This window comes from Planococcus sp. APC 3906, assembly GCF_030407685.1.
GTDB lineage: Bacteria > Bacillota > Bacilli > Bacillales_A > Planococcaceae > Planococcus > Planococcus koreensis.
This window is the reverse complement of the sequence record NZ_JASDCW010000005.1, coordinates 57,672-173,014: the sequence shown is the minus strand read 5'-3', so window position 1 is coordinate 173,014 and position 115,343 is coordinate 57,672. Positions and strand designations below refer to the sequence as shown.

General features: G+C 49.8%; 102 protein-coding genes, 1 pseudogene and 2 riboswitches (2 of these 105 cut by a window edge). Of the genes and pseudogenes, 76 read left to right on the top strand and 27 right to left on the bottom strand.

Annotated features, from left to right (window positions below; genetic code table 11):
- Positions 1–372: the 3' portion of a ribosomal protein S18-alanine N-acetyltransferase gene (gene rimI / locus QMA09_RS05160; protein ID WP_135501499.1), read on the top strand. 84 nt of this gene lie to the left of the window's left edge; only the last 372 of its 456 coding nucleotides appear in the window; its start codon lies beyond the left edge, outside the window; its stop codon occupies positions 370–372.
- Positions 365–1,384 (top strand): tRNA (adenosine(37)-N6)-threonylcarbamoyltransferase complex transferase subunit TsaD, encoded by a 1,020-nt coding sequence (gene tsaD / locus QMA09_RS05155; RefSeq protein ID WP_290212289.1) that lies wholly within the window; start codon positions 365–367, stop codon positions 1,382–1,384. The genes rimI and tsaD overlap by 8 nt, the downstream gene beginning before the upstream one ends.
- A gap of 359 nt (positions 1,385–1,743) precedes the next feature.
- Here tsaD and QMA09_RS05150 read toward each other — a convergent pair whose 3' ends face one another.
- Complete coding sequence (locus tag QMA09_RS05150; RefSeq protein WP_135501503.1) at positions 1,744–3,684, bottom strand: ABC-F family ATP-binding cassette domain-containing protein; 1,941 nt, start codon at positions 3,682–3,684, stop codon at positions 1,744–1,746.
- Positions 3,685–3,813: 129 nt separating this feature from the next.
- On the opposite strand from QMA09_RS05150, the gene QMA09_RS05145 reads away from it, so the two are divergent.
- The 3 genes from QMA09_RS05145 to tatC all read left to right on the top strand — a co-directional run bounded on the left by QMA09_RS05145 (position 3,814) and on the right by tatC (position 5,517).
- Positions 3,814–4,446: a redox-sensing transcriptional repressor Rex gene (locus QMA09_RS05145; protein ID WP_135501505.1), complete on the top strand. Its 633-nt coding sequence runs from the start codon at positions 3,814–3,816 to the stop codon at positions 4,444–4,446.
- A gap of 90 nt (positions 4,447–4,536) precedes the next feature.
- Positions 4,537–4,734 carry a twin-arginine translocase TatA/TatE family subunit gene (locus QMA09_RS05140; protein ID WP_135501507.1) on the top strand — a complete coding sequence of 66 codons (198 nt, stop codon included), beginning with the start codon at positions 4,537–4,539 and terminating at the stop codon, positions 4,732–4,734.
- A gap of 12 nt (positions 4,735–4,746) precedes the next feature.
- Positions 4,747–5,517, top strand: a complete 771-nt coding sequence (gene tatC / locus QMA09_RS05135; RefSeq protein ID WP_290212288.1) for a twin-arginine translocase subunit TatC — start codon at positions 4,747–4,749, stop codon at positions 5,515–5,517.
- A 31-nt stretch (positions 5,518–5,548) separates the two neighbouring features.
- Here tatC and QMA09_RS05130 read toward each other — a convergent pair whose 3' ends face one another.
- Complete coding sequence (locus QMA09_RS05130) at positions 5,549–6,340, bottom strand: CPBP family intramembrane glutamic endopeptidase (protein ID WP_135501511.1); 792 nt, start codon at positions 6,338–6,340, stop codon at positions 5,549–5,551.
- Positions 6,341–6,597: 257 nt separating this feature from the next.
- On the opposite strand from QMA09_RS05130, the gene QMA09_RS05125 reads away from it, so the two are divergent.
- From QMA09_RS05125 to QMA09_RS05080, 10 genes are all read left to right on the top strand, one after another.
- The gene (locus QMA09_RS05125) at positions 6,598–7,251 is read left to right on the top strand and encodes a hypothetical protein (protein WP_290212287.1); all 654 of its coding nucleotides are present in this window, start codon (positions 6,598–6,600) and stop codon (positions 7,249–7,251) included.
- A 201-nt stretch (positions 7,252–7,452) separates the two neighbouring features.
- On the top strand, positions 7,453–7,737 hold the full coding sequence (gene groES / locus QMA09_RS05120) for a co-chaperone GroES (RefSeq protein WP_135501515.1): 285 nt from the start codon (positions 7,453–7,455) through the stop codon (positions 7,735–7,737).
- A 69-nt stretch (positions 7,738–7,806) separates the two neighbouring features.
- A complete protein-coding gene (gene groL / locus QMA09_RS05115) occupies positions 7,807–9,438 on the top strand; it encodes a chaperonin GroEL (RefSeq protein WP_135501517.1) in 1,632 nt (543 codons plus the stop codon).
- 172 nt (positions 9,439–9,610) lie between these two features.
- Positions 9,611–9,736, top strand: a riboswitch (SAM riboswitch).
- Positions 9,737–9,839: 103 nt separating this feature from the next.
- Positions 9,840–10,664 (top strand): MetQ/NlpA family ABC transporter substrate-binding protein, encoded by an 825-nt coding sequence (locus QMA09_RS05110; RefSeq protein ID WP_290212286.1) that lies wholly within the window; start codon positions 9,840–9,842, stop codon positions 10,662–10,664.
- 41 nt (positions 10,665–10,705) lie between these two features.
- Positions 10,706–11,893 carry an acyl-CoA dehydrogenase family protein gene (locus tag QMA09_RS05105; RefSeq protein WP_290212285.1) on the top strand — a complete coding sequence of 396 codons (1,188 nt, stop codon included), beginning with the start codon at positions 10,706–10,708 and terminating at the stop codon, positions 11,891–11,893.
- A gap of 382 nt (positions 11,894–12,275) precedes the next feature.
- The gene (locus tag QMA09_RS05100; protein WP_290212284.1) at positions 12,276–13,121 is read left to right on the top strand and encodes a DegV family protein; all 846 of its coding nucleotides are present in this window, start codon (positions 12,276–12,278) and stop codon (positions 13,119–13,121) included.
- Between the two features lie 189 nt (positions 13,122–13,310).
- Entirely contained in the window at positions 13,311–14,249 is a 939-nt protein-coding gene (locus QMA09_RS05095; protein ID WP_290212283.1) for a sensor domain-containing diguanylate cyclase, read from the top strand.
- Between the two features lie 68 nt (positions 14,250–14,317).
- A complete protein-coding gene (locus QMA09_RS05090) occupies positions 14,318–15,418 on the top strand; it encodes a threonine aldolase family protein (protein ID WP_290212282.1) in 1,101 nt (366 codons plus the stop codon).
- A gap of 202 nt (positions 15,419–15,620) precedes the next feature.
- Positions 15,621–16,619, top strand: a complete 999-nt coding sequence (locus QMA09_RS05085) for a tRNA dihydrouridine synthase (protein ID WP_290212281.1) — start codon at positions 15,621–15,623, stop codon at positions 16,617–16,619.
- 192 nt (positions 16,620–16,811) lie between these two features.
- Entirely contained in the window at positions 16,812–17,027 is a 216-nt protein-coding gene (locus QMA09_RS05080; protein WP_135501532.1) for a hypothetical protein, read from the top strand.
- A gap of 60 nt (positions 17,028–17,087) precedes the next feature.
- Here the strand turns inward: QMA09_RS05080 and QMA09_RS05075 are convergent.
- A pseudogene (locus tag QMA09_RS05075) lies at positions 17,088–18,071 on the bottom strand (cation diffusion facilitator family transporter).
- Positions 18,072–18,258: 187 nt separating this feature from the next.
- On the opposite strand from QMA09_RS05075, the gene QMA09_RS05070 reads away from it, so the two are divergent.
- Complete coding sequence (locus QMA09_RS05070; protein ID WP_290212280.1) at positions 18,259–18,777, top strand: YehS family protein; 519 nt, start codon at positions 18,259–18,261, stop codon at positions 18,775–18,777.
- A gap of 51 nt (positions 18,778–18,828) precedes the next feature.
- Here QMA09_RS05070 and QMA09_RS05065 read toward each other — a convergent pair whose 3' ends face one another.
- Positions 18,829–19,344, bottom strand: a complete 516-nt coding sequence (locus QMA09_RS05065; RefSeq protein ID WP_241666113.1) for an SRPBCC family protein — start codon at positions 19,342–19,344, stop codon at positions 18,829–18,831.
- A gap of 229 nt (positions 19,345–19,573) precedes the next feature.
- Between QMA09_RS05065 and QMA09_RS05060 the strand changes: the two genes are divergently transcribed.
- The 5 genes from QMA09_RS05060 (at position 19,574) to metH (ending at position 27,917) form a co-directional block, all read left to right on the top strand.
- Positions 19,574–20,176, top strand: a complete 603-nt coding sequence (locus tag QMA09_RS05060) for a hypothetical protein (protein WP_290212279.1) — start codon at positions 19,574–19,576, stop codon at positions 20,174–20,176.
- A gap of 144 nt (positions 20,177–20,320) precedes the next feature.
- Positions 20,321–21,160: a DUF6920 family protein gene (locus tag QMA09_RS05055; protein ID WP_356778994.1), complete on the top strand. Its 840-nt coding sequence runs from the start codon at positions 20,321–20,323 to the stop codon at positions 21,158–21,160.
- Positions 21,161–21,274: 114 nt separating this feature from the next.
- On the top strand, positions 21,275–22,258 hold the full coding sequence (locus QMA09_RS05050) for an aldo/keto reductase (protein ID WP_290212277.1): 984 nt from the start codon (positions 21,275–21,277) through the stop codon (positions 22,256–22,258).
- 197 nt (positions 22,259–22,455) lie between these two features.
- Positions 22,456–22,562: riboswitch (SAM riboswitch) on the top strand.
- A gap of 74 nt (positions 22,563–22,636) precedes the next feature.
- Complete coding sequence (locus tag QMA09_RS05045; RefSeq protein WP_290212276.1) at positions 22,637–24,496, top strand: bifunctional homocysteine S-methyltransferase/methylenetetrahydrofolate reductase; 1,860 nt, start codon at positions 22,637–22,639, stop codon at positions 24,494–24,496.
- Positions 24,477–27,917, top strand: a complete 3,441-nt coding sequence (gene metH, locus QMA09_RS05040) for a methionine synthase (RefSeq protein ID WP_290212275.1) — start codon at positions 24,477–24,479, stop codon at positions 27,915–27,917. Before QMA09_RS05045 ends, metH begins: the two co-directional genes overlap by 20 nt.
- Positions 27,918–28,073: 156 nt before the next feature.
- Here the strand turns inward: metH and QMA09_RS05035 are convergent, their stop codons facing one another.
- A complete protein-coding gene (locus QMA09_RS05035; RefSeq protein ID WP_290212274.1) occupies positions 28,074–29,684 on the bottom strand; it encodes a glycoside hydrolase family 43 protein in 1,611 nt (536 codons plus the stop codon).
- A gap of 231 nt (positions 29,685–29,915) precedes the next feature.
- Positions 29,916–31,121 carry an ROK family protein gene (locus tag QMA09_RS05030; RefSeq protein WP_483313543.1) on the bottom strand — a complete coding sequence of 402 codons (1,206 nt, stop codon included), beginning with the start codon at positions 31,119–31,121 and terminating at the stop codon, positions 29,916–29,918.
- Between the two features lie 254 nt (positions 31,122–31,375).
- Here QMA09_RS05030 and QMA09_RS05025 point away from each other — a divergent pair, with 254 nt between their 5' ends.
- The 3 genes from QMA09_RS05025 to QMA09_RS05015 all read left to right on the top strand — a co-directional run bounded on the left by QMA09_RS05025 (position 31,376) and on the right by QMA09_RS05015 (position 34,491).
- Positions 31,376–32,671, top strand: coding sequence for an extracellular solute-binding protein (locus tag QMA09_RS05025; RefSeq protein WP_290212272.1), 1,296 nt, complete (start codon positions 31,376–31,378; stop codon positions 32,669–32,671).
- Positions 32,672–32,775: 104 nt separating this feature from the next.
- Entirely contained in the window at positions 32,776–33,654 is an 879-nt protein-coding gene (locus QMA09_RS05020) for a carbohydrate ABC transporter permease (protein ID WP_290212271.1), read from the top strand.
- 15 nt (positions 33,655–33,669) lie between these two features.
- A complete protein-coding gene (locus QMA09_RS05015; protein WP_290212270.1) occupies positions 33,670–34,491 on the top strand; it encodes a carbohydrate ABC transporter permease in 822 nt (273 codons plus the stop codon).
- A gap of 58 nt (positions 34,492–34,549) precedes the next feature.
- On the opposite strand, the gene QMA09_RS05010 is transcribed toward QMA09_RS05015, so the two are convergent.
- Complete coding sequence (locus QMA09_RS05010) at positions 34,550–35,179, bottom strand: YesL family protein (protein WP_290212269.1); 630 nt, start codon at positions 35,177–35,179, stop codon at positions 34,550–34,552.
- A gap of 264 nt (positions 35,180–35,443) precedes the next feature.
- On the opposite strand from QMA09_RS05010, the gene xylA reads away from it, so the two are divergent.
- From xylA to QMA09_RS04980, 6 genes are all read left to right on the top strand, one after another.
- Complete coding sequence (gene xylA, locus QMA09_RS05005) at positions 35,444–36,781, top strand: xylose isomerase (protein ID WP_290212268.1); 1,338 nt, start codon at positions 35,444–35,446, stop codon at positions 36,779–36,781.
- A 35-nt stretch (positions 36,782–36,816) separates the two neighbouring features.
- Positions 36,817–38,316 (top strand): xylulokinase, encoded by a 1,500-nt coding sequence (gene xylB, locus QMA09_RS05000; protein ID WP_290212267.1) that lies wholly within the window; start codon positions 36,817–36,819, stop codon positions 38,314–38,316.
- Positions 38,317–38,471: 155 nt separating this feature from the next.
- The gene (locus QMA09_RS04995) at positions 38,472–39,479 is read left to right on the top strand and encodes a Gfo/Idh/MocA family protein (RefSeq protein WP_290212266.1); all 1,008 of its coding nucleotides are present in this window, start codon (positions 38,472–38,474) and stop codon (positions 39,477–39,479) included.
- A gap of 5 nt (positions 39,480–39,484) precedes the next feature.
- Positions 39,485–40,546, top strand: a complete 1,062-nt coding sequence (locus QMA09_RS04990) for an aldose epimerase family protein (protein ID WP_290212265.1) — start codon at positions 39,485–39,487, stop codon at positions 40,544–40,546.
- A 183-nt stretch (positions 40,547–40,729) separates the two neighbouring features.
- Positions 40,730–41,737: an LLM class flavin-dependent oxidoreductase gene (locus tag QMA09_RS04985; protein WP_290212264.1), complete on the top strand. Its 1,008-nt coding sequence runs from the start codon at positions 40,730–40,732 to the stop codon at positions 41,735–41,737.
- 73 nt (positions 41,738–41,810) lie between these two features.
- A complete protein-coding gene (locus QMA09_RS04980; RefSeq protein WP_158290570.1) occupies positions 41,811–41,948 on the top strand; it encodes a hypothetical protein in 138 nt (45 codons plus the stop codon).
- 62 nt (positions 41,949–42,010) lie between these two features.
- Here QMA09_RS04980 and QMA09_RS04975 read toward each other — a convergent pair whose 3' ends face one another.
- Positions 42,011–43,039, bottom strand: coding sequence for an NADP-dependent oxidoreductase (locus tag QMA09_RS04975; RefSeq protein WP_290212263.1), 1,029 nt, complete (start codon positions 43,037–43,039; stop codon positions 42,011–42,013).
- A 152-nt stretch (positions 43,040–43,191) separates the two neighbouring features.
- On the opposite strand from QMA09_RS04975, the gene QMA09_RS04970 reads away from it, so the two are divergent.
- From QMA09_RS04970 to QMA09_RS04905, 14 genes are all read left to right on the top strand, one after another.
- Positions 43,192–44,313: an NADH-dependent flavin oxidoreductase gene (locus tag QMA09_RS04970; RefSeq protein ID WP_290212262.1), complete on the top strand. Its 1,122-nt coding sequence runs from the start codon at positions 43,192–43,194 to the stop codon at positions 44,311–44,313.
- Between the two features lie 177 nt (positions 44,314–44,490).
- A complete protein-coding gene (locus QMA09_RS04965; protein WP_290212261.1) occupies positions 44,491–45,228 on the top strand; it encodes an SDR family oxidoreductase in 738 nt (245 codons plus the stop codon).
- Between the two features lie 143 nt (positions 45,229–45,371).
- The gene (locus QMA09_RS04960) at positions 45,372–46,220 is read left to right on the top strand and encodes a MurR/RpiR family transcriptional regulator (protein ID WP_135501555.1); all 849 of its coding nucleotides are present in this window, start codon (positions 45,372–45,374) and stop codon (positions 46,218–46,220) included.
- 136 nt (positions 46,221–46,356) lie between these two features.
- The gene (murQ, locus tag QMA09_RS04955) at positions 46,357–47,241 is read left to right on the top strand and encodes an N-acetylmuramic acid 6-phosphate etherase (RefSeq protein WP_290212260.1); all 885 of its coding nucleotides are present in this window, start codon (positions 46,357–46,359) and stop codon (positions 47,239–47,241) included.
- Between the two features lie 24 nt (positions 47,242–47,265).
- A complete protein-coding gene (locus QMA09_RS04950) occupies positions 47,266–48,645 on the top strand; it encodes a PTS transporter subunit EIIC (RefSeq protein WP_290212259.1) in 1,380 nt (459 codons plus the stop codon).
- A gap of 483 nt (positions 48,646–49,128) precedes the next feature.
- Entirely contained in the window at positions 49,129–50,196 is a 1,068-nt protein-coding gene (locus QMA09_RS04945) for a DUF871 domain-containing protein (RefSeq protein WP_290212258.1), read from the top strand.
- A gap of 207 nt (positions 50,197–50,403) precedes the next feature.
- Complete coding sequence (locus QMA09_RS04940; RefSeq protein WP_290212257.1) at positions 50,404–52,041, top strand: serine hydrolase domain-containing protein; 1,638 nt, start codon at positions 50,404–50,406, stop codon at positions 52,039–52,041.
- 18 nt (positions 52,042–52,059) lie between these two features.
- The gene (locus QMA09_RS04935; protein WP_290212256.1) at positions 52,060–54,165 is read left to right on the top strand and encodes a glycoside hydrolase family 3 protein; all 2,106 of its coding nucleotides are present in this window, start codon (positions 52,060–52,062) and stop codon (positions 54,163–54,165) included.
- A gap of 20 nt (positions 54,166–54,185) precedes the next feature.
- The gene (locus QMA09_RS04930) at positions 54,186–55,442 is read left to right on the top strand and encodes an exo-beta-N-acetylmuramidase NamZ family protein (protein ID WP_290212255.1); all 1,257 of its coding nucleotides are present in this window, start codon (positions 54,186–54,188) and stop codon (positions 55,440–55,442) included.
- An 809-nt stretch (positions 55,443–56,251) separates the two neighbouring features.
- Entirely contained in the window at positions 56,252–58,159 is a 1,908-nt protein-coding gene (nagE, locus tag QMA09_RS04925) for an N-acetylglucosamine-specific PTS transporter subunit IIBC (RefSeq protein WP_290212254.1), read from the top strand.
- Positions 58,160–58,223: 64 nt separating this feature from the next.
- Positions 58,224–59,393 (top strand): N-acetylglucosamine-6-phosphate deacetylase, encoded by a 1,170-nt coding sequence (nagA, locus tag QMA09_RS04920; protein WP_290212253.1) that lies wholly within the window; start codon positions 58,224–58,226, stop codon positions 59,391–59,393.
- Positions 59,390–60,130 (top strand): glucosamine-6-phosphate deaminase, encoded by a 741-nt coding sequence (gene nagB, locus QMA09_RS04915; protein ID WP_290212252.1) that lies wholly within the window; start codon positions 59,390–59,392, stop codon positions 60,128–60,130. The genes nagA and nagB overlap by 4 nt, the downstream gene beginning before the upstream one ends.
- A gap of 5 nt (positions 60,131–60,135) precedes the next feature.
- Positions 60,136–60,858, top strand: a complete 723-nt coding sequence (locus QMA09_RS04910) for a GntR family transcriptional regulator (RefSeq protein WP_135501870.1) — start codon at positions 60,136–60,138, stop codon at positions 60,856–60,858.
- A gap of 44 nt (positions 60,859–60,902) precedes the next feature.
- Positions 60,903–61,634 carry an SIS domain-containing protein gene (locus tag QMA09_RS04905; RefSeq protein WP_290212251.1) on the top strand — a complete coding sequence of 244 codons (732 nt, stop codon included), beginning with the start codon at positions 60,903–60,905 and terminating at the stop codon, positions 61,632–61,634.
- 87 nt (positions 61,635–61,721) lie between these two features.
- On the opposite strand, the gene QMA09_RS04900 is transcribed toward QMA09_RS04905, so the two are convergent.
- Positions 61,722–62,300 carry a YdhK family protein gene (locus QMA09_RS04900; RefSeq protein ID WP_290212250.1) on the bottom strand — a complete coding sequence of 193 codons (579 nt, stop codon included), beginning with the start codon at positions 62,298–62,300 and terminating at the stop codon, positions 61,722–61,724.
- A gap of 138 nt (positions 62,301–62,438) precedes the next feature.
- Between QMA09_RS04900 and QMA09_RS04895 the strand changes: the two genes are divergently transcribed.
- The 7 genes from QMA09_RS04895 to QMA09_RS04865 all read left to right on the top strand — a co-directional run bounded on the left by QMA09_RS04895 (position 62,439) and on the right by QMA09_RS04865 (position 69,271).
- Positions 62,439–63,395 carry a F510_1955 family glycosylhydrolase gene (locus QMA09_RS04895; RefSeq protein ID WP_290212249.1) on the top strand — a complete coding sequence of 319 codons (957 nt, stop codon included), beginning with the start codon at positions 62,439–62,441 and terminating at the stop codon, positions 63,393–63,395.
- 36 nt (positions 63,396–63,431) lie between these two features.
- Positions 63,432–64,838 (top strand): sensor histidine kinase, encoded by a 1,407-nt coding sequence (locus QMA09_RS04890; protein WP_290212248.1) that lies wholly within the window; start codon positions 63,432–63,434, stop codon positions 64,836–64,838.
- The gene (locus QMA09_RS04885; RefSeq protein WP_290212247.1) at positions 64,813–65,487 is read left to right on the top strand and encodes a response regulator transcription factor; all 675 of its coding nucleotides are present in this window, start codon (positions 64,813–64,815) and stop codon (positions 65,485–65,487) included. Before QMA09_RS04890 ends, QMA09_RS04885 begins: the two co-directional genes overlap by 26 nt.
- Before the next feature lie 116 nt (positions 65,488–65,603).
- Positions 65,604–66,575, top strand: a complete 972-nt coding sequence (locus tag QMA09_RS04880) for a YncE family protein (protein ID WP_290212246.1) — start codon at positions 65,604–65,606, stop codon at positions 66,573–66,575.
- Entirely contained in the window at positions 66,556–67,233 is a 678-nt protein-coding gene (locus QMA09_RS04875) for a response regulator transcription factor (RefSeq protein WP_290212245.1), read from the top strand. The genes QMA09_RS04880 and QMA09_RS04875 overlap by 20 nt, the downstream gene beginning before the upstream one ends.
- A complete protein-coding gene (locus QMA09_RS04870) occupies positions 67,230–68,618 on the top strand; it encodes a sensor histidine kinase (RefSeq protein ID WP_290212244.1) in 1,389 nt (462 codons plus the stop codon). The genes QMA09_RS04875 and QMA09_RS04870 overlap by 4 nt, the downstream gene beginning before the upstream one ends.
- A 104-nt stretch (positions 68,619–68,722) precedes the next feature.
- Positions 68,723–69,271 carry a FixH family protein gene (locus QMA09_RS04865; RefSeq protein ID WP_290212243.1) on the top strand — a complete coding sequence of 183 codons (549 nt, stop codon included), beginning with the start codon at positions 68,723–68,725 and terminating at the stop codon, positions 69,269–69,271.
- 73 nt (positions 69,272–69,344) lie between these two features.
- On the opposite strand, the gene QMA09_RS04860 is transcribed toward QMA09_RS04865, so the two are convergent.
- The 4 genes from QMA09_RS04860 to QMA09_RS04845 form a co-directional block, all read right to left on the bottom strand.
- Positions 69,345–69,671 (bottom strand): four-helix bundle copper-binding protein, encoded by a 327-nt coding sequence (locus QMA09_RS04860; RefSeq protein ID WP_135501839.1) that lies wholly within the window; start codon positions 69,669–69,671, stop codon positions 69,345–69,347.
- Between the two features lie 105 nt (positions 69,672–69,776).
- Positions 69,777–70,013, bottom strand: a complete 237-nt coding sequence (locus tag QMA09_RS04855) for an SHOCT domain-containing protein (protein ID WP_290212242.1) — start codon at positions 70,011–70,013, stop codon at positions 69,777–69,779.
- A 32-nt stretch (positions 70,014–70,045) separates the two neighbouring features.
- A complete protein-coding gene (locus tag QMA09_RS04850) occupies positions 70,046–70,306 on the bottom strand; it encodes an SHOCT domain-containing protein (RefSeq protein ID WP_290212241.1) in 261 nt (86 codons plus the stop codon).
- Between the two features lie 14 nt (positions 70,307–70,320).
- On the bottom strand, positions 70,321–70,605 hold the full coding sequence (locus tag QMA09_RS04845; protein WP_290212240.1) for a hypothetical protein: 285 nt from the start codon (positions 70,603–70,605) through the stop codon (positions 70,321–70,323).
- A 209-nt stretch (positions 70,606–70,814) separates the two neighbouring features.
- Here QMA09_RS04845 and QMA09_RS04840 point away from each other — a divergent pair, with 209 nt between their 5' ends.
- A complete protein-coding gene (locus QMA09_RS04840) occupies positions 70,815–71,360 on the top strand; it encodes a GNAT family N-acetyltransferase (protein ID WP_290212239.1) in 546 nt (181 codons plus the stop codon).
- A gap of 70 nt (positions 71,361–71,430) precedes the next feature.
- Here the strand turns inward: QMA09_RS04840 and QMA09_RS04835 are convergent, their stop codons facing one another.
- Positions 71,431–71,616, bottom strand: a complete 186-nt coding sequence (locus tag QMA09_RS04835) for a CsbD family protein (protein ID WP_135501831.1) — start codon at positions 71,614–71,616, stop codon at positions 71,431–71,433.
- 103 nt (positions 71,617–71,719) lie between these two features.
- On the opposite strand from QMA09_RS04835, the gene QMA09_RS04830 reads away from it, so the two are divergent.
- A complete protein-coding gene (locus QMA09_RS04830) occupies positions 71,720–72,331 on the top strand; it encodes a 3'-5' exonuclease (RefSeq protein ID WP_290212238.1) in 612 nt (203 codons plus the stop codon).
- Between the two features lie 40 nt (positions 72,332–72,371).
- Here the strand turns inward: QMA09_RS04830 and QMA09_RS04825 are convergent, their stop codons facing one another.
- Positions 72,372–73,175 carry a metallophosphoesterase gene (locus QMA09_RS04825; RefSeq protein WP_290212237.1) on the bottom strand — a complete coding sequence of 268 codons (804 nt, stop codon included), beginning with the start codon at positions 73,173–73,175 and terminating at the stop codon, positions 72,372–72,374.
- 254 nt (positions 73,176–73,429) lie between these two features.
- On the opposite strand from QMA09_RS04825, the gene QMA09_RS04820 reads away from it, so the two are divergent.
- From QMA09_RS04820 to QMA09_RS04810, 3 genes are read left to right on the top strand one after another with little or no spacing between them, the layout of a single operon-like run.
- A complete protein-coding gene (locus tag QMA09_RS04820) occupies positions 73,430–74,155 on the top strand; it encodes an ABC transporter ATP-binding protein (RefSeq protein ID WP_135501824.1) in 726 nt (241 codons plus the stop codon).
- On the top strand, positions 74,152–75,180 hold the full coding sequence (locus QMA09_RS04815; protein WP_290212236.1) for an ABC transporter permease: 1,029 nt from the start codon (positions 74,152–74,154) through the stop codon (positions 75,178–75,180). Before QMA09_RS04820 ends, QMA09_RS04815 begins: the two co-directional genes overlap by 4 nt.
- Before the next feature lie 15 nt (positions 75,181–75,195).
- Positions 75,196–75,963, top strand: a complete 768-nt coding sequence (locus QMA09_RS04810) for a class I SAM-dependent methyltransferase (protein ID WP_290212235.1) — start codon at positions 75,196–75,198, stop codon at positions 75,961–75,963.
- A 96-nt stretch (positions 75,964–76,059) separates the two neighbouring features.
- Here the strand turns inward: QMA09_RS04810 and QMA09_RS04805 are convergent, their stop codons facing one another.
- Positions 76,060–76,416: a DUF1801 domain-containing protein gene (locus tag QMA09_RS04805; protein ID WP_290212234.1), complete on the bottom strand. Its 357-nt coding sequence runs from the start codon at positions 76,414–76,416 to the stop codon at positions 76,060–76,062.
- A 12-nt stretch (positions 76,417–76,428) separates the two neighbouring features.
- Positions 76,429–76,947: a helix-turn-helix domain-containing protein gene (locus QMA09_RS04800; protein ID WP_290212233.1), complete on the bottom strand. Its 519-nt coding sequence runs from the start codon at positions 76,945–76,947 to the stop codon at positions 76,429–76,431.
- A gap of 222 nt (positions 76,948–77,169) precedes the next feature.
- Here QMA09_RS04800 and QMA09_RS04795 point away from each other — a divergent pair, with 222 nt between their 5' ends.
- From QMA09_RS04795 to QMA09_RS04780, 4 genes are all read left to right on the top strand, one after another.
- Positions 77,170–78,474, top strand: coding sequence for an MFS transporter (locus QMA09_RS04795; RefSeq protein ID WP_290212232.1), 1,305 nt, complete (start codon positions 77,170–77,172; stop codon positions 78,472–78,474).
- Positions 78,475–78,570: 96 nt separating this feature from the next.
- Positions 78,571–79,554 (top strand): ornithine cyclodeaminase family protein, encoded by a 984-nt coding sequence (locus QMA09_RS04790; RefSeq protein WP_290212231.1) that lies wholly within the window; start codon positions 78,571–78,573, stop codon positions 79,552–79,554.
- A 576-nt stretch (positions 79,555–80,130) separates the two neighbouring features.
- Positions 80,131–82,905, top strand: a complete 2,775-nt coding sequence (locus tag QMA09_RS04785; RefSeq protein WP_290212230.1) for a sensor domain-containing phosphodiesterase — start codon at positions 80,131–80,133, stop codon at positions 82,903–82,905.
- 20 nt (positions 82,906–82,925) lie between these two features.
- Entirely contained in the window at positions 82,926–84,563 is a 1,638-nt protein-coding gene (locus QMA09_RS04780) for a thiamine pyrophosphate-binding protein (protein ID WP_290212229.1), read from the top strand.
- Between the two features lie 53 nt (positions 84,564–84,616).
- Here the strand turns inward: QMA09_RS04780 and QMA09_RS04775 are convergent, their stop codons facing one another.
- Entirely contained in the window at positions 84,617–85,261 is a 645-nt protein-coding gene (locus QMA09_RS04775; RefSeq protein WP_290212228.1) for a hypothetical protein, read from the bottom strand.
- A 739-nt stretch (positions 85,262–86,000) separates the two neighbouring features.
- Between QMA09_RS04775 and QMA09_RS04770 the strand changes: the two genes are divergently transcribed.
- The 3 genes from QMA09_RS04770 to QMA09_RS04760 all read left to right on the top strand — a co-directional run bounded on the left by QMA09_RS04770 (position 86,001) and on the right by QMA09_RS04760 (position 88,512).
- Positions 86,001–86,447 carry a DUF4385 domain-containing protein gene (locus QMA09_RS04770; RefSeq protein WP_290212227.1) on the top strand — a complete coding sequence of 149 codons (447 nt, stop codon included), beginning with the start codon at positions 86,001–86,003 and terminating at the stop codon, positions 86,445–86,447.
- A gap of 243 nt (positions 86,448–86,690) precedes the next feature.
- On the top strand, positions 86,691–87,518 hold the full coding sequence (locus tag QMA09_RS04765) for an undecaprenyl-diphosphate phosphatase (protein WP_290212226.1): 828 nt from the start codon (positions 86,691–86,693) through the stop codon (positions 87,516–87,518).
- Between the two features lie 103 nt (positions 87,519–87,621).
- A complete protein-coding gene (locus QMA09_RS04760; protein ID WP_290212225.1) occupies positions 87,622–88,512 on the top strand; it encodes a TIGR01777 family oxidoreductase in 891 nt (296 codons plus the stop codon).
- 51 nt (positions 88,513–88,563) lie between these two features.
- Here the strand turns inward: QMA09_RS04760 and QMA09_RS04755 are convergent, their stop codons facing one another.
- The 3 genes from QMA09_RS04755 to QMA09_RS04745 form a co-directional block, all read right to left on the bottom strand.
- Positions 88,564–88,935, bottom strand: coding sequence for a DUF5655 domain-containing protein (locus tag QMA09_RS04755; protein WP_290212224.1), 372 nt, complete (start codon positions 88,933–88,935; stop codon positions 88,564–88,566).
- A gap of 63 nt (positions 88,936–88,998) precedes the next feature.
- Positions 88,999–89,472, bottom strand: coding sequence for a GNAT family N-acetyltransferase (locus QMA09_RS04750; protein ID WP_290212223.1), 474 nt, complete (start codon positions 89,470–89,472; stop codon positions 88,999–89,001).
- A 73-nt stretch (positions 89,473–89,545) separates the two neighbouring features.
- Positions 89,546–90,343, bottom strand: coding sequence for a DUF817 domain-containing protein (locus QMA09_RS04745; RefSeq protein WP_290212222.1), 798 nt, complete (start codon positions 90,341–90,343; stop codon positions 89,546–89,548).
- A 253-nt stretch (positions 90,344–90,596) separates the two neighbouring features.
- On the opposite strand from QMA09_RS04745, the gene QMA09_RS04740 reads away from it, so the two are divergent.
- Both QMA09_RS04740 and QMA09_RS04735 read left to right on the top strand, forming a co-directional pair.
- A complete protein-coding gene (locus QMA09_RS04740) occupies positions 90,597–92,966 on the top strand; it encodes a M14 family zinc carboxypeptidase (protein WP_290212221.1) in 2,370 nt (789 codons plus the stop codon).
- Between the two features lie 93 nt (positions 92,967–93,059).
- Entirely contained in the window at positions 93,060–94,802 is a 1,743-nt protein-coding gene (locus QMA09_RS04735; protein ID WP_290212220.1) for a DNA/RNA non-specific endonuclease, read from the top strand.
- Between the two features lie 164 nt (positions 94,803–94,966).
- On the opposite strand, the gene QMA09_RS04730 is transcribed toward QMA09_RS04735, so the two are convergent.
- The 3 genes from QMA09_RS04730 to QMA09_RS04720 form a co-directional block, all read right to left on the bottom strand.
- Positions 94,967–95,419 (bottom strand): DUF305 domain-containing protein, encoded by a 453-nt coding sequence (locus QMA09_RS04730; RefSeq protein ID WP_290212219.1) that lies wholly within the window; start codon positions 95,417–95,419, stop codon positions 94,967–94,969.
- A 664-nt stretch (positions 95,420–96,083) separates the two neighbouring features.
- On the bottom strand, positions 96,084–97,181 hold the full coding sequence (locus tag QMA09_RS04725) for an ABC transporter ATP-binding protein (protein WP_290212218.1): 1,098 nt from the start codon (positions 97,179–97,181) through the stop codon (positions 96,084–96,086).
- Between the two features lie 106 nt (positions 97,182–97,287).
- Positions 97,288–98,178 carry a PucR family transcriptional regulator gene (locus QMA09_RS04720; RefSeq protein ID WP_290212217.1) on the bottom strand — a complete coding sequence of 297 codons (891 nt, stop codon included), beginning with the start codon at positions 98,176–98,178 and terminating at the stop codon, positions 97,288–97,290.
- 188 nt (positions 98,179–98,366) lie between these two features.
- Here QMA09_RS04720 and QMA09_RS04715 point away from each other — a divergent pair, with 188 nt between their 5' ends.
- A complete protein-coding gene (locus QMA09_RS04715) occupies positions 98,367–98,933 on the top strand; it encodes an MEDS domain-containing protein (RefSeq protein ID WP_290212216.1) in 567 nt (188 codons plus the stop codon).
- A gap of 140 nt (positions 98,934–99,073) precedes the next feature.
- Positions 99,074–100,549 (top strand): protein adenylyltransferase SelO, encoded by a 1,476-nt coding sequence (locus tag QMA09_RS04710; RefSeq protein WP_290212215.1) that lies wholly within the window; start codon positions 99,074–99,076, stop codon positions 100,547–100,549.
- Positions 100,550–100,605: 56 nt separating this feature from the next.
- Here the strand turns inward: QMA09_RS04710 and QMA09_RS04705 are convergent, their stop codons facing one another.
- Positions 100,606–101,190 (bottom strand): biotin transporter BioY, encoded by a 585-nt coding sequence (locus QMA09_RS04705; protein WP_290212214.1) that lies wholly within the window; start codon positions 101,188–101,190, stop codon positions 100,606–100,608.
- A gap of 532 nt (positions 101,191–101,722) precedes the next feature.
- Here QMA09_RS04705 and QMA09_RS04700 point away from each other — a divergent pair.
- The 8 genes from QMA09_RS04700 (at position 101,723) to QMA09_RS04665 (ending at position 112,622) form a co-directional block, all read left to right on the top strand.
- Positions 101,723–103,315 (top strand): glycoside hydrolase family 13 protein, encoded by a 1,593-nt coding sequence (locus tag QMA09_RS04700; RefSeq protein WP_290212213.1) that lies wholly within the window; start codon positions 101,723–101,725, stop codon positions 103,313–103,315.
- A gap of 25 nt (positions 103,316–103,340) precedes the next feature.
- Positions 103,341–104,213, top strand: a complete 873-nt coding sequence (locus tag QMA09_RS04695; RefSeq protein ID WP_290212212.1) for an ROK family protein — start codon at positions 103,341–103,343, stop codon at positions 104,211–104,213.
- Between the two features lie 478 nt (positions 104,214–104,691).
- Positions 104,692–106,005: an ABC transporter substrate-binding protein gene (locus QMA09_RS04690; RefSeq protein WP_290212211.1), complete on the top strand. Its 1,314-nt coding sequence runs from the start codon at positions 104,692–104,694 to the stop codon at positions 106,003–106,005.
- 114 nt (positions 106,006–106,119) lie between these two features.
- Complete coding sequence (locus tag QMA09_RS04685; protein WP_290212210.1) at positions 106,120–106,980, top strand: carbohydrate ABC transporter permease; 861 nt, start codon at positions 106,120–106,122, stop codon at positions 106,978–106,980.
- Complete coding sequence (locus tag QMA09_RS04680) at positions 106,980–107,795, top strand: carbohydrate ABC transporter permease (protein WP_290212209.1); 816 nt, start codon at positions 106,980–106,982, stop codon at positions 107,793–107,795. Before QMA09_RS04685 ends, QMA09_RS04680 begins: the two co-directional genes overlap by 1 nt.
- A 13-nt stretch (positions 107,796–107,808) precedes the next feature.
- Positions 107,809–108,828 (top strand): LacI family DNA-binding transcriptional regulator, encoded by a 1,020-nt coding sequence (locus QMA09_RS04675; RefSeq protein ID WP_290212208.1) that lies wholly within the window; start codon positions 107,809–107,811, stop codon positions 108,826–108,828.
- A gap of 12 nt (positions 108,829–108,840) precedes the next feature.
- Positions 108,841–110,481 carry a glycoside hydrolase family 13 protein gene (locus QMA09_RS04670; protein WP_290212207.1) on the top strand — a complete coding sequence of 547 codons (1,641 nt, stop codon included), beginning with the start codon at positions 108,841–108,843 and terminating at the stop codon, positions 110,479–110,481.
- A 134-nt stretch (positions 110,482–110,615) separates the two neighbouring features.
- Positions 110,616–112,622: a penicillin-binding transpeptidase domain-containing protein gene (locus tag QMA09_RS04665; protein ID WP_290212206.1), complete on the top strand. Its 2,007-nt coding sequence runs from the start codon at positions 110,616–110,618 to the stop codon at positions 112,620–112,622.
- Positions 112,623–112,670: 48 nt separating this feature from the next.
- On the opposite strand, the gene QMA09_RS04660 is transcribed toward QMA09_RS04665, so the two are convergent.
- Complete coding sequence (locus tag QMA09_RS04660) at positions 112,671–112,931, bottom strand: hypothetical protein (protein ID WP_290212205.1); 261 nt, start codon at positions 112,929–112,931, stop codon at positions 112,671–112,673.
- Positions 112,932–112,961: 30 nt separating this feature from the next.
- Positions 112,962–113,399 carry a WapI family immunity protein gene (locus QMA09_RS04655; protein WP_290212204.1) on the bottom strand — a complete coding sequence of 146 codons (438 nt, stop codon included), beginning with the start codon at positions 113,397–113,399 and terminating at the stop codon, positions 112,962–112,964.
- Between the two features lie 457 nt (positions 113,400–113,856).
- On the opposite strand from QMA09_RS04655, the gene QMA09_RS04650 reads away from it, so the two are divergent.
- Positions 113,857–115,343 carry the 5' portion of an ABC transporter ATP-binding protein gene (locus QMA09_RS04650; RefSeq protein WP_290212203.1) on the top strand. 238 nt of this gene lie beyond the right edge of the window, so the window shows 1,487 of its 1,725 coding nt (coding positions 1–1,487); it begins with the start codon at positions 113,857–113,859; the stop codon falls past the right edge of the window.

Here is a 115,343-nt window from a genome sequence, read left to right as displayed (position 1 = left end):
CCATGGACAAAAGAATCGTTTCGCCATGAAATGGAAAGTAACGATCATGCCTATTACGTCATTGCTGAAACAGAGGAAGGCATTGTCGGTTATTGCGGAATGTGGCTAATCTTGGATGAATGCCACATCACGAATATCGCGATCCTGCCTCAGGAACGCGGCAAAAAATACGGCGAACGCTTGATGGAAGAAGTCATCAGAGTCGCCAAATCAAAAGGCGCCGAACTGATGACACTGGAAGCGCGTGTCAGCAACCATGCGGCACAGAATTTATATCGGAAAATGGGTTTTCAAAATGGTGGCATCCGCAAAGGGTATTATACCGATAACCAGGAAGATGCCATAGTAATGTGGGTGAATTTTAATGACTGAGGATATTTATGTACTAGGGATAGAAACAAGCTGCGACGAGACCGCGGCATCTGTCGTCAAAAACGGTAAGGAGATCATCTCCAATGTCGTAGCTTCGCAAATCGAGAGCCACAAGCGTTTCGGCGGCGTGGTCCCGGAAATCGCTTCGCGCCATCACGTCGAGCAAATCACATTGGTGATCGAAGAAGCTTTGACGCAAGCTGGCATGGAACCGAAAGAACTGAGTGCTGTGGCGGTAACGGAAGGCCCTGGATTGGTCGGCGCACTGCTGGTCGGCGTCAATGCGGCGAAAGCCTTCGCCTTTGCCCACCAATTGCCGCTTGTCGGGGTTCATCATATTGCAGGGCATATCTATGCCAATCGGCTTGAACAGGAAATGGAATTTCCTTTATTGGCATTGGTGATTTCCGGAGGCCATACGGAATTGGTGTTGATGAAAGAGCATGGTGATTTTGACGTGATCGGGGAGACGCGTGACGACGCGGCAGGGGAAGCATACGATAAAGTTGCGAGAACGCTGAATTTGCCGTATCCGGGCGGCCCGCATATCGACCGGCTGGCGCATGAAAGCGACGGCGCGATCGAATTTCCGCGCGTGTGGCTTGAAGAGGGCTCATATGATTTCAGCTTCAGCGGCTTGAAATCATCGGTGTTGAATTACCTGCACAATGCAGCTCAGCGGGGGGAAGAGATTCCGCCTGAGCATATCGCTGCAGGCTTCCAGAACAGTGTTGTGGAAGTAGTAACAGCCAAAGCTGTGCGCGCAGCAGCGCAGTATAAGGTGCGCCAGGTGATTGCAGCGGGCGGCGTGGCCGCAAATAAAGGGCTACGGACTTCTTTGACGGCAGCGTTCGATGAAAAAGGCATCCCGTTCTATATTCCGCCTCTTGCTTTATGCACAGATAACGCGGCGATGATCGCGGCGGCCGGAACGGTCATGTTTGAAAAAGGCATACGAGGAACGATGGCTATGAATGGGCGTCCAGGAATGGAACTCGCTTCCTGGACGTGAAAAAAGCTCGGCAGAAACCCGGATTTTCCGGTTTCTGCCGAGCTTTTTCGTATATAATTGAGCTTTTTTATGCACAATTGATAAGTTGACTGTCAATAGAGAACATTTGTACTTATGCACAAATTGTGAATAAGATGTTCATAACTCGATGGAAAGTACCCCTTTACCTACATATTGTAGCCTTGACACTGGAAAACTATGTGGATAACAATTAATTCAATTGTGGATAATGTGGAAAAGTCTGTTGATAGTTGATATTGCAATTCTTTCGATGTGTACAACTTTGTGGAAATAATTATTTCGCAAATAGGTATTGACCTAGATATAGAAAAAGAAAAACCGTATACAGAAGTATACGGTCAATTGTTCACTTTTTCTATCTGTTCCTGCAATTCCAGCCATGCGGACATTTTTTCTTCTTGCTGTTCTTTCAAGCTTTCCAATTGGGTCTGCAGAGGCAACACCCGTTCGTGGTCCTGGAATACTTCCGGCAGACAGAGCTGCTCTTCGATCTCGGCAATCTGCGCGTCGAGTTTTTCCATTTCCTGCTCGGTTTCCTCTGTTTGGCGCAAAAGCTGGCGTTCCAGTTTCTTCGCGCCTTTGTCGATCTGGGAAGTGACCGCCGCTGGAGCAGCTTTCACTGCTACAGTGGATTCTTCCGCTTCAAGTGCGGCCAGTTCTTCCATCTCGAGTTTTTTCTCGACGTAATAATCATAGTTCCCGAGATATTCTGTCGCACCGTCTTGGGTCAGTTCAATGACTTTCGTGCCGATGCGGTTCATGAAATACCGGTCATGGGACACGAAGAGGATCGTGCCGGGGTAATCGATCAATGCATTTTCCAGCACTTCTTTGCTGTCGAGGTCCAAATGGTTGGTCGGCTCATCGAGCAGCAGCACATTGGCTTTTTGCATCATCAGCTTGGCGAGCGCAACACGGGCTTTTTCACCGCCGGATAATGTGGAAATCGGCTTCAGGACATCGTCGCCTGAAAACAGGAAGCGCCCAAGGATGCCGCGGATTTCTTTTTCGTTGATCAGCGGGTAATCATCCCAGAGTTCGTTCAATAATAGTTTATTTCCTTTTAAGTTGGCCTGCTCCTGGTCGTAATAGCCGAACTGGATGCCGGTGCCGTAATGGATGTCGCCGGCAAGGGGCTTAAGTTCTTTCATGATCGTCTTCAGCAGCGTCGATTTGCCGACGCCGTTCGGCCCGACAAGTGCCATGCTTTCCTGGCGGTACAGTTTCAGCGAGATGTTTTTGGCGACTGGCTCGCCGCTATAGCCGATAGCGAGCGAATTGACGGTCAGCACATCGTTGCCGCTTTGTTTGTCGATGGTGAAGCCGAAACGCGCGGATTTCTCGCTGCCATCCGGTGCACCCATCCATTCTGTTTTTTCCAGGATCTTGCGGCGGCTCTGTGCCATCTTCGTTGTCGATGCGCGCACAAGGTTGCGCTGGACATAATCTTCGAGCTTGGCTTTTTCGCCTTGCTGCTTTTCAAATTGCTTCATGTCGAGTTCGTATTGCTTCGCTTTCTCGTCAAGATAGCGGCTGTAATTGCCCGTGTACTTTTTGACGCGATGCCGTGACACTTCATAAACAAGCGTAACGACCTGGTCGAGGAAGTAACGGTCATGCGAGACGATCAGCAGGGCGCCGGGGTAATTCTTCAAATAATTCTCGAGCCAGCTCAGCGTTTCGATGTCAAGATGATTTGTCGGTTCATCGAGGATCAAGAGCTGTGGCTTGGACAGCAGAAGTTTCGCCAGCATGAGCCGCGTCTTCTGGCCGCCGGACAAGGATACGACCTTTTTGCCGTAGTCGTCCGCATAGAATTTCATGCCGTGGAGGATGGCGCGGGTATCGGCTTCGAACTGGTAGCCTCCGGCATCCTTGAAATCATGCTGGAGCGTGTCGTACTCTTTCATGACCTTGTCGTACAGCTCTGCATCGTCATGGACTTCCTGTTCAGCCATCCGGGCTTCAAGGCGGCGGAGCTGGGCTTCCTGTTCGCGGAAATGCGCGAAGATCGTCATCATTTCCTCCCACACGGTCGCGTCGGATTCCAGATCATTCTGCTGTTCCAAATAGCCGATGGTCAAATCTTTCGGCATGATGATTTCGCCGCTGTCATAAGACATCTCACCGGATATGATTTTCAAAAGCGTCGATTTGCCCGCGCCGTTGCGGCCTACCAGTGCAACGCGGTCGCGGTGTTGGACTTCCAGTTTGACGCCTGAGAGGATCTCATCTGCGCCGAACGATTTATGGACTTGGTTTACTTGCAGTACTATCATGCGGGTCACCTCAATTCTACTTCAAGTGTAGCCCATAGGGCGGCTGTCCGCAATAAAGCCAGCTTTACATCTGGAGGTTCCTAATGTAAGATAGTATCGATTTGACAAGACCTCAGGAGGTAAGCTGGCATGCTGCACGAACCAACCAAAATTCCGCAGGCGACGACGAAACGCCTGCCGCTATATTACCGTTTCATCCAGAATTTCGCGAATGCCGGGCAAAAGCGGATTTCCTCCCAGGAATTGAGTGAAGCGATGAAAATCGACTCCGCTACAATCCGCCGTGATTTTTCCTACCTCGGGGCATTCGGCAAAAAAGGCTATGGCTACGATGTCCAGGGCTTGCTCGAATTTTTCCGCAAGACCCTGGATCAGGATGAAGCGACGAACGTCGCGTTGATCGGCGTCGGCCATCTCGGCAGCGCATTCCTCAAATACAATTTCCAGCGCAACCACAATACGAAAATCGTGCTGGCTTTCGATACAAACAGTCCGCTTGAAGGCGAACGGATCAGCGGCATCGACACGTACCATCCGGACCGCATTGAAGAGAAAATCGCTGAATACGGCATCGAAGTGGTCATCCTCACTGTGCCGTCAAGGTCAGCGCAGGAAGTGACCGACCGGCTTGCGAAAACCGATATCAAGGGCATACTCAACTTCACGCCAGTGCGCATTGCCGTGCCGGAACACATCCGCGTGCAGACCATCGATTTGTCCGTCGAGCTGCAGACGCTGATTTACCAAATCAAGCAGCAATGACTTAAAATCTTCACATTTGCAGGGCTTCTCGAAATAGCCAAAAGGGCTCTAATGATGTAGAATAAAGCCATAATACAGGAGGTGCCTCGTATGCCAGGTCCAATGAGTATAATCGTTATTGGTATTGTTGCTTTGCTTGTTTTCGGCCCGAAGAAGTTGCCGGAACTTGGAAAAGCGTTTGGTTCGTCTTTGCGTGAGTTCAAAAATGCTACAAAAGGACTTGTAGATGATGAAGACGATAACAAAGTAGATTTGAAAAAGAAAGAAGAGCAAAAGGAAATACGTTAGGATGTTTGTCCGATGACAGAAAAAGATATGACTTTAGTTGAACATATAGTTGAATTGCGAAAACGGCTCACCATTGTAGTCGTTTTCTTTGTATTAGCGCTCATTATCAGCTTTTTCCTTGCCCAACCGCTGATTCAGTATCTGCAGTATACAGAAGAAGCGAAAAATCTTACCTTGAACGCGTTCAAAATTACGGATCCGCTGATGATTTTTATGCAAGTCACCATGATTTTGGCGCTTATCTTCACTTCGCCCGTGATCATGTATCAATTCTGGGCATTTATCAGCCCGGGTCTTCTTGAAAAAGAACGGCGGGCAACGTTAAGCTATATCCCATTTTCCTTACTGTTGTTTTTGGGCGGGATCGCTTTTTCCTATTTGGTCCTGTTTCCGTACGTGATCGGGTTTATGCTGAATATCTCGGACAATATGGATATCCAGGAAACTATCGGGATCAATGAATACTTCCAATTCCTGTTCCAGATCACGCTGCCGTTCGGCTTGATTTTCCAGCTGCCGGTCGTGATGCTGTTCTTGACGAGGCTTGGTTTTATCACACCGATGCTGATGACGAAATACCGCAAGTATTCGTATCTCGTATTGGTCATCATCGCGGCGTTCATCACGCCGCCGGACATCGTCTCGCATATGATTGTGACGCTGCCGTTGATCGTGCTGTATGAGTTCAGTATCATTATCGCTAAAATCGGCTACCGCAAGTTTTTGAAAGCGGAGCAGCAGCAGCAAATCATCGAACAACAAGAAAGCCTTCCACCGAATTAAATCGGGGAAGGCTTTTTTCGTTATGCAGCTGTTATTGGAGTTTTTCTAGTTCTTTCAAGAACCCCTGGATCTTATCCATATTGAGCTGAATGGCCATGACATAGCCGTTCAGCAGGACGTGCGCGATAATTGGCGTGATGATGCGCTTCGTTTTCTGGTAAAGGAATGCGAGCACGAGCCCAGTGGAGAAATACGTCAGCAAGTGCGTCATTTCCATGTGGACTAGCCCGAAAGCCAATGCGCTGACGGCAGTGGCAACCCAGAAGTTCGTGGTTTGGTTCAGTGAGCCGAAAATGACCCGGCGGAAGACGAGTTCTTCAAGGACAGGGGCGAATAGGACGATTGCCAGTATCGTGAGCGGCACAACTTCAGCGACGCTGACGAGCGCCATCGTGTTCTCAGAGCCCGGATCGATGCCGATGGCCATTTCAATCATGACCGCGAGCGACTGACCAATCAGCAGGAGCAGGAAACCGAGGACTCCCCAGACGAATGCCATTGGGAGACCCGTTCTTTTGCCTTTCCAGATATCGAAAAAGCGTTTGTCCCGAAGCACGAGAATGAGTGTGGCGACAAAGCCGATGCCCATGGAACTGACGATGAGCCAACCGGTAGTGGTCATCCGTGCTGTTGCTTCGTCCAGGCCCTGGCCCTCGAAATAACCCATAGTTGGTGCGATGAAGAATGCCGGTGCAAGCTGCATCACGATAAAGATGAGCAGGACATAAAGTGGTGTCTTTTTGGTCTTGCGCTTCGCGGTGACACTCAGTTTGCTTTTGCCATTGCGGCTTGTATCTGTCTGCGCTTTTAAATTCAATTTCATTTCAGGTGGGTTCCTTTCGTTAATGCGTGTTCCTTCTATTGTAGAACTTTCAAGAGGGGACCGCAAAGATTTGATGTATGGAAAAAAGCGAGCAGCATACGAATAAGGGGAAATGTTGATTTCACATTAAGGTTGGCGGAAGCAGTTGAATCCACATCGACTTTACAAAGTTTACACAAAGTCCTGGTATTATAAATGCAGAGAGAAGCAGTTGAATTGCAGTGATTTTGGAAGTTGGGAAGAAAGGGGAAGGAAGAATGAAAAAACAATTACTGGTTGTGTCTATTATCAGCGTCATTGTGTTTATTGTCTTGCAAGTGAATCGGCTGCTAAACGTCGATTTTGTAGGAGGCTATCAGAGCCAAATCACCACATACGTATACATTTTTATTTTCGCCGTACTGATAGGGACGATTGTAGGTGCATTCAAAAAAATCTTTGCGCCATTGATTATAATGGCGGCGGGTATTGGGGTAGTGGTACTGGTGACGAACCTGTTTACAGTGGAACTGAATTATTACGCTCACCAAGAGGAACGGGAAGAGATGATTGAAAAACTGGTATCGGGCGAAATAAAAAAAGAAGAACGCGGCAATCCAGGCTTCGCTTTTTACTACACGCCGCAGGAATATTTGAAAGCCAATAAGACTGATTACATAAATGCAAGGATATATTCGGACGAAAAACACGTTGTTTTTTTCCAAAGCGCTGAGAGCCGTTTCCTCGATTTTATCGGATTGACAGAAGGCTTCGTTTATTCAGCGACGGGGGAATTGCCGAGTGGGCGGGAGATGGGTTTTTTGGAATACAGAAAGATTAACGGACAATGGTATTTTGTTTCAAGTGACGAAAAACGTTTCCGAAACTTATGCCCGCTTTTATGCTCGGAAGAAATCATTGAGGCGCCGTGATCTCTGCGCTCGAACATTTTAACGCAATAAAGCAGACGGCAGAAGAACGAAGAGAGAAATGAGTGCAGGGCTTTTTAAAAAAAAGAGAATGTTTTGACTTGCAAAAGAGAGGCGGTTTTATTAAACTGAGAAGTGGGTTAGCACTCGAGTGTTGAGAGTGCTAAGGAAAATTATTTAGATAATCTGAGGAGGGTGTTTCAATTGTTAAGACCATTAGGAGATCGCGTAATTATTAAGCTTATCGAAGCTGAAGAAAAAACTTCAAGCGGGATTGTATTGCCGGGATCGGCACAGGAAAAACCGCAGGAAGGCAAAGTGATCGCTGTTGGCAACGGACTTATCCGCGACAATGGACAGCGCACTGAATTGGACGTCAAAGAAGGCGACCGGGTCATCTTCTCGAAATATGCAGGATCTGAACTTAAATACGAAGGCAACGAATACTTGATCTTGCGCGAAAACGACATTTTAGCTGTATTAGGCTAAGCCATATATTCCCGCAATTTGCGGGCGATACATTAGAACACGTTAACTAGATAGAGGAGGAAACTAAACATGGCAAAAGAGATTTTATTCAGCGAAGATGCACGCAGCCAGATGCTGCGCGGTGTTGATAAATTGGCAGATGCAGTGAAAGTGACACTTGGGCCGAAAGGGCGCAACGTTGTACTTGAGAAGAAATTCGGTTCGCCCCTCATCACGAATGACGGCGTAACGATCGCGAAAGAAATCGAACTTGAAAACCCGTTCGAAAACATGGGCGCGAAATTGGTGGCGGAAGTCGCTTCTAAAACGAATGACATCGCAGGAGACGGTACGACAACGGCAACGGTGCTTGCGCAGGCAATGATCCGTGAAGGCCTTAAAAACGTCACTGCAGGCGCGAACCCTGTCGGCATCCGCCGTGGGATCGAATTGGCTGTTGAAAGCGCTGTGGAAGGCTTGAAAGCCGTTTCCCAGCAAATCGAAGGAAAAGAATCCATTTCACAAGTTGCGGCAATTTCTTCTGGAGATGCTGAAGTGGGCAACTTGATCGCTGAAGCGATGGAGCGCGTTGGCAACGACGGCGTTATCACGCTGGAAGAATCACGCGGCTTCACGACGGAATTGGATGTTGTGGAAGGCATGCAATTCGACCGCGGCTACCAGTCGCCATATATGGTGACAGATTCGGATAAAATGGAAGCGGTCCTTGAAAACCCGTTCATCCTTGTCACTGACAAGAAAATCGGCAACATCCAGGAAATCCTTCCAGTGCTTGAGCAAGTTGTTCAGCAAAGCAAACCGCTATTGATTGTAGCGGAAGACGTTGAAGGCGAAGCGTTGGCTACATTGGTCGTCAACAAATTGCGTGGAACGTTTAATGCTGTAGCTGTTAAAGCTCCTGGCTTCGGCGATCGCCGCAAAGCGATGCTTGAAGACATTGCTGCACTTACGGGTGCGGAAGTCATCACGGAAGACCTTGGCTTGGAATTGAAAACAACGAACATCACACAGCTTGGCCGTGCATCGAAAGTTGTCGTATCGAAAGAAAACACGACAATCGTTGAAGGCGCTGGAGACCAGCAGAAGATTGTTGCCCGCGTGGCGCAAATCCGCAACCAGCTGGAAGAAACGACTTCAGAATTCGACAAAGAGAAATTGCAGGAACGTTTGGCGAAACTTGCCGGCGGCGTAGCAGTCATCAAAGTCGGAGCGGCTACTGAAACCGAATTGAAAGAACGCAAATTGCGCATTGAAGATGCTTTGAACGCAACGCGCGCAGCAGTAGAAGAAGGAATCGTTGCAGGCGGTGGTACAGCGCTTGTCAATGTCTACAATAAAGTCGCGGAACTTCTTGAAACAAGAGAAGGCGACGAAGCAACAGGCGTCAAAATCGTTCTTCGCGCGTTGGAGGAGCCAGTACGCCAAATCGCAACGAACGCAGGCCTTGAAGGATCGATCATCGTTCACCGCTTGAAATCGGAAGAAGTCGGCATCGGCTTTAACGCAGCGAATGGCAAATGGGTCAACATGCTTGAAGAAGGAATCGTCGATCCTACTAAAGTGACGCGTTCAGCACTACAAAACGCGGCATCTGTAGCAGCGATGTTCTTGACGACTGAAGCAGTTGTCGCAGACATCCCAGAACCAGCAGGTCAAGGCGGCGGCATGCCTGATATGGGCGGCATGGGCGGCATGATGTAATTCATCAGCCCTTCCAGAAAAAATCCCTTTCACTTAGTGAGAGGGACTTTTTCTATTTTAATGGATAAAATATTAAATTGATTTCTTCTAAGTGTATTGTAATAAAATGGATCGTCTGTTATTGTATTAATCATATCAGATTACTCGGCATTTAATTTCGAGTATACATAAATTCTTATCTAGAGAAGTGGAGGGACTGGCCCTTTGAAGCTTCGGCAGCGGAACTAATTGGAAACAATCCAATTTGTAACTGTGCCAAATCCTGCAAGTGCCTTAGACAGCACTTGAAAGATGAGAAGAGCCGGACCGTGAGCCCCTCTTCTTAGTTATGGAGAGGGGCTTTTTTCTATTCAAGGGAAGGCCAGAAGCAACGAAAAATGAAAAGTAGGGAGAGATAGCAGATGAAAAAGCATTTAATTGGTGTGTTGGGGGTTGCAGCATCCCTGTTGCTAGCAGGTTGCGGAAATGATCAAGCATCTGGAGAAGATGCGAAAGAAGTGCGGGTTGGATTCGGAGTGGGCACGTACGAGCAGCAATTCAAAGAAGGCATTTTGCCCATCTTAGAGGAGAAAGGATACACCGTTGATACGACAACCTTCTCCCAGAATATGCAGTTGAATCCGGCAATGCAAGAAGGTTCAATTGATGCAAGTATTTTTCAGAGTACCGCTTATATGGAAGGAATGAATGATGAATTAAACATGAATATGACAGGTATTGCTTTCGTGCCGAGTGCCCCTCAAGGATTATATTCAGAACAACATCAATCCTTGGATGAAGTGGAAGACGGAACGACTGTAGGGGTGCCGAATGATCCGGTAAACCAGGAAAGAGCGGTGCGTATTCTTGAAGAGTTGGGATGGGTGACTGTCTCATCTGATGCAGGTGTGACTGATTTTAACCTAAAGGGTGTTGAAACAGCCGATTACGATATTGATATCAAAGTATTAGACCCTGCTCAAATTCTAGTATCGCTGCAGGACATTGACTTTGGTGTCGTCAATGGCAATTATATTGCCAATGCTCCGGACCGGAAAATTACAGATGCCCTCAAGATTGAAGATACACCTGAACAGCATCGGATCGTTGTAACGATTGATGAAGAAAATGAAGATGCAGAATGGGCGAAAGATTTGAAAGCAGCATATGAATCAGAGGAATTTAAGGAATACATCGAGTCGAATGAACAGTATGACGGGTTCATCTTGACAGAGGAATGGAATTAATAACTAAGAACGCGGGTTAGAAAAAGAAAGGTGAAGTGTATATGGATATCACAGCAGCTAATACTTTTGAAGAGCGTTTGCAGATACTAACACGTACGGTTTCCTCCTTCTCAGAGAGAGCGGCCGAAAATGATCTTGAAGGAAGGTTTCCATTTGAGAATTTTAAAGAACTGAAAGCAATCCATTATCCTTCATTGACGATTCCGTTGGAGTATGGGGGAGCGGGCATCTCGTTATATGAGATGCTGCGCTGCCAAGAAGTGATCAGCAAGGCAGATGGGTCCACAGGATTATCCATCGGCTGGCATATGGGAATCATTAAAGATCTGGGAGAAAAGAATAGATGGAAAGAGTCTACGCTAAAAACTTTATATGATGATGTCAGAGAAAATGGGACGTTGATCAATAACTGTGCGACTGAAAAACAAACAGGAAGTCCGACAAGGGGAGGAAAACCTTCCACAACGGCTAAAAAGGATGGGTTGCATTGGGTTATTAATGGCAGGAAGACGTTTACAACAATGGCTCCCGTATTGGATTATTACAACGTAACAGCGACGATTGAAGAGACAGGTGAAATTGGATTTTTTCTCATTCCACGGTCAAAAGCGGGAGTAGAAATCGAAGAAACCTGGGATAGCATGGCGATGAAAGGCACAGGGAGCCATGATTTGATATTGAATAACGTCAAGCTTGAGGAAGACTCATTAGTCGAAATTCTCGAACCCGGAAAAAAACAGGCAGCTGGATGGCTGCTTCATATTCCGGCATGCTACCTCGGCATTGCACAGGCAGCACAGGATTATGCCATCAGTTTTGCAAAAGAATACTCGCCGAATAGTCTTAACGGTCCAATTATCGAGCTGCCGAATGTGAAACAAAAGATTGGTCAAATCGAATTGGAATTAGTCAGAGCGAGACATTTTTTATATTCTGTGGCGAAGCAGTGGGATGAGTCGAATGAAGAGGAACGATCAAAGATGAATCCGGAATTGGCAGCCGTGAAGGTAGCTGTCACCAATTCAGCAATCACCGTCGTTGATTTGGCAATGAGGGTAGCCGGTGCTCACAGTCTATCGGAAAAGAGCCCATTGCAAAGATATTACCGGGATGTGAGAGCAGGACTTCACAACCCTCCTATGGATGATATGGTTATTCCGTTGCTTGCTGATTCTGCGATTAGAAACCAGGCTGTGAAAAAAACTTTGAGTGAACAAGTGATGAACTAGCAACTAGAAGCTATCCGATTCACTCCACCCTCCAGAAAACTCGTTCAATTTGATTTTAAAGTAATTCAAGACCTGATCTATTCTTATAGAAAAAATAAAATATCAAAAGAGCGCTGATCCTTTATTGGATTTGTGCTCTTTTTGAGTACGGGCATTCGTCTCGTGCCTTAGGGAACTAGGAACTACGAATGGTTCAACCAATTGATTTGGCGGCTGCAACCTTCAAGGAAATAGGCTAGATAAGTTCAAATTATGTCTGCGCTTACAAAAGTTTTTCCTTATATGACACCTGTCACTAGCCTCCCCTAAGTGCGTCAGGTAAGTTATCCGTAGCAGAGATTTGCTTCCGTTATGGAATTGCATTTAAAGGAGAATTTTTTTAATGAAGAAAATTGCTTGGATCACGGATACAGCTGCGCAATTGGACGAAGCTTTCATCCAAAAACATCATGTACATGTCCTTCCCCTTAGCGTTGTTTTTGACGAAGGGTCTTATCGGGAGTCCATCGACCTTACGCAAGAAGAGTTTTACGATAAATTGCGCTTAGCGAAAGTTTCACCTAAAACCTCACAGCCCGCAATTGGCGAAATGCTTTCTTTGTACGAAAAATTACAGTCCGAAGGATACGATTTGGCGATTGCTTTACACTTATCAAGTGGGCTTTCCGGTACGTTCGAAAGCGCGCAGTCGGCTGCGGAAATGTCCGATTTCAAAGTGTATCCGATTGATTCGAAAATCGGTTCTTTCCCGATGGTGAAAATGATTGAAACCGGCGATAACCTATTGGCAGAAGGCAAGGACGTAGAAGAAGTTGTTGCCACAATAAAGGAAATGACAGCTAAATCGCATTTATCGTTTATACCTTCGAGCTTGAACCAATTGCATAAAAGCGGACGTGTATCCGGCACGCAAGCATTTTTGAGCAATATCCTGAACATCAAACTGGTCATTACGTTTGTCGATGGAAAAACGGTCATGAAAGAAAAAGTCCGTTCCAACAAACGGGCAAAAAACACGGTCATGGATGCACTTCGTGTGGATATGGCGAGAGGCATTGTCCCTGAAGTAGCGGCGATTCATTGCAATAATGCAGCTGACGCAGAAATATGGAAAAACGAGCTTGTGCAGGAGTTTCCAGGCCTGAAAGTCCAAGTGGTGCAGCTTAGTGTGTGCGTAGGCGTCCATGCAGGTGAAGGGACGACGGGTTTAAGCTGGGTGGCTTATTGATTTTTCAGTAGAAATGGTTATGAAAGAGGCGAATCCATAATGGGTTCGCCTCTTTTTAATGGGCTTCTTGATAAGCAAAAATCTTATTGAACAGCCCGTAGCTGTATATGTTAAAATTTAAGAAATAAAGTAAAATTTTAGTTTAATTAGCAGAGAAGCAAAACATGACAATAATCGGGGTGCATGAGGGTGGCAACATTGCAAGAAGTGGAACGGTATAGGAATTTCGATGAATTGGCACAGGATGTGCTGGATCTGGCCAAAGAAATCTTGCCTGAGCAATTGATTTATTTAACCTCTTTCAACGATACGCAGCAAATTATTTTGAAGCTCTCGAACCATGATTCGGGCATTCTGGTAAGAGAAGGAATGGTCATCAACCTGGATGAGACGCTGTGCAACCGCATTGATTTTGACAAACAGCAGCCGTTGATTTATGAGAATGTGCAAAAAGAAATTGCGGCGGGGGAAATGAAGACCGCACTCGAAGGGGCCAATATCAATTCCTATTTGGGGCTTCCGATTTCCCATATCAACGGCGACCGGTTCGGGACCTTATGTGTCGTGCATGAAGAAGCAAGCCGATACGACCAGAAAAGCATCGATTTGCTACAGCGGATCGTCCGGATGTTTACCTATTATTTGGAGCTCGAGCGCTGCGCCTATCGGGATTCGTTGACGGATCTCTACAATCGGCATTACCTTTCCAGGTTTTTTGAAACGCCTTCGAAAACAGGCGGGACGATTTTCTTCCTGGATTTGGACGGTTTTAAACAGGTCAACGACGTGCACGGCCACGATACCGGGGACTTGGTGCTGAAGGAAGTCGCTGCCAGACTGCAAAACTACGCGAAAGACCATCATGATGCATTCGTGGTGAGGTTGGGCGGAGATGAATTCATCATCCATTTCGCTTGCTCCGCCGATCAAAAAGCAATCAGTCTGCAAGCGCAACAGGTGCTGGCCGGCTTAAGCTCTTGGGGCAGCGAATACCATCTCTCGACCAGCATAGGCATCGTGGTATATCCTGCAGGCAATGCGGCGGATTTGAAAACGCTCCTGAAAAATGCAGACGCTGCGTTATATCGCGCAAAAACAGCGGGGAAAAACACGTACCGGTTTCATTGAACGATGCTGCTGCGTAAATAAGTTTTTTATTGCACAGAAAAAGAAGTGGGAAAATGGGGGCGTAAAAGATGGGCGAAACAAGCCAATTGCAGAAGGTCTACAATCAATCCACTTATAAATTAGCTAATCATGGTCCACGCAATGTCCATGTTTTAAAAGAAGCCTTCCAAAATATCGATGATGATGTGGAAAGCGACATCTATGGAAAAGGCCAAATTATTGAGGATTTTCAAGAGAAGATGGCTGCCTTATTAGGGAAAGAAGTCGCTGTCTTTTTCCCCAGCGGCACAATGGCGCAGCAGATTGCTTTGCGCATATGGTGCGATGAAAAAGGACTGAAAAAAGTGGCTTACCATCCGCTGAGCCATTTGGAAATTCATGAAGAAGATGGCTTGAAAGAGTTGCATGGCATTGAAACGGTCTTGCTTGCGGACCGCGATCGGGTAATCGATCTGGATGATGTGATGAAAATGGGGGACGGGATTGCGGCCGTCTTGCTGGAATTGCCTCAACGGGAAATCGGCGGGCAATTGCCGAGTTTCGAAACGCTCGAACAGATTTCGCAGTATTGCCGCGAACACCACATCAGGCTGCATCTCGATGGAGCGCGGCTGCTTGAAGTTCTGCCGTATTACCGGAAGTCTGCCGCTGAAGTCAGTGCTTTATTTGATAGCGTTTACTTGTCTTTATACAAGGGGATTGGTGGAATTGCCGGCGCCATATTAGCTGGCAACCGGGATTTTATCCAGCAATCGAAAGTATGGAAAAGGCGGCATGGCGGCGATCTGATCAGTTTGTATCCGTATATCGTTTCAGCCGATTATTATTTTGATATGCGCGCGCATAAAATGGCGCAGTATTTCGAAGCAGCGAAGGAAGTTGCGGCATTGTTCAATTCTTGCTACGGCATCACCTCGCTTCCGCTTGTTCCAGTGTCCAATATGTTCCATGTCCATTTTTCATATCCCAAAGAGCAGGTGGAACAGGTTTTAGCTGAGCTGGGGCAAGAGGTGAGAGTGGGAATCACCGGACGTTTAACCGCGGTTGATGAACATTCTTGTTATTTTGAAATGAGCATGGGGGATCAATATTCTGAGATCCCTAAAGAACTTGTCGAAAGCTTATTTGAAAGACTGGACCAAAGCATGAAACGGCATTTTGATCAGTAGAAATGGATGCCAACCCCTCAACGAACGGTTGAGGGGTTTTTGTCTTTTCAAAACACACTGCTTTCCACAAATGCGCGACTCGTGTAAACTATATAAGGTTAAGAAAAGATGGAATGGCCTTGCCGATTTAATTTTTGTACAACATAGATCTTGGATGTGGGACTGTGCTCTCCTCCTGTAACGAAAGGATTGGAATTTAGCTATGAAAGAGAACTTTTGGCGTGACTTGCCGCGTCCGTTTTTTGTATTGGCGCCAATGGAAGATGTCACGAATGTTGTGTTTCGCCATGTTGTGGCTGAAGCAGCACGGCCGGATGTATTTTTTACAGAGTTTACGAACACAGAAAGCTATTGCCACCCGGAAGGTATTTTCAGTGTGCGCGGACGCCTGACGTTTACGCCGGATGAACAGCCGATGGTGGCTCACATATGGGGCAATAAACCCGAGCATTTCCGTGACATGAGCATCGGAATGGCGGAACAAGGCTTTAAAGGGATCGATATCAATATGGGCTGCCCCGTGCCGAACGTCGCCGCAAAAGGAAAGGGCAGCGGCTTGATCAACTATCCCGACAATGCAGCGGAAATTATCCAAGCGGCTAAAGCGGGCGGCTTGCCAGTCAGTGTCAAGACGCGCCTCGGCTATACCGACGTGGACGAGTGGAAAGGCTGGCTGACGCATATCCTGGAGCAGGACATCGCCAATTTGTCGATCCACTTGCGCACCAAAAAAGAAATGAGTGCGGTGCCGGCGCATTGGGAGCTGATTCCCGAGATCAAAGCATTGCGCGATGAGATTGCGCCGGATACCTTGTTGACGATCAACGGCGATATTCCCGACCGCAAAACGGGGCAAGAGCTTGCCGAGAAATACGGTATTGATGGCGTTATGATCGGACGGGGGATTTTCCACAATCCGTTTGCTTTTGAGACCGAACCGAAAGAACACAGCACCGAGGAATTATTCGGTCTTCTGCGCCTGCACCTGGATCTGCACGATAAGTATTCTACGGAAACCGAGCCGATTTCGTTCAAGCCGCTGCGCCGTTTCTTTAAAATCTACGTGCGCGGCGTCCGTGGAGCGGGGGAGCTGAGAAACCAATTGATGTACACCGAGACTACCGATCAAGTGCGTACGTTGCTTAATGACTTTGAAAAAGAGCAGAGCCTAGCTGAAGTGGCAGGGAACAGCGGAAGCTGATTCACCACTTGCTCGCAGAAGAAGCGCCAATTCCTTTCACAGAGTTGGCGTTTTTTGATTGAAAATAGCGTGCGATATTTTTCGAATTAAAAGCTCATCCGTGCTATAATGAGGAACTTAGGACGATTGCGGCTTTTGCTTAAAAAGAATGGACGGCCCCACGCCTACCAATAAACCACAGAGGTGTAAAAAATGAATAAACGATGGACGATCGATAAAATCAGAACGTTCGTGGAGAAAAACTCCGACAGCAAATTGCTGTCGACGGAATACCACGGATTTTCGCAAAAACTGCTTTTCAAATGTGCCTGCGGCAATAATTTTGAGAAGACCTTTACGAAATTTAATAAGAACGAGCAGCGCAAATGCGACGTCTGCCAACCGCCAAAAGCACCACGCGGCGAATAATACAAAAATGAAGCGCCCATTTCCTTACTAAGGAATGGACGCTTTTTTTGACGCAGAAAACTAGTTTTTACCATCTTCCGGCGGAACGATCCATGTCAGATGGTGGTCGTCTTCGTCAAACTCGATGATGACATTGGTTACATTCTTAATGCTTTCATAAATCCGTTTCTCGATGTAATCCCGAATGTCATCCGCTTCTTCGATGGTCATCTTCGAATCCACTTCAACTTTCAATTCAATATGCAGATGGTCTCATTCTTTGATGACATTGAGGTCTTGGATATCGTTGATTTTTGGATGCTGCAGCACTTTCGCCCCGATCCGTGCCTGCATTTTGACATCAGCTACTCCCAGCACCCCAGCTGCATTATCTAGGAAGATGCGGCTCACTACAAGGAGCAGTGCAATCCCGATGATAATGGAAGCGTAGCCGGTCGCGCTGTGGAACGGCGTATAGGTGGAAATTATAATTGCAAGCATAGCCAATAGGGCACCGCCGACTGCTACATTATCTTCCAAAAAAACAAGTTTAGTAGCGGCTTTGGCTCCTTTAATATGCTTATAGCTTTGCGGTATGATCTTAAAGCCTTTTGTTTCTTCTTTTGGAAGGTGTTCCGTGATTTCCTTCATTGCTTTATACAAAACGATTGCTTCCAAAATTGCTGCAAATCCGAGGACGCCGATATTCAGCCAAAACCAGTCTTCGGAATGCACGGCATTGGAAATGTGGTGGATACCTTCGACAATTGTTTCATAAGCCAATACCCCAACTACAAGCACGGCCCCCAGCAGCACCAAGTTGACTAATCGCCCAAAACCGCCTGGAAAACGCTCAGTAGGCTCTTTTTTGCTTAGCGCTGAACCGATAAATACAAAAATCTGATTGGCGGCATCCCCGAAACTGTGCATCATTTCAGCGAACATCGCGACGTTGCCGGTGATCAAATAGGCAATAGTCTTGATAATGGCGACAATAGTGTTAACAATTGCGGCCCATAAAGCTGATTTTGTCCCGAATTTCATCAAGCTGAAAAGTTCTCTCAAGGCCACCAGCTCCTCTCTGCTTCACTTATGTTTTTGAATGACATGCTCTTATCTATGTTCCCCATTAGAAAAAATCAAAAACGCAAAGCTGCTATAGGTACCAGCAGTTTCGCTGTCCATGTTGTGCTATTATTGAGAATGATAAAAACAAGTATGCAAAGCTATATGAGTGACAGGAGGTATAAGGATGGATAACAACGATTTACTCATACGATTGCGCTACGCGCTCGATATTAAGAACCACGATATGGTGGAGATTTTCAAGCTTGGCGGCGTCAAGGTGTCGAAAGAAGACGTCATGAAAATGCTGACGAAAACCCCTGAAGATTACGACGGCCAGCCCGGCGGCATTGTGGGCGAGGACGAATTCAAGGATTATTTGAGCGTTAGTGACGCAACATTCGAGTCGTTCTTGAATGGCTTGATCGTTTTCAAGCGAGGCAAGCAGGAGCCGAAGCCGGGCCAGCCCGACAAGCCCGCTCTGACGAATGAACCATCGAAGAACCTGTTGTTGAAGAAAGTGAAAATCGCACTGCAGCTGACGAGCGAGGATATGCTTGAAATCCTGGCACTGGCCGGCGTGACCGTCACGAAGAGTGAGATGAGCGCAATGCTGCGCAAAGAAGGGCATAAAAATTACAGCGTCTGCGGCGACCGTTATGCGCGTAATTTCTTGAAGGGCCTGGGCCTGAAATACCGCAAGTGAAGAACAAAAGCAAAAACGCAAACCCATTGCCGGGTTTGCGTTTTTTTAGGCTCAATTCAGGTTATTTTGCGTTTCTTCTATATAATGTTCGAGGCGGTCGAACGTTTCGGTCATTCCTTCGACGGCCCCCATATCCGTGACTTTGTGCAGGTCTTCTTCCGAGTCGAACACGGTGCGGCTAACAAGGCGTGTGCCGTTTTCTTCTTCCACGAATTCGTCGATAATTTTCATAGCGGGAAAACCTTCAGCATCGTTGCCTTCTTCATCAGAAAATTTGTCCGTATACGTAAGCAAATGAGGTTTTTCGACTTTCTCATAAACCGCTTTTCCCCAAGCTTCCTGACCGTCTTCCGAACGCATGCAATAATGCCAGATACCGCCGGGCCGGACATCCATCTTGTAGTTCTCCGTCGTCCAGCCGTTCGGCCCCCACCAATTCTTCACGTGCTGCGGTTCCGTGTACATCGTATACAAGAGTTCAGCGGGCGCATTGAAAAACCGTTCCATTACCAGTTCGGTGCCTTCGATTCGCGTCGAGGCGCCGTTTGATCCGTTATTCATCGACATCGTTATTCCTCCTTCTGGTTTTTGTGTGCTTTCTCCGTTTCTTCCGGGCAGCAGCGTCCAAGCCATAAGGGAATCTTTTGAATACCTCCATGATAATGAATTTCCGCTTGAATGAAAAGCATATTCGCAATAAATTATGTGAATTCATAGAAAATAACAATTTCTAAATTCTCGTAAAATGATTATGATAAAAAAGGAAGAATTTTTTACAGTGAAGGGGATAACTGGGATGAAATGGCTGCCGACAAGAAAGAATAAGGTGGATACCTTTTGGCAATGGTTTTCGGACAATGAGGAAAGTTATTTTGAGCTGGCGGAAGAGGAAAGAGAAGAGCTTTTTGATTTGCTGCACCGCAAGCTGAAAAAGGTCAATAAACATCTGGCGTTTGAATTCAGTGCAGAGCCGGAAGATGGCAAGCGCGAGTTCATCATTAGCGCGGATGGGATGGTGGAGGCATTTGACGAGGTCTTCGACTTGCATGAAACGGCACCACAACTCGAGCGGTTTACAATCATCCCATTCCGGCAAGCGTCTGACGAGGAGTTCAGCGTCAATTGGGGCGATATGGAATTGACAAGGGACGACGTCTATTACACGGCGCTGAAAGATCTGGAGCGCGAGGAAGTCAGCTTGAACCTCTATATCAAAGGGCTGACCGAAGAGAACAATGAAGAGCTGATTCCAGTGGTCTTTATTCTGCTGGATTCGGTCATCGGTGAATACAATATGGGCGTGCACGTCGGCAATATCGAGTTCCGTCCGTTTGAAGCACATCCGAAAGCGCGGCCAATCAAAAACTTGAAGGAATTGTTTCCAGACGATGGCCTGTGAAGGTTTTTGAAATAAAGTGCGTCAACGGATTTTATTTACAGGAGAAAGCATTGTCCATGCCGTATAGTATAAACAAGGCATTTACATGATTTTTTGATCGTTGCTCGGACAGCCGGTACACAGAAGAGGAAAGGGGTGAAGTTGATGCAGCTTATCGTTTTGGTGCTTGGCTTAATAGCTGTGGCGCTGTATGCCTATAAAAAGAAGGGGCCTTCGGAAGGCGGAAGGAAGAGGCAGACTAAGGACGCAGGAGTAGATTTGGCGCTTGTGACAGCAGAGCGGACCAGAGAGCTGCCGGAGCCGGTGCAGAAATGGCTGGCATGGAGCGGTTCGGTCGGCAAAACGGAAGTCCGCAGCATGTACTTGGAGCAGAGCGGGCAAATCAAGCTGAAACCGGAACAGAAGCATTGGACTCCTGCCAAAGCGGAGCAGTATTCAACTTTCGAACCCCCGGAATTTACGTGGAAAGTGGATATGAAAATGGCACCTGGCACCCACATCAGCGGGAAGGATGTCTTCCGCAACGGGCATGGACAGATGCGCATCAAATTCGACGGCATTATGCCGCTTTCGAAGACTGAAAACAATGCCAAGACGAACCAATCGTCGCTGCAGCGCTATTTGATGGAGTTGGCGTGCTGTCCGGCAGCGGCCTTGAGCTCCTATGTCGATTGGCAGAAGGTCGATGAAACGACGGCCACAGCGATGATGGAATTGAACGGTGTTTCCGGTACCGCGGATTTCCATTTCGATATGCAAGGTGAACTGAAATCTGTGACAGCGCTGCGTTATAAAGACAGCGACGAAGGGGCCGAGAAGATGCTGTGCACCGCGAATATCCTGGGTTATATGGAAGCGGACGGCATCAAGGTGCCGTCAAAGATCGAGATTGTCTGGGACCTGCCGGAAGGGCCATTTACTTGGTACAAATTCGAAGTCAGCGGCGTCCGATACAATGAGCCTGCGCCAACGGGATGGCTTTGAACAGGGAATGAGTTTATCCGTCAAACGACAAGGGAAAAGACAGGTTATGGAATGCCACAGCTAGCAGGCTGTGGTTTTTATTTGTATCAATCTGAGAGAATGGAAGTGTAAAGGATGAATTATCGGAATATTGGCAATACGGATTTAAATGTCAGCGAATTGAGTTTCGGCACGTGGGCAATCGGCGGCGACTGGGGCAGCAACGACGACAGCGAATCGCTGCGCGCACTCGATTACGCCATGGATGAAGGCGTGAACTTTTTCGACACGGCTGATGTCTACGGCGGCGGCCACAGCGAAGAGCTATTGGCCAAAGCGACAAAAGGCAAAGGGTCAGATATCATGATCGCAACGAAATTCTGCCGCGCAGGCGATATCCATGACCCTGCGACGTATTCGGAAGAAAGCGTCACGGCTTATTGTGAAGCGAGCTTGCAGCGCTTGGAACGCGAAACGATCGACCTCTACCAGATCCATTGTCCGCCGATCGAGATCTTGCGCGATGGACGGGTTTTCGAAGTGCTGGATAAACTGAAGGCGCAAGGCAAAATCCGCCATTACGGCGTCAGTGTCGAAACGGTGGAAGAAGGCTTGCTGTGCCTGGAAAATCCCAACGTCAGCAGCCTGCAAGTCATCTTCAATCTGTTCCGCCAGAAACCGCTCGAGGAATTATTCCCGAAAGCGTCGGAGCAAGGCGTCGGCATTCTGGCGCGCGTGCCATTGGCAAGCGGCTTGCTGACCGGCAAATTCAAAAAAGACGCCGAGTTCGAAGAAGCGGACCACCGCAATTTCAACCGCGACGGCCAAGCGTTCAACGTCGGTGAAACATTTGCCGGCCTGGAGTTCAACAAAGGCGTCGACCTCAGCAATGAACTGAAATGGATTGCAGAAGGGCGCGGCAATATGGCGCAAGCGTCGCTGAAGTGGATTTTGGAACACGATGCGATTTCATCTGTCATTCCGGGCTTCAAGAATGTGCGCCAAGTAGAAGACAATCTGAATGCACTTTATGCAAAAGCATATTCAGCCGAAGAGCTGGAACGCCTGTCGCAATTCTATAAAGAAGAAGTGGCTGGAGCAATCAGAGGGCCGTATTAGAATGAGGATTTACGATGGCGCCCTTCACGCGAGTGGGGGGCGTTTTCGTCTGTCTGCATTCAGCCTCCGCACAATATGCAGAAAGTATCCGCTTTCATTTAGAATTAAACAGAAAGTTCTACGTTTTTAGACGAATTCGCTTGACCGGTGCTCTTTATGCAGGTAAGATTTTAAGAATACAAAAACTGCATAGTGAATTCTTATCGAGAGAAGTTGAGGGACTGGCCCTGTGACGCTTCAGCAACCAGCCATTCGTGGTCAGGTGCTAAATCCAGCAGGCACGCAATTGCCTGGGAGATGAAAAGGAACGAGTTTAACGACCGTAAAGCCTTCTTTTTCATGGAAGGCTTTTTTTCTATATACAGGAGGGTGAGCGGCATGAAATTATTGGATGCATTGAAAACGCGCGTGTTGACAGGGGACGGTGCGATGGGGACGCTGCTGTATTCGTATGGCATCGAGTATTGCAACGAGGAGCTGAACCTGCAGCGGCCGGAAATCGTCAGCAAGATCCACCAGGATTACATCAAGGCGGGAGCCGATATCATCCAGACGAATACGTACGGCGCGAACGCCCATAAGCTGGCGCGCTACGGCCTCGAAGAGCAAGTGAAAGACATCAACCTCGCTGCGATTGATATCGCAAAGCGCGCTGCGGCGCCGGGCGGGCAATACGTCTTCGGTACAATCGGCGGCATCCGCGGCATGCGGAAAAGCGATGCCACGATGCAGGAAATCATTGCAATGGTCGACCAGCAGGCGCAGCATTTATTGTCCGGCGATCCGGACGGCTTGCTGCTGGAAACGTATTACGATTTCGAAGAGCTTGCTGCGACGGTCACGCATTTGAAAAACATGACGGATACGCCGCTGATTGCGCAAGTGTCGATGCACGAGCCGGGCATCCTGCAAAACGGCATGTCGCTGAACGATGCGCTGCATCAGCTTGAAGCACTCGGAGCGGAAATCGTCGGCGTCAATTGCCGCCTTGGCCCGCACCATACGATCCAGGCATTCGAAGAAGTATCGCTGCCGGAAAAAGCATTCCTGTCGGCGTATCCGAATGCCAGCTTGCTCGACGTGGAAGACGGCCGCATTGTCTATGAATCGGAAGCCGATTATTTTGGGCGGGCTGCCTTGTTATTGAGAGAAGAAGGTGTGCGCTTAATTGGCGGCTGTTGCGGCACGACGCCGAAGCACATTGAAGAAGTGAAAAAGCGCATGCGCAATTTGGCGCCGGTGACGGAAAAGAAAGTAGTGGCGAGAAAGCCGATTGTCATCCGGGAAGCGGAAGCGCTCGACGTCAAGCCATTGCATGAAAAAGCGAAGACGGAGCGCACAATCATTGTCGAACTCGACACGCCGCGCCATTTGGACGTCTCAAAATTCATCGAAGGCTCGAAAGCGCTGAATGCGGCGGGAGTCGATGCCGTGACGATGGCCGATAATTCGCTTGCTTCGCCACGTATTTCCAATATGGCGATGGGGTCGATTTTAAAGCAGCAGGAAAACATCCGGCCGCTCGCGCACATCACGTGCCGCGACCGTAATTTGATCGGCCTGCAATCGCATTTGATGGGGCTTGACGCCCTTGGGATGCATGATATCCTGGCAGTTACGGGAGATCCAACGAAAGTCGGGGATTTCCCGGGAGCGACAAGCGTCTATGACGTTTCGAGCCTGGAATTGATTCAACTGATCAAGAAACTCAACGAAGGCATTTCGTTTTCCGGCAAGCCGCTGCGCAAAAAAGCGAATTTCTCGGTGGCGGCGGCATTCAATCCGAATGTCCGCGTCGTCAGCCGGGCGGTCAAGCGGCTGGAACAGAAAATCGACAGCGGTGCGGATTATTTCATTTCCCAGCCGGTGTTCACGAAAGAGAAAATCATTGAAATATACGAAGAAACGAAGCATTTGAGCACGCCGATTTTCCTTGGCATCATGCCGCTCACTAGCATACGCAGTTCGGAATTCCTGCACAACGAAGTGCCAGGCATCAAGTTATCGGAAGATGCGCTTGAACGGATGCGCGCATGCGGCGAAGATAAGGACCGGGCGACCGCTGAAGGCATTGCGATAGCGAAGGAATTGATCGATACGGCGGCGGGGCTGTTCAACGGCATTTACTTGATCACGCCATTTTTCCGTTACGAAATGTCCGTGGAATTGATCGATTACATCAGGCAACTAGATTTGCAGAAAGAAGGCGAAAGCAGCCATGTCCAAAACACTTATTGAACAACAGCTTGAAAAACGGATCCTGATCATTGATGGCGCGATGGGAACGATGATCCAGAACGCCGATTTGTCGGCGGAAGATTTCGGCGGCGAGGAATTCGACGGCTGCAACGAGTACTTGAACATCGTGCGGCCGGACGTCATCGAAGGCGTCCACAAAGCCTATTTGGAAGCGGGAGCAGACATTCTTTGTACGAACACGTTCGGCGGGACGCCTGTGGTCTTAGACGAGTATGGGCTTGGAAACCAGGCAGCGGACATCAACCGCCGCGCTGTGGAAATTGCCAAGAAAGCGGCTGCTGCTTATTCCACCCCTGAATGGCCGCGCTTTGTTGCAGGTGCAATCGGGCCGACGACGAAAACCTTGTCGGTGACAGGCGGCATCACGTTCGACGCCTTGCGCGAAGATTTCCATGTACAGGCGAAAGCGCTGGTTGAAGGCGGAGCGGATTTGATCTTGCTGGAAACGAGCCAGGACATGCTGAATGTCAAAGCGGCGACGATCGGCATCAAGCAGGCGTTCGAAGAGTTGGGCAAAGAATTGCCGATTATGATTTCCGGTACCATCGAGCCGATGGGCACAACGCTTGCCGGGCAGAGCATTGAAGCATTCTATATTTCCATTGAACACGTCAAGCCGCTGTCGGTCGGATTGAATTGTGCGACCGGTCCGGAATTCATGACGGACCATTTGCGCTCGTTGTCTGAGCTGTCCGACGGTTTTGTCAGCTGTTACCCGAACGCAGGGCTGCCGGATGAAGAAGGCCATTACCACGAAACGCCGGAATCGCTGTCGAAAAAGCTGCGGGGCTTTGCTGAAAAAGGCTGGCTCAACGTCGTCGGCGGCTGTTGCGGCACGACGCCTGCGCATATCAAGGCTGTGCGTGAAGCGGTGGCTGGGCTGCCGCCGAGAAAACCTGAGCAGACCGGACACGGCCATGTGCTGGCAGGCATCGAACCACTTCAATACGACGATTCGATGCGCCCGCTGTTTATCGGAGAGCGCTCGAACGTCATCGGTTCGCGGAAATTCAAACGCCTCATTGTGGAAGGGAAATTTGAAGAAGCCTCAGAAATCGCACGCGCCCAAGTGAAAAACGGTGCGCACGTCATTGATATCTGTCTTGCCAACCCCGACCGCGATGAACTCGAGGACATGGCGAATTTCATGCACGAAGTGGTGAAGAAAGTCAAAGTGCCGCTCGTCATTGATTCCACAGACGAGGATGTCATCGAAGCTGCGCTGAAATTCTCGCAAGGCAAGGCGATCATCAACTCAATCAACCTTGAAGATGGTGAAGAACGATTTGATGCGGTCATGCCGTTGGTGAAAAAATACGGTGCGGCGGTCGTTGTCGGAACGATTGATGAACCGGGGATGGCGGTGACGCGCGAGCGGAAGCTTGAAATCGCCGAACGCTCATATGATTTATTGGTCAATAAATGGGGCCTCGCGCCGGAAGACATCATTTTCGATCCGCTGGTATTCCCAGTTGGAACCGGCGACCAGCAATACATCGGCTCTGCCGTCGAGACGATCGAAGGCATCCGTTTGATCAAAGAAAGACTGCCGCGGACATTGACGATCCTCGGCATCAGCAACGTATCGTTCGGCTTGCCGCCGGTTGGCCGGGAAGTGCTGAATGCGGTTTACCTGTACCATTGCACGCAGGCGGGGCTCGATTACGCCATCGTCAATACGGAGAAATTGGAGCGCTACGCATCGATTCCGGAAGCGGAAATCAAGATGGCCAATGAATTGCTGTTCACGACGACAGACAAGACATTGGCGGATTTCACCGATTTCTACCGCGACAAGAAAAAAGAGAAAAGCGAAGATGACATCCCGAAAAATGTGCCGGACCGCCTCGCTTATTACATTCTCGAAGGCACGAAAGAAGGGCTGATTCCGGATCTGGAGAAAGCGCTCGACATGTACGACACGCCGCTTGATGTCATCAACGGACCGTTGATGGCCGGCATGGCGGAAGTGGGGCGTTTGTTCAACGACAACCAGCTGATTGTCGCCGAAGTGCTGCAAAGCGCAGGCGTCATGAAGGCGGCGGTTTCATTCCTTGAAGGCTTTATGGAGAAAAAAGCGGCGGACGATACCGGCAAAGGGAAAGTGGTGCTTGCGACGGTCAAAGGCGACGTCCACGACATCGGCAAAAACCTGGTCGACATCATCCTCAGCAACAACGGCTTTAAAGTCATCGACATCGGCATCAAAGTGACGCCGGCGACGCTGATCGAAGTCATCAAAAAAGAAAAGCCGGACATCATCGGCTTGTCAGGCCTGCTGGTAAAATCCGCCAAGCAGATGGTGCTGACAGCGCAGGACTTCAAGGAAGCGGGCATCGATGCGCCGATCCTCGTCGGCGGTGCCGCCTTGTCGAGGCGCTTCACTGAAACGAAGATTGCTGCTGAATACGACGGCCCGGTCATTTACGCGAAAGACGCCATGCAGGGCTTGGATCTGGCCAACCGTTTGCAGAGCGGGGCAGGAAAAGCGGTGCTGCTCGAGGAACTGGGCGCGCAGAAAGAAAAGCGCCAGGCTTCGGAAGCGGCGAAAGCTGCCAAACCGGCTGTCGCAGTAGCAGAAAGACCAGTGAAGACCGTACGCGAAGACGTGCCGGTCTTTGTGCCAGGTGATTTGCGCCGCCATGTTTTGAAAGAGTATTCGGTTGCGCATTTGTATCCGTACGTCAATATGCGCACATTGATCGGCCATCATCTCGGCTTGCGCGGCTATAGCGATAAAATGCTGGTGCAAGGCGATCCGCGCGCAGTTCAGCTCCACGAACTGGCAACGGAATTTCTCGGCTCCGGCATCTTGAAGCCGTCCGGCATGTACCAGTTTTTCCCGGCGCAGTCAGACGGCGACGATGTCGTCGTCTATGACCCGGCAGATGCCAAAACCGAAATCGAACGCTTTACCTTCCCGCGCCAGGCAACTGAACCATTCCTGTGCCTTGCCGATTACTTGAAGTCCGTCGACAGCGGCGAAATGGATTATGTCGCGTTCATGCAAGTGACAGCGGGGCATGGCGTCCGCGACGAAGCGAAACGCTTGAAAGATGCCGGCAAGTTTTTGGAGAGCCATGCGCTACAAGCGACGGCGCTGGAACTGGCGGAAGGCTTTGCTGAGCGCATCCACCAGGAAATCCGCGACCAATGGGGCTTCCCGGATGGCACCGATTTCTCGATGCGCGACCGCTTTGCGGCGAAATACCAGGGGCAGCGTTTCTCGTTCGGCTACCCGGCCTGTCCGAATCTGGAGGACCAGGCAAAACTGTTTGGCCTCATCAAACCGGAAGACATCGGCGTTCACCTGACCGAAGAATTCATGATGGACCCGGAAGCGTCCGTCTCGGCGATTGTCTTCGCCCATCCGGATGCCCGGTATTTTAACGTCGAATAAAAGCTATTGGAAAGTATTTTCGATTTGTGGGGAAGTATTCAGTGTCCGACGGCAAGTATTTGCAGCGCAACAGACAGTATATTCAATGCATAAGGAAGTATATTCGAATAAATGGAAAAAGAGCCGCTCATGATTCTGAGCGGCTCTTTTTTGTATTTATTCGTTCGATTTATAAATAAAATAATCAAAATCGGCTGGCAGATTTTGACCGGAAGTATCTTGGCATTGCATGCCAACGAATGCGCCGGTGAAGAAACCGCCGCCTTGGATATAGTCATCAGATAATTTATGCGAACCCAACGTGACAGGGATTTGGCTCCAGCTTTCACCATCAAAAGAATAGGAATAATGATAAGTGTCTGCTTGGACATCCACTTTCAAATAAACGGAGCCGACTTCTTCCGGAATGGAAATTTCCTTGCCTTGGAGCGGCTGATCGAATGTGAAATTGTCGCAGGACATGATGTCGAGAACACGGCCTTTTTCTTCATTCCACGTAATTTGAAGCGCTGTCCAGTTCTCCGTATTGTAATAGTTGACCAAGCCTGCCGCCTGCTGGAACGTGTCCGGGTTGAAGGCGACTTTCGTTTCGGCTGTAAAGTGGAAATGCTGCCAGCGTCTCGCAACGAATGCCTGTGTGAATTTTGACGTAAGCGACTCCTTGCCGCGAATCCGGAGATGGCCAGGATTTTCTTTCAAAGAAACGATCTGCTCGCCAAGCGGAATGCGCAAAGTCTGAAAATGAGCATTCAAGAAATCAGCTTCAAAATCATCTTTCTCCGGGAAATCCGGTTCCCATCGGACTTCTTCGATTGCCGGCCCTTCAATTTGGAGCGAAGGCTCATTGCCGCCGACGACATACGGCCAGCTGTCTTTCCATTCAAGCCGTTGGATAGCTGTTTCGCGTCCAAGCGGACAGAAACCGCGCGGGTCGAGCAAAGCCTGCCCGGTTCTTGGCAGGGGCCGGCCTGTTAAATGCACAAGGAACCATTCATCGGTATGCGTATGGACAATCGATGCATGCCCCGATTTTTGCAGCGGATTTCTAGGCGAGAAAAACGAAGTGATCAGCGGGTTTTCAGGATGCACTTCGTATGGTCCGCGCAACTCTTTGGAGCGCGCAATCGTTGCCTGGTGATCGTATTTCGTTCCGCCTTCAGCAGTCAATAAATAATAATAATCATCAATTTTGTAAAGATGGGGAGCTTCTGTCAACATAACGTCCGTGCCTTTGAAAATGATTTCCGCTTTGCCGACCAGTTTTTGCTGCTCGACGCTGTATTCCTGCAGTGAAATGCCATAGAAATTGTGATGCCCCATGCGGTGGTCCCAATTCATATTTACAAGATATTTCTTGCCGGATTCATCATGGAAAAGAGAAGGGTCGAAGCCGGAGCTGTTCAAGTAAATCGGTTCAGACCATTCGCCGTCGATCGCATTGCAGGTGACCAAATAATTATGGCAATCTTTCCACTGTCCTTCGGTTACTTTGACATCCGTGAAAATCAGCCAGAACTGGCCGTCGCTGTGGGAAAGGGCTGGAGCCCAGACGCCGCCTGAATTGGGATTGCCCATCATGTTCAATTGGCTGAGCCGATTTAAGGGGCGGGAAATCAAACGCCAGTTTTTGAGATCTTTGGAATGGTATATGCCGACGCCTGGAAACCATTCGAAAGTGGAAACGGCGATGTAATAATCTTCTCCAACCCGGCAAATACTCGGGTCCGGATTAAATCCTGGTAAAATCGGATTTTGAATTGTTGTCAATTTTCGTCACCCTTTATGAAGTATTTTGGAAGCCCGCCCATTCTGATATGTAAGTGCTTACACCGAACGGCGGAAAAGCACCCGAAAAAAACTAATAAACGATTGCACGCTTCTTTTCGGGGGGCATCAAAGAAAAGAAAGGAATCGAAAATTAGTTGTTTTTCAAGTTATATCCGATCATACACTACTTAGTCTAATGAGTAAACTAAGTAATCTGAACAGTTTTTATTTTTAATAACGCATGGTCATTTTTGGCTGCATGCAGACGCTTAAGAAGTTTTCGATTGAAAAAGCAGCAACACCGAGTGCCGTAGAAAGAGTCGTGAGCTCTGAGAAATTGATCTGCAGGTCATTCTGCTGAAACCATAGCGCCTGATTCGCTATCCGCTTGTTCATGGCTTGTTCAAGCCAGTCTTTGGCTGTTGCCATGCGGTTGCCGATGATCACTTGCTGCGGATTGAATGTATTGATGATGTTGTTGATGCCGACTCCTAGGTAATCGCCGGTTTGTTCGAACAGCTCAATGACTTGTTTGTTTCCTTGTTCAGCGAGTGCCAGCAAATCAGACAAGTCGAAATCATGCTGCCCAGGGCACATGCCGAGTTTTTCAGCTCTGTCGATCAATGCTTGCTCAGAAGCGTAAAGTTCCCAGCATCCCTGATTGCCGCAGCGGCATTTCGGTCCGTCGACTTGGATGGTCATATGGCCCATTTCACCTGAAAATCCATGGGCGCCTTTATACAAAACACCATTTAAGATCAAGCCGACACCAATGCCGATTCCGGCAGAAACGTAAATGATGTTTTCACAATCCTTGCCGGCGCCAAATTTCTTCTCGCCATAGGCTCCTGCATTCGCTTCGTTTTCAATAATGACCGGCAAGCTGTATTTCTTCTCAAGAACTTTTTTCAAGTTGATGTTTTTCCAATTCAAATTGGGCGCAAGCAGAATTTCGCCGCTAGTATCGACAATTCCCGGTACGCCGACACCGATGCCGACGATTCCGTGAGGGCTTTCAGGTGCAGAAGCCATCAGTTCATCAATGGTTTCGAACAGTTTTCCTTCAATCGCTTCATAAGAAGTTTTTTTATACCGTGCTTCTTTTTGCATGACGACATTTCCTTCGAGGTCTGATAAGATGCCCAGCAAATAATTGACGCCTAAATCGATGCCGATCGTATAGCCCGCAGTCCCATTGAATAGGAGCATGACTGGACGCCTGCCGCCGCTGGATTCTCCTGGACCGGATTCATAGATTAAATGATCTTCCAGCAAATCGTTGACCAGGGAAGAGACCGTCCCTTTGTTCAGCCCGATTTGGCTTGCAACCGCTGCCCTTGAAATAGGGTAGTGGTTCTTGATTTTGTCCAATACCAAAGATTTATTGCCTTCTTTAACTACATGATGATTCCACGTTTGGTTGACGCCTATCTTCATTCGACTCATCTCTTTCCGTTATTTTCTTTTGATCCTGGCAAAAACGTTCATGATGCGCTTTCTTCATCTATGTCCGGATGATGGGGATGATTAATTTTAATCTATCAAACAAGCTCCTATAAAGACAGTATAACCTAAAAAGAAAACTTTGTTTATCCACTAGACTAACAAGCTACCCTTTGCTATAATGAAAACGCATACAACAATAATCTGAAAATTGTTGTAACAACAGATATGAGATGGGGGAGAAAAAAATGAAGTTCAAGAAACCGCTTACAATCGCTTTATCCGCAGTCGTTTCAACAATGTTATTGGCAGGATGCTCATCAGATTCAAAGGAATCAGCAAATGCAAGTGGAGACACTGAAATAAAGTTTATGCATTTATGGCCTGAGGGAAGTTCGAAAAAGCATTATGACGTCGTGAACGACATCATCGCTGATTACGAAAAAGAAAACGAAGGCGTAAGTGTAGATTTGGAAGTATTGAGCAATGAGCAATATAAGGATAAGCTTCGTGTTCTCTCCACCTCGAAAGAATTGCCGGATGTCGGGCTTACATGGTCGGCTGGTTTCCTTGAGCCATACGTCGGCGGAAAAATGTTTGCACCACTTGATGATGTAATCGAATCCGATTTGAAAGATGCATTTGTTCCAGGAACTGCTGAAGCATATGCGCTGGATGGCAAAACGTACGGCCTTCCATTAGAACTGAACATTGTAACGCTTTATTATAACGATCAAATGTTTAACGAATATGGCCTTGAAGCTCCAAAGACATATGAAGAATTATTGAATGTAGTAAAAGAATTCCGTGCAGAAGGCGTACAGCCGATCGCGTTAGGAAACAGAGATTCTTGGACAGGATCAATGTGGTATATGTACCTGGCGGACCGCATTGGCGGAGCGGAAGTGCTCAACAAGGCAATCGATCGTTCTGGCAGCTTTGAAGACCCGGCGCTTGTGAAAGCAGCTGAAGAAGTGCAGACGCTTGTAGACGCAGGAGCATTTGTCGATGGGTTTAACGGACTTGCCGATGAAGAAGCGAAGTCGATGTTCATGACCGGCCAAGCACCGATGTACTTGATCGCGACTTGGGATCTTCCAAACTTCACGACAAATGAAGACGTGCCGCAGGAATTCAGAGATTCGGTTCAATACTTGAAATTCCCAACGGTTGACGGTGCTGGAGACATGGACAGCTATGTCGGCGGACCGGGAGTTGGTTTGTTCGTAGCGGAAGACTCTGAAGTGAAAGAAGAAGCAAAAGATTTCGCTGCTTACTTTGTAAAAGAATGGGGCGAAAAAGCGGTTACGGAAGCTGGCGTAATCCCAGCGACAAAAGTGGATGCAGCGGCTTTGGAGCTTCCGCAAATGTATACGGATATTTTGAACGAACTGAATAACGCAAGCAACATCACATTATTTGCGGATGTTCAAATGAGTCCGGGTGTAGCACAAACGCATTTGGATTCTATCCAAGCACTCTTCGGAAATGAAATGACTCCGGAAGATTTCACAAAAGCCCATGAAGATGCCCTTTCAAAATAACAGGCAGTAATTGCGGTTCTGCAAAATTATATGAAGGAAGAAGGGGACAGATCCTGAATGTTGGATTGTCCTCTTCTCCTTTCTAAGATATGGAGTTGAATGTGATGAACAAAGTCATGTCCAATAAGCTATTTATAGCTTTTTATATGGCACCGGCTCTGTTATTGGTCACTGTATTGATCTTTATACCTCTCGGCTTGTCGGGATATTATGGATTGATGGAGTGGGATGGCATTGGCGCGAAGACATTTATCGGACTGGACAACTACATTGCCGGACTCCAGGACAAGCTGTTCTGGAACAGTGCGCTGCACTCTTTTTTGCTGGCGCTTTTCTCTGCACTCAGTTTGGCGATTTATCTGGTTGTTTCTTTTATCTTGGCTTCCAAGATAAAAGGAGCGGATATGCTGCGCAAAATCTACTTGATTCCGATGCTTTTGTCATCAGTGGCAATCGCGCAGCTTTGGGTCAAAGTCTATAACCCGACGAACGGAATTTTAAATGCATTTCTGGTCAAAATCGGAGTAGAAAACCCGCCGGCTTGGCTGGCCGATCCATCGCTCGTGCTGTTTGCGATTTTCGTGCCGATTTTGTGGCAATACGCTGGTTTCTACATATTGATTTACTACGCAGCTTTGAAAAACATCCCCGAATCGCTTATTGAAGCAGCGCGGATTGATGGGGCAACACCGTTCCAAATTGCAACGCGGATCAAATTGCCGCTCATCAAAGAAGTGGTCAGCGTTACAATCGTCTTGGCGATTGTCGGCTCTTTGAAATACTTTGACTTGATTTATGTAATGACTGCCGGCGGGCCGAACGGGGCCAGTGAAGTAATGGCATCTTATATGTATAAACTGGCATTCTCGAGCTATAACTTTGGCTACGGCAGCGCCATCGGTTTCTTGCTACTGATCATCACCTTGATCGTGACGTTCATTATCCGCAAAGCAACGGAAACGAAAGAAAGAATCGAATATTAAGAGGAGGGCAATATAATGAAGCGCATTGGTTACTTTCTTCTCTATCTGTCCCTGATTGTCGTAGCGCTATTCCAAATCCTGCCCCTCATTTGGCTGTTCGTCTTTTCCTTGAAGAGCAACCAAGAGATTTTCGCCGGCTCGCCATTTGCGCTACCGACAGAATTGAGATGGGAAAACTACCTGAAAGTTTGGGACGGCGGCATCAGTGTTTATTTTTTCAATAGTGTATGGATCACAGCGGTGTCCATCGTTTTGACGGTGCTGTTCGCCAGTATGGCGACTTTTGCCATTACCCGCATGAGGTGGAAGTTGAGCAAATTCGTGCTTGGCATGATCATGATCGGCTTGATGATTCCGATCCACTCGGCATTGATCCCGCTTTATAGCATGTTCCTAAGCGTCAACCTGATTGATAATCCACTGGCCATTGTATTGACGTATACGGCATACAACCTGCCCATAACAATGATGATTCTGCTCGGGTTCTACTATACATTGCCGCATGAAGTCGAAGAGGCTGCCGTGATTGACGGCTGTTCAGTGAACCGCATGTTCTTTCAGGTGATTTTGCCGATGACGACGCCGATTATGGCGACAACGATTGTCATCAACATGATTTACAATTGGAACGAGTTTGTCTTCGTCAATACGTTTATCAGTTCTGAAAAGTATAAGACCTTGACTGTCGGCATCCAAAACTTCATCGGCCAATACATGACCGATTGGGGCGCAATCGGCGCTACATTGATCATCAGCGTTTTGCCAATCATCATTGCGTTCATCTTTTTCAGCAATAAAGTCGTGGAAGGGATTTCTTCCAGTGCAGTAAAAGGCTGAACATGCAAAAAAAGCTTCACCCGATCAGGAAATCGATTCCTGTCGGGTGAAGCTTTTTTCAATGGCTGGAAGCTGCCATGTTTTTCTGCTGGGCTTTGTCAAAAGCCTTCATCGTGATCCACATTGTGACAAAGGCATAGACACTGCCACCGAAGATGAACGCGAGTGCCGGGGCAAGCTGCATGATGAAAACGAGCGGCACCAAGCACAACAAAATGAACAGGCTGCTGACGGGATTGACAAGCGTAAGCAAAAACGCATGCTTGATCACTTTTCCTGCTGAAACGTCGTAATGCGCGAAGGTGGGGAAGAGGTGGAACAAAAACAGCAGGAACAACAGCATAAAAGCAAATAGCGGAATGTTTGTCCAAGCTAATCCAGTGCTGCCGTTAGCCTGGATAAAGAGGATATCGATGGCGATCAAGGCAATGATGCTGCCAACAAACAAGCCAATCACATTGCTTTTCCAAAAATCTTTCCGGTAATAATCCCAATAAGTTTTCAGCACTGGCATATCCGTGTTGCCTCTTAGCCATTGCCTGATGACGGCAAACATGGCAGTCAGTGCCGGAAAAAAACCAAGGATTACGCCGCCAAGTAATGAAAACACGAGTAATAATAAATTCAAATAAGCAAAGCGCGTGATCCATTCTGTCACGCTATATATTAAACCTCTTGTAGAGTCCATAGGAAACCGCCTTTGTTTGTGTTGTGTTGCTTTATTATACAACGAATATTTTGGCCATCGCTTAAGGCAAATGATAGTTCAATGCAAATGGGCTGTATATAAAATGATTATTTTAAATAATACGATTCATTTCAATAAACTTAGTTCAATCAATAGACAAACTAATTGTATATTGTTATAATCAAAAATGAAAGCCTTTACATTTATTTCACGATTATTTTCGGTTTACCAGTACATAAATATAGATCATTGGAGGCAAAAACTATGGCATATTTCCAGAATATCAACAAAATCGAATTCGAAGGTGCATCATCCACGAATCCCTATGCATTTAAATTCTACAACCCGAACGAAAAAGTCGGCGACAAAACCATGGAAGAAATCCTGCGCTATGCGGTTTCCTACTGGCATACATTCACAATGGATGGATCAGATCCATTCGGAGCTGGGACAATGGACCGTTCTTGGGACAAGTTCTCCGGCATGGATTTGGCGAAAGCGCGAGTTGAAGCTTCTTTCGAATTCTACAATAAACTGGATGTTCCATTTTTCTGCTTCCATGATGCGGATGTTGCTCCAGAAGGCAGCAACTTAAGAGAGTCCAACCAGAATTTGGACGTGATTGTCGGCATGATCAAAGATTACATGAAAGACAGCAAAGCGAAGCTGCTTTGGAATACAGCGAACAACTTTACACATCCGCGCTTTATCCATGGCGCAGCAACTTCAAGCAATGCCGATGTATATGCTTACTCTGCGGCAAAAGTGAAAAAAGGCTTGGAAATCGGCAAAGAGCTTGGTGCTGAAAACTATGTTTTCTGGGGCGGGCGTGAAGGCTATGATACGCTTTTGAATACCAACATGAAATTGGAATTGGATAATTTGGGACGCTTTTATCACATGGCAGTGGATTACGCTAAAGAAATCGGTTTTGATGGCCAATTCCTGATTGAGCCAAAACCGAAAGAACCAACAACTCACCAATACGATTACGATGTGGCAACAGGACATGCATTCTTGCAGAGCTATGGCTTGCAGGATCATTTCAAATTCAATATTGAAGCGAATCACGCGACGCTTGCCGGCCATACATTCGAGCACGAGCTTCATTATGCGCGCATCAACAATATGCTGGGTTCAGTGGATGCCAACCAAGGCAATCCGCTTCTCGGATGGGACACGGATGAGTTCCCGACAGATTTGTGGACGACGACTCTTGCCATGTACGAAATTCTTCAGAATGGCGGCCTTGGCCGCGGCGGTTTGAACTTTGATGCGAAAGTTCGCCGTGGCTCATTCGAGCAGGAAGATTTATTCCACGCACATATCGCAGGCATGGATGCCTTCGCGGTAGGCCTGCAAGTTGCACAGAACTTGATCGATGACAAAGTACTGGAAAATGTAATTGCTGACCGTTACAGCACATACACAGAAGGCATCGGGCTTGATATTGTTTCCGGCAGCACCGATTTCCATAAACTCGAAGCCCATGCGCTTGGATTGGCCGATATTAAACAACGTTCCGGACACCAAGAGCAAATCAAATCGACAATCAACCAGTATTTACTGCAGGCTTTCGCGAAAACAGCAAGCTTCAAATAAGCATTAAGTTTGAAAAAGGTAGGAGAGCGGTCGCCATGAAATACGTAATCGGGGTAGATTTAGGAACAAGTGCAGTAAAGATTTTGCTGGTTGGCCAGCTAGGCGAAGTTGTCCGCAGCGTTTCAAAGCCTTTTGCGCTAATTCAAGAGAAATCAGGCTATAGCGAGCAAAATCCGGCAGACTGGGTGAACCAGACAACAGCCGGTTTGCTTGAGCTCTTAAACGGGTGGGGAGGCAATGCGGAAGACATCGAAGGCATCAGTTTCTCAGGGCAGATGCATGGGTTAGTCCTGCTGGATGGAAACAATGAAGTGCTGCGCCCAGCCATTTTATGGAACGATACGCGGACAACCGCGCAATGCCAGCATATTTATGATGTGATCGGTGAAGAGCGGCTGCTGGAGATTACGAAAAACCCGGCACTCGAAGGGTTCACGCTGCCCAAATTGCTATGGGTCAAACAATTCGAGCCTGAAATTTTCAATCAAGCGAAGTCATTTGTGCTGCCGAAAGATTATTTGCGCTTTAAGATGACTGGCCAGCTGCAGATGGAATTTTCCGATGCAGCCGGTACGCTTCTTATGGATATCGGAAAAAAAGAGTGGAGTTTGGAAATATGCGATTTGCTGGGAATCACGCCATCATTATGTCCGCCACTTGTTTATTCGCACGAAGAGGTCGGCACGATTGCAGCTGAATACGCGGAAGTTTCTGGACTGAGTGCCGCCACCCGCGTTTTTGCCGGTGGGGCTGATAATGCTTGCGGCGCAATCGGTTCGGGGATACTGGAAGACGGCAAAACTTTGTGCAGCATCGGAACTTCCGGCGTAGTGTTGTCATATGAAGCAGACGGCAGCAAAGACTTTGGCAGCAAGGTCCATTATTTCAATCATGCAGCACCGGATGCGTTCTACACAATGGGTGTGACGCTTGCCGCAGGGCATAGCTTGACGTGGTTCAAAGACGTTTTCGCGGAAAGCGAATCGTTTGAGGATTTATTGGCAGATGTCAGTTCGGTGCCTCCCGGAGCGAACGGCTTGCTGTTCACCCCGTATTTGGCCGGCGAGCGGACACCTCATGCAGATGCCGCAATCCGCGCAAGTTTTATCGGCATGGACAGCTCACACCGTCGAAAAGATTTCGTCCGGGCCGTGCTTGAAGGAATCACCTTTTCATTAAATGAATCCATTGATATTTTTCGCCGAAACGGCAAACGGATTGACGCCATCGTATCGATTGGCGGCGGGGCACGAAATGAAGAATGGCTACAAATGCAGGCGGATATTTTCGATGCGAAAATCATCCGGCTTGAAAGTGAAGAAGGCCCAGGCATGGGGGCAGCAATGCTCGCCGCTTATGGATGTGAGTGGTTCGATTCATTGAAAGATTGCGCAGATCAGTTTTTGAAAGAGGATCGCCGATTCCAGCCGATTCCGGCAAATGTAGAAACATATAAAAAGATATTCGCTATTTATCAAGAGGTATACGGAAAAACAAAAGAGCTGAATACGAAACTTTTGGCGTTCCGCAAGTAGCCCGAAAAAACAAGAGCCTCAGCTAACCAGTTGAGGCTCTTGTTTGCAGCCAAAGCCATTTTCTCGATAATGAAAAATGGGCGAAGGTTTAAAAACGAAGAAAAGCTGGAACTTTGATATATTAAAAAAACGATGAACAGAAGAGAGGAATGGCAATGAAGAAAGTGCGTTGGGGCATTATCAGTACAGCGAATATTGCACAGAGCCAGCTCATACCGGCTATTTTCCGCGCCGAAAATGCAGAGGTGTCGGCAATTGCCAGCCGCAGCAATAAAGTCCATGCCATTGCATCGCGGTTGAATATACCGAAAGCATACGAAAGTTATGAAGAGATAGTGGCTGATCCAGCGATTGACGCGGTTTATATCCCGCTCCCTAACCATCTGCATAAGGAATGGGTGCTCAAAGCGGCAGCGGCAGGAAAGCATATCCTTTGCGAGAAACCGGCTGCATTGACTGCAGCGGATGCCGAGGGAATGATAGCGACATGCCAGTCTGCAGGAGTGAAGTTCATGGAAGGCTTCATGTACCAGCTACATCCCCAACATGCACGGGTCAAAGAAATCATGGCTTCCGGAGAAATCGGCGATGTAAAATTGATCCGTTCGAGCCATTCGTTTTACCTGGAAAATCGCGTGAAGGATATCCGGATGGATAAAAGTATGGGCGGGGGCGCTTTATACGACCTTGGCTGCTATTGCATTCAGGCAGTGAGGCACCTGTCGGAAGCAGAACCGGTGGAAGTGCATGCAGTTTCCGAAATCGATGCGGCTGCTGGGGTCGATATGTCGGCAAGTGTCAATTTGAAACTCGACAATGGCATAGCTGCAATTTTTGACTGCAGCTTTGATATGGCCAGCCGGAACGAATACGAAGTGATCGGAACTAAAGGTACCATTAAAGTGCCGTATGCTTTCCGCCCGGATATCAATGCGGGAGTGGGGGTCATCGTTGTAGAAACGGCAGGCAGTTCGCGGAAAGAAGAAATTCATGGGGACCTTTACCGGCTGGAAGTTGAACATTTCTCTTCGGCGGTTTTAAGCGGTTCACCGCTTGCAATCACAGCGGATTCAACCATTCGCAATATGCGGGTTCTCGATGCTTGCTTTGAAGCGAGTAAAACCACAAAGGCGATTTCAATGGATTTTAAAGGGAAGGGTTGAAGCCGATGAAAGTGGAACAGCGATTATTCGGCCAGTTGGAAGGGCGCCCTGTGACTTTATTCACCATTGAAAATGCCAATGGCTTTCGGGTGTCATGCATAAACTGGGGCTGTATCATCACAGGTATTATGGCCCTGGACCGTCACGGCAAATTGGAAAATGTAGTGCTGGGTTTCGAGACGTTGGAGGAATACGGCAGCAATCCGCATTTTCTTGGAGCGGTTGCAGGGCGTTTTGCCGGCAGGATCAAAGGCGGAGCTTTTTCGCTTGAAGGAAAGCATTATCAGCTTGCGGCAAATGCTGGCGGCCATCATTTACATGGAGGAAATAAAGGATTCAGCCATGTATTATGGGATTCAAATGTAATTCAGAAAGAGGATGGAGCGAGTATTGAATTCACTTACTTAAGTCCAGACGGTGAAGAAGGTTATCCAGGAAACCTTAAACTGTCCGTTACATATTCGGTCCGCGATGACACGGATGAACTTGCCATTTCTTATTCAGCTATTTCTGACCAAACGACTTTAGTGAATCTCACGAATCACAGTTATTTCAATTTAAGCGGCAATTTGAAGCGCGATATATTGAAGCATCGATTAACACTCGATAGTTGCGAGTTTCTTGAGTTAGATAAAGAGCTGATTCCGACAGGTGAGCTGTTGCCAGTGGCAAACTCAGTGTTTGATTTTCGAAATGGCCGAAAAATCTATGATGGTACAGTATCAGGCCATCCCCAAAATCTTTATGCAGGATGCGGATACGATCATCCGTTTATCTTGGGTAATAACCAAAGGGGAAGAATCAAGCTGGAAGACGAAGAAAGCGGCCGGAAATTGAGAGTCGAAACGACTGAGCCAACGGTGGTTCTTTATACAGGAAATAGTTTGAAAGGCTCTTATTCATTCAACGGCTCCAAAGCATGCAATTATTTAGGCTTATGCTTAGAAACACAAGGCTTGCCCGATTCGGTTCACCAGCCGCATTTTCCTTCCGCTATTTTGGAGAAAGGCGAGCGTTACACAAGCGAGACGAGATATACGTTCGGCATCATGGATCTTCCTTTATAAGTGCGGAAAGCGCCGGCTCCTGCCTTTAGGAGTCGGCGCTTTTGTGTGTTTATTCGTCCATTTGAAAGAAATCTATTTGAATAAAGAACAACCGGCTCACTTTTTGCCGACAAGCTGGCGTTGGGAACTGCATTTCCGATTATGATAAACTTATGCCATCAGGAAATGTCAGGAGTGGGATTTGTGTTTGCTTTGAATATACTCGACTACTCGCCGATCGACGAGGGAGCGGCCGCGCGCGATGCGCTGCTGCAGACAATTGAACTGGCCAAGCTCGCAGACCGGCTCGGCTACCGGCGCTTTTGGGTGGCGGAGCATCACAAGGTGCTGTCGGTCGCCGGCAGTTCACCGGAAATGCTGATGATGCAATTGGCGGCTTCGACGGAGCGGATCCGCATCGGGTCGGGAGGCGTCATGCTGCCGCATTACAGTTCCTATAAAGTGGCGGAGAATTTCCGCATGCTCGAAGCGCTGCATCCGGACCGCATCGACCTGGGCATCGGCCGTTCGCGCAGCTACAAAGACGTCAACCAGGCGCTCAATGAAAGCAAAGGCATCAAAGTATCTTACGAACAACAGATCCAGGATCTGCAGAAATACTTCACCGATGACACGGAAAGAACGCACCGATTCCGCCAGCTCGTGGCGACGCCGATCACCGAAACAGCGCCGGAGATGTGGCTGCTCGGCACCGGCCACGGCAGTGCCGCCATTGCGGCAAAGAACGGCCTCGCTTATGCGTTCGCCCATTTTGCGCGGCCCGCTGCTGACGGTGCGGAAGCCGTTGCGGCATACCGGGAAAAGTTCCGCCCGTCGGATTTATTGGCAGAACCGCATGTCGCCATCGCTGTTTTCGCTGTCGTCGCCGATACTACAGAAGAAGCGGAAAGGCTGGCGCAAGCGCTCGATTTGTGGCTGCTGTTTGTTGAATCCGAGACGCCGCCTCCGTATTACCCGTCCATCGACACTGCGGAACGCCGCGGCTTCAGCCGAAGCGAGCGCGAAAAAGTGGAGAAAAACCGGGAACGCATGATCATCGGCGATGCCGAAACCGTGAAGGCGGAAATCGTCCGGCTCGCGGACGTGTACGGCGCCGATGAAGTAACCGTCATCCCGAATGTATCAGGCGCAGCCAACCGCATGAAGATGCTGAGTCTGCTCGCGGAGGCGTTTTCTTTATCAGTGGAATAAAGCCTCTCATCATCTGAAACCTTTTTGGATTATCCGCGTATTAAGTTTCAAACCGGCAAAGGGGCGGCGGCTGATGAAGAAGAAAAGGTGGAGAAAAGACAAGAAAGATCGAACGTGGATATGGGATGTGGCCGAGTTCTTTCTCGGAATAGCGGAAATAATCCTCTATATTCCACGTATCATCATTCGGATGGTGCGTGATATCAATTGAAAAAGCGTACAAAGCGGCTTTCCGCTTTGTACGCTTTTTTTGATGAATGGGACTCGCGATGATTACAGTTTCGCGAAATCCGGATCTGCCACTTTCACCAATTGCTTGCCGACATTGCTGCCTTGGAATAAGCCGAGGAATGCCTGCGGCGTGTTTTCAAAGCCTTCAACGATTGTTTCTTCGTATTTCAGCTTGCCAGCCTGCAGCCATTGGCCAAGTTCCGTCGCACCTTTTTCAAAATCTGCCGCGTAATTGCCAAGCGTGAAGCCTTGCATCATCGAGCTTGTTTTGATGAGCGACGTCTGGATGCGAGGTCCGAGGTCCTTGCCTGCAGCGTTATAGGAAGAAATCGCTCCACACAACGGAATGCGTGCATTGCGGTTCAACAAGCGCATGACGGCATCCGATACGTCACCACCGACATTGTCGAAATAGACATCGACGCCGTCCGGCAACGCGTTAGCCAAGTCTTCTGCAAAGCTGTCTTTTTTGTAATTAACCGCGGCGTCGAAGCCGAGCTCGTTGATCAAGTAATCAATTTTTTCGTCCGAGCCCGCGATGCCGACCGCTTTCGCACCTTTTAATTTCGCGATTTGGCCGACGATTGAACCAACGGCGCCCGCAGCACCTGAAACGACGACCGTTTCACCTGCTTGCGGCTTGCCGATATCGAGCAAACCGAAATAGGCGGTTAAGCCGGTCAGCCCCAAAACGCCGAGGCGTGTCGTGATCGGTGCAATCGATGGATCGACTTTTTGGAGGCCATCCGCTTTTGCAATATTGTATTCTCCCCATTTGAGGTTGCCGTTGACGATGTCGCCTTGCTTGAATTGCGGCGACTCCGAAGCGATCACTTCAGCGAGCACGCCGCCGGTGATGGCTTCATTGAGCTGGAATGGTGCGATATAGGATTTTGCATCCTGCATGCGGCCGCGCATGTACGGGTCGACCGACAAGTAAAGCGTTTTTAACAGGATTTCGCCGTCTTGCAGCGCGGGGACCGTTTGTTCCACGAATTTGAAATCGTCGTCTGAAGGCATGCCTTCTGGACGGTTGACCAAGTGGATCTCTTTATACGTTGTAGGTGCCATGTAAAACACTCCTTCTAATTTGTCTGTAGAGGAGCTTACCACTGCTTTTAAAAGGAATCAAAAATTACACACCGGCGAGCCTGTATTCTTGTAGTTGTCCTAATCCTATGATATTTTGATATACCTATAGACAAAAGAAAAGAGGAATTCACATGAATCCAAACTATAAATCTTTATTCGAAGAAATCACCTTGCCGAACGGTGTTGTTTTGCAGGACCGCTTAGGCGTTGCACCCATGACGACTTATTCAGGAAATCCCGATGGTACGGTGTCCGACGCAGAACTTGAGTATTATAACCGCCGGTCGAACATTGGCGGCTTGTTCGTTTCAGCCTGCATCGCCATCTCTGAAAACGGCATCGCGTTCCCGAACCAATTTATCGGGTTTGATGACAAAGCATTGCCGCGCTTGAAAAAGCTGGCAGATGAAATGAAAGCGAATGGCAGCAAAGCGATTCTGCAGATGCAGCACGGCGGCCGCCAAGGCCAGCCGGATTTGATCGCTGCGAACGAAACAGTGGCACCGAGCGCAGTGGCAGGGCCTGAAGGAAAACCGACGCCGCGGGAATTGACGGCTGCTGAAATCGACGACATCATCCGTGATTTCGGCGAGACGACGCGCCGCGCGATCGAAGCCGGATTTGACGGCGTGGAAATCCACGGCGCGAACACGTATTTGATCCAGCAATTCGTTTCCGCGACATTCAATCAGCGCGAAGACAAATGGGGCGGCAGCCTGGAAAACCGTTTGAGTTTCTCAATGGCGGTATTGGACGAAGTGAAGAAAACGGCTGCGCAATACGCAGACGACAGCTTCATCATCGGCTACCGCTTGTCGCCTGAAGAAAACAACGAAGACTCGGTCGGCTACACGATTGAAGACACAAAAGTGCTTGTTGAGAAGTTGATTGAAGGCGGCATCCATTACGTCCACGTGTCTTTATTCGAATTCAAGAAACAGCCGCGCGGCGCTGCAGCACAAGGCAGCATCGTTGAAATTCTGTCGAAACAGATCAATGGCCGTGTGCCGTTTGTCGTGGTCGGCAGCGTCAAAAAGCCGGAAGATGCAGTGGCAGCGCTCGAAGAAGGTGCCGATATCGTCGCCATGGGCCGCCAAGCGCTGGTCGATCCGGAATGGACCGAAAAAGTGAAGCAAGGCAGAGAACAGGAAATCCATGAAACGATTCCGCAGGAGATGGTCGGCAAACTCGACATCCCGGAATCGATGTGGAACGCCATCACTTCATACGGCATGGTAACCGTTGAAAAATAAATGAGAGAAACTGCACCGGACTCGCCAGCTTATGCGGCGAAATTCGGTGCAGTTTTTTTATGGGAAAACCGACCGCAAGGATTGAGCATGATAGTTTACACGCTGTCCCGGGAACGGTAGAGTTTGAAAAGAGCAGTAAAATGAAATCACACCCTAGAAACGGAGCTGGAAGAAATTATGGCAAACACAAAAACAGCAATCATTACAGGTGCAAGCAGCGGAATCGGGCAAGCGACAGCGAAGGAGCTTGCCAGAAAAGGCTATTCGGTGATGCTCGCGGCGCGCCGCGAAGATCGCCTGGTCCAATTGAAGCAGGAAATCGAAGCGATGGACGGCACCGCCGAAATCAAAGTGACGGACGTAACTTCAGCAGATGAAATGCAGGCGCTCGCAGATGCCGCGATTGAAAAGTTCGGCCGCATCGACGTCCTCGTCAACAATGCTGGCTTGATGCCGTTGTCGTTCATGAACAAACGGAAAATCGCCGAATGGGACCAGATGGTCGACGTCAATATCAAAGGCGTGCTTTATGGCATCGCGGCCGTGCTTCCGCAGATGGAAGAACAGAAATCCGGCCACATCATCAACGTGGCGTCGGTTGCCGGCCATGACGTGACGCCGGGCAGCGCCGTATACAGCGGAACGAAATTCGCGGTGCGCGCGATCACGGAAGGTTTGCGCCAGGAACTCGATCCGGCGATGGACATACGCGCGACGATCATTTCACCGGGAGCGGTCGCAACCGAACTGTCGACACACATTACCGACCAAGACATCCTCGACATGTTCGCGTCCGGCGGCGAGATGAAATTCCTGGAGGCGGTAGACATCGCCCGTGCAATTTCCTATGCCGTCGAACAGCCGGCGTATGTCGATGTCAATGAAATCCTCATCCGCCCGAGACAACAGAAATAACTCCTGTCTTGTGATTATTATGCCTGCCTGGCTTTAAGCTGGGCAGGCATTTTACATGGAGTTAATGATTGCGGAGAAAATCGTTCTCCTATAGTATTCAATAAAAAGGCAGTGTACAAACTGAACGCAGTCGGAGGTCTCAAATGAAATCGTTGCTCACAAAAATTGAATTGGCGCTCGGCCAATTATCGGCAGCGGAAAGGCGGATCGGCGAATATATTATCCAACAGCCGGATGCCATCCCGCATATGACCACCAAAGAACTGTCGGAGAAGTCCGGCGTCAGCGAAGCCACCATTATCCGTTTCTGCAAATCGATCGGCATGGGCAGCTTTAAATCTTTCAAGCTCGCACTTATGAAGGATTTGGCATTGAGCGACACGAACCTGACCGATTTCTCGGTGTTGCAGCAAAAAGATTCCCCTTATGATTTATTCCATAAAGTGATCCACGTCAATAAATCCGCCATCGAATCCTGCGCAGATTCAATGGACAGGAAAGAGCTGATGAAAGCGGTGGACGCGTTGAAGGCCGCACAGAAAATTGTCTTTTTCGGCGTCGGCGGTTCTTCAACCGCAGCGGTGGATGCCCAGTACAAATTCATGCGGCTTGGCTATCAATCGATCACGTCGCTCGATTTCCATTACATGCTATCGCTGATTCCCCACCTGACGGAAAACGACGTCTTCGTTGCCATCAGTACATCCGGCCAGACGAAAGATGTACTGGAATTGGCACGGTTCGCGAAGAAAAGAGGGGCAAAGGTCATCGCCATCACCAATTTGAATAAATCGCCGCTTTACAAAGAAGCGGACATCCGGCTGTGCACGCCGAATGTGGAACAGGATTTCCGGATCGGCAGCACGTCGTCAAGGATGACGCAGCTGACCGTCGTCGACACCCTGTATATGAGCGTTTTCCATCATCTTGGCGAGAACGTCCTGCAGCAGTACTACGACGCCCGCAAGGAAATGGAAAGTTTGAGAAGATGAAAAGAGCTGGCTATTCAGCTCTTTTTTATTTTTCTGTTATTTGAAATTAAGATTCATAAATATAATAAATTATATTGACATGAAATTTCTTAAGGGTACAATGAAGTCAAGAAATAACCAAATAAAGGATGAGCCGATGCTAGAGAATCTGTCTACGGAAAAGAGAAACCATGACACAATGAAATTGGATGGCATGTCGACGCTGGAAATTCTTCGGACGATGAACCGCGAAGACGAAACAGTGCCTGGCGCAATTGCTGAAAAAATGGAAGCGATTGAACAGGCGGTGCAGGCTGCCATTGAATCGTTTCAGGCAGGCGGCCGGCTGATTTATATCGGTGCCGGGACCAGCGGCAGACTGGGAATTCTGGATGCGGTAGAATGTGTACCGACGTTCGGTGTCTCGCCGGAAGTGGTGAAAGGATTTTTAGCCGGCGGAATGGACGCATTCACAATGGCGAAAGAAGGCGTCGAGGACAATCCGGATCTCGGCAAGCAAGAATTGGAGCAGGCGTCGCTGACGAAAAATGATACGGTCATCGGCATCGCGGCAAGCGGCAGAACGCCTTATGTCATCGGCGCCTTGCAATATGCCGCTGAAGTGGGGGCAAAGACCGTGGCGCTTTCCTGCAATACGGGCGCAAAAATCAGCCAGTATGCACAAATTGCCATTGAAATCGAGACCGGGCCAGAAATCCTGACCGGTTCGACGCGCCTGAAAGCCGGAACCGCGCAAAAGCTCGTGTTGAATATGATTTCAACGGCTTCGATGATCGGCGTCGGCAAAGCCTACGGCAATTTGATGGTGGACGTGCAGGCAACCAATGAAAAACTGATTGAACGTTCGAAACGCATTATTATGGATGCCACACAAGTGGATTACGAAACAGCCGAACTTTATTATCAAAAAGCGGATCGCCATGTGAAAACGGCGATTGTCATGATTTTGCTGGAATGCACCAAAGGGGAAGCCATTGAAAAGCTGGAAGCTGCAGATGGTTTTGTAAGAAAAGCTTTATAAATAGTGGGAGAGCGGGGGGAAAGTATGAAGAAAGAACAAAGAATGGCTCAGGATATTCTCAGCAACGTCGGGGGAAAAGAGAATATCCGAAATATTGCACACTGTATGACGCGTCTGCGTTTATCGCTGAAAGACGAGAGCAAGGCCAATATCAATGACTTGAAAAGAATAGATGGTGTCATGGGCGTTGTTGAAGACGATACGCTTCAAATCGTCGTAGGGCCGGGGACGGTCAATAAAGTAGCGGCAGAAATGAGCAGCCAAACCGGGTTGGCAGTCGGGGAAGAAACGGCAGTCGATGAAAGCAATCTGAGCTTCAGTGAAAAGGCCGAATTGGACCGGGAAAAGATGAAGCAAAAAAACAAAACACCGTTTAAGCTGTTTTTGCGCAGAGTCGGCAATATCTTCATTCCGCTAATTCCAGGTTTGATCGCTTCCGGGATTATCAACGGAACGGCGAACTTCGCGAAAAACGCCGGCGTTGATGAAACCACTACAATCATGCAGATTTTATTGCTGCTCGGAAGCACTGTTTTTGCGTACCTAGCCATTTTAGTCGGCTGGAACACGGCCAAAGAATTTGGCGGCACACCGGTACTGGGCGCGATTGCAGGCGGGATTTTATTCAATCCATTGCTTGCGGATATCGTGATTTACGGAGAACCGCTGGTAGTCGGGCGCGGCGGCTTGTTCGGCGTCATCTTGGCTGCCTGGTTGATGACGTTTGTTGAAAAGAAAGTGCGTTCGGTCATGCACAGTTCGATTGATATTCTCTTTACACCATTGATCACGATTTTAGGCGTCGGCTTTATTGCCTTATATGCCATCGTTCCAGTGGCAGGCGTATTGACGGACGTCATCACGACCGGCTTGATCGCTGCATTGGATGCAGGTGGAGTTATCGCAGGCGGCGTCTTGGCCGCATTCTTCCTGCCGCTCGTCATGCTAGGTCTGCACCACGGTTTGACGCCAATCCATTTGGAATTAATGAATTCATTCGGCAGCACCGCGTTATTGCCGATTTTGGCAATGGCAGGCGCCGGCCAAGTCGGAGGCACCATCGCCATCTACGTGAAAACGAAAAATCAGCGTTTGCGCAACATCATCAAAGGCGCGTTGCCAGTCGGCGTCCTCGGAATCGGGGAGCCGCTGCTATACGGCGTCACCTTGCCGCTCGGGCGGCCGTTCATCACCGCTTGTATGGGAGCCGCGTTTGGCGGAGCGTTCCAAGCCGTCATGCACACCGCTGCACAAGGCATCGGCGTATCCGGCATCTCGTTGATCCCGCTGATCGCTGACAGCAAATACATCTGGTACTTCCTAGGGCTCGTCGTTTCCTACGTATTCGGCTTCATCTTCACATACACGTTCGGATTCAAAGAACGCATGGCTGAAGGGATCTAGGTTTTAGAACTATGTAAGATGAATTAATGAATATTTATATTCGATATTACGCAAAATAGCTACGAAGGTATTGACCCAAGAATTGGGGAAATACCTTTGCGACGAAGCACAAAGTGCTGCAGGAGCACATGTTTTTTGCCACAGGCAAGACATGGGACAGAGTTTTGCAGGCGTCTCCGCTATTTTGCTCCATATCGAGAGATATCTTAGCGAAGGCGCGTCAACGGGCTAGACGGAGCAATGAGACGAGTGTTCTTCTCGGCTCCTTGCGTGAGTCAAGGAGTTACCAAGCACCTTTGGCAACTCCTTTGCGACGAGCTTGCGCAGGAGCAATCGTCTTTGCACTGCCCAAAGCGTCCGGAGCGATGTTTATTATGCTACTTCTTTAGTTCAAATTATTGAGTAAAAAAACTAAACAGGACACCAAGCTAAAAGGGAGGATCCATTCTCCCTTTTTTAATTTATCCAAAAGGAGAGAGTAGAATGCGCGGAATATCAGTTTACTTGGGGGAAGGCTCGGCAACAGAGCTGGAGCCTTATATTGAAAAAGTACGGAAGCTTGGGTTCGCATCCATCTTCACTTCTTTGCACATCCCGGAAGAGGACCCGTCCCTTTACGAAGAGCGGCTCCGGGAATTGGGGACGCTGGCCCGTAAATACGATATGGAATTAATGGCGGATATCTCGCCCAAGTCGCTCGGCCATCTGGGGTTTACCTGGGCAAATGCGGAAGGGCTTGTGGATTGGGGCGTCAGCGGATTGCGGATCGATTACGGAATCGACGAAGCGGTGATTGCTGAACTATCGGGTAAGATGAAAATCGCTTTAAATGCCAGCACGCTGACAAAAGAGGGATTAGCTAAGCTGAAGGCTGCGGGGCTCCGTACGGAAGCGGTTGAAGCGTGGCATAATTTTTATCCGCGGCCGGAAACCGGTTTGGACACGCAGGAATTTTTCAAGGTGAACGAATGGCTAAAGGCAGAAGGGTTGTCGGTGATGGCGTTCGTTCCAGGAGATGGCAAGCTCCGGGGTCCTTTGTTTGAAGGCTTGCCGACATTGGAAGGGCATCGCGCCGTTTCGCCGCTCGCCGCATATGCGGCATTGGAAAAGAGCGGGCTCGTCGATAAAATCCTAGTCGGGGATATCACGCTCAGCGAAGGCAGTTTGGCGCAATTTGCCGCTTACGAGGAAGGCGTGATCCAATTGCGTGCAGAGAGCTTGACGGAAAACGGCGAAGTGCTGGAAATTGCGAGCCGAGTCCATACGAACCGCCTGGACGCGGCGCGGGATGTCGTGCGTTCGATGGAATCCAGGGAATACGGCTTGTTCGGAACGCACCGCCTCCATCCGGAAGAGACCACCGAAAGAACAAAAGGCAGCATAACAATCGACAATGAGCGCTATGGCCGCTACCAGGGAGAACTGCAAATCACGAAAAGAAATCTGCCGGCCGATGGCAAAGTCAATGTGATCGGCAAAGTTTGCCAGGAAGATTTGGCATTGATTGAACACATTCGTTCTGGAGTTAAATTTCAACTGGTATGGGTATAAAGGAGAACTTTAATTTCTTAAATTCATGTTACCAAAGAAGTGTTCCAGGAATTGGAATATGAGCAGATGTGACGCAAGAAAAATTCGGGAAGCGAAAAATCACTGCCAAAGACAGCGCTATTGGGGCATGGGAAACGATTGAATTGTCAGATAATATTAATCTGTAAAGGTAAATAAATACAATTAAAAATCATTAGGAGGAAACAAATGAAAAATAACGCGAAGTTGAAAGTTCTGTCATCCGCTTTGATTTGCTCGCTTGTCTTGACTGCGCCGCTGGCTTCACCGGCCTTGGCGGAATCGCCGAAGCAATGGGATCAGCCTGGGCCCATGTCGCCCGTGCTGCATCCAGGCTCTGTAAAAGGAGCGGGAATGATTCAAGCGCCGCTCGACGGTTTCGATCAAGCTGTTGAAAGCGCTCTAGCGGCTAAGTCGATGCCTGGCGCTGTTGCATTTGTCGCGAGAAACGGCCATATTGCGAAGCACGATGCCTACGGCTTTGCATCTTTGTATGCCGACGGTGCGGGAACGCTGGTAGACAATCCCGTTGAAATGAAAAAAGATACGATTTTTGATCTGGCTTCCATCAGCAAAATTTTTACGACAACAGCTGCCATGAAACTTTACGAAGATGGGCATTTCCAATTGGACGATCCAGTAGCGATGCACCTTCCGCAGTTTGCTGAAAACGGCAAAGAAAACGTCACCATCCGCCAGCTCATGACACATACTTCAGGATTTACCGCTTGGGTGCCGCTGTATCAGCAAGGGGAAAACCGGGAAGACCGCATCGAATACGCGCTGCGCCACAAGCTCGCGAATAGCCCCGGCACCAAATATACTTACAGCGACTTGAACCTGATCACACTCGGCGCGCTGATCGAGAAGTTTTCTGGGAAGCGCCTCGACGAATTTGTGAAAGAGGAAATCACCGAGCCGATCGGCATGAAAGATACGATGTACAATCCGCCGGCTTCGTTGCAAAACCGCATTGCAGCGACCGAATACCAGCCAGCGCTTGGACGCGGAATGGTATGGGGCGAAGTGCACGATGAAAATGCCTGGTCGTTGGACGGCGTTGCAGGCCACGCTGGCGTCTTTTCGACTGCCTCTGATCTGGCGAAATTCGCTCATATGTTTTTGAACAACGGAAAGTATGGCGGGAAACGGATCTTGGAAGCCCAAACGGTCCGTTTGCTGGAAACCAACCAGATTCCGGAGTTTCCTGGCAATGACCACGGACTTGGCTGGGAATTGAATCAAGGCTGGTACATGGACGCGCTCGCGGATTCCTCGGCATTCGGCCATACCGGCTATACGGGGACCAGCATTGTCATCAACCGGAAAAACAACACGATCGCCATTTTGCTGACAAACCGGGTGCACCCATCGAGAACGACCATTTCCACGAACTTCATCCGCAGGGACTTTGCAAGAGCAGTTGCGGACGCGATACCAGCTCCGATTTCCAAACATACGGATGCCTGGTTTGCGGGCTACGGCGATCAATTGAACAATGAAATGCAAATCGCTGTCCCTGAAGGTGCATCAACAGTGTCATTTGATACGTGGCATCGACTGGAAGGGGACTCAGATTTCGGTTTTATTGAAACATCGAATGATGGCGTGAATTGGAGCCAAGTGGCAGAACCAATCACAGGCAACAGTGAAGGCTGGGAAAGCACCGAGCTTGCATTGCCGGCAAATACCACGCACCTCCGTTTCCGCTACGAGACAGATGCATCGGTCAACGGGCGCGGCTGGTATGTAGAAAATATCCAAGTCGATGGCACCGAAGCCGAACCGCAGCCAGCTGGAAACGATTGGACCGAACGCAGCAATTAAGTTAAAGGGGGATGGAACATGGAGGGATTTCGTAAATATCTTGTATTGCAGCTATTGATTGCCGTTTTGGTGATTTCTTCACTGGCAACAGGCGGAGGAGCGGCGAAAGCGCAATCGGCAGCTGCTGATTTGATTATTATGCAAAATGTGCCTGAAGTGGAAGTGGACAGCGCAAGTGGGGAATTCACGCTCAAAGCGCTGCACGTCTATGAAGACGGCCATTTCACCGGAACTTCTGAAAATTTGGAGTGGAGTTCTACCAATAAATCAGTGGCTTCAGTAGACGCCGAAGGAACAGTAACGGTGCTCGGGAAACCCGGAAAAACGTTCATCAAGGTAAGCGATGGCAGTTTTACGGATGAAATTGCCGTGCAGGTGAAGCCGGATCCGGCAGCCAAAACCGCCAAAGGAAAACCGCCAGTGAAATCAGCGGTGATCAAAGGGGAAGGCGACCGCTATAACGTGGTCGAAAAAGCGGTGGCAGGCATGTCGATGGAAGAAAAAGTCGGACAGATGCTGATGCCTGACTTCAGGAACTGGAGCGGCAAGAACGTCACCGCCATGCTTCCGGAAATCGAAAAACTTGTGAAGCAATACCATCTGGGCGGCGTTATCCTGTTTCGGGAAAACGTTGTAACGACTGAACAGACGACGAAACTGGTCGCCGACTACCAGGAAGCTGCCGAAAAATATGGCATGCTGATGACGATTGACCAAGAAGGCGGCATCGTGACCCGCCTGCAGTCTGGCACGGATATGCCAGGCAGCATGGCATTGGGCGCGACCCGCTCTCCGGAAATCACGGAAAACGTTGGGAACGCGATCGGCGAAGAGCTTGCGGCACTGGGCATCAACATGAACTTTGCGCCATCGTTTGACATCAATAACAATCCGGATAACCCGGTCATCGGCGTCCGTTCATTCGGCGAAAAACCAGAACTTGTGGCGGAACTGGGTGTCGCGTATACGAAAGGGCTTCAAGCGTCCGGCACAGCCGCGACAGCGAAGCATTTTCCTGGGCATGGCGATACCGCAACCGACTCCCATATCGGCTTGCCGGAAGTGCCATATGATTTGGAAAGGCTGAAAGCAGTCGAATTGTATCCGTTCCAAAAAGCGATGGATGCAGGCATCGACGCCATTATGACCGCGCACGTGACATTCCCGAAAGTGGATGGCACAAAAGTCATTTCGAAGAAAGACGGCAGTGAAATCACATTGCCAGCAACGTTATCCCATAAAGTGTTGACGGAATTGATGCGGGAAGATATGGGCTATGACGGCGTCATTTTAACAGACGCTTTGAACATGCAGGCGATTGCCGACCATTTCGGACCGGTTGACGCCGTGATCCGTGCGGTCAACGCCGGAAGCGACATCGTTTTGATGCCGGTCGGGCTTGAAAGCGTCGCAAATGGTCTATACGAAGCGGTGCGTTCGGGTGAAATTTCCGAAGAACGGATCGAAGCTTCTGCGAAACGCATCCTCGCGTTGAAACTGAAGCGAGGAATCGTGAAAGAAGAAACGCCGGAGCCGTTGGAAGCGAAAGTAGCGAATGCCCTCCAAGTGGTGGGCTCGGTAGAACATCAGCAAGTAGAGCGCGAGGCTTCTGAAAAATCCATTACACTCGTGAAAAATGAAGGCGTCCTGCCGCTTGCACCGAATCCGCAAGATGCGCTTGTGGTTGTCGGCAATGTTTATTCGGATGAGCTGTATGCCGGATTAAAAGCGCGCCACGAAAATACGGTGTGGATCAAAAAAGACAGCTTGCTGACAGAACAGGAACTCGCGCAAGTCCAGGCGGCGAAAGCAGTTGTTGTCGGTACACGGACGTCCACGGTTTCACAGCGCTCGCCGAATAGCGGGCAAATGAAGATGGCGAACCAAATCATCGCCGCAACCGATGCACCGGTCATTGCAGTGGGGATTCAAAACCCATATGACGTGATGGCGTATCCGGAAGTGGATGCGTACTTGGCGCAATACAGCTTCCGCACGGCGAGCTACGAAGCGATGGCATCGACCATTTTAGGCGAACTATCGCCAACCGGCACATTGCCGGTATCGATTCCGGATCTTACAGGCGGCTTATTGTATGAGTATGGACATGGATTGACTTATTAAAGAGACAAGGAGAGATGACATTGAAAAAGTGGATCGTATTTTTATTGACCGCTATGCTGGTTTTATCTTCACTCTCAATTGCATTCGCCAACCACGACAACGGGAACGGCAAATCGAAAGACCGCGGCAAAGGCAAAAAAGAACCATTTGCCATCGGGGTGGAAGTGTTGCTGGAAGACCAGAAACACTTGATCGAAGGGAAAAACGTCGGGTTGATCACCAATCCGACAGGCGTGGACCAGGAACTGAACAGCATCGTGGACTTGCTCCACAACGATCCGGAAGTTGAATTGGCGGCATTGTACGGGCCGGAACACGGTGTCCGTGGAGATGCGCAGGCCGGCCAATACGTGAATTATTACATCGATGAAGTGACCGGCCTTCCGGTTTACAGCCTATACGGCTCTACCCGGAAACCGACACAGGAAATGCTCGAAGGCGTCGACGTGCTATTGTTTGATATCCAGGACGTCGGCACGCGTTTCTACACGTACATCTACACGATGGCGCTTGCCATGGAAGCTGCTAAAGAAAAAGGCATTCCGTTCATCGTGCTCGACCGCCCGAATCCGCTTGGCGGCGTCAAAGTGGAAGGGCCGGTGCTCGATCCGGAATTTGCATCATTCGTCGGCCAGTATGCGATTCCTTTGCGCCATGGCATGACCGTCGGCGAACTCGCTGAATTGTTCAATGAAGAATTCGATATCAATGCTGACTTGACAGTAGTCGAGATGACAGGCTGGGAACGTAATATGTTCTACGATGAGACCGGCATGGAATTCGTCGCCCCATCACCGAACATGCCGACACTCGATACGGCGCTCGCTTATCCGGGCACGGCTTTGATTGAAGGCACGAATGTGTCGGAAGGAAGAGGCACGACCAAACCGTTCGAATTCATCGGTGCACCATTCATCAACAGTACCGAACTCGCAAAAGAATTGAACGCTTTGGAATTGCAGGGCGTCACGTTCCGCGCGGCCTCGTTCACGCCGGCATTCTCGAAACACAGCGGCAAGCTGTCGCACGGCATCCAAGTCCACATCACCGACCGGGACGCTTACTTGCCGGTTGAAACCGGACTTCACATCGTCAAAACCATTTACGACCTGTATCCGGGGCAAGTGACCTTGACGCCATTCTTCAACAACCTGATCGGCAATAGCTGGATCAGCCAAGGCATCAAAGACGGCATGTCTGTCGACGAAATGAAACAGCAATGGAAAGATGAACTGAAAGAATTCGAAGAAGTGAGAAAGAATTATTTGCTTTACTGAGGAAAGGGAAGAGCTGCAGGCTTAGGTCTGCAGCTTTTTTTGATGGGTTGTATGTGAGGGATTTAGCTAGTGCCAGTTAAAATCGAAACACTTCATGTTAACCACTGGCTAGGTCATGTTGAATCTTCAGCACTTCATGTTAAGGTCTGGCTAGATCATGTTAACGCCGATTTAGTTCATGTTAACGGACGAACCTGCTGCCACAAACCCCCAGATGGATGCATTTCGCCAAAGCGAAATGCGCAAGTGCTTGAGAAGGAGCCTAACGCAGCCGGCAGCTGTGTTAGGCTCTTCCATTTACGCTCTTGAACTTGGGCTCTGAAGAGAGGATTTCCAGCTAGTGCCGGTTAACTGTCGGCTAATGCGTGTTAATTTCTTTGTTCGTCATGTTAACAACAAATTAATACCTATTAATTTTATAAACCGCTTCGCCTAGCCCATTGATACGCTTTTGCTAAGATATCTCTCGATATGAAGCAAAACAGCGGAGAAAACCGTACTGCTCCTGCATCGCTTCGCTGCTTCGTCGCAAAGACATTGGCCTCGCTAGCTTCGGCCAATGTCTTGCCTGCGGGAAAGCGAGACAGCCGAGACCCCGCAGGGAGCGAAGCGAGCGAGGAGGCTTGGCGCTCGCCCGCGGCAAGCGCAGCTGTTTTGCGGAATATCGACATTTGAAAATCATTATTCCAATTTATCAAGATATAATGAAAGCGTGTGCATTTATCTGATAAATAATAAATTGGTATAGACATCTATACAAACTATCTCTATAGTAAAAATTAAGACTAAAGAAGAAGAGGTGGATTCATTTGTTCAGTTTTCTGCAGAAAATCGGGAAATCGTTGATGTTCCCAATCGCTACATTGCCTGCAGCAGCTTTGCTGTTGCGCTTTGGCCAGGATGATATGCTTGGAATTCCGTTCTTGTCGGCAGCTGGTGCGGGGATCATCGATAACCTTGCCATCATTTTTGCGATCGGCATCGCTTTCGGACTTGCCCATGACAGCAACGGCGGCGCGGCGCTCGCCGGTGCGATCGCTTATCTGGTATTGACGTCAGCGATCGTCACGATCAACGATTCGATCAATATGGGTGTTTTTGCCGGGATTCTATCGGGAATTGTCGGCGGGCTATTATACAATAAATTTTACGATGTGAAATTTCCAGCGTGGCTGGCATTCTTCGGCGGCAGGCGCTTCGTGCCGATTGTCACCGCGGCTGCAATGACTGTGCTCGCTGGCCTATTCGGCTACGCGTGGCCGCCGATCCAAGGAATCATCGACGGCGCAGGCGATTGGATTTTGAATGCCGGCATGTTCGGCGTAGGAGCTTACGGCTTCTTGAACCGTTTGCTTTTGCCAACGGGTTTGCACCATGTCATCAACACGATTGTCTGGTTCGACTTCGGTACATTCACGGACGCCAACGGAGAAGTTGTGCGCGGCGAGATCAACCGCTTTTTAAAAGGGGACCCGACAGCGGGGCCATTCCTTTCCGGGTTCTTCCCGATCATGATGTTCGGGCTTCCGGCAGCTTGCTTGGCGATTTATGCGACGGCTAAAAAAGAGCGCAAAGCTATTGTCGGCGGAATGCTGTTCAGTATCGCCTTTACTTCGTTCCTGACAGGAATCACGGAACCGATTGAATTCTCGTTCATGTTCTTGTCGCCGGTTCTGTATATCGTCCATGCCATGTTGACCGGCGTATCGATGATGGTCGCTTATGCACTGGATATCCATCACGGTTTCGGATTTTCTGCCGGCGCCATCGATTATGTCCTGAACTACGGGCTTGCCCAGAATCCGTTGATGCTCTTGGTGATGGGCGCTGGAACAGGCGCGATTTACTTCGGGATCTTTTATTTCCTCATCATCAAACTGGATCTTAAAACACCGGGTCGCGAAGATGAAGACATGGAAAATGGCAATGCCGATACAGGAAATACAGGCAACGATATCCGTGCGTACCATACGATTGAAGCGCTCGGCGGCAGCAGCAATATTACCGCTGTCGATTATTGCACGACGCGCCTTCGCCTGACGGTCAAAGACGCGGACAAAGTAAGCGAGAAAGACTTGAAGCGCCACGGCGCAATGGGGCTTATGAAAATCAATAAAACAAATGTCCAGGTGGTCATCGGGACAGCCGTTGAATTTTTGGCGGATGCGATGCAGAAGCGTTTGGCCAATGGCAACCCAGCACCCGAAAGCTTGGAAGTGCCTGTGGAAGAAACAACAGCAGCGCCTGAACTTGTGAAAGAACTTCGCATGGGCGATTTCGAGATGCCGATTGACGGAGAAATCATTGAACTTTCTCAAGTGCCGGATGAAGTGTTTGCGAAAGCGATGATGGGACCAGGTTTCGGAATCATTCCTTCCGGCGGCACGCTCCACTCGCCGGTTGATGGGCGCGTAGTGACGTTGTTCCCGTCGAAACACGCAATCGGCATTGAAACAGACACAGGAATCGAAATCCTGATCCATGTCGGTTTGGACACCGTGAAATTGAAAGGCGAAGGCTTTGAAGCGCTCGTTGAACAAGGACAGCTGGTGCAGCGCGGAGATGCGCTGTTGAAACTCGACCTTGCGTATCTTGAAGCGAATGCACCTTCGGCAGTGACGCCGGTCATCTTCACGAACTTAGCAGGACAAGAATTGGAAATGCTGAAAAAAGGGAAGCAAAACCAAGGCACGGATTCCATCTTGAAAATTCAATAATGATAAGATAAAACCAGGAAACGCATTCGTGACGTTCCTGGTTTTTCGCAAGGAGTGTTAGCAGATGAAGAAAACCATCTTGATTTCAACCATCACCATCGCTGATGCAATGAACAACAGTTTTATCGGCGACGTTTTTCTGGAGGATGGAAAAATAACCGAAACAGCACCAGCCATATCGAAAGCTGCCGATATCCATATTGATGCAGCCGGAAAGAATTGGACGCTGTTTCCAGGGTTCATTGATGTCCATATCCACGGAGCTGCGGGTTTTGATGTCATGGACGCTACACCGGAAGCGCTGGGCGGCATGGCCGATGTGCTGCCGAAAGAAGGCACGACAAGCTTTTTGGCGACAACGATGACGCAGTCCGATGAGGCGATTTCAGCGGCGCTGCAAAATGCCAGCCGGTTTCAGGCGGGTGATGCACAGGCCGAGATGCTGGGCGTCCATTTGGAAGGGCCCTTCATTTCTGTTAAGCAGCCAGGCGCACAGCCGGTCGAGCATATCACCGCACCGTCAACGGCTCTTTTTTCGAAATGGCAAGAGCTCAGCGGCAATCGCATCAAAGTGGTGACGCTCGCTCCGGAAACGGATGGCGGTTTTGAATTTATCAAAAGGCTGACAGGGGACGGCGTTTTAGCGTCGATTGGCCATTCAGACGGCACCTGGCAGGAAATGCAGCAGGCACTCGAAGCCGGCGCAAGCCGCGTAACGCATTTGTACAATCAGATGAGTGCGTTTCATCACCGGGAGCCGGGAGTAGTCGGAACGGCATTGCTGGAGGACCGGTTGACTGCCGAAATCATTGCGGACTTCATCCACAGCCATCCGAAGTCGGTTGAATTGGCTTTTCGCCAAAAAGGGGCGGAACGCCTCGTGCTGATCACCGATGCGATGCGGGCGAAAGGGCTCGAGCCAGGCATTTATGGGCTGGCCGGCCAAGACGTCATCGTCACCGAAACGGATGCACGCTTGAAAAGCGGTGCGCTGGCCGGCAGTATTCTGACGATGGATGCAGCGGTGAAAAATGTCCGCGCAGCAACTCATTGCACAATCAGCGAGTTGGTGGCCATGACTTCAGCGAATGCCGCAAAAGAACTGGGCTTGGACAATAAAGGCTGCATCGCCGCAGGAAAAGATGCGGATCTTGTCATTCTTGATGAAAACTTGGATGTTCAGCTGACGATCTGCCGCGGGACAATCGCTTTTGCAAAGGAGGGGCTCGTGTGAAAGTGGAAGTAGTTGAAAACTACGATGAAATGAGCAGCCGCGCAGCCGATATTATGGAAGCGCAGATTTTGCGGAATCCGCGTTCGGTGCTGGGGCTCGCGACCGGCTCTACGCCGCTCGGCCTTTACCGCAAGCTGGCGGAAGGGGTCCGGCAGCGGCAACTATCTTACAAGCAAGTGAAAACCATTAATCTGGATGAGTACCGCGGGCTGAACCGCAGCCACCCCAATAGTTACCATAAATTCATGAACGATCATTTATTCGATCACCTGGATATTGATATGCGCCACACCTATCTGCCGGACGGGCAAGCTTCTTCCGTGGAAGAGGAATGCCTCCGCTACGAAGCGCTTATCGATCGGCTCGGCCCGATCCATTTGCAAATTCTCGGTTTGGGCACGAACGGCCATATCGGATTCAATGAACCCGGGACGCCGGAAGACAGCTTGACGCATTGCGTTGAACTGGACGAGTCGACGCGGAAAAACAACGCACGTTTTTTCAGTTCGTTGGAGGAAGTTCCCACCCATGCCATTACGATGGGCATCGCGTCGATTCTGAAAAGCGATAAAATCCTTTTATTGGCATCCGGGAAAAAGAAAGGCGAAGCGGTCAAAAGGCTGTTGGAAAAACAGCCAGGTGAGGAATTTCCAGCGTCTTTCTTGTGGAAGCACGAAGACGTCACCTTGATCGTGGACCGTGAGGCCTACCAATTGGCGGAAAAGGAAAGGCAGTGAACACGGTGTTAGACAAACAATCACACGTACCGATGTACGTCCAGATAGAAGAGGCATTAAAGCAGCGCATCAATGGCGGCGAATTTCCGATCGGCACAGCGATTCCGTCTGAACGCGATTTGACGGAGCTTTTCGGGGTTAGCCGCATGACCGTGCGCCAGTCGATCACTAATTTGGTGAACGAAGGCCTGCTGCACCGCGAAAAAGGGCGCGGCACGTTTGTCGCCTCGCCGAAAATGGAACAGCCGCTGACGGGCTTGACGAGTTTCACGGAAGACATGAAAGCGCGGGGGCTGGTGCCGAGCAATAAAATCATCAACTTCACCAAAGGGCTGCCGGAGCCGGATGTCGCGAACGAACTTCAGCTGGCTGGCGGCGAAGCAGTGTTCACCGTCGAACGCATCCGCTACGCCAACGATAAGCCGATGGCGCTTGAACGAACTTATTTGCCGGTGAAATTGTTTCCGCAATTAAGCGAAAAGGAACTGGCCGGGTCGCTTTACTCGTTGATCGAACAAGAGCAAGGGCTGTCGATCAGCCATGCTTCCCAGCGGATGGAGGCGTCGCTCGTGAAGAAAGAAGAAGCGGACTTGCTTGAAATCGGCATGCCGGCACCGATCCTGATGATCGAACGCGTATCTTATTTATCGAACGGCGTTCCTTTCGAAGTGGTCCGCAGCATGTACCGTGCCGACCGCTATAAATTCATCACCGAAATCCAGCGCTGAAAAAACGAATGATGGAAGCCGCTTGAGGCGAAGGAGGTTTGCTTATGTTAACAAGGTATTTCGATAACGTGCACGAAATGCTGCAGCTTGTTGAAAACCAGGAAAAAGAAGCGATGGTGCAAGCGGCCGAGAAAGTGGCGGCAGCGATCCAAAACGGCGGAATTGTCCAGTTGTTCGGCTGTGGCCATTCCCATATCCTGACCGAGGAAGTTTTTTACCGGGCTGGCGGCCTCGTGCCGGTCAAACCGATCTTGATCGAACCGCTGATGCTGCATGAAGGCGCAGTCCGTTCTTCTGGACTGGAGCGCAAAAACGGCTATGCAGCAGAGCTGCTCCAACAGCAGGATTTCCGGCCGGAGGATGTGGTATTTGTTTTATCCACTTCCGGACGAAATCCAGTGCCGGTTGATTTTGCGCTCGCCGCTCGCAGCAAAGGCGCATTCGTCATCGGCCTGACGTCACTCGCCTACGCAAACAGCCAGCCCTCGAGGCATGCGGATGGACAACATTTGCATGATGCAGTGGACCTCGTCATCGACAACCATGCGGTGGCGGGCGATGCCGTCCTCAGCGCGGAAAACGTCCAAGTGCCTTTTGGTCCGACGTCAACCGTGGTGGGGGCTGCCATATTGAACGCCGTCTTCGCTGAAGCCATTCAAACGATGGCCGACAAAGGCTTCGAGCCGCCGGTTTTCCTCAGCGGCAATATCGACGGAGCGGACAGCCACAATAATGCGCTGATTGAAAAATACCGGAGACGGATACCGTCATTGTGATGATGGACATTAAAAAAACACCTTCAGCACCAAGCGCTTGAAATCAGCGCTGGCGTCGAAGGTGTTTTTGTTTTGGGGAATTAGGTTTTATTCAGCAGACAATTCGCTTTCGGTCAGCCATTTATGATTCATGACTTCCTCGCCGTCAGCGGTTGTGAAATCGACCATATAGACAGTCGTTTCCTCGGCAGAATCGATTGTGGCAGTGGCGCCGTTCATGCCTTCCATATGGTCAGCGGTGACAATGGCTTCATCTCCTGCAGCCAGTGGTTCGCTGCCGGCATCTTCAAGCTCTTCGTGGATGACCCATTTATGGTCCTCGACCGGTTCGCCGCCGCCCTCCGGCGTATAAGAGATTGCATAAACGGTCGTATCGAATGCGCCGACAATCGTCGCTTCACTGCCTTCCATGCCCTCCATATGGCCAGCTGTAATGGTCGCTGTGCTGCCTTTCGGATACGTCGGATCGGCAGCTTCCTCCAAGCCCATCGGAATGTCGCCGGAACCGGAATGGTCCATGCCGCTATGGTCGCCGCCGCTGCTTTCTTCTGCCGCAGGCGGTTCGGTTTCCTGTGTCATTTGCGGTTCATCTGAATCTCCGCACGCAGCGAGTGTAAGCGCCGCAACGGCGGATAACATGGTGATCTGAAACTTGTTTTTTATCATGGAAATCCCTCTCTCGTTGTTGGTCTACTTTCACTATACCCACTGATTATGCAGAATATGTGCAGATGCATCTGCACGGAAAATCGAGAGTTTTCAGCTATAATAGAAGGAACAGAATATGGAGAGGTGGCAATTCGCATGAACAATAAATTATGGATCGCCGTATCCTTAGCGGCTTTATTGGCAGCAGGGTGCGGAGCTGAAAACGAAAGTGAACCTGCACCGGCAGAAGATGCAGCAGAAGAAGAGGCGGCACAAGGCAGCCTGGATGCAGAAGACTTTGAAGTGGATTTTGAAGGCACAGTGGAACACGTCCACGGCATGGGTTATATCGAAGGCGATGGGCTTTATTTCGCATCGCACGAAGGGCTGAAAATCTACCGCGACGGCGAATGGCTTGAAACGGATGGCATGCACAACGATTACATGGGCTTTAACGCGGTGGACCGCGGATTCTACACATCCGGACATCCTGGCCAAGGCTCCGGCATGATGAACCCGATCGGCATCCAGCGCAGCATGGACGGCGGCCGTTCGCTCGAACACATGGGCTTTGAAGGCGAGACCGATTTCCACGCCATGGCGGTTGGCTATCGCAGCCATCACATGTTTGTCATGAACCCGCAGCCGAATTCCGGCATGGGAGCGGGCTTTTTCCGCAGTGAAAACGAAGGCAAAGACTGGAGTGAAGCAGCTGCAGAAGGGCTTGAAGGCGACATCTCCTATTTGGCGATGCACCCGGACGATTCGCAAATCATCGCCGCAGCGACATCAACCGGCGTTTACCTGTCCGAAGATGGGGGCGATTCGTTCAAAGCTTTGACGAACGATGGCCAATTCGGCACAGCACTTACGTTCAGTGAAGATGCGCTGTATTACGCAAGCTATGAGACGGCGTCGGAGCTCGTCGAATATACACTTGAAGGCGGCGGCACAAAGACTTTGCCATTGCCGGAACTGCCGGAAGACGGGGTGCTGTACCTAGCACAGCAACCGGATGAATTGGCGATTTACACTGTCAAAGGGCAGGCGTTCATCTCGGGGAACAAAGGCGAAGAATGGACGCAAATCATGGAAAATGGCGAAGTGCGATGACATCGCCAGCAAAGGGTTCGGCCTTAAGAGGCGCTTATGTTCAATAAATTATCGCTGAAGATCGGCTTATTGTTTTTCGCATTCATCTTATTGATCGAAGCGCTGCTGTTCACCGCCTTGTATGTCACACTCGTCAACGAACGCGTCGATGAAGTCATGGCGAGCTTGCTTGCCCGCGGGGAAACCCATAGCGAAGTGCTTGCGGACCATTTCGAGCCGACGACGCTCGAACATGTCGGCATGATGGAGGCGGCGTCTTCTTATATAGTGGTCATCACCGATGAAGCGGGGAGGATCCTCATCAATTCAGATCCGCTCGAACCGGAAATGGTCGATGTGCTGGAGCATACCGATTTTGAAGAAGTGCCGGCAAGCGGCAAAGTGGTCGAAGAAAAATGGGACGACAAGCGCTATATCGCGGCAGACAGCCCCATTACAATTGATGGCGAGCACGCCGGGCATGTATTCATGTTTTCCGGCACGGCAGCGATCGAGCGAATGGTCAGCAATTTGCAGAAGCAATTTCTGGCGGCCGGTGCCATCGCGGTCTTGTTGACGATTGTCGCGGTGCTGATGCTGTCGCGTTTTATCACATTGCCGCTGATCCGCATGAAAGAAGCGACGGAGCAGCTGAGTGTCGGCAACACAGGCGTCGATTTGTCGACGGACCGCAACGACGAACTGGGTGAGCTGGCGAATGCCATCACCAAATTATCGGTCGATCTCGACCGGCTGAAAAATGCCCGCAACGAATTCCTGGCGAGCATTTCCCATGAGCTGCGGACGCCGCTCACCTATATCAAAGGCTATGCGGATATCCTCAGCCGGCCGGGAATCCCGCAACAGGAGCGGGAGGAATACATCGCCATCATCCGCGAAGAGTCAGCGCAGCTGGCAGCGCTCATCGGGAATTTATTCGAATTGGCGAAGCTCGATCTGCATCAGTTTGAAATCCGGCGCCAGGATGTGGCCATTGATGAATTGCTGGAGTCGGTCGCGGCATTGGTCAAGCCGGCGTTCAGGGAAGGCCGAATTTCCTTGTCGGTAGCGTGTGAGCCCGGCCTTCGTGCCTTCTGGGATCCCGACCGCATCCAGCAAGTGCTGCTGAATATTCTGGACAATGCGCGGAAACATTCGGCTGCGGGTTCTCGGGTCTCAGTGGACTGCAAGCAAGAAAGCGATGACATCGTCATCCGCATCAGCGACGAAGGTGAAGGCATCCCGGCGGAAAGTGTGCCGTATGTTTTTGAACGCCTTTACCGCGCCGAGAAATCACGCTCGCGCGAAAATGGCGGGTCCGGCCTCGGCCTTGCGATTGCCAAGGAAATCGTCGAATCGCATGGCGGGCGGATCGATCTGAAAAGCGAACAAGGCAAAGGAACGGATGTCATTGTCCGGCTGGAAAGAGGGGAAAGGGATGCGCAAAGTATTGTTGGTGGATGATGAGAAACGGATGCTCGATTTGCTGGCGCTGTATTTGAAGCCGCATGGCTATGCCTGCCTGAAGGCACAGAGTGGAAAACAAGCGATTCAGCTGCTCGAAGAAGAGCCGGTGGATCTGGTGATCCTCGATATCATGATGCCGGAAATGGATGGCTGGGAAGTGTGCCGCGAAATCCGGCGCTTCTCGAATGTGCCGATCATTATGCTGACGGCGCGCGAGCAGCAGGAAGACATCGTGAAGGGGCTGCGGCTCGGTGCCGATGATTATTTGGTCAAGCCATTCGGAGAAGAAGAGCTGCTGGCGCGCATGGAGGCTTTGCTGCGCCGTGCAGCACCGGCTAAACGGTTGGAAACGGCGGGTTTGGTGTGGGACGAAGAGCGCTTTGAACTGGCTTACCACGGCCACATCATTCGGCTGACCCCGAAAGAATTCGCGATGCTCGGGCTGCTCATGAAAAATCCGGATAAAGTCTACGAACGTTCACGGCTGCTTGAGATTGTCTGGGGTTTCGATTCGGAAACCGAAGGCCGCACCGTCGATTCACACGTCCGCAACATCCGCGAAAAAATTCGCCAGTCCGGCTTTCCGATCGATGATTATTTTCGCACTGTTTGGGGCATCGGCTATAAATGGGTGAATATGAAATAAGCTGTGCTGCAGAAGGATCTGCAGCGCTTTTTTTATGGCTTGCCAAAGCGGAATTTCACACGGATTTCGCATTTCCGGTGTATACTTTCCACATGAAACAACAAAGGATGATTGGAATGAAACACAAAATAGGATTAATGGGTGCAGCGGCGCTCGCTTTGCTGCTCGGGGCGTGCTCCGGGGAAGTGAGCTACAGCTGGCCGGAAGCCGACAATCAGCTGTTCGTCACGCACATCAAAAAACCTGTGCTGACAGTCATCAGCAGCGGAACGGAGCAAACGGAACTTGAGCTGCCGTTCATTGCATCGGATATGGTGATGGCAGAAGGCAAATTGGTGCTCGCAAGCAAAGAAGAAGACAGGCTATATGCGCTCGATTTGGACACGCAGAAATTGGAACCGCTCGGCGAAACGGGCGAAGGCATCACAAAACTCCTGTATGGCGGTGGAAATCTGTATGCGGCATATGCAGACTCAAACAAAATTGCACAGATTGCGCTGGAGCCGTTCACCATCAAAAATACAGCTGAAACCGGGCAGCATCCGCATTCAATGGCAATGGACGGTTCGAAGCTGTATGTGACGAATGTCTATGGCCAAACAGTGCAGGCAATCGAAACCGCAACGATGGACGTCGAAGCAACGCTCCAGATTGTTGATCGCCCGAATGGCATCGCCCTGGAAGATGGCAGCGTGATTGTCGGCGGCCATGGCCCTTATGGCCAACTTAACGATAGCATTTACCGCTACTCGCTGAAAGAAGAAGAAACGGTTCAGAAGGTGGAAACCGGATTGATGCCGGTTGAAATCATAAAGGACGGCGGCAGCCTCTTCGTACTGAACCACGGTTCGCATGATGTCGTGAAACTGGATGCCGCCACATTGGAACTGCAAGGCAAAGTTTCAGTAGGTGACAATCCGTATTACGCTGTCGCATCAAGTGGCAATTTATATGTCAGCAGCATGGACGCTGATGCAGTCAGTGAAATTGATATTGAAAGCTTTACCTTAACGAGAGAAATTCCGACGGCTGCCGGGCCGCATGCGATGGTGCTGGAGGGGGATACCGATGAAAATACTGGTCATTGATGATGAACAGACAATGCAGCATTTGCTGCGGCTCATGCTGGAAGGAGCGGGCTATGAGGTGTTGACGGCGCCGAGCGGGGAAGAAGGCATCCGGCAAATACGTACGCAAAAAATCGACTTTGTCATTCTCGACGTGCTGATGGGCGGCATGGATGGCTTCGCCGCATGCGCAGAAATCCGCCGTTTCACGCCAGTGCCGATTCTCATGCTGACTGCGATCGCCGGCAGCGAAGCGGACAAAGTAAAAGGGCTGCGGGCAGGAGCCGATGATTACATGGTCAAGCCATTTTCAAAGCAGGAACTGCTCGCCCGTATTGAGGCGATTCTTCGGCGCAGCCAAATGGCAAACGTCCAAGTGGACAGCGAATGGGTAAATGGCGCACTCGAATTGAACGAAGCGATGCGAACTGTGCGGGTCGCGGGCAAGCCGGTGGCATTGACGCGGCGCGAATTCGATTTGCTGGCATTTTTGCTGAAGCACCGAGAACAGGTATTTTCGCGCGAACAATTGATGGAGAAACTTTGGGGGGAACAGGCTTATAACGTCACGACGCGGACGGTCGACACCCACATCAAAACGCTGCGCATCAAGCTCGGTGAAGCCGGCAGCGCAATCGAAACCGTCTGGGGTTTGGGCTATAAGCTGGTGAAACGATGAAGCCATACCGTTCTATCGCAACAAAATTATGGCTCTTATTCGCTGGTATTTCTGTTGCCGGTGTCGTTCTCTTGATGTTCGTCGCCTATTCGGTTTATGACGCGGTATACGTCGATGCGGAACGCGAACAATTGCACGAACTGGCGGAAGCATTGCGTGGTGCTTATTTGGCCGGTGACGAAGAAAAGCTGGAGGGCATTATCGGCTTTCTGGAAGATTCCGGCCTCGACGCACTGGCAATCGATGACCCAATGGTGCTTGGCGCAGCGCTGCCGCTCCAGGCACCTGAAGGGGATGTCATCATTAATTTCGAGGAACGGGAACAGCTTGCGCAAGGAGAGGCTGTAGTCATTGAGCGGCGCAATGCGTATGTCGATGCAGATTTGATCGGCGTAGCGCTGCCGGTGATCGAGTCGGGGAATTTGCGGGCAATCGTCTTCGCCTACCGGCCGGTATCGGAACTCAGCCAGGCCTTCATGAATGTGCTGCCAATCCTAGCGGTGTCCGGCTTGCTTGCGCTAGCAGCGCTTTATGCCATCCGGCGGCGCATCCAGAAAGAATTCATCGGGCCGGTCGTGGAACTGCGGAACGCTTCTGACGCCATGGCAAAAGGGCGCTTCGAAGGCGTCGTAAAGCCTGGCGTACACAATGAAGTCGGCGACCTTGGCCAGTCATTCAGCGCGATGGCGGCGTCCATCCGTGAAGAAGATGAGAAGAAACGCGAATTTCTGCAGAATTTGTCCCATGAATTGCGGACTCCGCTCAGCTATATGAAAGGCTATAGCGAATTGCTGCAGCAGCCGGATGCCGACTACCGGAACATAGCGGCTATTTTGTACCGTGAATCGGAACGCATGGAACGGATGGTCAGCCAGATCCTGGACTTGAGCAAACTGGAAGGCGGCAATGAGGAAATGGCGCATGAGCTATTGGCGCTGAGTGAAATCGCGCTGTCGGCAATCGACAACACGGCAGTGAAATGGCGGGGCAAGCAGCAGCGCTTAGAAGCGGACCTCGATGAGGAACTGCTCGTGTACGGCGATGAAGACCGTTTGCTGCAGGTGCTGGTCAATTTGCTCGACAACGCCATTGCTTATACGCCGGAGGGCGGTTCGATTGCTGTAAGCCTGCGCAAAGAAGGCGGAGAAGCAGTGCTCGAAGTGAACGACAATGGGCCGGGAATCCCGGAACAGCATCTGCCCCACTTGGCAGAGCGGTTCTACCGCGTTGAAAAAGGGCGCACCCGGGCTGGCGGCGGAGCAGGCATTGGGCTGTCAATCGTTAAAGGGATCGCTGAAATGCACGGCGGCCGCTTGGAAGTAGAGTCGTCCGAAAGCGGTGGAACGTGCGTCCAAGTTCGGCTTCCGATGGCGTTGATCAGTTGACGAGTTGTTGGAAAATTTTTATTTCGGAAATTTCACAGTCGTTTCACAATTGCCCATTAAGCTGAATCCATTGGAATAATTTCAGGTTAATGGAGGGTTTATTGATGAAGAAATTGATGGTGATAGGCGCGTTGGGATTGATGCTCGCCGGCTGCGGCATGGAAGAGGAAAGCGTGGACAACGCTTTAGCCGCTGAACAAGAGGTGCAGGAATTGGAAGTCGAAGTCCTGACCGAAGCTAAGGGCGAAACGGGCGAATGGACGCTTGAAGCCTATGTATCGCAGGGCGGCGAAGCAGTGAACGACGCGGATGAAGTGAAGTTCGAAGTATTCAAGGCTGGAAAGAAAGACGATAGCGTGAAAACGGATTATACGGATGTGAAAGACGGCGTCTATTCGGTCAAGCACACATTCCAGCAAGACGGCGTCTATTATTTCATCCCGCACGTAACAGCGCGCGGCTTGCATACGATGCCGACGCAGCAAGTGCTTGTTGGAGATGTGACAGCGGAAGAAATCCAAGCAGCTGAAGAAGCGATGGCTGAAGCGAAAGCCCAAATGATGGACAACAATGAGTCTGGCATGGAAGGCATGAAAGAAAGCGAAGGCACGAAAGACGGCATGGAAAACAGCGAAGGCCATAGCGGCCACTGAGCGACAACTAGATGAATACACAAGAGACCCCCTCCTGATCCAGGAAGGGGTCTCTTGTGTTGAAAATTAAGGATTATGCTGCGTTTCTGCAAGCTTCTGCACATTTCATGCAAGCTTCCGCACAGCGCTGGCAATGGTCGTGGTCATGTTTTTGGCATTCTGTCCCGCATGCTTCACAAATAGCTGCGCAAGCTTTCGCCAATTCGGAAACGAATGGTGAATTGCGCGTAATGGCATGTTCCAAATACGCGCAGATGTCCGCGCATTCACGGTCCAGGCGGATGCAATCTACCATCATCTTGACGTCGTCTTCTTTTAGGCACGCGTCGAAGCAATGATTGCAGGCCTCCGCGCAGTCGTGCAATATTTTGATCATTTCTGCATGTTGTTCATGAGCCATTCCTATAACCTCCATTTCAGATTTTACTGCTCTCCTTTTCTGCTTTCCCCAAGCTCAGAAGTCTAAACGGAATGGGGCCAACTCCTTGGAATCTGCACAGTTTTATTATCCTTCCGGAGGGCTTTTGCGCCTGCTATCGAGTTCCTGCAGGCGCTGCCGATATTCTTCTGCGCTGATTTCGCCTTTGGCAAAGCGGTCATCCAGCTTTTTTTCAGCAGTGCCCAAAGAGCCGATGCTGCGCTGCCTTGCGTAAATCGCCACAGCGCTAATGGCTGCAACCAGGATGAGCACAATAAGGAGAATCATGAAAAATGAAATCCGTACGCCTTCTGTTTCTGCCATCGCATTCTGCTCCTTTCTGAAAAGCTTCCTTGCTAATCACGTTTGTCGCCCTCAAGTTCCAACAGCCGCTCCCGGAATTCTTCCGTGCCGATTTCTCCCCGGGCATAGCGTTCCTTCAGCAGTTCAATTGCCCGGCTTGAAGGGGGAACCGGTCCTTCAGCGGTATTTCTCCGGCTGAAAGCAACAATCATCCAAATGGCCAAAGCCAGAAAAATAAGCAGGACAATTAGACCGAATGCCATCCCCATCCACATCATGGGATTGGAAGCCGAATTCGAACCGTAATTCCACATCGCATTCACCTCCGTCATTCATTTTTATGGCTCTTAAGCGAAAGGTGCCGCCTGGCGTCGTCATGCAATTCGCGCATTCCGCAACGGTATTGTTCTTCGGTGATTTCCCCATTGCTGAATTGCTCTTTTAAAAGCCGCGCCACAAAATGCGAATAATTCACTTTCTCCATTGCAGAACCGATGCGCCTTGTATAAAACACCAACAGGACAGCAAGCACCAACAAGGCAATGTGAATCAGGAGCAGCCACCCGTAGCGGGGGTCTTCCCGCATAAAGACGACAAAGCCGAGATAAGCCATTGCAGTCGTCTCCTTTCCGCAGAGTTTGGGATCATGGATTGTTCTTGCTTAAATCGGTGACACTGAAAGTGAATATCAATTACCCATAGTGTACAACATAATAGATGGAATATTCTAATTATTAAGAAGGAGAATGTTTATTTCATGAAAAAGCCTCAACTTATAAAGGATATGCTACGATATACCATAAAAAGGGAGGGTAATGACCTATGTTTATACATAAAATTGACAATGACTTGTCATTGAAACTGCTGGACTTGAAAGACGCACCACGAATCTTTGAACTGACTGACAACTCGCGCGGCTACTTGAAAGAATGGCTGCCGTGGCTCGATTACACGACCGAATTAAAAGATACGGAAGATTTCATCAAAGCGGGAAGAGGCAATTATGCGGAAGGCAAAACCTTGAATGCCGCAATTTCATACAAAGGGGAAATTGTCGGCCTTGGAGGATTCAATAACATCAATCCGGCCAATAAGACCGCGTATATCGGCTATTGGCTGGGACAGGATTATCAAGGCAAGGGCATCATGACGCGTGTAGCGCATGCGCTGACGGATTATGCGCTGACAGAGTTAAAGCTCAATAAAGTGGAAATCCGCGCAGCGGTCGGCAATGCGAAAAGCCGGAGCATCCCCGAGCGCCTCGGTTATATTGAGGAAGGCACCATCCGCCAAGCGGAATTGCTTTACGGGCAGTATGTCGATCATGTGGTTTATGGCATGCTCGCTGAAGAATGGCAGGGAAAATAGAAGCGTTTTACTGAAGAGCAGACATGAAAAGTCCCCTGGCACACTATGTGCCAGGGGATTCTTGATATGCTTATTTATTGAAATCTTTTTTGAAGTCGCCGACTTTATCTTGGATATCGCCTTTGGCTTTGTCTTTTTTGCCTTCTGCTTGGAGTCTTGTATCATCCGTAGCGTTGCCGACTTGGTCTTTCAGTTCGCCTTTGCCTTTGCTGACTGCGCCTTTTAATTTATCTCCGAATCCTTTGTCTTCTGCCATGATGAATTCCTCCTTATAATTGTGTTACTGATTATATAACCTGAAAAAGGAAAAGTTAAACGTTTTTCGGTACAATAGAAAGAGTAGAAAAAGGAGGGACAGCATGGATAAACGAGATCCCAATCAAATTATCGACCAGAAACTAAGGGAAACCCGGCCGCCGTGGCGCGGAAGACAAGCACCGGCGCAGCCCAAAAAATATAAGCCCAGCATGAAGACTGTGGAGAATTACGTCGTCCTCGATTTCGAGACGACCGGCCTGAAAGCGGGCAGCGATAAAATCATCCAGATCGGCGCCGTGAAATACATTGGCCATAACCGGGAAGATACGATGTATTTATTGATTAACCCGCAATGCCATATTTCCAGCACGATTACGCGGATCACCGGCATCACCAATGCAGATGTCCAGGAAGCGCCGGTCATCGAAGAAGTGGCGCATGAATTAATCGCGTTTATCGAAGGCTTGCCGATCATCGCGCATAACGCACCATTTGACATGGGCTTTTTGTACGCGCTGGAAGAAATTACGCCCATTCCCGAATACACCGTTATCGACACGGTGCGTCTGGCGCGGAAAGCGATTACTGAAACACCGAACCATAAGCTGACGACGCTGTCGGCATTTCTTGAACTCGAACACAATGCCCATGACGCGCTTGGCGATTGCTTAGCGACAGCGGCTATTTACCAATTCTGTGTTTCCAGGCTTTAAACCCAATCAGCCTCCGGCGCAATTGCCGGAGGCTGATTTTTTATATTTCCACGATTTTGATGGCTGAAAAAATTTCATCTTTGGGGGAATCGGCATGCCATTCGGAAGGGTAATAGCCGAGCGGATTGCAGATCACTTCGATGCCTTCATGCCAGTCGTGGTAGCGCAGGTGGATATGGCCGAAGATGTATTTCTTCACGCCGTATTTCAGCGCCAGTTCGCCGTAGCGCACGCTGCCCATCATCGCATTGAAAAAATCCCAGCTGCCGATGTTTTTGACGCGCAGGTAATGGTGGAACGGGATGACATGCGTCACCAGGATGATGTTCTTGCCTTTGTGCTGTTGGAGCCAGTTCTCAAGTTTCGCCAGCGAAATGCCGGTTTCTTCGATATCGGAACGCGGCCAATGTGCGTGGCGCATATCCGGCCAGTGGTAATCCTTATAGACGCCGGCAGCAAACTCCTCTTCCGTATGCCCTGCGACGCCAAACGAATAATCGTACCATCCGCCATCGCCGATAATCACCCATCCGCCATCCAGCTCAACCGGGCCATTGCCCAAATTGCCGGGGAACGCCAAGAGTTTGTCGTAAGCAACTTGGGAATCGGTGGCATAAATGTCGTGGTTGCCGTTGACGAACAACAGCCGGATGTCTGGAACCGCACCCTGCAATCCGTCCAAAAGTTCCAGCGCCTTGTCTGGATCACCGGCGATATCACCAGCGATGATAAAAATATCGGGTTTGTGGAGCTTCAGCCACTGCTCGATCAGCGCGATGATATCCGCGCCCGTCTTTTTCCGGTTCAGTTCCTCGTGTATGTCTGATAACACTGCAATCTTCACTTGCGGCTCCCCCTTTGTCTCGCAGCTGAATATAAGGTTTGCTATGGTTTTGCTTAAGCTTTTGTAAAAAGTATAACGCAATTGTCATAACTAATAAACAATTCCGAAAAATTAAGCCGACCTTCTATTATTTGCAAAAAAAACATGTAGAATGAAATTTAAGAAGCGGGTATATAAAACGCTCCGGCTGGGAGAGGCTAAAGCCTTGCAGCGAAAATGCAAAACTTCATTTTTTATGGAATGGGGGTTTAACAATGGAGCAGGCAGTTGAAATAGAAGGCGTCAGCAAATCTTTCGGCAAGAAGGAAGTGCTGTCGGACATCAGTTTTTTAATCGGTGAAGGGATGATTTACGGCTTGATCGGCCCATCGGGTTCGGGCAAGACGACGCTGGTCAAAATGATTGTGGGCATCGCGGCGCCGGATGCAGGTGCGATCCGAATCTTTGGCGTCAATGTGCCGAACCTTGAATTGCTGGAGAAGGTAGGGTATATGGCGCAAGCGGATGCGCTTTATACGGAACTGACGGGCAAAGAGAATTTGGATTTTTTCGCGTCGTTGTACCCGATGAAAAACGCGGCACGGAAGAAACGCATCGCCTACGCTGCGGGCATCGTCAATTTGACCGCTGAACTAGGCAAGCGCGTATCGGCTTATTCGGGCGGCATGAAACGGCGCTTGTCACTGGCTATTGCGCTGGTCCACAATCCGAAATTGCTGATTCTGGATGAGCCGACTGTCGGCATGGATCCTGAATTGAGGCTGTCGGTGTGGACGGAATTGCTGCACTTGAAAAAGGAGCATGGGAAAACGATTATCATTACGACGCATGTCATGGACGAAGCCGAGCGCTGCGACATCGTTTCGCTCGTCAGGGAAGGCCGGATCCTCGCGACCGGCACGCCAACCGAGTTGAAGCAAGCTTACGGGGCAAAGGATCTCGAGGAAGTTTTCCTGAAAGCCGGAAGGGAGAACCGATGAGGATTCTGGCGATCGTCAAGCGCATCATCAAACAATTGCTGAGGGACCGGCGCACGCTTGCGCTGCTGTTTTTTGCACCGCTGATTATTTTGACGCTTATGTATTTTTTCTTTAACGGCGAAACGGAAGAGCTTGTGCTCGGCACAGTCAATGTGGATGTCTGGTTCACTGCTGCGCTCGAAGAAAGCGGAGTCCACGTCATCCCGTATGAGGAGGCGGGCCGTAAAACGGTCATCGACGATGAATTGGATGGTTTGCTGCTGGTTTCGAACGGCGAGATGTCGCTGGTTTTATTGAACGAAGAGCCTTCCGCTTCAAAAGCGCTGTCGGCGCAAATCCGCACTGCGGCGATGCGTTTGGCAGCAGAGCCTGAAGGACGGCCGCAGGAAATCGCGGCGCAGTATATTTACGGCAGCGAGGACACCGCTTTTTTTGATGTCCTAAGCCCGGTATTGATCGGATTTTTCGTGTTCTTTTTCGTCTTTCTGATTTCAGGCATCGGCTTGCTGAAAGAACGGACTTCGGGGACATTGGAGCGGCTGATGGCGACGCCGATCCGCAAAGGGGAATTGCTGGCGGCTTACCTGGTGGGTTTCGGACTGTTTGCAGTGGTCCAGACCATCATAGTCGTGGCGTTCTCGATCCTTGTGCTCGATGTGGTCGTTGCCGGTTCGGTCTGGCATGTCATCCTGATTAACTTGGCGCTGGCATTGGTGGCGCTGTCGCTTGGCATCTTACTGTCCACGTTCGCCGCCACCGAATTTCAGATGGTGCAGTTTATCCCGCTCGTCGTGGTGCCTCAGATTTTCTTTGCAGGCATATTCCCGGTCGAGGGGCTTGCGGACTGGCTGCAGGCGATTGCCAAAGCCATGCCGATTTATTACGCTGCGGAAGCGTTGAAGGCAGTCATGTACAAAGGATTGGGCTTCGACGCCATCAAAGGGGAGCTGGCGGCGCTGCTGGCATTTGCCGCCGTTTTCATCACGCTGAATCTGCTGGTGCTCAAATCGCACCGGCCGCTATAAAAGGAGGAGAAACATTTGTTAAGTTATTACAGCAAGCTATCATCAGAAGTATACGACCTGGACAAGCCGATCGGCAGTTCGTTCGGCGACATCGAATACTACGCAGAGCGGTTGGAAGGCGTATCTGGCAAAATCCTTGAGCCGGCAGTCGGCACAGGGCGCATGCTGATTCCGCTGCTCGAAAAAGGCTTTGACGTCGACGGCTTTGATTCGTCGACGGAAATGCTCGAAATCTGCTGGGCCAATTGCGAGGACCGCGGTCTGGACCCGGTCGTCTTTGAAGCATCAATGGAATCATTCGAAAGCGAAACCGATTATCAGGCGATCATCATCTCGACGGGGACGTTCCTGCTTATGCACGAGCGGGACACCTCGGTCCAGGCGCTGCATAATTTCCACCGCCATCTGGCAGACGGCGGCAGGCTGATCGTCGATTTGTCGCTGCCGGGGAATATCGAGCTTGAAAAAACCAATACGCGAACGTGGAACACACCGCACGGCGAAGTGATTACAGTGGAATCGAAAAAAGTGGCAGTCGACTGGCTGAACCAATATTCGATCGGGCAGAACCGCTACGAAAAATGGCGTGACGGAGAGCTCGTCGCGACGGAACTTGAACGGTTCCCGATGCGCTGGTACGGCATCGAAGAGTTCAAAATGCTGCTCGAATACGCCGGCTTTACGGAGGTTACGGTATCGGCCGGTTACCAGTACGGCAAAGCGCCGTCACGCACAGGAGAAATCCTGACTTTCGAAGCGGTCGCGAACAAGCGCGGACTTTAGGGATGTATATGGCGAAGATATGGAATAAAAACAAAAGGCGTTCAATCCATGTGGGGATTGAACGCCTTTTTTATCATATTTACATTCATTAGCCACTTATTTCTGGTTGAATTCAATCGCTTCCCAGATCAAGCTCTTAAAAGGCTCCGGTTGGATATCCGATAATTTATGGATGCGGATGTGGCGCATTTTTGTGCCATCGCCTTCGAGCAGATTGCCATAGTCAGGCAATTGAGCCCCTTGGTAGAATCCGAAATTGACGTGGCTTTTGGCCGGCTGCAAATAGCACACCAACCCATCATGTGAATAGCTCGGTTTGGACCATTTGATTTCTTCCGACATTTGATCAGAGGCTTCGAAAATAAGCTCTCTCAACTCAAGCGCCAGTGGTTTTACATGTTCGTCCAAGCCGTCAAAAAATGGATCGGCTAATGGATTATACAGCTCTTTCATCAAATCGCCCCTTTAATTCATTTTGGATGAAACTACTAAAAACCGCACTGCGGAGTTTGTATGATTGAACCAATAATGCTTTTTGCGCGCATCGAACATGGTCGATTGCTGCGCTGGAAAGTCCATTTGCATACCGTCAATTTCCACAGTCAAAACGCCTTCAATGACAAACAAAAACTCAAAACCGCTATGGGAAAAAGCATTCCCCTTGTTCTCGCCTGGCTGCAGAGTGACGAGGATCGGAGCGAAATTGGCCTCTTTGATTCCTGCGGACAAATCTTTGTAATAGAAAGGTTCTAGACGCTCCACCCGTTCTCCTTGTTCTTCGCTTTCGGAAAAGAACACGCTGGGGTCAACGTTCAGCGCATCCGCGATTTTGCGCAATGATTCAAGCGTCACGCTCGATTTGCCGCGCTCAACTTGAGAGAGGAAGCTGATCGATACACCTGTTTGTTCAGCCAAATCCTTTAAGGTCAGCTTCCGCTCTTTGCGGAGTTTTTTCAAAATGTGCCCAATGAAGTTTACAGCCATGTCGATTCCTCGCTTTTTTGATGATTGAATCCATATTGATTGCTGCTTTCTTGCCGCCGCTTGTTGCAGTTCACCTTCTATCTTACCTTAAAACAAAACACGGAATGTGATAAAAGAGAAATGAAAAATTATATTGACAGAAAATTGATAACTGTCTAATATCTGAATATGAGTGAAATTAAAGTGTCACTTCAATTTTAAATGAACAAGGGGGATTTTGGAATGTCAAATAAACAAATGAGGCGTGTGTTGGTGGCGAGTCTGGTGGGAAGCTCGATTGAGTGGTTTGATTATTTCCTGTATGGCACGATGGCGGCATTGGTATTCAATCAATTATTCTTCGTCAACGAAGATCCAACTGTCGGTTTATTATTGGCATATGCGTCATTTGCTTTATCATTTTTCATCCGGCCATTCGGAGGAATTGTATTCAGCCATATCGGCGACCGGATCGGACGCAAGAAAACACTCGTCTTGACGTTAAGCTTGATGGGCTTCGCAACTTTTGCAATGGGATTATTGCCGACTTACCAGGCAATCGGCGTTGCGGCGCCGATTCTATTGATTACGCTGCGCCTGATTCAAGGTCTTGGCATCGGCGGTGAATGGGGCGGCGCATTGCTGCTGGCCACGGAATATGCACCACCGGAACGCCGTGGGCTATTCGGCAGCATTCCGCAAATGGGTGTGACAATCGGTATGGTTATGGGAACTTTAGCGTTGTGGATCATGACATTGCTGCCGGAAGATTCATTCATGACATGGGGCTGGCGCGTTCCCTTCGTGCTGAGCGCATTGCTTGTTGTGTTCGGCCTCTGGATCCGCAAAGGCATTGATGAAACGCCTGAATTCAAACGCGTTCAGGAAGCAGGGGAAATTCCGAACCTGCCAATCGTAGAAACACTGAAATACCATTGGCGTGCAGTATTGATCACAATTGGCGCAAAAGTCGTTGAAACGGCGCCATTCTACATTTTCAGTACATTCGTCGTATCATACGCGACAGCGAATTTAGGATTCACGCGTACAGCAACGCTTTCCGCAGTGATGATTGCTACTGTTGTTACGACGGTTTTGATTCCAATCATGGGCCATTTATCGGATAAGGTCGGACGCAAAAAATTGTATGTTGCGGGAACGGTTGCTATGGCGCTGTTCGCTTTCCCGTATTTCTGGATGCTGCAGCAAGGGTCCGTCGCGCTGTTAATCCTGGCGACGGTCATTGCACTTGGCGTCATCTGGGCACCGATCACTGCAGTTCTTGGAACGATGTTCTCTGAAATTTTTGACGCAAAAGTCCGCTATACTGGTGTATCGCTGGGTTATCAAATTGGTGCAGCCGTGGCTGGCGGAACAGCTCCTTTGGTTGCGACTGCGTTGCTTGCACAATTCAATAATTCGTATGTGCCTGTCGCGCTCTACATCATATTTACTGCATTGGTGTCGCTGCTTGCAATTTGGGCAGTCAAAGATGTCAGCGCAAAAACTGCTACACCTAAATTGGCAGTAAAAGAAAGCCGGGCATAGAAAGCCGGAGGGGATGAACAGCGGAAACAAGTGTTTCCGCTCTTTGCCTCACACGTGCAAACGAAGTCCGCCATTTTTCATTTCAGGAGGGGAAACATGCTCATCATCAACGAACAGCAGATTCAGCAAATATACAATATGGCAGATGCCATCCAAAATATCAGCGGCATTTTAGCTGCTAAAACTCAAGGCAAAATCGACAATCCCCATCGTACCGTACTCGACTTCCCCGAACGGCAGGCTTCTGCCCTTTACATGCCAAGCGCCGATCGCGCAGATGAAATCGCGGGTGTCAAAGTCGTGACGATTTTTCCACAAAATCCGCAGCTTGGCAAACCGACGACGCAAGGCATGATCATGTTGGCTGATGTTGTGGACGGCGCACACCTTGCGCTGATGGGAGCCTCTTATCTGACACGGCTGCGCACGGGTGCATTGTCAGCGATTGCGACAGACCGGCTTTCGCGCAGGGACAGCAAAATTTTAACTGTCGTCGGAACAGGCGCAATGGCATTCGAGCAAGTACTGGGAGTGCTGGCAGTCCGAAGCATTGAGAAAATCATACTGGTCAACCGCACGCCTCAGAAAGCGGAAGCGTTCGGTAAAAAACTGGCTGCGTTCGGAATCAGCGTGCCATTCGAAGTGGCAAGCGATAAAGCGCAAGCTATCCGCCAAGCACACATCATCTGCTGCGCAACCCGCTCGGATACCCCGGTATTTTCAGGGGAAGATCTGCAGCCGGGCACGCATATCAATGGAGTGGGTTCGTATTTGCCGAGCATGCGGGAAGTTGATGAAGCGACAGTGCAGCGTGCGGATAAAATCGTCGTTGATGATTTGGCAGGCGTCAAGGGCGAGGCAGGTGAACTGATCCATTGCGCGCAAACAGGCAACTGGTCATTTGCTGATGTCCATGCTGAACTGGCTGACCTTGCAGCGGAAAAGAAACCGGGACGCGAGACCCTAGAGGAAATCACTTTCTTTAAGTCAGTCGGCGCTGCCTATTTCGACTTGGCTGTCGCAAAAGGAGTATACGCCAAAGCCTTGGAGCAAAAAATCGGAGCAGAACTGGAGATGTAAGAAGCGAACTTGCCGAAGCCATAGCCATTCTGAATCTATTGAATACACTCCAGTCTGGGTAAGGCGGTTGCTTTTTACATCATCCTATAAAACAAAAAAGACGGAATCCACGCAACTCTGCGCGGACTCTGTCTTTTTCGTTTTATGCTATATAAATTGGAAGGGTTCAGGTGGAAATGAAATTCCATCTGGAAATCAATTTATGCACTCTTTCTACGTGAATAATTTATCTGAAACTCATCAAATTATTATCATCGATTCTTATTTGAAAAACGAAAGAGCATTATTAAAACTGCATTACAGTGATTGGCTTACAGCTGCTTTCATTATAATATAGGGGGAAAGGTCATACAGGTTTTGCAGTAATCCATTTTTAAAGGATCTTTTTAATGATAATGAACATGTTATTGCTTTACTAAAATAATATACCTATATTCCATCTAAAATGTGGGTACAAAGTATTCTGATTTTATGGTAAAATTAATTGATAAATATTGTAAATTTAAGGTAATTTTTAAAAGTTCTGCAAACAGGGGAAATCATGCTGGGGAAGCAATAGGAATGGAGAGCGTGTGCATGCAAAAAGAACAAACAAGATACTCGCGACTTGCGCATATTACAAGGCTGATCAATACGAAACTGGAGCTTCGGGAAGTGCTTGAGCACGTTACGGCAGCGATATCAGAAGAAATTGTCCAATGCGATTCGGTCGGTATTTATCTGCCGGAAAGCAATGGCGATTACCGGGGGTATGTAGGAAAGCCGAAATACATCAACGGCACGACGCTTGATATGCATGTCATCGATATGGAGTATGATTTGCTTGCGAAAGAAGTAGTCGAGACCAAAAAAACCATCTATATCCCGGACACTTCAAAAGATACACGCCCGGATCCGCGTGCAGTTGGAGCTTTCAAGATCAAATCGCTGCTTGCACTGCCGATTACGTATGAAGACGAGTTGTTTGGCTTGGTGTTCCTTTTTGATTACGGCATCCCGATGGACTTGAAGGAAGAAGAAATCCAGACGGTTGAAGCGTATGTCAATATGGCGGGCGTCGCCATCCGCAACGCCACGAATTTGACGCGCAAAGAAAATTTGATCGCTGAAAAGCAATTGCTGCTGGATCTGACACGCGACTTGTCGTTGTGTGCGACGATGCAGGAATGCTTGGATAAATGCTTTGCTTATGTCGGTAAAGTGCTCAACAACCCGAACGTCGCCGTGCATCTGCTCGATCCGCTAGCGGGACAGCGTATCAAACCGGCTACAGTAAGCCGCGACAGCGACTGGACAGAAGAAGACTGGCTGGAAACGCATAGCAAACAGGAATTCGACCAAACCAATGATCTTGTGATGCAGGAAGTAGTGCGCACGAAGAAAATGCTGCTCATACCGGATGTCTTTGCGGACAGCCGGCCGAACCATGACGTGTGCACGAATTTCGGCATCAAAGGGATGTTCATGATTCCGCTTGTGGCGATGGGCGAAGTGCTCGGCGCACTGGCGATTGTTGAATTGGAAAAAGAAACGATGTCGCTGTCGGAAGCGGATATGCAATTGGCCCAATCGATTGCCGATGCGACGGCGTCGACTTTGTCGAATTTATTGTATATGGAAAAGCAGGAAGTGATCATCGAAGAGCGGACGTCCGAAATCCGCATCAAGAACAGCGAACTGGAAAAAGTGGTGGCGGAGCTGGAAAGCCTGAGCCGCGAAAAAATGCTGATTTTGAATTCCGCCGGCGAAGGGATTTTCGGTCTGGACCTGCAGGGCAACATCACGTTCTGCAACCCCGCGAGTGCCGCCATGCTCGGCTATGAAAAAGACGAGCTGACCGGAAAATCGTACCGGGTGATTTTCGTAGTCACCGAAGAGAATGGGAGCGACTTGCCGAACTGCACCCCGGATCAACAGTTCATCAAAAAAAATGGCGAGCATTTTCCAGTGGAATGCGTCATTTCCGAAATCAGGGAAGGCAGCGCAGTGCTTGGTGAGGTTGTGACGTTCAAGGACATCACCGAGCGCAAATTGCTTGAAGAAGAAATCAAATACTTGGCGTATTACGACAGCTTGACCGATTTGCCGAACCGCGTGCTGCTGAATGACCGGCTGAACCTTGCGCTGAACGAAGCGCGGAAAAAAGACCAGAAAATAGCTGTGCTGTATTTGGATTTGGATCGCTTCAAATTGATCAACGACAGTTTGGGGCATAGCTATGGCGACTTGCTGCTGCGTGAAGCGGCCGAGCGTCTGAAAGTGAGCATCCCGCCGAACGCCATCATCTCGAGGCAAGGGGGAGACGAGTTTACCATCATCCTGACCGATGTCAAAGGACAAGAGGACGTTCTGGATGCGCTTGAGCACGTCATGGATGCATTTGCCCATCCATTCCCATTAAAAGGAAATGAAGTTTTCATCAAAACGAGCATCGGCATCAGTATGTTCCCGAAAGACGGCGATACAGCGGAGATGCTCATCAAGCATGCAGATGCAGCGATGTACAAATCAAAAGAAAAATCCGGGACCCATTACCATTTCTTTGAAAGCGAGATGAACCATCGCAATATGGAAAGCATCAAGCTTGAAAACGCATTATACAAAGCGCTTGGCAATGATGAATTGGAAATTTACTACCAGCCTCAAATCGACAGTGCAACCGAAGAAATCATCGGCGCCGAAGCCCTTCTTAGGTGGCACCATCCGACTGAAGGCCTCGTTTCGCCCGTGGACTTCATTCCAATTGCGGAAGAAACCGGCTTGATTGTGCCGATCGGCCGCTGGGTTCTGAAAAATGCCTGCAGGCAATTGAAGGATTGGCAGGAGCAGGGGCATAGCCGCATGAGCGTGTCCGTGAACTTGTCCGGCCGCCAGTTCGAAGAAGACAACCTTGTTTCCATGATCGGCGAGACTTTGATGGAATATCGCCTGGCACCTGAATTCCTGCATATCGAATTGACTGAAAACCAAATCATCAAAAACAGTGAAGTGACGATCAAGAAGATGAAAGAGTTGAAAAAGCTGGGTGTCAACATCGCCATCGATGATTTCGGCACCGGCTATTCATCGCTGGGCTATTTAAAGAATTTCCCGATCGATTTTCTGAAAATCGACCGGTCGTTCATCCAGGACATCATCGAGGATGACGATAACGCAGCCATCACCAATACGATCATCACATTGGCCAAGAACTTGAATTTGCAGGTCATCGCGGAAGGCGTCGAAACAATCGAGCAGTTGGAGTTCCTGAAATCGAAAAACTGCTTTATCATGCAGGGCTATTATTTCAGCCGGCCGATTACAGCCGTCGAGCTTGCCGCTAAATATTTCGGAAGAGAGAGAAGAAACTAATCATATCCAGGGGGAATTTGATGAAAGCTGTACGTTCTGCATTAGAATATTTAAAAGGCGCGGGAGTGACGCACGTATTCGGCATTCCAGCAGGATCCGTCAATGCGTTTTTCAATGAATTATACGATATGCCCGAAATTACATCGGTTGTAGCGAAGCACGAAGGGGCAGCGGGCTATATGGCTGCTTCCTACGCAAAATACTCGAAAAAGATGAGCGTCTGCATCGGCAGCAGCGGCCCGGGTGCCACCAATTTGGTGACCGGCGCAGCCAATGCGATGCGCGAGCATTTGCCGGTTTTGTTCATCACAGGAGCAGTTCCAGTCAGCACGATGGGACTGAACGCGTCGCAGGAATTGGACGCAGATCCAGTATTCAAGTCCGTGACCAAATACAGTGTGACGGTGAAGGATGCCAAGGATCTGTTGAAAGAAATCGCCAAAGCGACGGAAATCGCTATCTCGGGCGTTCCTGGGCCAGTCCATGTCGCAATGCCGATCGATGTCCAGCAAGGCGACGTTGGCATGCCTGAAATTCCAGCTCCGCCCGTGCGCCGAGATATGGCGCCTGATCTCGAAGCGATCAAATTCGCTGCGAAAGAAATGGCTGAACGCAAGACGGGCTATATCTTTGCAGGTCAAGGCGCAAGCCAGTCTGTCGATCAGTTGATCGAACTGGCAGAATTGCTCGATTGGCCGATCATGGTCTCACCGCAAGGCAAAAGCATCATGAAGAGCAGCCATCCGTTGTTTGCGGGAATCTTCGGGTTTGCCGGCAGCGAAATGGCGTCGAAGCTGATCAATGAAGGCGACGGCAAAACATTGCTTGTCGTCGGTTCGAGCCTTGGCGAAACTGCAACGAATAATTACAATGCCAATATGGCGAAAGACCGCTTCCTTGTTCAAATGGATTTTGACGCTTCGGTATTCAACCGCAAATACGAAGTCGATGCGCCGATTCTTGGCGATATCCACTTGAGCCTTGCATTCCTGATTGAGGAACTAAAAGCGCTTGGATTGACGGCACGGCCGAAAGACGCGCCGCTTGCCGAAATGCCATCGGCGGATCTTACCGAATACAGCACAAAAAATGTCTTGCTGAAATTGCAGCAATACTTGCCGGCTGAAACGCGCTACACGATCGATATCGGCGAATTCATGGCGTATGTCATCCATCATATGGACGTTCCGGAAACAGGCACATTCGACATCAATGTCCATTTCGGAGCGATGGGCAGCGGCTTGAACGCTGCAATCGGCTCGAAGTTCGCAGAGCCTGAACGTCCGGTTGTCGCAGTGACGGGCGACGGCTGCTTCTTCATGCACGGCATGGAAATTTTGACGGCGAAAGAGCATAAGCTGCCAATTCTTTTTGTCGTCATGAACAACGCGCGCCTCGGCATGGTCTACCACGGCCATTCGCTTCAATACAAACGCGTCCATGCATCATTCGAACAAGAGCCGGTCGACATTTCCGCGATGGCGGCTGCGATGAACATCCCGAGTTTCCGTGTGGATTCGATGGATGATTTGAGCCAGGACGTATTGGATCGCCTGACAAGCCTCAACGGGCCAGCGGTGCTGGAAGTAGCACTTGTCGACAACAACACACCGCCAATGGGAGACCGGGTCAAATTCCTGTCTTCATTCGGCAAATAAAAGCCTGGCCGATCTATAGAAAGTGAAAACCCCCTCTTATAGAAGAGGGGGTTTTACAATTGGGAATAATGTTCATTGGTGACGGCAATGATGGCATTGACGGTTTGCCGCTTGAAGTGGTCCGGCACGGATCGCCCTTCAGGGTTGCAGTAATACAAGGCGCCGATTTGGTAGTTGAACGAATAGCCGAGAGCGCCAAGAGCCCGTTCGAGAGGATCAGGAAGCCTGTGGAGTCCTGTATGTAAGATGAAAAATGCGGAAGCGATGACTTTGACGTCGACGTCTTGAAAGCCGGTATGGATTTCGAACAAGTCGCCGTCCTTACGTGCAATCCATTGGCCTTTTGAATACAGCGAAATGCGCGTGCGGCTGAGGGCCGCAATGCCTTCGAGGTTTGTGCCGAATAGTTCGTTCATCATTTTGCGGATGCCGGGACCGTCTGCGGCGTTTTCACGGGTGGCTAAATAATGGTCGATTGCTGCAGTGGAAGCATTGTCATCTTCTTTCACAAGCAGGCCGATTTCTTTTTCAAGCACAGGCACCCTGCAATAATCGATGCCGAACGCTTCATAGACAATGCGGCAGATTTTGTCGCCGTTAAGCGCGCCGCCGAAATTACGTACGAGGGCATCCATACGCTCAGTTTTGTCAGCATATTGTGTTGATGATTCTTTTAAAGTCGGTTGAACAGTGTCCATACAAGCGGTCCTCCTAATTTAAAAATGAAATTTTCTTTATATTGAAATTATATCCTAAATTAGTTCAATAGATATGTTTTATTTGATGGAATTATGTAAAAATAACCATTTTATGGGTAGTTTTATAAATTAACATGAACTAATCCACCGTTAACATGAACTATCCTGCAATTAACCGGCAATAAGCCGAGCTTTACATGAACTATATAAGTTGAACTAAAGTCATAGAAAAGTGAAAATCGCTTCGGACGCTTTGGGCATGGCTTCCGCAATAAGCCGAGAAAACCAATCGTCTCATCGCTAAAAACATCTGCTTCTGTCTCTGCATCGCTATGCTAGCTTCGAGACATGAAAAACCGTTGCATCGCTGCGCTAGCTCCTTGCTCAGCCTCTTGACGCGCCTACGCTGAGATAATTCTCGATATGGAGCAAAACAGCTGCGAAAACCTTACTGCTCCTGCAGTGCTGCGCACTTCGTCGCAAAGACATGCCCTCGCTAGCTTCGGCCAATGTCTTTCCTGCGGAATAGCGAGACTCCCGAGACCCCGCAGGAAGCGGAGCGACCGAGGAGGCTTGGGAGCGAGCCCGCGGAAAGCGCAGCTGTTTTGCGGAATATCGAATATAAGTATTCACTAGTTCAACTTATATAACTGCTTTGCCCCGAAAATAAAGCCTCAGCGAAACCATGTGCATCAATTGCTCCTTCAGCGGGTAAGGAAATAAAAAGGAGTGTGTGGACATGGCTTTTGATTATGACCTCGACTACAAGAACTTGGATTTGCGGAAACATCCGGAACTGTACCGGGTCGGCAAAGGGGAGCAAGGGGTCCTGCTTGTGGAACCTTATAAAGGGGAGATTTTGCCGCATTGGCGCTTCAAGACGCCGGAAATTGCGCAGGAATCCTGCGATAAAATTTACGAGATGTTCGAAGAATACCGCAAACAGGATGATTTTGTCGGCATGGACATGGCGCGCAAGTTCATCCAGATGGGCTATACCCGGGCTCGCCGCTACACGAATTACAAAGGCGGGCGCAAATACAATGAAGACGGCACCATCAAAGAACGGCAAATCGATCCGGAAAAAGCAGAGTCAGCTGCCATTTTTAAAAAGAAATGGGATGAGCTCCGCGAAGACGAAGATTACCTCAAACGCAAAAAAGAACACCAGAAAAAATACGGCTAAAGGCGGCGCCGCTGCCTTTAGCCGTATTGCTGCCTGCCTCTAAAGATAAGAGCCCGTAATATTAAAATTTTCCAGAGATTCCGGCAAAGCGCCATGTTCTGTTATAATAAAAACGGAATTCATTAGAGAGAGCCTGAGGGAAATTACATACATAAGCGTTTAGATGCATCTGGCAGTAAAAGGCTGTTTTGGCGAAACGGTATTCTCAAGCCGTGCTCTCTTTGCAGAAAGTAGGATGAAATAATGGAATGGATGGATTTATTGAAAGCCTTGATATTGGGCTTTGTAGAAGGGATGACCGAGTTTGCGCCCGTGTCATCAACTGGACACTTGATCATCGTCGATGATATGTGGCTGAAGTCGCAGGAGTTTCTTGGGAAATATCCGGCAAATACGTTCAAGATTGTCATCCAGCTGGGCTCGATTCTTGCAGTCGTTGTCGTGTTCTGGAAACGCTTGTTCAGCCTGGTCGGTTTATACAAAATCGAAGGCCAGGAAACGAACAAGAACTTCAACTTGCTTCACGTCATTGTCGGCATGCTGCCGGCTGTCGTATTGGGCTTTGCTTTCAAGGACTTGATCGATGACCATTTGTTCGGAGTGGAGACAGTCATCTACGCATTGGTTGCGGGAGCGATTTTGATGATCGCTGCTGATAAATTCGGGCCGCGCGTGCCGAAAGTCAACTCGCTTGATGAAATCACATACATACAGGCCTTCAAAGTCGGCCTCGTGCAATGTTTGTCGCTCTGGCCAGGATTTTCGCGTTCAGGCGCGACGATTTCGGGCGGCGTGCTGTTCGGCTTGAGCCACCGCACCGCTGCTGACTTCACGTTCATCATGGCCGTGCCGATCATGATCGGTGCAAGCCTTGTATCGGTACTGAAAAACCTGGATACGCTGTCGATGGATTATCTGTCATTTTACGCAGTCGGTTTTATCAGTGCTTTCATCTTCGCTTTGATTTCAATCCGCTTCTTCCTGAAGTTGATCGCGAAAGTGAAACTGACGCCGTTCGCCATTTACCGTCTGATTTTAGCAGCAATTTTATCGGTTATCGTCTTCCTATAAAAAAAGGGTATCCAGAAATTTCCTGGATGCCTATTTTTTATGAATCTTTTGGCGTGCATCAAACGTTAGTATAACTAACAGACAACAGAAACGGGGAGAGCTCATGAAGAGGAAAGTGGTTATCGCAGGCGGAACCGGATTTATCGGTCAATATTTTAACGACAGGCTAGCGGAATCCGGCTATGAAGTGCATATCATTTCAAGGCTTAACAATCACATTATGTGGAAAGACCACCACGGTATCGTCGCTGCACTGGATGGCGCGGATATGCTGATCAATTTGGCAGGGAAATCGGTCAATTGCCGGTACACTGATAAGAATAAAGATGAAATCTTGAAATCGCGCACGGAAACGACGAAAATTCTGAGTACAGCGATGCTGGCATGTGAAAATCCACCGCCTCTGTGGGTCAACGCCAGCACAGCGACCATTTACCGCCACGCCGAAGACCGGCCGATGACGGAAGCGGGCGGCGAACTGGGCGAAGGATTCTCGGTGGACGTCGGCAAAGCATGGGAACAGGCTTTTTTCAATTTTAAATTAGAGGGCACGCGCCGTGTTGCGCTGCGCATGGCAATCGTCCTTGGCAGCGGAGGCGGTGCCATGGAGCCGTATCAAAACATGGTGCGCTTCGGCCTCGGCGGCAAACAAGGTTCGGGCAAGCAGATGTTCAGCTGGATCCACATCGAAGACCTGTACCGTATCGTCCTGTTCATGCGCGACCACGAAAACTTGAGCGGCATTTTCAATGCTTCTGCGCCAGTGCCGGTGTCCAATAGCGATATGATGGCATCGATGCGCCGGGCGATGAACCGCAAAGCCGGACTGCCGGCAGCAAAATGGATGCTTCAAATGGGGGCCGCTGCGCTTGGCACGGAAACGGAATTAATCCTTAAAAGCCGCTGGGTCGTGCCGGAACGTCTGGAGCAGGCGGGCTTTCAATTCCAGTATGAAACACTCGATCAAGCATTGGCAGAGATCGTAAAGAGCTAGCACAATATAAATAAGCAATGAAAAAAGGAGACCGCTTGCGGCCTCCTTTTTCTAATGCTGTGAGAATTTTAACGCTTCAGCAACCCACCCCAATAACTCGTCGTCCACTTCCGATTCGTCAGCAAGGATAACATGGTTCGCCCATCGGCCCGGATTGATGGATGCAGCTTCGGCTATCCGAGGGCTTTGGAGCGGATAGCCGAGCCACAGCGTCACAATCAGGTAATGCTCTGGACGCCCTTTGATTTTTCGGGGCGGCAGCCAGGCAGCGGCAAATACCCGTTTGTCGATAAAAGAGATCTGGCTTTTCCGGACTTCCATCCGTACCTGTGGAACAACGGCCGATATGCTGTCTGTTAATCGTTCGTAAATCGGGATAACTGCTGGCATGGCAACGAAGAACTCTCTTTCATCCTTTTCCATACTTGATTTCCTCCTTAATGGGGGTGAGTTTTCTGCAGCTGTGATTCCCGCAAGCTCTCGAACTTATAATTCCGTTGTTTCCAATTTCATCTTCATGCCTTCATGGGTCGCGGTAAAGCCAAGCCCCTCATAAAACCGCAGCGCGTCCGGCCGCTGTTTGTCGGTCGTCAGCTGAACCAATCGGCACCCGCGCTCTTTGGCGCGTTCGATGGCATAGCGGATCAGCTGTCCGCCGATGCCTTGGCCCCGCACCGTTGAATCGGTCCGTACGCCTTCGATCGTCGCACGCCACGAACCTTGATGCGTCAAATAAGGCGTGAACGTCACTTGCTGGACGCCGATAATGCGGCCAGTTCCGTTGACAGCGACGATCAATTCATTGTTCGGGTCGGCATCGATTGCCTGGAATGCCGCCCCATAACTTGCCGGCAGCGGCTGTTCGTAGCGTTCGCGCGTTTTCCCCAATACATCATCCGCGAGCATTTCCACGATCCGCTCGACATCCTGTTCCTTTGCCTCTCTGAAAGTTAAAGCCATTTCCGCACCTCCGTTTTCTTTTCATCTTACCCGACACGCGTTTATAAGTTAATTCGAAATAAAAGATTGGTTTCTATAAGTTTTCCTTATGAAGCGGAACAAGTGTGGAGCGGGGCTGCTGCACCGAACTTTTCACACGCTTCAGCTGCGCCACGATGATGATGGAAATGATGACGAGTAAAAACCACGAACTGATTTTGCCGATATGGACAAGCGACCAAGCGGCCTGCTGGTCCGGATATTGCCAGGCGCCGAAAAATGTTGTGATGTTCTCGGCGATCCAGATGAAAAAGCCGATAAGCAAGAAGGACAGGATCAGCGGCATTTTATAGATCGTGTCATGGAGCCTGAACGCCACGATTGTGCGGAAGAAGACGAGGAACAGCAAGACTTTCAATCCCCAGCGGATGTCGTACGTGAAATGATGTGTAAAAAAGTTCGCGTAAATCAAGAAACTGATGGCGATTGTGTAAAACGGTTTTGGCCAAGCGTAAATCTGCAAGTCGAGACGCCGCCACGATTGGCAGATATAGCTCGCGACACTCGCGTACATAAAGCCGCTATATAGCGGCACACCGAAAAACTTGCTATAAGCTTCTTCGGGATAAGACCATGAGCCCATATGCACTTTATACAGTTCAAGAGCGAGCCCGATGACGTGGAAGACACAGATGACTTTGAATTCATCCCAGGTCTCGAGTTTCGACGCCAGCATGAATACTTGTGCCAGGATGCACACGAGCAAAATGAAATCATAGCGCGGCAAAAAAGGGATTTCGATGAATTTTGAGAAAGCCAATGCTGCAAAAATGATGACGGGAAAGATGCAGGATAAGGCCTGCAGATAGCCGAATTGCAAAAAATTCTTCATGATGTTCCACCTCCATTTCCAGTTTTAACCTTTACAAGTAGAACGCTGAAAGAGAGTGGAAGGTTTCTTGCTGGGGAGGAATTCGCTTCATGAAAAAGCGATTTAAAAGCTCTTCTATGAACAAAAACGAGACTTTTTTCCTTTTTGATCGACTGAACTTTAGTCGCATAGTTTGATAGTATTTACCAAAAGCTTCAATTATTATTAATGTTAGCTAATATTTATACACAATATAAAAATTGGAGGCAATCAGATGAAAAGAACAGTAAGCGGTTTATTGGCAGTGAGCATGCTCGCCACAGCACCTTGGTCTTCGGTTCTCGCAGAATCTCCGAAAACTACATACGTCAATGCTTTGGAAGAGCAGGATGGCAGCAAATTCAACGCAGAAAACTATGATTTCACGAAATTCTCGAAGATCGGTGCAGAATTGGAGCGCATCAACAAAGCGTCCAACCGCATCAAAGTGGAAGTGCAAGGCGAGTCGGCTGATGGCAATCCGTTATATGTCGTGACCATTGCGGATCCGGAATCAGGTGGCAAATTCGGCCAAAACCAGGCATTGCGCAAACAGATGTTCAAAAATCCGGGCAAAGCACAAGACTGGATCGCCAAGAATCCCGACTTCAAAGTGCCGATCATGATCAACGGTTCGATCCACGGCACCGAATTTGTCGGCAGCGATGCGGTGCTTCAATTGATCGAGCGTTTCGCGACGCAAAATGATGCGCAGACTCAGGAAATCCTGGCCAGTAATATCCTCGTCTTCAACGTCGTCGCCAATCCGGATGGCCGCATCGACGCCACGCGCTTTAACGGCGAAGGCATCGATTTGAACCGTGATTTCGTGACGCAGTCACAGCCGGAAACAGAGCACACCGTTGATTTGATTACCGAATGGAACCCGATGGTTTTCCTCGATACCCATGGCTACGTGAAAAACTACGCGCCGAACAAGCAAGGCTTGATTGAGCCTTGCACGCCGCCGCATAACCCGAACTATGAGTACGATTTGTACAATAAATGGGCGTATGGCCAAGCAGAAGCCATGGAAGCCGAAATTATGAGCAATAAAGGCGAATACGATGGCGCGATTTACCAGAACATGACGGGCACCTATGTGCCGCAGCGCGACGATGCGGCTGGCTGGGACGATTATCCGCCGATTTTCACACCGATGTACGCGATGTACCACGGTGCATACGGCCACACATTAGAAGCGCCGACAAACGATGAAGATGGCGTGAAGTGGATGTACGACGCGGTCATGGGCGCATTGCAATATGCAACGGACAATAAAGACGAAATGATCACCGACCAGATTGAGATCTTTAAACGCGGCATCAATTTCGACCATCCGTTCCATGCAGACGGCTTTTTCCCGGAAGCGTATGTGCTGCCAGTGGATGAAAAAGATTCGACCGTAACGGAAAAAGCGGTCAACCATTTGATCAAGAACGATATCGAAGTGGTGAAAGCGACGAAAGATTTCACTGCTGATGGCAAGACGTATAAAAAAGGATCATATATCGTGAAGCTGGACCAAGCGAAAGCGGGTCTTGCGAACACGTTCCTGTGGGACGGCGAGGACATCACCGATGACACGCCGGCAATGTACGACATTTCTGCATGGAGCCTGCCTGAACTGTGGGGCTTTGACGCATTCGCCATCAACACAGAGTTCAACGCGCCAGCTACGAAAGTCAATGAAGTAAAAGGGCAAGGTTCGGTAACTGGAAAAGGGCCGTTCACGATTCCGAATACATCCGTCAAAGCGGTTGAATTGGTCAACAGCCTTCTAAGCCAAGGCGTTGCAGTGAAACGCAGCGAAACAACAGGCGATTTCTTTGTGGAATCTCCGGCCAACGCAATCTCGGCAGCGGTGAAAGCATCCGGCCTGCACGTGAAGAGCGGGTCGGTTCCGGCTGATGCTGAAGTGATTTCTTCGGTCAAAGTCGCGATCCTCGAAGACGGCGGCATGAACAAAGTGCAATCGCATGCCGGCATGAATTTGGCGCTTGAACGCCTCGGTTTCGATGTCACGGAACTGTCTCCGGCAGAAGTGGCGGAAGCGGGCCTTGCAGGCTTTGACGCGTTCGTCTACAACGGCACGGAAGGCTTGATTTCCACAAGCTTAAGCGCGGCAAACAAAGAGTTCGGCTTCCAGAACGCAGCGCAATTGGAGCAATTCAAAGCGAACATCAACGCATTCATCGCTGACGGCGGCAAATACATCGCAGCCGGAGCCGGTGCATCGCGCGCAACCAAAACGCTTGGCTTGACGCAAGTGAGCGTCAATAGCGGCGGCAACAACAGCAACGGCATCGTGTCTGTTGACTACGACGGTACAGGCATCACAGCGGGCTACGGCCAGGACGACATCGGTTTCGTCTACCGTCCGGCTTGGTATACAGGCGCTAAAGCAGGCGAAGTCCAAGCGTCATTCGATGACAGCGACTTCTTCATGGCAGGGCATTGGAAAGGGAACGAAGCTGCTTCCGGCCAGCCGGTCATTGTCCGCGAAAGCGATAAAGACGTCACGCTGATCGGGCTCGAGCCAGCATTCCGTGACCACACGGATTACTTGTTCCGCCTCGTATCAAACGCGCTTTACACGAAATAAACGATCATTAGAGAGCAGCCGATTTTTCATCCGCTGCTCTTTTTCCATTGCACAGCCGAATGTTGAAAATCCAGCCATAAAGGAGAGGATAGCATGACAGAAGGAAGAATGGAGAAAATTAAACAACAAGCACTGGCCCGCTACCAGAAACTCGAACAGCAAAGGGCGATGGAAGCAACAGCGGCAGCCGGACCTGAAGCGATGGACGCGCGCATAAGCGTCATCAATCCGCATGACAGCCTCGCAACAGAACGCATCATCCACAACAGCGATTTGTTCCCGATCGCTTATCTTGAAGCCGGTTTAAATGCCGGGAAAGCCGTGTGCCGCATTTCGCTGCGCAACCATCAGGGGCAGATCAAAGGCTACGGCACCGGTTTTTTGATTTCACCATCGCTGATTTTGACCAATAATCACGTTGTTGATACGTATGACACCGCATTGAATGCCGTTGCGGAATTCAATTACGAAGACGATGTGAATTTCATGCCGCGCACCATCGTCTCGTTTCGCCTGGAGCCGGAGAAGCTGTTCATCACTGATGAAGCGCTGGATTTTTCGATCATTGCCGTACAGGAAAAGGCGCTGAGCGGAGCGCTGGTTTCGGATTTCGGCCATTTGCCGCTGCTGCCGATGCCCGGAAAGATTTTGGAAGGTGAATACGTCTCCATCACCCAGCATCCGCAGGGAGGGCCGAAAGCAGTGACGGTCCGGGAAAATGAAGTGAAATTCCTGTCGGACGATTTTGTCCATTACGTAAGCGATACCGAGCCGGGTTCATCAGGCTCGCCGGTCTTCAATGACCAGTGGATCGTCGCCGCGCTGCATCATGCAGGCGTCCCGGATCCGAATGACCCAAGCAAATGGATTGCCAATGAAGGCATCCGGATCAGTTCGATTTTGCGCCATCTGGAGGGGGTGCGTGGGAATCTGGATGCAGCGGAATCCTGGCTGCTCGATGTCCTATTGCCCCAAGCGCCAATTCCGGACGACGGGCTTTTGCCGATCGAAGTCGGCGAACTCGCTGCTGATTGGTACAGCGATGCTACGGGATACGACGCTGCGTTTCTTGGGCTTGGAAAGGAAGTGCCGCTTCCGCCGGTAAGAAATAGCGCAGACATCGCGGAAACCTTGGACGGCGGGACAAAGCTCGACTATACGCATTTTTCCATTATCATGAGCCGATCGCGGCGGCTTGCCTATTATTCGGCTGTGAACATTGACGGCAGCCAATTGGTCAGCGTCCAACGCTCGAACGATAAATGGTATTTCGATCCGCGGCTTGCCCGGGAATTCCAGAGCGGGCCGGAGCTGTATGCACGCAATGACCTGGACCGCGGCCATTTGACAAGAAGGCAGGATCCGAACTGGGGAAGAGATGCTGTCCAGGCGAATGCACATACGTTCCACTTCACCAATAGCGCGCCGCAGCACAAAGCACTCAATCAGAAGACCTGGCTCAGCCTGGAAGATTACATCCTGGAAAACGCAGTGGCGAACGGTTTTAAAGTGAACGTCTTCACCGGCCCGGTGTTCCGGGAAGACGATGTTTTGTACCGCGGCGAATTCCGGATTCCGGCTGAATTCTGGAAAGTGGCGGTCATGGCCAAAGAAGACGGCACGCTGTCAGCAACAGCTTACTTGCTGACGCAGCGCAGCTTGATCGAGGATTTGGAATTCGCCTATGGGCCGTTCCAGACTTTCCAGGTGCCGGTCGCGCTCCTCGATGGCTTGGCGGGCATCGACTTCAGCGGCCTGCAGCCGTACGATCCGTTGGCAAATGTGGAAGGGGTTGGCGGCAGAAGGATTGACAGCGAAAAGGACATTTTGTTTTAAGTACTGGCCAAAAGCCAGCAGGCAGACGATTTTAAGTTTCTAAGGTGTAATTGCAGTTCGCTAAAGGAGAAATGCGCTCTTTCAATAAAAAGAGCCCTCAGCGCAGTTCAAATCGCTGAGGGCTTTTCATATTCCATGCTTAATCTAGAGGACTTTATATACGGCTATTCCTGATTTTCAAGCTCTTCGATCAATTTCTCCATTTCCGTGATTTCTTTCTTCTGTGCTTTGATGATTTTGTCAGCCAATTCACGCACACGCGGGTCGCTGATGTCTGCCCGCTCGCTTGTCAGAATGGCAATGGAATGGTGGGGAATCATTGCTTTCATCCAACTGCTGTCATCAACAGTGGTCTGGCTGCGCACGAGCCACAGTGACAACGCGAAAACCAATGCGCTCCCTGCTAAAATCGCTGCATTCACTTTTTTATTTTCGTACATTTTCCACATGAACAAGAGCATGACAATCGCCATGACCGAGCCCATGATCAACGCCATATAAATACGCGTCTGGCTAAGCCAGATATGGTCGAGCTGGAAGACATTCAGGAACATCAGCCAGTACATGATGATCGTCGAAACCCCAATCATAATTCCGAATCGAACGTAATTTTTCATCCGAATCCATCTCCTTTTTTATGAGAATCAGGTTCTATGGAAAAACCTCTGTATTCTGCTGTACCCGACAGTTTTGCAAATTCAGTGCAGAATGAGTAAAAAAGGCGGAATTTTTTATAATGTGGAAGAAGAGATTTCCGCTAGTGCCGGTTAATGTCGAAGCAGTTCATGTTAATGGCTGGCTAGATCATGTCAACTCGCCCACACTGCATGTTAACGTCTGGCTAAGTCATGTTAACTGCGATTTAGTTCATGTTAACGGGCAAACCTGTTAAACCAACCCAATGGATGGTTGCATTTCGCTAAGGCGAAATGCGCAAATGCTCGAGAAGGAGCCGTTCGCCGTGGCGAACGGCTTTTCCATTTAGGTGCTTGAACTTGGATCGTGGAGAGATGCTTTTCAGCTAGTGCCGGTTAACGTCGGAACAGTTCATGTTGATTGCTGGCTAGTTCATGTTAACTCGCTGCTAAGTCATGTTAACTCAAGGCTAAGTCATCTTAACGAAGAAATACTGCTGGTTAACGGCTGAACCAGCGGCATCGAACGCGGTTTGCCAAGAACAAAAGAAAAAGCTGCCGGGAAACTACCGGCAGCTTGGAACAGCCTTCGCAAAAGCGAAGGGATTTTTCAGTTTTCAACGTCCGCTGCAACAGCGGGGGAATTTTATCGGATGCGCAATTCAGATTCGCTGTCGAAGAAATGGGCTTTGTTCATATCGAACGCCATATCGATTGTCGTATCAGCTTCGACATTGAAGCGTGAGTCGACGCGCGCTACAAAATCCTGGTCGTCCACTTTGGAGTAGAGGATGATTTCCGAGCCCATCAATTCCGCAACGTCGATGTACGCTTTTAGTTTCGTATGCGGTGAATGCTCAAGGAAAATCGGCTCATCGTGGATGTCTTCAGGGCGGATGCCGAGAACGAGTTCTTTGCCTTCGTAGCCTAGGTCCTGAAGCATTTTCAATTTGCTTTCAGGGACGCGGACACGGATGTCGTTCATGACAAAGTCGCCGCCCATCAATTTGCCGCGCAGGAAGTTCATGGACGGCGATCCGATAAAGCCGCCAACGAACATGTTTTCAGGCAAGTCGTAAACTTCTTTCGGTGTGCCGACTTGTTGGATGAATCCGTCTTTCATAACAACCAAACGCGTCGCCATCGTCATCGCTTCTGTCTGGTCATGCGTTACGTAGACAGTCGTCGTCTGCAAGCGGCGGTGCAATTTCTGGATTTCTGCACGCATCTGTACGCGCAATTTCGCGTCCAAGTTCGACAACGGCTCATCCATCAAGAAGACTTTTGCGTCACGGACGATTGCACGGCCTAAAGCGACACGCTGGCGCTGTCCGCCTGATAGCGCTTTCGGTTTGCGGTTCAAATAATCTTCAAGGCCAAGGATTTTCGCGGCATTGGCCACGCGCGCTTTGATGTCATCTTTTTTCATCTTGCGCAGCTTCAAGCTGAACGCCATGTTTTCATAAACAGTCATGTGCGGGTACAACGCATAGTTCTGGAACACCATTGCGATGTCGCGGTCTTTTGGCGAAACGTCATTGACGCGTCTGTCGCCGATGAACAAATCGCCTTCCGTGATGTCTTCCAGTCCAGCGATCATGCGAAGCGTTGTCGATTTACCGCAGCCTGATGGCCCGACAAGCACCAAAAATTCTTTGTCGCGGATCTCCAAGTTGAAATCTTGTACAGAAACGACGCCTTTTTCGTATTCTTTTTTGATGTTCACTAAGGATAAGCCAGTCATTTGTTTTCCCCCAATAATAGTTTCGTCTTGAGAACAGCATACCTGACCGGCCGTTTAGAGAAAATGTCAAACTTGCCTAAAAATGAAAGCGCTTTTTTGTGCACATTTACTTTTGGATCAAAATCGCCAAGTAAACTGCCATTGCTTGATGGAATTTGCGAATGTCGATTCCGGTATTGTCGAAGAAGCGGTCAAGCCGGTATTGCAGGCTGTTGCGGTGCATGTGCAGCGCTTTTGCCGTTTCGGAGATATTTAAATTATTGCGCACAAAGGTTTCAATCATCTTCAAGGTTTCTGCATCGTCTTGGTAAACTTGCAAGACGCTTCGCCGAATGTCGCTGAGCAACGGTTCCTGCGCCTGGTCGATCAATAGATACGGCACGGCATCGGCAAAGCTCAAGACGGCTTTATTGGAATAAACGGCAGTGGCCATCGCCGCATCGACGACGGAGCGGTAGGCGGCTGGGGCGCCGTCCAGGCTGTCCTGGAAAGGGCCGACAAAAAATTGGATTTTGATGTACAAGTCACTCATCAATGGATCGATGATTTCTTCGTAGGAGATGGCGCCGTCTTCTGCGGCCAAATAGTCGACCAGGATGCCCTGGTGATCATTTTCCCATAGAATCGGCACTTGCTGAGAGAAGAAATCATGGATCGCGTGTTTGAAAGCGGTCGGGCTGATCTGCTTTTCCTTAATCGAAAAATGGACAAAGCGGTACGGCGAATCCAAAGCGAAGCCGCTCGCATCCGGCTGTATAGCGGGATTGACCGCAGCGAGCCATTTCGTTTCTTCGTCTGTAAGGACAGGGAACTGCGGATTATAAGGTGTCAGGAAGGCAGCGAGCAGCACCAGGTCTTTTGCGGCAAGTTCGGTTTCATGGATGCCGAAGATGGCGCCATCCTCCGCAGAAAACCATTTATAGGCCGGATCTGCAGCCGGTGAACCTTGCCGATGGACTTGGAGCGAAGGATAAATTTTACTCAATTGGTTGATCATCGAATACCTCTTTTCGCATTCAGGGCGAATGGCTGTTTTGGCTGTTGATGCAGGCAGACGCATTTCTGTAATTTACTTATTATACAATAAATCGGATTTACGAGGGAGGACAAACGTTCCCTTTTTCTGTATACTGAATTTAGAAAATAACAGGTCCGGACACAAAGACTGATCAAAGGGATGATGAATTGACTCAAAATATGCTGCAATTGTTTGAACAACGCCGCGATGCTCATGTGCTGTATGCATACGAAGGAACGGAAAGCTATAACGACCAGATTATCGCTTATGCCAAGCATGGCGTAGAAGCGGGGGAATACGTCATTTTAATCGAAAATTCCCGTTTGACTCCGAACATCAAAGCGGAGTTGAAAAAACAGCTAAGCAAAGAACAAATGGAATTTATCCATTTCGTGAACAGCTTTGATTTTTATTGTTCAAGCGGCAGCTATCATCCGCCTGCAATCCAGGCGTATTTCGAAAAAATGATTGAACCTTATGTGGTTCGCCAAGCAAAATTCCGTGGGTGGGCGCATGTGGAATGGGCAACGATTGATGAGCCGGTTCACATCATCCGGGATTTTGAAAAAATCATTGATGTCGCGGTGAAAGATTTGGAATTCCCGCTGATTTGCGCTTACGATAACAAGTTGATGCCTGATGCGGTCAAAACGATGTTATTGGAAACGCATCCTTACGTTCTCGTCGAAAACGATGCGGTCGTTTCGGATCAATATGCAACTTCCGAAGTGTAAATTCAATAACATCCACGCTGCCGCGAAATAACGGCAGTTTTTTTATGCCTAAAACTGGCAGCGGACCGGCAAACGAGCGATTTTAAAACGGAAAAGGTATAGTAGAAGGAACAAATGGACTGCAAAGAAAGGAAGATTTGATGGCTGACAACAAGCAAAAAATCGATTTTGGATGGAAATTGGAAAACAGTTACGCCCAGCTTCCGAGCATGTTCTACACCCAATTGAACCCATGGCCTGTGCGTTCGCCGGAACTGGCGGTCTTCAATGACACGCTGGCGGCGGAGCTCGGTTTGAATAGCGCCGCGCTGAAGACGGAAGAGGGGATCTCGATCCTCGCCGGCAACCATGTTCCAGAAGGTGCAGCGCCGCTTGCCCAAGCGTATGCCGGCCACCAATTCGGCGGCTTCAATATTCTTGGCGACGGTCGTGCCGTACTGCTTGGCGAACAGCTGACACCCCAAGGCGCGCGCTTTGATATCCAGCTGAAAGGCTCAGGGCGGACGCCGTATTCCCGCGGCGGCGACGGGCGCGCTGCGCTAGGGCCGATGCTGCGTGAATTCATCATCAGCGAAGCGATGTTCGCGCTCGGCATCCCGACGTCCCGCAGCCTCGCAGTTGTTGCCACAGGCGAAGAGATTGCGCGCGAAACCTACTTGCCGGGCGCTGTCCTGACGCGAGTCGCGGCAAGCCATCTGCGCTTCGGCACGTTCCAGTTTGCCGCTTTTAAAGGCGAAATCGAAGACCGGAAAGCGCTCGCTGACTACGCCATCAGCCGCCATTACCCGGAGTTTGAATCCGCGGACAATAAATACCTGGCATTCCTGCAGGAAGTGGCGAAGCGCCAAGCCTCGCTCGTTGCAAAATGGATGGCTGTCGGCTTTATCCACGGCGTCATGAACACCGACAATATGACCATCAGCGGCGAAAGCATCGATTACGGCCCGTGTGCATTCATGGACAGCTATGATCCGGGTACCGTTTTCAGTTCGATTGACGAAGGCGGGCGCTACGCGTATGGTAATCAACCGCAAATAACCGGATGGAATCTTGCGCGTTTCGCGGAAACCCTGCTGCCGCTTCTGAGCAGCAAACAGGAAGAAGCAATTGAAATGGCGCAGCAAGCGCTCGATGGTTTTATTGCAGCCTACCAGGAAAATTGGCTGAACGAGATGCGCCGGAAAATCGGCCTCTTTACCGAAGAGCCGGAAGACGGACAGCTTATCCGGCAACTGCTCGGCATCATGAAAGAAGCAGGTGCCGATTACACCAACACGTTCCGCGCGCTGACTTTCGGCACTGTTGCTGAAACAGTGCTCGCCGGCACACGCCCATTCAATGAGTGGAACAAAGCGTGGCAGGAGCGGCTGGGCCGCCAAGCACAGAGTGCTGGCGAGGTTCACGAACTCATGAAAAACAGCAACCCGGGCGTCATTCCGCGCAACCACCGCGTCGAAGAAGCGCTCGAAGCAGCGGTGCAAAGAGGCGATTACAGCGTCATGCAGCGGCTGCTCGAAGCATTGGCGGAGCCATTCAGCCATAAGCCGGAGCACCAGCTGTACACCGAACCGCCGGCAGACCCGGACAACCCGTACCAGACTTTCTGCGGCACTTAACACATTACAAAAAAAAACGGCCGGCCTCATTTCAGAGCGCCGGCCATTTTCAGGTTTTATTTGAAGCGTTGGATAATCGGTTTTAGGCGGAAGCCGAAAAAGCCCGCGAGCACAGAAAGAATAATATCCTTCGGCAGCGGCACCATCATCCAAGCCCACGCCATTTTATACGTGAAGCCTTCCGGTGCTTCGAACCATAATTTATAAGCCGCATACATCCAGTTCGTGCCGATGACATAATTGACAACCAGCCCGACAAGCGCTGCAGCTACGAAGCCTTTGCGCGAAGGGAATCTTTCAGCAATCAATCCGGCTGCCAGCGCGATAAAGACGAAAGATACGATAAAGCCGAACGTCGGGCTGATCAAGGTATCCATGCCGCCAGAAAATCCGGCGAATACCGGAACGCCGGCGAGGCCGATAAAGGCATAGACGACCATCGAAATTGCACCCATGCGGCTGCCTAGCAAGAGACCCGCTAAAATGGCAAAGAAGGTCTGCAGCGTAATAGGCACGCCGCCGATGATCAGGAATGAAGAGATGTTTGCGCCGATCGCCATCAGCGCGGAAAACATGGCGATATGTACTAAGTTCAAAGTCTTGGAATGATTGGCCGTGCGTGTTGTAGTTGTCGTAGTCATTAGATCCCTCCAAAAGCTCAAGATAAGTTTAGTATAAGCAAGCATATATTTTGAGTCAACTTAATTTTGATTATAGTTAACACAAGTGAGCGGATACTTCGCAAAACAGCTACGCTTGCCGCGGGCGAGCGCCAAGCCTCCTCGCTCGCTGCGCTCCCTGTGGGGTCTCGGCTGTCTCGCTATCCCGCAGGCGTCTCCACTGTTTTGCTTCGTATCGACTTGAGAATTCTGTTACAAGAAATCCTTGTTTTTTAAAAAAAGAGCTATTTAGCGAAGGTGCGTCACGGGGCTAGGCGTAGCTAGGAGACGAGTGCTTTTCTCGGCTTCTAGCGGGAGCCAAGGAGTTGCCAAGCACCTTTGGCAACTCCTTTGCGACGAGCTTGCGCAGGAGCAATCGGCTTTGCACTGCCCAAAGCGACCGAAGTAGCATTTAATATATTTCTTTATTTAATTCAAGATATTTAGTTGGCAATCCAGCAATTTCATGTATGATGTTAGAATAATATTCACTTATGAGAAAAGAGGGAACTTTATGACAGAATGGTGGAAAAAGTCAACTGTTTACCAAATCTATCCACGCAGTTTCATGGATTCGGATGGTGATGGCATCGGCGATATCCGCGGCATTATCCAGAAGCTCGATTACCTGCACGGCCTTGGTGTAGACATTCTTTGGCTGTCGCCGGTCTATGATTCGCCGAACGATGACAATGGCTATGACATCCGCGATTATTACCAGATCATGAAAGAATTCGGCACGATGGCGGATTTCGATGAATTGCTGGCGGAAATTCATGCACGCGGCATGAAGCTGGTCATGGACCTTGTCGTCAATCACACTTCGGACGAACACGAATGGTTCAAGAATCATCCGGATTTCTACATATGGCGCGACGAGCCGACAAACTGGCGTTCATTTTTCAGCGGATCGGTTTGGGAATACCAAAAAGAGCGCGGCCAGTATTATTTGCACCTGTTTTCGAAAAAGCAGCCCGATTTAAACTGGGACAATCCGGAATTGCGCGAAGCGGTCTATGAAATGATGCGCTGGTGGCTCGACAAAGGTGTGGATGGCTTCCGCATGGACGTCATCAACATGATTTCGAAAGTGCCGGACATGCACGATGCGCCAGGCGGCGATGGCAGCCATCAATTCATGAATGGGCCGAACGTCCATACATACTTGAAAGAAATGAATCGGGAAGTGCTGTCGAAATACGACATCGTCACTGTCGGCGAAACGCCGGGCACGACACCGAAAGAAGCACGCGATTATACCGCGGCCAAAAATCAGGAACTGAACATGATTTTCACATTCGAGCATATGGGGCTTGACCAGGCATCCGGCGAAAAATGGGATTTGAAGCCGCTGCGTTTGACCGACTTGAAAGAGAATATGGAAAAATGGCAGCATGGCCTTCACGACGAAGGATGGAACAGCTTGTACTGGAACAACCACGACCAGCCGCGCATCGTTTCGCGTTTTGGCGAAGATACGGACTGGCGCGTCGAATCGGCGAAGATGCTCGCGACTTGCCTGCATTTCATGCAAGGCACGCCTTATATCTACCAAGGCGAAGAACTCGGCATGACGAATGTGCGTTTCGATTCGATTGATGACTACAAAGACATCGAGACTGTGAATATGTATAAAGAAAAACGCGAAGCCGGTGTTTCGCATGATGACATCATGGCGTCAATCCATGCCAAAGGCCGCGACAATGCACGGACGCCGATGCAATGGTCAGCTGAACCGAACGGCGGCTTCACGACCGGTACGCCTTGGCTGAAAGTCAATCCGAATTATCCGGAAATCAATGCGCTTCAGCACACCGATCCGAATTCGGTTTATCAGTATTACAAAAAGCTGATCGCTTTCCGAAAAGAAATGGACATCATCACCCATGGTGATTTTGAATTGCTGTACCGCGAAGATGGCGACGTTTTCGCCTACACACGCACTTGGAACGGCGAGAAGCTGACGGTCTATTGCAATTTCTCGGAGAACACGAAATCAGTTGCGCGCCCGGAAGGCGAAAAGCTGATCGGCAATTACGCGCTCAATGTCGGCGAAGGCGATGTCCTGCTGAAGCCGTACGAAGCAATCGTTTATTATCAGCAATAAAAAAACAGCTTTAACAGGAGGACCTATGGCAAACGTATTAGGAATTGACATTGGCGGCACAAAAGTCCGCATGGGCGTCATTGACGCAAACGGCAACATTTTATACGAAGAACAGATTCCCACGATCATCCCGCTGTATCCGTATTTGGAAGAAAACGTCCTGCGCATTTTAGCGCTGCGTCCGGATATCAGCGCGATCGGCGTCGGCACGCATGGCTTCGTCGATCCGAAGCAAGGCAAGGTCATCTATGCCGCGGAAACGATTCCAGGCTGGACCGGCACACCGATAAAAGAGTGGCTGGAAAAAGCGACGGGCAAACGCGTAGAAGTAGAAAATGACGCCAATGTTGTGGCGCTTGCGGAAGCGAAATTCGGTGCTGCGAAAGGGCTGGATCGTGTCGTCGTATTGACGCTCGGCACCGGCCTTGGCGGCGGCGTGCTATGGGACGGCAAATTATTAAGCGGCGGCCCGCACGGCGGAGCGGCTGAGCTTGGCCATATGATCCTGTATCCGAACGGCGTGAAATGCGCATGCGGACGCTTGGGCTGCAGCGAAATGTACGTATCCGGCACGGCGCTGCGCCGCCGCATCAAAGAAGCAGGGCTCACGATCACACCGCCGGAGCTTTTTGAAAACGCCAAGACAGATCCAGCAGCAAAGCAAGTCGTGGAAGAATTCACGTTGGACTTGGCGCTCGTCATCAGCAGCCTGCAAGCGGCATTCGACATGGAAATGGTCATCATCGGCGGCGGCGTGTCAGAAGCAGCCGACTTGTGGATGGACTCGCTCCAGCGCCAGTTGAAACCGATGCTGCTGAATCCGTTGGACATCGAAGTCGCGCGTTTTGAAAACGACGCCGGCATTCTCGGCGCCGCGCTGTTGGTGCTCGAACATTAAAATTTGATTGGAGGCAGGGAAGGCGAACGCGCCGTTCCTGCTTTTTTTATTTGGCCGCTGCAAGTAAATGAGTATTTGCCGCAAGTAAATTTGAGATACCGCAAGTAAACTGCGGTTTGGTGCAAGTAAAAAAGGATGCTGCAATTAACAAGCGGTTTGCTGCAAGTAAAGAGGCATTTACTGCAAGTAACACGCAGGTTTCCGCAAGTATTTTTAAGATAGCGCAAGTAAAAGCGGAAAAAGCACTGGTCCGAAGATTGTCTGCTCAGGTCTTGGCAGCTGTTTTACGGGATAGCGCTAATTAAAAATACATCTCTGAAAAAAATGTAATTATTTTTAAAATTACATCTTGTGCAAACGTTTTCACGGTGTTATGATACAAATAATTAATAACTGGAAACGCTTTCTAATCCGTTTCCGCTTTTTATTTGCTAATTTGTGCAAACGATTGCACAACATTCCAAAGGGGGATTTACTGATGAAGGATTTAAAGTTCAGCAAGGGGCTTGTAGCGTCATTGATGCTATCAGCAGCAGTTTTGGCAGGATGCAATAGCGGGGAAGAAAACGCTTCAGGATCTGAAGGCGGCAGCAGCGAAGAAGAAGTGACAGTTGACATCTTCCAATTCAAAGTGGAATTCAAAGACCAGTTTGAAGACGTAGTAGCGCTTTACGAAGAAGAGAACCCGAACGTCAACATTGAAATCACGACTGTGGGCGGCGGGGAAGATTACGGCGCGGCACTTCGTTCACGCTTTGCATCTGGCAACGAACCGGCAATCTTCAACATCGGTGGACCCCAGGATGTCGCGGACTGGAAAGACAATTTGTCTGACTTGACGGACACAGCAGCAGCAGGCGCGGCTCTTGAAGGCACGCTTGACGGCGTAACGGTTGAGTCTGAAGTGCTTGGACTTCCTTATAACCAGGAAGGATACGGCTTCATCTACAACACTCGCCTATTCGAAGAAGCGGGAATCGATCCTGCATCGATCACTGATTTCGCATCGCTTGAAGAAGCTGTGAAAACATTGGATTCGAAAAAAGAAGAACTTGGGCTTGAATCGGTATTCGCTTTCCCAGGCAAAGAAACGTGGGTTACAGGACTTCACTTGTCAAACACATTCCTTGCGCCTGAATTCGACAACAACGTATTGACAGCATTCGACGCAAAAACAGTCGACTTCAAATACGGTGACGCTTTCAAGAAAATCGTAGATTTGCAGAACGAATACTCAAAACAACCGACAGTGAGCCTGGATTATTCTCAGCAAGTAGAAGAATTGTTCTCACTTGAGCGCGTTGCAATCATCCAGCAAGGAAACTGGGCTTACGGCTCAATCGCTGGCATCGATCCTGAACTAGCGGACAACGGCGTCGGCCTTATGCCGATCCCTGTAGAAGGCATTGAAAATGCTGGCTTGCCAGTCGGCGTACCGATGTACTGGGGCGTAAACAAAAAAGCTGACGAAAACGTCGTCAAAGAATCGAAAGAATTCTTGGACTGGCTTTACACATCTGATGCAGGGAAGACAGCTGTATTGGAAGACTTCAAATTCATCCCTGCTTACGAAGGCTATGACACTTCGAAAATCTCTGATCCAATGTCTAAAGCAATCTATGACGCTTCCGAGTCAGGCAACACAATCGGATGGGTATTCATGGGCTATCCGACTGGATGGGGACAGGACGAACTTGGAGCTAATATCCAGAAATACCTGAGCGAAGAAGCAAGCTGGGAAGAAGTCATTGATTCAGCTAAAAAAGCTTGGGAAACAGACCGGGCTAAATAAGTCGGAATAGCGTCAATTTTCATAATTTGAGTGGTAAAACAAAGTAGCCTCCGTGCTACTTTGTTTTGTTACTAAGGCTTTCACGGTATAATTTAAGGAAGGAAAGATGCCTGTATGCGTACAAAAGATTTATCCTATTGGTTGTTTCTTGCCCCGGTTTTGCTGGCGCTTACGCTAGTTGTCATCGTTCCAATGCTTCTCGGCGTCTACTATTCATTCACCACTTGGAACGGCATCAATACAGGGGAATTCGTCGGATTCCAAAACTACATCGACTTGTTCAATGACCAGCGTTTCCTGGATTCGCTGTGGTTCACGACGAAATTCTCGGTCGTATCGGTCATCTTGATCAACTTGATCGGCTTGTCGCTCGCGCTTCTTGTTACAGGGCGCGTCCGCTCAAGCAAATTATTGCGCACAACATTCTTCATGCCGAACTTGATCGGCGGATTGATCTTAGGTTTCATCTGGCAATTCATCTTCATCAAAGTATTTGCCAGTGTCGGCGAAATTGTCGGAATGGAAAGTTTGCAGGGCTGGCTGTCCACGACGGACACCGGATTCTGGGGCTTGGTCATTTTGATGAGCTGGCAGATGGCAGGTTACATAATGGTCATCTACATCGCTTATTTGGAAGGGATGCCGAAAGAGCTGTTGGAGGCTTCTGAAATCGACGGGGCATCATCGTTCCAGCGTTTCCGTTATGTCGTTTTTCCGCTCGTTGCTCCTGCGTTCACGGTCAGCATGTTCCTGACGCTGTCCAATACGTTCAAGCTGTACGACCAAAACTTGTCGCTGACAGGCGGCGGACCTTACAATTCGACTGAAATGGTCGCAATGGAGATTTTCAAGACGGCGTTCATGCAGAATGCCTTTGCCTATGCGCAGGCGAAAGCCGTTATCTTCTTTGTGATCGTTGCGATTATCGCCCTTGTGCAAGTGTATCTGAATAAACGCAAGGAGGTCGAAATGTAATGCGGAAAAAGTGGAATATCAAACTGGAAGTTCTCGGTCTATTGCTTGCGGTCTTGTGGCTGCTGCCGTTTTACCTGATGTTCGTCAACTCGTTCAAAACGAAAAAAGAGATTTTCATGGATACGATTCGCCCTCCGGAATCATGGAGCTTTGATAATTACATCACCGCTTTCGAGGAACTCGATTTCATGCGCACGCTGTTCAATTCGTTATTGATCACCGTCGTCAGCGTGGTTTTGATCATCGTCTTCTCGGCCATGGCGGCTTATGCATTATCGCGCGCCAAAAGCAGGCTCAGCACTGTGCTGTTTTTCACATTCGTAGCGGCAATGCTGATCCCGTTCCAGTCTGTGATGATCCCGCTCGTGACAGTATTCGGCAAATTCGAAATGCTGAACCGCGGCGGATTGATCTTCATGTACCTCGGATTCGGCGCAAGCCTTTCCATTTTCCTGTACCACGGAGCGCTGAACAATATCCCGCGTTCACTTGATGAAGCGGCGACAATCGATGGAGCGAACCGCTGGCAAGTATTCTGGCACATCATCTTCCCGATCCTGAAGCCGATTACCGTTACGGTGGCAATCCTCAACATCATCTGGATCTGGAACGATTACCTTCTGCCGTCACTCGTCATCAACACACCGGGAAGCGAAACGATTCCGCTGAAGATGTTCTTCTTCTTCGGAGAATACACGAAGCAATGGCATTTGGCGCTTGCAGGATTGACGCTTGCTATCGTTCCGGTCATCATCTTCTACTTCTTTGCACAGCGTGAAATCATCAAAGGAGTATCGGATGGGGCAGTAAAATAAGGGGGACGGTAAAATGGCAGTCACGATCAAAGACGTTGCAAAACGGGCTGGCGTGTCGCCGGCCACCGTGTCCCGGGTCATCGCCGACAATCCGCGGATCACAGGCAAGACAAAAGAGAAGGTGCGGGAAGTGATGGAAGTCATGGGTTATTACCCGAATTTCCAGGCCCGCAACCTGGTGGCAAAAAAAAGCCAGACACTTGGCATCATCATGGAAAACTCGGCTACATTGGCATTTCAAAATCCCTTCTTCCCGGAAGTCCTGCGCGGCATCTCGACGCGGGCGCATGGCAGCCAGTATGGCTTGTATTTATCGACTGGCGCCACGCAGGAAGAGATTTACCGCGAAGTCGTCGAAATGGCACAAGGCAAACGGGTCGACGGCATCATCCTGCTGTACTCGAAAATCGGTGATCCCGTCATGGAGTATCTGTGCCAAAGCGGCATACCGTTCTCCGTCGTCGGTCGGCCGTTCAAAGATCCATGCGACGTCTCCTATGTCGACAACGACAACATCAATAACGCCAAAGAGGCGGTCGAATACCTGATCGGCCTCGGCCACCGGCATATCGCATTTGTCGGCGGTGCAACGGATTTCGTCGTGTCGCTGGACCGGCTGGAAGGCTATAAGCTGGCGCTTGGCGAACATGGCATCCCGTTTGACGCAACCTATACGGTCAACCAGGAATTCATGCACGGCAATGAACGCGAAGCAATCCGCCGCCTGATGAAACTTGAAATTCCGCCGACGGCGATTGTCACGCACGATGATATGGTGGCGTATGAAGTGATCGGCTATCTCGAGGATTTGGAAATCAGCGTACCTGAAGACGTCTCCATCATCGGTTTTAACAACCACGCCATTTCAAGGCATTTGAAGCCGCCGCTCAGCACAGTGGACATTTCGATTTACGATCTGGGGCTGCACGCGGCGGAATTGGTATTAGAGAAAATAACGGACGAATCGGTGCCTCCGAAACAAGTCGTAGTTCCTTCGCGATTGATTGAAAGGGGATCTTGCCGTCGTCTTTGAGAGGGATCGGATATGGATAAAAAATGGTGGAAAGAAGCGGTCGTCTACCAAGTCTATCCGCGCAGTTTCATGGATTCTGACGGCAATGGCCTTGGCGATATCAACGGCATCACGAGCAAACTGGATTATTTGAAAGACCTTGGCATCGACGTGATTTGGGTTTGTCCGATGTACGAATCACCGAACGACGACAACGGCTACGACATCAGCGACTACCAGGCAATTTTGGAAGACTTCGGCACGATGGATGATTTCGACCTTTTGATGGAAGAAGTGCACGCGCGCGATATGAAGCTGATCATCGACTTGGTGATCAACCATACGAGCGATGAGCATCCGTGGTTTTTGGAATCGCGTTCATCCCGCGACAATCCGAAGCGCGACTGGTATGTCTGGCGCGACGAACCGTTGAACTGGGAAAGCATATTCGGCGGACCGGCTTGGGAATACGATGAAAAGACGGGGCAGTATTATTTGCACATCTTCTCGAAAAAGCAGCCGGACCTAAACTGGGAAAACCCGGAGGTCCGCAAAGAACTTTATAAAATGGTCAATTGGTGGATTGAGCGGGGAATCGATGGATTCCGCGTCGACGCCATCAGCCACATCAAAAAAGACTACACGAATGTTGAAGATGCGGATGGCCATCTGTTTGTGCCTTCTTGGGAGAAAATGATGAATGTCGACGGCATCCAGCCGTTACTGCAGGAGCTCTACGATGAAACCTTCGGCAAGCACGACATCATGACCGTCGGCGAAGCGAACGGCGTATCGGCGGATGAAATCCACGACTGGGTCAGCACCGAGAACGGCAAGTTCAACATGATTTTCCAATTCGAAGACATCGGGTTGTGGAACGTCGAAGTGCGCAATGGCGTCAACGTGCCGGAACTGAAGCAAGTGCTCAGCAAATGGCAGGAAAAAGTGAACGGTGTCGGCTGGAATGCCTTATTCATCGAAAATCATGACAAGCCGCGCGTCGTTTCGACTTGGGGGAATGACCATTTGTACTGGCGTGAAAGCGCGACGGCATTGGGCTGCATGTATTTTTTCATGCAAGGCACGCCGTTCATCTACCAGGGCCAGGAAATCGGGATGTCGAACGCACCGTTTGAAGAGCTGGAGCATTTCGACGATGTCCACACGCATAATCTGTATTTCCACAAAAAAGAAACCGGCATGGAGCATGAAGCCATCATGACATTGCTGCGGGCGACCAGCCGCGACCACTCGCGGACGCCGATGCAATGGAACAACGGCCTCCACGCCGGGTTCTCGACAGGTACGCCGTGGCTTGGACTGAATCCGAATTACCAATGGCTGAACGTTGAAGCACAGGAAAACGATCCGCATTCGGTGCTGTCATTCTATAAACAGATGATTTGGCTGCGCAAGAATATGGACGTCTTCGTATACGGCGAGTATAAGCTTGTCGAGATGGGCCACGACGCCGTATTTGCTTACACGCGCGAAGATGGCGACGAAAAAGTGCTCATTGTGGCAAACCTTGCCCAGCACGCTTGCCTATGCGGTGCTCCGCCTGAGGGCTCGACGCTACTGTTGGCAAATTACCAGAACGTTGACCCTTCGCAATTGCTTCCATATGAAGCGCGGGTCTACAAAATTCCTAAAAATTCATACACCGCTAAATAAATAAGGGGCCGGAGAAAAGCGCAGACTTTTCTCCGGCTTTTTTTATTTGTGCTTTTGCGGACGGAGCGAAGAGCCCCCGTTTAACTTTTCTTCGGATTTATTGTAAAATAAAGGAATGGACAGGGGGCAGTTACATGAAAAAAATGATCATTGCAGTTATGGCGGCTGTATTTTTGCTCGTGCTCGCCGGCTGCAACAAACAAGCGACGCCGGAAGACAGGTTAGCCGAATACATAAGCCATTGGAATAAAAGCGAATTCACTGAGATGTATGATGAGTATTTGAACGAAGGCACGAAGGGCGCTTACGAGCCAGCCCAATTTATTGAGCGCCAGCAGAAAATCCAGGACGATCTCGGCATCGAGAACCTGGAAGTTTCGTATACACAGCCACCCGAAGACACGGAATGGAATGAAGAAGAGCCGGCCGATTTTCCGGTGCAGGTGAAGATGGACACAATCGCGGGACCCGTCGAATTTGAACAGCAGATGACGCTGCTTTTCGAAGAGCAAGGAGAGGAAGAAGGCTGGTTCGTTGAATGGAATCCGTCGTTCATTTTCCCGCAGCTGGAAGCCGAAGACAAAATCCGCATCGACCGCATCAAAGCGGCGCGCGGCGAAATAATGGACCGCAACAACGTGCCGGTCGCCATTAACGGCGGCGGTTTCAACATCGGCATCGTGCCGGAAAAATTCACGGATGATGCGAAAAAAGAGGAGCTTGCTAAACTGCTCAACACGACAGTCGAGGCGATCGACAACGATTTGAACCAGAACTGGGTGCAGCCTGAAATGTTCGTGCCGATCGCGAAAGTGGCGCGCACAGATGACAAAGTGATCGACGCAGCAGTGAAAATCCCGGGCGTCGGCGCGCAAAAAACGTCGATGCGCGAATACCCGTACGGCGAATCATTGTCGCATGTGACGGGCTATATCGGCAGCATCACCGCGGAACAATTGGAAGAACGCAAAGCGGACGGCTATGCAGCAGGCGACATGATCGGCCGTCAGGGGCTTGAACAAGCGCTTGAAGACCGGCTCCGCGGCAAAGACGGCTTGAAGATCTGGATTGAAAAGCCGGCTGAAGGCAGCGAACCGATCGATGTCGCTGAACAGCCGGTGGAAGACGGCGAAACGGTGCAGTTGACGATCGACGCCGAATTGCAGAAAACAGCTTATGACGCCATGAAAGGCGAGCCGGGGACAAGCGCCGCGGTCGAGCCGGAAACGGGAGAGACCTTGGCATTGGTGTCTTCGCCTGGCTTTGATCCGAACCGCTTTATGCTAGGGCTGAGCGGCGAGCAGTATAAAGCGCTGGAAGAAGACCCGGCCAACCCGCTGTTCAACCGTTTCAAAGCAGCATACGCACCGGGGTCGACATTGAAGCCGGTGACGGCAGCCATCGGCATGGAAGCGGGGACGCTCAAGCCGGCAGAAGGCATCACAATCAACGGTGAAACGTGGCAGAAAGATGCGTCATGGGGCGATTATAAAGTATCGCGCCTGCATCCGGAAGCACCGAACCCGGTCGACTTGAATATTGCACTCGTCTATTCGGACAATATTTATTTCGCCCAGCAGGCATTGAACATGGGCGCTGACACCTTCATCGCCGGACTGAACGATTACGGCTTCGGTGAAACAATCGAATTCCCGATCGGCCTGGCAGCGTCACAGATTTCCAATGAAGGCACGATCGCTTCGGCGGGCCAACTGGCGGATACGTCATTCGGCCAAGGGCAGATGCTCACGAACATTGTCCACTTGGCGTCGATGTACACGCCGTTCGTCACGGACGGCACCATGTACAAACCGACTTTGCTGCTGGAAGAGGAAGACGGGCAAGTCTGGAAAGAGGACTTGGTCAGCGCTGAAACTGCAGCGACGCTCCGTGAAGGCATGCGCAATGTTGTCGTTGATGGCTACGCGCAGTCAGCGAACATCGACGCAGCACCGCTTGCAGGGAAAACAGGAACCGCTGAATTGAAAGCAGCCGGCGAAGAACGCGGCAAAGAAAACGGCTTTTTCGTCACATACGATTCCGCGAATCCGGATTTCGTATTGGCGATGATGATCGAAAACGTGGAAGACAACGGCGGCAGTGATTACGTCGCCGGGATGGCCGCGGAAGTATTCAAATAACAGCAAAAGCACAATCGGTTTTGAGCCGATTGTGCTTTTTTTGTGGGTTTATTGCCAGGCGGATATGAACACGGTGAAGAACAGCAGGGCGCCGACCACCAGCCAGACGCTCGTTTGTGCATCAAAGCGCTTGTCCAATTTGGCGAAGCCGTGCAGTTTTTTCGTCAGCAGGCTCAAGCCCAAAAACATCAGCAAGTAGATGAGAAACGCTGCCCACCGATTGTCCGCAAGCAGCGGGTCGATGGCCAGGAAATAGATGCTCAGCAACACCAATAAAGTGATAAAGCTGATGAATGTAGACCTTCTCATGGACCATCCGCTCCTATCCAGCGCGCGCTGTTATTCTGGATTTTTCCCGAGCACCGGAAACGCCTCCAGCACCCGGTCAAGTTCATCGATCAGAATCCGCAAATAGGTCTGGTCCGACTCGAAATCACATGTCAGTTCAGCGCCGATGCCTGCCGGGTAGCACGTTTCGATGTTCCAGGAAATCTTGCCGCGCAAATCCATCGCGCCTTCGAGGTAAATATAACTGTCCAGATTTTTCAAGATGGCGGTGCCGCCAAGATTTTCGTTCATCGAGCGCAGCTCATCGACAAAATCCCGCAGCTCATCCGTCCGCAAGTCCGCTTCGAAATGCACCATATAGCCGGGAATTTCCAGATGGATTACCGAAGCGATCCAGTTGGCATCCCAAAAATCCGTGCTGTCCGGATAATTCCGTTGCAGCACATCGATCTCCAATTTCGTATTGTCCCCCAAAACGTGAAACTTCATCCCATTCACCCCGGTTTTCTTTTTCTAAGTATATCCATTAGTTTACCAATAAAATCTCCAACCGCCTATCCATTGAAACGAAACATTCGCGCGGTTCGCGTTAACATGAGTTATTTTCGCGTTAACATGAAGAGTCGGCTATTTAACATGTATTATCCAAGATTCAACAGGCGCTGCTGGGAGTTTAACATGGCTTCTTCAGAAGTTAACAGGCACTAGCCGAAATCACAGTTTGTGAGCCGCTAGCCAAGCTCAAACTGAAGAATTGGAAAAGCAGCTCTTTCTATATAAAAGAACGCATTCCAACCCGGCACATGGCAAAGTAAAATAATCACGGATTTTATTGCGCAAAAGCGTGCCTGTATTTTGACAGCTTCTGTGAAAAGCAGTAGCTTAAAAGCAAACCCTTATGGAGCTTTAGAGCTGCAGCAATGGAGAAATGAAGGGGGCGGCGCGTATGCTGAAAATCCTGAGGAATTTAAAAGTCTATAAATGGCTTGTGGGAATGGTGTTTTTGCTGGTATTCATCCAGGCGATGGCGGATCTGTTTTTGCCGACGCTGATGGCGGACATTATCGATAATGGCGTCGTCGTGGGCGATGTGCCGTATATCTGGCAGATCGGCGGCTGGATGCTGGCGGTGTCGGCGTTCGGCGCAGCGGCATCTGTAGCGGCGAGTTATTTCTCGTCGAAAGCCGCAATGGGCATGGGGCGCGATGTGCGGCGCCAAGTGTTCACGCATGTCGAGCAGTTTTCGCTGCAGGAATTTGATGAAGTGGGGACCGCGTCACTCATTACGCGGACAACGAACGACATCACCCAGGTGCAGCAAGTGGTCCTGGTGATGCTGCGCATGGTCGTCAGTGCGCCGATCATGCTGGTCGGCGGGCTCATAATGGCAATTTCGAAAGACGCCCGGTTGTCGCTCGTCATCATCGGCGCGATGCCGGTGTTGGTGGTGTCGATTTTATTCATCCTGAAAAAAGGGATTCCGCTGTTCACGGAAGTGCAGAAGCGGCTCGACCGGCTGAATTTGGTGCTGCGCGAAAACTTGACGGGCATCCGCGTCATCCGTGCGTTCACGCGCGAGCCGCAGGAGCAGGTCCGGCTCGAGAAGGCGAACCGCGAACTGACGGACGTGTCGATCCGTGTCAATAAAATCATGGCGTTCCTGATGCCGGTGATGATGCTGGTCATGAACTTGACCGTTGTCGCGATCATCTGGTTCGGGGGCATCCGCATCAATAATGGCGCGATGCAAATCGGTGATTTGATGGCGTTTATCCAATACGTCATGCTCATCATGTTCGCGCTCGTCATGGCGTCGATGATGTTCATCATGGTGCCGCGCGCGGCCGTGTCAGCGAACCGCATCAACGAAGTGCTGGCGATGCGTCCGGCGTTCCAGGACCTTGGCACTCAAACAGCCGACCGCGAACGCGGCACGCTCGAATTCGACCACGTCACGTTCAGCTATCCGGGAGCGGAAGAGCCGGTGCTGTCGGACATCACGTTCCGCGCGAAAGCCGGCGAAACGACGGCGATTATCGGCGGGACCGGTTCCGGAAAATCGACACTCATCAATTTGATTCCGCGCTTCTACGAAGTGTCAGCGGGGTCGATTCGTGTCAACGGCGTCGACATCCGCGATGCGTCACAAGATGAAATCCGCTCGAAAATCGGCTTTGTGCCACAGAAATCGATCCTATTTTCCGGTACGGTAGCTGAAAATATCCGCTTCGGCAAGCAAGATGCGAAACCATACGAAATCGAGCACGCCGCGAAAATCGCGCAGGCGGACGACTTTATCCGCTCGATGGAAGATGGCTACGATACGTATGTCGAGCAAGGTGGTTCGAATCTGTCGGGCGGCCAGAAGCAGCGCCTCGCGATTGCGCGGGCGCTGATCCGCAAGCCCGACCTGTATATTTTCGACGACAGCTT

What these genes read in the sequence shown, in the direction of transcription:
- tsaD (WP_290212289.1), top strand. Translation starts at nt 365, where the DNA reads ATGACTGAGGATATTTATGTACTAGGGATAGAAACAAGCTGCGACGAG.
- QMA09_RS05150 (WP_135501503.1), bottom strand. Translation starts at nt 3,684, where the DNA reads ATGATAGTACTGCAAGTAAACCAAGTCCATAAATCGTTCGGCGCAGAT.
- QMA09_RS05145 (WP_135501505.1), top strand. Translation starts at nt 3,814, where the DNA reads ATGCTGCACGAACCAACCAAAATTCCGCAGGCGACGACGAAACGCCTG.
- QMA09_RS05140 (WP_135501507.1), top strand. Translation starts at nt 4,537, where the DNA reads ATGCCAGGTCCAATGAGTATAATCGTTATTGGTATTGTTGCTTTGCTT.
- tatC (WP_290212288.1), top strand. Translation starts at nt 4,747, where the DNA reads ATGACAGAAAAAGATATGACTTTAGTTGAACATATAGTTGAATTGCGA.
- QMA09_RS05130 (WP_135501511.1), bottom strand. Translation starts at nt 6,340, where the DNA reads ATGAAATTGAATTTAAAAGCGCAGACAGATACAAGCCGCAATGGCAAA.
- QMA09_RS05125 (WP_290212287.1), top strand. Translation starts at nt 6,598, where the DNA reads ATGAAAAAACAATTACTGGTTGTGTCTATTATCAGCGTCATTGTGTTT.
- groL (WP_135501517.1), top strand. Translation starts at nt 7,807, where the DNA reads ATGGCAAAAGAGATTTTATTCAGCGAAGATGCACGCAGCCAGATGCTG.
- QMA09_RS05110 (WP_290212286.1), top strand. Translation starts at nt 9,840, where the DNA reads ATGAAAAAGCATTTAATTGGTGTGTTGGGGGTTGCAGCATCCCTGTTG.
- QMA09_RS05105 (WP_290212285.1), top strand. Translation starts at nt 10,706, where the DNA reads ATGGATATCACAGCAGCTAATACTTTTGAAGAGCGTTTGCAGATACTA.
- QMA09_RS05100 (WP_290212284.1), top strand. Translation starts at nt 12,276, where the DNA reads ATGAAGAAAATTGCTTGGATCACGGATACAGCTGCGCAATTGGACGAA.
- QMA09_RS05090 (WP_290212282.1), top strand. Translation starts at nt 14,318, where the DNA reads ATGGGCGAAACAAGCCAATTGCAGAAGGTCTACAATCAATCCACTTAT.
- QMA09_RS05085 (WP_290212281.1), top strand. Translation starts at nt 15,621, where the DNA reads ATGAAAGAGAACTTTTGGCGTGACTTGCCGCGTCCGTTTTTTGTATTG.
- QMA09_RS05080 (WP_135501532.1), top strand. Translation starts at nt 16,812, where the DNA reads ATGAATAAACGATGGACGATCGATAAAATCAGAACGTTCGTGGAGAAA.
- QMA09_RS05070 (WP_290212280.1), top strand. Translation starts at nt 18,259, where the DNA reads ATGGATAACAACGATTTACTCATACGATTGCGCTACGCGCTCGATATT.
- QMA09_RS05065 (WP_241666113.1), bottom strand. Translation starts at nt 19,344, where the DNA reads ATGTCGATGAATAACGGATCAAACGGCGCCTCGACGCGAATCGAAGGC.
- QMA09_RS05060 (WP_290212279.1), top strand. Translation starts at nt 19,574, where the DNA reads ATGAAATGGCTGCCGACAAGAAAGAATAAGGTGGATACCTTTTGGCAA.
- QMA09_RS05055 (WP_356778994.1), top strand. Translation starts at nt 20,321, where the DNA reads ATGCAGCTTATCGTTTTGGTGCTTGGCTTAATAGCTGTGGCGCTGTAT.
- QMA09_RS05050 (WP_290212277.1), top strand. Translation starts at nt 21,275, where the DNA reads ATGAATTATCGGAATATTGGCAATACGGATTTAAATGTCAGCGAATTG.
- QMA09_RS05045 (WP_290212276.1), top strand. Translation starts at nt 22,637, where the DNA reads ATGAAATTATTGGATGCATTGAAAACGCGCGTGTTGACAGGGGACGGT.
- metH (WP_290212275.1), top strand. Translation starts at nt 24,477, where the DNA reads ATGTCCAAAACACTTATTGAACAACAGCTTGAAAAACGGATCCTGATC.
- QMA09_RS05030 (WP_483313543.1), bottom strand. Translation starts at nt 31,121, where the DNA reads ATGAAGATAGGCGTCAACCAAACGTGGAATCATCATGTAGTTAAAGAA.
- QMA09_RS05025 (WP_290212272.1), top strand. Translation starts at nt 31,376, where the DNA reads ATGAAGTTCAAGAAACCGCTTACAATCGCTTTATCCGCAGTCGTTTCA.
- QMA09_RS05020 (WP_290212271.1), top strand. Translation starts at nt 32,776, where the DNA reads ATGAACAAAGTCATGTCCAATAAGCTATTTATAGCTTTTTATATGGCA.
- QMA09_RS05015 (WP_290212270.1), top strand. Translation starts at nt 33,670, where the DNA reads ATGAAGCGCATTGGTTACTTTCTTCTCTATCTGTCCCTGATTGTCGTA.
- QMA09_RS05010 (WP_290212269.1), bottom strand. Translation starts at nt 35,179, where the DNA reads ATGGACTCTACAAGAGGTTTAATATATAGCGTGACAGAATGGATCACG.
- xylA (WP_290212268.1), top strand. Translation starts at nt 35,444, where the DNA reads ATGGCATATTTCCAGAATATCAACAAAATCGAATTCGAAGGTGCATCA.
- xylB (WP_290212267.1), top strand. Translation starts at nt 36,817, where the DNA reads ATGAAATACGTAATCGGGGTAGATTTAGGAACAAGTGCAGTAAAGATT.
- QMA09_RS04995 (WP_290212266.1), top strand. Translation starts at nt 38,472, where the DNA reads ATGAAGAAAGTGCGTTGGGGCATTATCAGTACAGCGAATATTGCACAG.
- QMA09_RS04990 (WP_290212265.1), top strand. Translation starts at nt 39,485, where the DNA reads ATGAAAGTGGAACAGCGATTATTCGGCCAGTTGGAAGGGCGCCCTGTG.
- QMA09_RS04980 (WP_158290570.1), top strand. Translation starts at nt 41,811, where the DNA reads ATGAAGAAGAAAAGGTGGAGAAAAGACAAGAAAGATCGAACGTGGATA.
- QMA09_RS04975 (WP_290212263.1), bottom strand. Translation starts at nt 43,039, where the DNA reads ATGGCACCTACAACGTATAAAGAGATCCACTTGGTCAACCGTCCAGAA.
- QMA09_RS04970 (WP_290212262.1), top strand. Translation starts at nt 43,192, where the DNA reads ATGAATCCAAACTATAAATCTTTATTCGAAGAAATCACCTTGCCGAAC.
- QMA09_RS04965 (WP_290212261.1), top strand. Translation starts at nt 44,491, where the DNA reads ATGGCAAACACAAAAACAGCAATCATTACAGGTGCAAGCAGCGGAATC.
- QMA09_RS04960 (WP_135501555.1), top strand. Translation starts at nt 45,372, where the DNA reads ATGAAATCGTTGCTCACAAAAATTGAATTGGCGCTCGGCCAATTATCG.
- murQ (WP_290212260.1), top strand. Translation starts at nt 46,357, where the DNA reads ATGCTAGAGAATCTGTCTACGGAAAAGAGAAACCATGACACAATGAAA.
- QMA09_RS04950 (WP_290212259.1), top strand. Translation starts at nt 47,266, where the DNA reads ATGAAGAAAGAACAAAGAATGGCTCAGGATATTCTCAGCAACGTCGGG.
- QMA09_RS04945 (WP_290212258.1), top strand. Translation starts at nt 49,129, where the DNA reads ATGCGCGGAATATCAGTTTACTTGGGGGAAGGCTCGGCAACAGAGCTG.
- QMA09_RS04940 (WP_290212257.1), top strand. Translation starts at nt 50,404, where the DNA reads ATGAAAAATAACGCGAAGTTGAAAGTTCTGTCATCCGCTTTGATTTGC.
- QMA09_RS04935 (WP_290212256.1), top strand. Translation starts at nt 52,060, where the DNA reads ATGGAGGGATTTCGTAAATATCTTGTATTGCAGCTATTGATTGCCGTT.
- nagA (WP_290212253.1), top strand. Translation starts at nt 58,224, where the DNA reads ATGAAGAAAACCATCTTGATTTCAACCATCACCATCGCTGATGCAATG.
- QMA09_RS04905 (WP_290212251.1), top strand. Translation starts at nt 60,903, where the DNA reads ATGTTAACAAGGTATTTCGATAACGTGCACGAAATGCTGCAGCTTGTT.
- QMA09_RS04900 (WP_290212250.1), bottom strand. Translation starts at nt 62,300, where the DNA reads ATGATAAAAAACAAGTTTCAGATCACCATGTTATCCGCCGTTGCGGCG.
- QMA09_RS04895 (WP_290212249.1), top strand. Translation starts at nt 62,439, where the DNA reads ATGAACAATAAATTATGGATCGCCGTATCCTTAGCGGCTTTATTGGCA.
- QMA09_RS04890 (WP_290212248.1), top strand. Translation starts at nt 63,432, where the DNA reads ATGTTCAATAAATTATCGCTGAAGATCGGCTTATTGTTTTTCGCATTC.
- QMA09_RS04885 (WP_290212247.1), top strand. Translation starts at nt 64,813, where the DNA reads ATGCGCAAAGTATTGTTGGTGGATGATGAGAAACGGATGCTCGATTTG.
- QMA09_RS04880 (WP_290212246.1), top strand. Translation starts at nt 65,604, where the DNA reads ATGAAACACAAAATAGGATTAATGGGTGCAGCGGCGCTCGCTTTGCTG.
- QMA09_RS04875 (WP_290212245.1), top strand. Translation starts at nt 66,556, where the DNA reads ATGAAAATACTGGTCATTGATGATGAACAGACAATGCAGCATTTGCTG.
- QMA09_RS04870 (WP_290212244.1), top strand. Translation starts at nt 67,230, where the DNA reads ATGAAGCCATACCGTTCTATCGCAACAAAATTATGGCTCTTATTCGCT.
- QMA09_RS04865 (WP_290212243.1), top strand. Translation starts at nt 68,723, where the DNA reads ATGAAGAAATTGATGGTGATAGGCGCGTTGGGATTGATGCTCGCCGGC.
- QMA09_RS04860 (WP_135501839.1), bottom strand. Translation starts at nt 69,671, where the DNA reads ATGGCTCATGAACAACATGCAGAAATGATCAAAATATTGCACGACTGC.
- QMA09_RS04855 (WP_290212242.1), bottom strand. Translation starts at nt 70,013, where the DNA reads ATGGCAGAAACAGAAGGCGTACGGATTTCATTTTTCATGATTCTCCTT.
- QMA09_RS04850 (WP_290212241.1), bottom strand. Translation starts at nt 70,306, where the DNA reads ATGTGGAATTACGGTTCGAATTCGGCTTCCAATCCCATGATGTGGATG.
- QMA09_RS04845 (WP_290212240.1), bottom strand. Translation starts at nt 70,605, where the DNA reads ATGGCTTATCTCGGCTTTGTCGTCTTTATGCGGGAAGACCCCCGCTAC.
- QMA09_RS04840 (WP_290212239.1), top strand. Translation starts at nt 70,815, where the DNA reads ATGTTTATACATAAAATTGACAATGACTTGTCATTGAAACTGCTGGAC.
- QMA09_RS04835 (WP_135501831.1), bottom strand. Translation starts at nt 71,616, where the DNA reads ATGGCAGAAGACAAAGGATTCGGAGATAAATTAAAAGGCGCAGTCAGC.
- QMA09_RS04830 (WP_290212238.1), top strand. Translation starts at nt 71,720, where the DNA reads ATGGATAAACGAGATCCCAATCAAATTATCGACCAGAAACTAAGGGAA.
- QMA09_RS04820 (WP_135501824.1), top strand. Translation starts at nt 73,430, where the DNA reads ATGGAGCAGGCAGTTGAAATAGAAGGCGTCAGCAAATCTTTCGGCAAG.
- QMA09_RS04815 (WP_290212236.1), top strand. Translation starts at nt 74,152, where the DNA reads ATGAGGATTCTGGCGATCGTCAAGCGCATCATCAAACAATTGCTGAGG.
- QMA09_RS04805 (WP_290212234.1), bottom strand. Translation starts at nt 76,416, where the DNA reads ATGAAAGAGCTGTATAATCCATTAGCCGATCCATTTTTTGACGGCTTG.
- QMA09_RS04800 (WP_290212233.1), bottom strand. Translation starts at nt 76,947, where the DNA reads ATGGCTGTAAACTTCATTGGGCACATTTTGAAAAAACTCCGCAAAGAG.
- QMA09_RS04795 (WP_290212232.1), top strand. Translation starts at nt 77,170, where the DNA reads ATGTCAAATAAACAAATGAGGCGTGTGTTGGTGGCGAGTCTGGTGGGA.
- QMA09_RS04790 (WP_290212231.1), top strand. Translation starts at nt 78,571, where the DNA reads ATGCTCATCATCAACGAACAGCAGATTCAGCAAATATACAATATGGCA.
- QMA09_RS04785 (WP_290212230.1), top strand. Translation starts at nt 80,131, where the DNA reads ATGCAAAAAGAACAAACAAGATACTCGCGACTTGCGCATATTACAAGG.
- QMA09_RS04780 (WP_290212229.1), top strand. Translation starts at nt 82,926, where the DNA reads ATGAAAGCTGTACGTTCTGCATTAGAATATTTAAAAGGCGCGGGAGTG.
- QMA09_RS04775 (WP_290212228.1), bottom strand. Translation starts at nt 85,261, where the DNA reads ATGGACACTGTTCAACCGACTTTAAAAGAATCATCAACACAATATGCT.
- QMA09_RS04770 (WP_290212227.1), top strand. Translation starts at nt 86,001, where the DNA reads ATGGCTTTTGATTATGACCTCGACTACAAGAACTTGGATTTGCGGAAA.
- QMA09_RS04765 (WP_290212226.1), top strand. Translation starts at nt 86,691, where the DNA reads ATGGAATGGATGGATTTATTGAAAGCCTTGATATTGGGCTTTGTAGAA.
- QMA09_RS04760 (WP_290212225.1), top strand. Translation starts at nt 87,622, where the DNA reads ATGAAGAGGAAAGTGGTTATCGCAGGCGGAACCGGATTTATCGGTCAA.
- QMA09_RS04755 (WP_290212224.1), bottom strand. Translation starts at nt 88,935, where the DNA reads ATGGAAAAGGATGAAAGAGAGTTCTTCGTTGCCATGCCAGCAGTTATC.
- QMA09_RS04750 (WP_290212223.1), bottom strand. Translation starts at nt 89,472, where the DNA reads ATGGCTTTAACTTTCAGAGAGGCAAAGGAACAGGATGTCGAGCGGATC.
- QMA09_RS04745 (WP_290212222.1), bottom strand. Translation starts at nt 90,343, where the DNA reads ATGAAGAATTTTTTGCAATTCGGCTATCTGCAGGCCTTATCCTGCATC.
- QMA09_RS04740 (WP_290212221.1), top strand. Translation starts at nt 90,597, where the DNA reads ATGAAAAGAACAGTAAGCGGTTTATTGGCAGTGAGCATGCTCGCCACA.
- QMA09_RS04735 (WP_290212220.1), top strand. Translation starts at nt 93,060, where the DNA reads ATGACAGAAGGAAGAATGGAGAAAATTAAACAACAAGCACTGGCCCGC.
- QMA09_RS04730 (WP_290212219.1), bottom strand. Translation starts at nt 95,419, where the DNA reads ATGAAAAATTACGTTCGATTCGGAATTATGATTGGGGTTTCGACGATC.
- QMA09_RS04725 (WP_290212218.1), bottom strand. Translation starts at nt 97,181, where the DNA reads ATGACTGGCTTATCCTTAGTGAACATCAAAAAAGAATACGAAAAAGGC.
- QMA09_RS04720 (WP_290212217.1), bottom strand. Translation starts at nt 98,178, where the DNA reads ATGATCAACCAATTGAGTAAAATTTATCCTTCGCTCCAAGTCCATCGG.
- QMA09_RS04710 (WP_290212215.1), top strand. Translation starts at nt 99,074, where the DNA reads ATGGCTGACAACAAGCAAAAAATCGATTTTGGATGGAAATTGGAAAAC.
- QMA09_RS04705 (WP_290212214.1), bottom strand. Translation starts at nt 101,190, where the DNA reads ATGACTACGACAACTACAACACGCACGGCCAATCATTCCAAGACTTTG.
- QMA09_RS04700 (WP_290212213.1), top strand. Translation starts at nt 101,723, where the DNA reads ATGACAGAATGGTGGAAAAAGTCAACTGTTTACCAAATCTATCCACGC.
- QMA09_RS04695 (WP_290212212.1), top strand. Translation starts at nt 103,341, where the DNA reads ATGGCAAACGTATTAGGAATTGACATTGGCGGCACAAAAGTCCGCATG.
- QMA09_RS04690 (WP_290212211.1), top strand. Translation starts at nt 104,692, where the DNA reads ATGAAGGATTTAAAGTTCAGCAAGGGGCTTGTAGCGTCATTGATGCTA.
- QMA09_RS04685 (WP_290212210.1), top strand. Translation starts at nt 106,120, where the DNA reads ATGCGTACAAAAGATTTATCCTATTGGTTGTTTCTTGCCCCGGTTTTG.
- QMA09_RS04680 (WP_290212209.1), top strand. Translation starts at nt 106,980, where the DNA reads ATGCGGAAAAAGTGGAATATCAAACTGGAAGTTCTCGGTCTATTGCTT.
- QMA09_RS04675 (WP_290212208.1), top strand. Translation starts at nt 107,809, where the DNA reads ATGGCAGTCACGATCAAAGACGTTGCAAAACGGGCTGGCGTGTCGCCG.
- QMA09_RS04670 (WP_290212207.1), top strand. Translation starts at nt 108,841, where the DNA reads ATGGATAAAAAATGGTGGAAAGAAGCGGTCGTCTACCAAGTCTATCCG.
- QMA09_RS04665 (WP_290212206.1), top strand. Translation starts at nt 110,616, where the DNA reads ATGAAAAAAATGATCATTGCAGTTATGGCGGCTGTATTTTTGCTCGTG.
- QMA09_RS04660 (WP_290212205.1), bottom strand. Translation starts at nt 112,931, where the DNA reads ATGAGAAGGTCTACATTCATCAGCTTTATCACTTTATTGGTGTTGCTG.
- QMA09_RS04655 (WP_290212204.1), bottom strand. Translation starts at nt 113,399, where the DNA reads ATGAAGTTTCACGTTTTGGGGGACAATACGAAATTGGAGATCGATGTG.